Source organism: Nocardioides pantholopis, from assembly GCF_003710085.1.
In the GTDB taxonomy this organism is placed as follows: Bacteria; Actinomycetota; Actinomycetes; order Propionibacteriales; family Nocardioidaceae; genus Nocardioides; species Nocardioides pantholopis.
In genome coordinates this window covers 283673-398338 of sequence record NZ_CP033324.1, presented here as the reverse complement: position 1 = coordinate 398338, position 114666 = coordinate 283673, and the positions used below count along the sequence as shown (strand labels likewise).

Sequence of the window (114666 nt, the reverse complement as noted above, 5' to 3'; positions counted from 1 at the left end):
CGAGGTCGTGGATCGCCAGGTACGCCGCGCGCTGGCCCTCGACCGAGACCATCAGGTGCGCCAGCGGGTCGTCGGCGTGGGTGTCGCAGCCGTGCTGGGTGACCAGCACGTCGGGGGCGAACTCGCGCACCAGCGGGGGCACCACTGCGTGGAAGGCGCGCAGCCAGCCGGCGTCGCCGGTGCCGGGCGGCAGCGCCACGTTCACCGCGCTGCCGCGAGCCCCGGGCCCGCCCAGGTCCGTGGCGTGCCCGGTGCCGGGGAAGAGCATCTGGCCGGTCTCGTGCAGGGAGATCGTGAGCACCCGGGGGTCGTCCCAGAACACCGCCTCGACCCCGTCCCCGTGGTGCACGTCGAGGTCGACGTAGGCGACGCGCGCCGTGCCGGTGTCGAGCAGGTGCCGGATCCCCACCGCGACGTCGTTGTAGATGCAGAACCCGCTGGCCCGGCCCGGCATCGCGTGGTGCAGCCCGCCGCAGATGCTCACCGCGTGCAGCGACTCCCCGCTGCCGACCTGCCGGCAGGCCTCGACGGTCGCCCCGACGACGTGGGCCGAGGCCTGGTGCATGTCGTGGAAGAGCGGGTTGTCCTCGGTCCCGAGCCCGCGGGCGTGGTCCGGGGTCGCCCGGCGCCCCGCCAGCTCCACCGCCTCGATCAGGGCGGGCTCGTGGACCGAGGCGATCAGGTCGTCGGAGGCGACCGGCGCGACGACCGTGCGCAGCCCGCGATCGAGCACCCCGAGCTCCGCGGCCAGCCGCATCGTCAGGTCGACGCGCAGCGGCGACATCGGGTGCTCGGGGCCGAAGTCGTACTCGGTGAGGACCTGGTCGAAGACGACAGTGGCCGGTCCCTCGCAAGCGGGCATGGGCGGGACGCTACCGCCGGGCCGGGCGCCGTGGCGGCATGCTCACGTGCTGGCCGCCGCCGGCGCGGCGATCGGGTTGTCGTGACCCCAACCGGTCCCGGCGCGGCTACGCTCCTGCGGTGCCCGAGCCCACGGCTGCCGAACGCCGCCCCCTGCCGCCCGTCTGGCGACGCCGCGACCGGGCGCGCGCGCAACGGCGCCGCCGGGTCACGATCCTGGCCAAGAACGCCTACGGCACCGGGGGCATCCCGCGCACGATCTTCCTGGTCGCCAACGAGCTGGCGGCCCGCGGGCACGCGGTCGAGGTGCTCAGCGTCTACCGGCTGCGCCAGCGGCCCTACGTCGAGGTGCACCCGGACGTCCGGCTGAGCTTCCTGGTCGACCGGGCGGGCGAGACCCCGGCCGCACCGCTGCCCCGGCCGCGGCGCGACCCGGCGGCCACCGAGCGCGACCGGGAGCTCGACCGCCGGCCCAGTGAGCTCGCCGAGGGCATCGACGAGGTCCTCTCCGCACTCACCGACCGGCTGCTGCGCGAGCGGCTGAAGGCGCTGCCACCAGGCATCGTGCTGGCCACCCGCCCGGCGCTCGCCGTGGCCGCGGCGCGCTGGGCGCACCCGGACGCGCTGGTGGTCACCCAGGAGCACATGACCCACGTGCGCCGCCTCAGCCAGCTCAAGCGGGCGCTGCGCGAGGTCGGCGACCGACTCGACGCGTTCACGACGCTGACCATCGCCGACCTGGACCGCTGGCGCGCGGAGCTCGGGCCGACGCCGGCGCGGCTGGCGGTGATCCCGAACGCCACGCCGTTCGCGGTCACCGAGCCGGCGCCGCTCACCGCCCCGGTCATCATCAGCGCCGGCCGGCTGGCCACCCAGAAGGCGTTCGACCGCCTGGTCGAGGCGTTCGCGCCGGTCGCCGCCGCGCACCCGGACTGGGAGCTGCACATCTACGGCAGCGGGCCGGAGCGGCCGGTCATCGAGCGGCGCATCGCCGAGCTCGGTCTGGTCGGCCGGGCCCGGCTGATGGGGTTCACCGACGACATGGAGGGCCGGCTGCGGGAGGCCTCGGCGTACGCGATGTCGTCGCGCTACGAGGGCCTGCCGATGGTGCTCCTGGAGGCGATGAGCACCGGGCTCCCGCCGGTCAGCCTGGACTGCCCGGAGGGGCCGCGCCAGCTGATCGTGGACGGCGTCAACGGGCTGCTGGTCGGGCGCGAGGACATCGCGGGCCTCTCCCGGGCCCTGCTCCGCGTGGTCGAGGACCCCGCGCTGCGCCGGAGGCTCGGAGCGGAGGCGATGGAGACCGCCCGCGGCTACGGGCTGGCCGCCGTGGTCGACCAGTGGGAGGCGCTCTTCGACAACCTCGACGCCCGCCGCGGTCGCACCCGGATGCCGCGCGACTGAGGCCCGTGGACTGAGGGGCGGGACTGAGGGCCGGGGCGGCTAGCTGCCGGCGGCGAGCTCGCGGGACCGGTCCCGCGCGGCCTCCATGGCGGCGAGGAACGCCGCGCGCACCTTGTGGTCCTCCAGCTCCCGCAGCGCCGCCGCGGTGGTGCCGGCCGGCGAGGTCACCTGCTCGCGCAGGACCACGGGATGGGTGCCGGTCTCGCGCAGCATCTTCCCGGAGCCGACCATCGTCTGGATCGCCAGCTCGCTCGCCGTCGCCCGGGGCAGCCCGAGGTGGACACCCGCCTCGATCATCGACTCCACGACGAAGAACAGGTAGGCCGGGCCGGAGCCGGAGATCGCCGTGACCGCGTCCTGCTGCCGCTCGGGGATGCGCAGCACCTTGCCGACCGACGCCATCAGCGACTCGACCTCGGCGAGCTGCTCCTCGCTGCAGTGCGAGCCCGCCGAGACCGCGGACATCCCCTCGTCGACCAGGGCCGGGGTGTTCGGCATCACCCGGACCACGGCGACGCCGGCCGGGACCCGCGACTCGATGAAGGAGGTGGTGATGCCCGCCGCCAGCGAGGCCACCAGCTGGCCGGCCCGCAGCACCGGCGCGATCTCCTCGAGCACCACCGCCATGTCCTGGGGCTTGACCACGAGCACGACGGTGTCGGCCCGCGCGGCCGCGTCGGTGTTGGCGACCACTGACACGCCGTACCGCTCCTCGAGCTCGCGGGCGCGCTCGGCCCGCTTCTCCCCCACCAGCAGCTGGTCGACGCGGCGGCCGGCCCGGACCAGGCCCGACAACAGCGTCTCGCCCATGACGCCGGCTCCCAGGATCGCGGTCTGCGACATCGAGTTACCTACTTCTCACTTCTTTGACAGCAGCGACGAGACGAACAATGACAGGTTGCCCGGACGCTCGGCGAGTCTGCGCATCAGGTAGCCGTACCACTGGCCGCCGTACGGCACGTAGACCCGCACCGACTCCCCGGCGGCGCTGAGCCGGCGCTGCTCCTCGGGCCGGACGCCGTAGAGCATCTGGAACTCATAGCTCCCCCGGGGCCGGCCGTTGCGGCTGGCGAGCACCAGCGCGATCTCGACCAGGCGCGGGTCGTGGGTGGCCACCATCGGGTGCCCCTGCCCGTTCATCAGGACCTTCAGGCAGCGCACGAACGACTTGTCGATCTCGAGGCGGTCGGTGAACGCGACCTCCTCGGACTCGGCGTAGGCGCCCTTGCACAGCCGCACCCGGGAGCCCTCGTAGGCGAGCGCGCGGCAGTCGGCCTCGGTGCGGTGCAGGTAGGCCTGGAGCACCGCCCCGGTCTCGGGGAAGTCCTTGCGCAGCTCGCGCAGGATCCCCAGGGTCGCGTCGGTGGTGGTGTGCTCCTCCATGTCGATGGTGACAGTGGTGCCGGCGTTGCGGGCGGCGCGACAGATGATGCGGGCGTTCTCCAGCGCGATCCCCGGCCCGTCGTCCGGCAGCGCCAGCCCGACCGCGGTGAGCTTCACCGAGACCTCGGCCCGGTGGTGCAGGCCGCGCTCGGAGAGCCGCCGCAGCAGCTCGACGTACGCCGCGACCGTGGCGTCGGCCTGCCCGCGGTCCCGGGTGTCCTCACCGAGGAAGTCGAGGCTGACCCCGAGCCCGTCGGTGCTGAGCGCCGCCGCCGCGGCCACGGCGTCCTCCACCCCCTCGCCCGGCACGTAGCCCGCCACCATCCGCGAGGCGACCGGGAGCGTCTCGGCCAGACGCTTGACCCGGTCGCTGCGGGCGAGGAGGAGGATCGGCTGTCTCAGCAGGGACATGTGGCCGAGATTACGTCCCCGTGGTTGCCCTCCGACCGGAACCTGCCGAGCCGGCCCGGTCCCGGCGGGACCGGTCCAGGGCCACGGTGGCGAGCACCGCGACCACGATCCCGATCAGCGGCGGGACGCCGATCTCGGCCGCCTTGGAGCCCCAGGCCGCGAGGCTGCCCAGGGCGTAGGCGGCCAGGTTGCGCAGGTCGAACGCGGTCGTGGCCTGTCCCTCCGGGATGCCCCGGCGCCAGCGCAGGAACCAGTCAGCGATGATCACGCCGCCCAGGGGCGGGATGAAGGTGCCGAGCAGGCCCAGGTAGTCGACCAGGTGGTTCTGCACCCCGGTCAGCGCCAGCAGCGTGCCCAGCACCGAGCCGCCGACCACGAACGGCGTCTTGCGCGGCCGCTCGAACAGCTCGGCGCCCGCGACCCCGAAGGCGTAGGCGGTGTCGGCGTTGGACTTCCACAGGTTGCCGAAGAGCAGGAACACGCCCCACCCGACCAGGCCGAGGTTGTAGAGCACCAGCACGAAGTCGCCCTCGCCGAAGGTGATCGCGCCGATCGCCCCGAACAGGATCATCAGCCCGTTGCCGATCAGGAACCCGATCAGGCAGGCCCAGACGGCCTGGCTCCCGGTGCGCCCGAAGCGGGTCCAGTTCGGTGCCTGGGTGCCCGCGGAGACGAAGGTCCCGACCACCGTGGTGATCGCGACCGGGATCGCCATCGTCGCGGTCGGCTCCACGTCCAGCAGCCCGGACAGGCCGTCGACCTCGTCCAGGGAGCGGATCACGACCCACACCGCGAGGACCAGGATCAGCGGGGTGGAGACCGCCGAGACCCAGTACATCCCGCGGTAGCCGTAGCAGGCGGTGGCGCACATCAGGATGCTGGTCGCCACCATGATCGCGGCCTTGGCGCCGTAGGACTCCCAGCCGGCGGCCTCGGCGGTGAGGTCGCCGATGGTGCCGACGATGACGCCGTACCAGCCGATCTGGGTGCCGCCGAGCAGCAGCGAGGCGAGCTTGGAGCCGCCGTGGCCGAAGCTGTAGCGGGCCATCACGACGGTGGTCAGGCCGGTGCGCGCCCCGACGTACCCGAGCAGCGCGACGTAGGTCCCGAGGATCAGCGAGCCGGCCAGGATCACCAGCAGCAGGTCGCCGAAGGCGAACGCCGGGCCGAGCGCGGCGCCCGCCAGCATCGTCGGCGTGAAGACCGTGAAGCCGAGCAGCACCACGGCCAGCGAGAGGAACGACTTGCGGGCGTGCAGCGGGACCGGGGTGACCGGGTAGTCCGGGTCGACCGGCGCCGCCTCCTCGACCGGGCCGGCGCCGGTGCGGGCGCTCATCCCTCCTCCCCGATGTCCTCGGCCCACAGCTGCGGCCGCTCGGCGAGCATCCGCTCCATCAGCGCGACGCACTCGGCGTCGTCGACGACGTCGACCCGCACGCCGCGGCTGCGCAGCCAGTCCTCGGACGCCCGGAAGGAGCGGTTCTCACCGACCACGATCCGCGGGATGTCGTAGAGCACGGCGGTGCCGGCGCACATGAAGCACGGCGAGAGCGTCGTGTAGAGCACGCTCTCGCGGTAGACCCGGGCCGGCTGGCGGCCGGCGTTGTCGATGCAGTCGGTCTCGCCGTGGCGGATCGGGCTGCCGAGCTGGATGCGGCGGTTGCGGCCGACCGCGAGCACGCTCCCGTCGTGGACCAGCGCGGCGCCGATCGGGACGCCGCCCTCGTCCCAGCCGATCCGGGCCTGCTCGATCGCGAGACCGAGGAAGCGCCGGTCGTCGTCGTGGTCGGTCATGGGTCCTCCTGGGGACGTGGGACGGCGGACCCCCACCCGACCAGAGGCCCGGAAGACCCGGCAAGGGACGTTTCGCCCCTTTCAGGCATCGTGATGCTTGACACTTCGTCCTACGCCGACAGGATGGGCGCGTGCTGCCCAGCCTGCGCGAGGTGCTCGCCCTGCCCTCCTTCCGCGCCTCCGCCCCCGACCTGCTGGTCGGCGACCCGGACGCGGTGACCGTGCGCTGGGTGCACTCCTCCGAGGTCTACGAGATGGGCGGGCTGCTCGCCGGCGGCGAGCTCCTGCTGACCACCGGGCTCGGCCTGCACGGGCGCACCGTCGACCAGCTCACGGCGTACGTCGACGAGCTGGTCGACGCCGGGTGCTCGGCCCTCGGCCTGGAGCTGGGCCGCTCGTTCTTCGAGATCCCCGGCGAGCTGGTCCGGGCCGCGGAGCGCCGCGGCCTGGCGCTGCTGGCGTTCCACGCGGTGGTGCCGTTCGAGCGGATGATCGAGGACTTCCACGACCTGCTGATCCGGCGGCGCCCGGACGCCCCGCGCGCCGCCGAGCGGATCTGGCAGGAGCTGCTCGCGCCGGTCGTGCACGGGCAGGGCATGACCGCGCTGCTGGACGCCGCCGCCCGGCTGGCGGGCTGCCCGGCGGAGCTCCTGGACGTGGAGGGCAACCTGGTCGAGCGCAGTCGGGTGGCGGTGGCCGCCGCCGGTCCCGAGCGGATGTCGGCGCAGGTCCGCGGGCCCGCCGGCCCCGCCGGGCAGGTCGTGCTCCGCGGCCGGCCGGGCTCGCGGCGCGCCGCCGTCCTGCAGCGCGCCGCTGTCGCCGCCGCGCTGGAGCTGGGCCGCCACCCCGGCGAGGGTCGCCGGCCGTCGCTGGCGCAGGCGGTCGTGACCGACCTGGTGGCCGGCACGGTGGCCTCCGGGCAGGACCTGCGGGACCGGCTGGCCGCGGCCGGCTGGACCCTGTCCACGGACCACCACCTGCTCGTGGCCGCGCTCGACGTCGACCCCCGGATCCCCGCCCACGAGCTGGTCGCGCCGCTGCGCGAGGCGCTGGTGGGCGCCGAGCTCGGACCGGCAGTGGTCGGGGCCGCCGGCCGCCAGGTCGTCGCACTGTGCCAGGGCTGGAACCGGCCGCTCCCCCAGCGGGTCCGCGGCGCCTTCACCGCGGCGTACGGCGCGCTGGGCGCGCATGCGGGCGGGGCCCGGGTGCTGGCCGTGGCGGCCCCGGTCGCCGACCCCGCCGACGCGGCCCCGGCGGTGGCGCAGGCCCGCGAGGTGGTCCAGCTCGCCCGCCGCCTCGGCACCCGGTCGGGGGTGGTCCTGGCCCGCGACCTCGGGGTGCCCCGGCTGCTCGCCGCGGGCGCCGACGCCACCGCGACCGCGACGTTCGTGGCCGAGCAGCTCGGCCCGCTGCTGGGCTACGACACCGCCGCGTCGGCCGACCTGGTGCGGACCCTGGACGCCTTCGTCGTCCACGGCGGCAGCAAGGCCCGGACCGCGGCGGCGCTGGGGATCCGCCGCCAGTCGCTCTACGCCCGGCTGGAGCGGATCGAGCGGCTGCTCGGGGTCTCCCTGGACGATGCCGCCCAGCAGACCTGCCTCGCCGTGGCGCTGACCGCCTGGCGGCTGCGCGCGGGCCTGGACCCGCAGACCGCGTTCCGCTGACGCCGCGCTTCAGGGAGTACGCCGCGGCAGGGTCGCCGCCCCGAGGCCGAGACAGGCGACCGCGAAGGCCGCCACGACCGCGAGGTCCCGCCAGACCTCGCCCGTCGAGGTGGAGCCGGTCAGCTGGATCATCGCGTCGGTCGCGTAGGACAGCGGCAGCGCGTCGCTGATCGCTGCCAGCGCGCCCGGCAGCCCCTCGCGCGGGACCAGCAGCCCGCACAGCAGGATCTGCGGGATCACGACGGCCGGCATGAACTGCACGGCCTGGAACTCGGTGCGCGCGAAGGCGCTCACGAACAGCCCGAGCGCGGTGCCGAGCACGGCGTCGGTGACGGCGACCACGACCAGCAGCCAGACCGGCCCGACCAGGTCCAGGCCCAGCAGGGTCGTGCTGACCAGGACCGCGAGGCCCGACTGCACGGTCGCGACCAACCCGAAGGCGAGGGCGTAGCCCAGCAGCAGGTCCAGCTTGCCCATCGGCATCGTCAGCAGCCGTTCCAGCGTCCCGCTGGTCCGCTCGCGCAGGGTGGTCACGCTGGTCACCAGGAACATCACCGTGAACGGGAAGATGGCGAGCAGGGGCGGCCCGATCCGGTCGAAGGTGGCCGGGTCCGCGGCGTCGTACATCCACCACAGCAGGGTGATCAGCAGGCACGGCACCAGCAGCAACAGCGCCAGCGTCCGGTGGTCGCGGCGCAGCTGGCGCAGCACCCGGGCCGCGACCGCCAGCGTCGTGCGGGGCGTCATGACGCCACCAGCGCCAGGAACGCGCCCTCCACGTCGGCGGCCCCGGTCCGGACCTTGATCGCCGCGGGCGTCCCGTCAGCGAGGATCCGGCCCTCGCGCATCAGCAGCAGCCGGTCGCAGCGCTCGGCCTCGTCCATGACATGGCTGGAGACGACCACCGCGGTGCCCCGGTCCGCCAGCCGGTGGAACAGGGCCCACAGGTCGCGGCGCAGCACGGGGTCCAGGCCGACGGTGGGCTCGTCGAGCACCAGCAGCGCCGGCTCGCCGAGCAGGGCGACGGCCAGGCTGGCCCGGGACCGCTGGCCCCCGGACAGGGTGCCCACCACCTGGTCGCGGTGGTCCTCGAGGTCGACGGCCGCCAGTGCCGTGTCGACCCGGTCGGCGGCGACGCCGAGCACCCGCGCGAAGAAGCGCAGGTTCTCGGCGACGGTGAGGTCGTCGTACACGCTCGCGGCCTGGGTGACGTAGCCGACCCGGCTGCGCAGCGCCGTGCTGCCGGCCGGCTCGCCGAGCACGGCGACCGTGCCGCCGGCCACCTTCTGCACCCCCACCAGGCAGCGCATCAGCGTGGACTTCCCGCAGCCCGACGGCCCGAGCAGCCCGGTCACGCCGCCGCCGATGGTCAGGTCGAGGCCGTCGAGCACGGCCCGGCCACCGCGCACGACCCGGAGGCCGGTGATCTCCACGGCAGTTTTCGTCATGTCGGATTATGCGCCCCCGCAGGCGCGCTCAGGGAGTGCCGACCGCCAGGTGCCGGCGGGCGAAGTCCAGGGACTCGCGCAGGTCGCGCTCGCGCTCCTGCGGGGTCGAGCACCGACGGGTGTTGATCTCCACGACCACCTCGCCGCCGAAGCCCTCGGCAGCCAGGTGCCTCAGGAACTCGGCGGCACCGGCGGTGCCGCGGCCCGGCACGAGGTGCTCGTCGCGGGCCGACCCGGTGCCGTCGGTGAGGTGCACGTGGCGCAGCCGCGGGCCCAGCCGGCGCGCCATCGCGACCGGGTCGTCTGCGGCGATCGCCGCGTGCGAGAGGTCGATGGTGGTGTTGGCGTACGGCTCCTCGGACGGGTCGCGGCCGGGCACGTACATCTCGACCCCGCGCCGCTGGGAGGCCCGCCAGGGATACATGTTCTCGACCGCGAACGCGATCCCGGTGGACTCCTCGAGCGCGGCGATGCCGGTCACGAAGTCCCGGGCGTAGTCCTTCTGCCAGCGGAACGGCGGGTGCACGACGACCACCTCGGCCCCGACCACCGCCGCCATCTCCGCGGAGCGCTCCAGCTTGCCCCACGGCTCGGTGCCCCAGACCCGCTGGGTGAACAGCAGGCAGGGCGCGTGCACCGCGGAGACCGGGACGCCGTGGTGGTCGGAGAGCTGCCGGACCGCCGCGGTCTGCTGGGAGAGCGCGTCCATGCCGACCATCACCTCGACCGCGTCGTAGCCGAGCGCCGCGGCGTACCCGAAGGCGTGGGCGGAGGACTCGGGATAGACCGAGGAGGTCGACAGGCCGATCCGGTTGGCGGGGCGGGTCACCGGTCGTCCAGGATGCTCAGCCGGTCGATGCGCTCCAGGATCACGCCCTCGCGCAGCGCCCAGGGGCAGATCTCGAGGGCCGGCAGGTCGAAGACGTCCATGCAGGCCTCGGCGACCAGCGCGCCCGGCACGATCTGGTGGGCCCGCCCCGGGGAGACTCCGGGCAGCCGGGCGAGGTCGTCGAGGGGCATCGCGCTCAGCTTCGGGATCCAGGCCTGCAGCTCGGCGAGCGGCAGGGTCCGCGGAACCAGCGAGCCCTGGGCCGACGGTGCCGCCCCGCAGATGCGGGCCAGGGAGCGGAACGTCTTCGAGGTCGCGGCCGCCCGGTCCGGGCGCCCGCCGCGCAGCAGGTGGCCGGCGTCGCGGGCGATCTCGGCCCGGATCCGCCGCCGGCCCTCCCGCAGCGTGTCCTCGTCCATGGGTCCCCCGACTTTGCCCCCCGCCGGGCCCCCGGCCGCGGGGCCGAACCAGGTCCGGGCCAGCCGGGCCGCGCCCAGCGGCAGCGACCAGGCGACGTCGGGCGCCTCGTCCCGGCCGGCGGCGATCTCCAGGGAGCCGCCGCCGATGTCGAAGACCGCGAGCCGGCCCGCGGACCAGCCGAACCAGCGACGCACCGCCAGGAAGGTCAGCCGCGCCTCGGCGTCCCCGGGCAGCACGAGGATCTCGACCCCGGTGCGCTCCCGGACGTGGTCCAGCACCGCGTCGGCGTTGGCGGAGTCGCGCACCGCGGACGTCGCGAAGGCCAGCAGCTCCTCGCAGCCCTTGTCCTCGGCGACGGTCCGGGCCTCGGCGGTGAACGCGGTCAGCGCGTCGATGCCCTCGCGGGAGACCGCCCCGTCGTCGGGGCCGCCCTGGACCAGCATCTCGGCCAGCCGCAGCGGCTGCTTGTGCGAGGAGGTCGGCAGCGGGGCCGCGCCACCGTGCGCGTCGACCACGAGCAGGTGCCCGGTGTTCGAGCCGATGTCCAGGACGCCCAGCCGCATGCCTCCAACCTACTCGGCCCTACCCGGCCCGGTTCTGCACCGTAGGCTGGCGGGGTGCCTGAGGTCGACCTGGTGTTCCCCCGTGCGTGGGTCGAGTTCGCGAACCCCGACGACGACGCCGAGATGATGCGCTGCGACCTCACCTGGCTGACCTCGTCCTACACCTGCATCTTCGGCCAGGGCTGTCCGGGCATCTACGCCGACGCCCCCGACGTCGGGTGCTGCACGCTCGGCGCGCACTTCGCCGGCGCCGAGGACGAGCAGCGGGTCGCGGCGTACGTCGGGATGCTCGACCACGACCTGTGGCAGCTGCGGCCCGAGGGCGAGGTCCGCACCGAGGACTGGGTCGAGACCGACGACGAGGGCGAGCGCAAGACCCGGGTCGTCGAGGTCGACGGCCAGCAGGCCTGCGTGTTCCACAACCGCACCGACTTCGCCCCCGCCTCGGGCGGCGGCGGCGCCGGCTGCGCGCTGCACGCCTTGGCCTACGTCATCGGCAAGGACCCCGTCGAGACCAAGCCCGACGTGTGCTGGCAGCTGCCGATCCGGCGCACCTTCCGCGACGTCGAGCGCACCGACGGCAGCACCTACACCGAGGTCTCGATCGGGGAGTACGACCGGCGCGGCTGGGGCCCGGGCGGCCATGACCTGGACTGGTACTGCTCGGGGAACACCGAGGCCCATGTCGCGGTGGAGCCGGTCTACCTCACCCACGCCGCCGAGCTGACCGCGCTGATGGGCGCCGCGGCGTACGCCGAGCTGGTCCGGCACTGCGAGGCGCACGTGCGCTCCCGGTCCCTGCTGGCGCTGCACCCGGCCGACCCGCCCCACCGTTCCTGAGCGGGCTCTTTACTTTTCTCTCGACGTCAAGAGACCCGACCCCACTGTCGAAAGCCCCCGACGACTCGCCCACAATTCTGGGCATGCGCCTGGACCACCTCTCGTACGCCGCCGGCCCCGACGGCCTGGCGGGCACCGCGCAGCGCATCGGCGCGCTGCTCGGCAAGGAGTTCGTCGACGGCGGGATGCACCCCCGCTTCGGCACCCGCAACATGATCCTGCCGCTGGCCGGCCGGACCTACCTCGAGATCGTCGAGGCCCTCGACCACCCGGCGTCCGACAAGGCGCCCTTCGGCCAGGCGGTCCGGGCCCGCTCCGCGCTCGGCGGGGGATGGCTCGGCTGGGTCGTCGCGGTCGCCGACATCACCGTCCTCGAGCAGCGGCTGGGCCGGCACGCGGCGGACGGCAACCGGCACCTGCCCGACGGCGGCGAGCTGCGCTGGAAGCAGATCGGCATCAACGGGCTGATCGCCGACCCGCAGGTGCCGTACTTCATCGAGTGGGACGCCAACACCGGGCCGCACCCGAGCACCGGCGCCTCGCCGCTGTGGTCGCTGCACTCCCTGGAGATCGCCGGCGACCCGCAGCGGGTCAGCGAGTGGCTCGGCGAGACCGTCGACGCGCCGCTGGAGGACGTCAAGGTCGAGTGGGTGGCCCCGCACGGCACCCCTGGCGTGGTCGCCGTGCAGGTGCAGACCCCGAACGGGCTGGTCCGGATCTGAGCATCCCGACCGGGGCCCGCCCCAGCCCGAACATCTGGCACCACACCGCCACCTACGAGATCGAGAACCGGGCCGTCGACCCGGAGGGCGTCCTCGAGGCGGCGATGCTCGCCCGGCTCGGCCGGGCCGGCTGGACCGGCCGCACGGTGCTCGACCTCGGCTGCGGCACCGGCTTCCACCTGCCGCGCTTCGCCGAGGACGCCGGGTCGGTCCTCGGCGTCGAGCCGCACCCGGACCTGGTGGTGATCGCCCGACGGCGCACCCGCCGGCTGCGCAACGTCGCCGTGCACCAGGGCACCGCGCAGGCGCTGCCGCTGCCGGACCGCTCGGTCGACGTCGTGCACGCCCGCTGGGCCTACTTCTTCGGGCCGGGGTGCGAGCCCGGCCTGGCCGAGCTCGAGCGCGTCGTACGCCGCGGCGGGACGGCGTTCGTGATCGACAACGACCCGACCCGCTCCACGTTCGGCGGCTGGTTCCGCCGCGGCTACCCGGAGGTCGACCCGGTCGCGGTCGAGCGGTTCTGGTCGGCCCGCGGCTGGCGGCGCACCCCGCTGGACGTGCGGTGGTCGTTCTCCTCGCGCGAGGACCTGGCCGCGGTGGTCCGCATCGAGCTGCCTGCACCGGTCGCCGAGGCGGTGCTGGCCGAGCACGCCGGCACCGAGGTGGACTATGCAGTCAACCTCTGGTCCCGGGAGTTCTGAGCCGGCTCAGCTCGAGCCGCGCACCGCGAGGGTCGGGGCCAGCAGCACGCTCTCGCCGGCGGCGGCCGGACGGGCGAGCAGGCCCTCGAGGGCCCGGACCACGTGCACGGCCACCTCCTCCAGCGGCTGGCGCACGGAGGTGAGCCCGGGCGGGACGACCTGGGCGACCTGGGAGTCGTCGAAGCCGACCACCGCGACGTCCCGGCCGGGGGCCAGGCCCTGCGCGGCGAGCGTGTGCAGGACGCCCATCGCGAGGGTGTCGGAGGCGCACACGAACGCCGAGGGCCGCGACTGCGCGAGCAGCGCCGCGGCCGCCTCCTGGCCGGAGCCGACGGTGTCCTCCACGCGCGAGGCGAGCCCCGCGGTCGGCAGGCCACGGGCCCGCATCGCCCGGCTCCACCCCGCCCGGCGGTCCTCGCCGATGAACGAGTCCTTGCGCCACCCGATCCACGCGACCCGCTCGTGGCCGCGGTCGAGCAGGTGGGTGGTGGCCAGCTCGCACCCGGCGGCGCCGTCGACGTCGACCCAGGGATGGCCCGCAGCCGGATCGTCCCAGGGCCGTCCGAAGGCGACGAACGGCGCGCGGCGGCTGCGCAGCCAGGCGGCCTGCGGGTTGCCCAGGTAGGTGTCGGTGACGACGAACGCGTCGACGGCGGTGGAGCGCAGCAGGTCGTCGTACCCGGAGAGCGGGTCCTCGGGCGCGCCGGCGAAGAGCAGCACGTGGTAGCCGGCATCGCGGGAGGTCTCGACCAGGGAGTGCACGAACCGGTCCATGGTGGCGTTGGCCGTGCCCTCCTGGGCCGGCGTGATCCGCAGCCCGATCAGGTGCGAGGCGCGGGTGCGCAGGTTCCGCGCCGCCCGGTTGGGCAGGTAGCCGAGCTCGGCGATGGCCTGCTGGACCCGGTGCAGGGTGTCGGCACGCAGCAGGTCGGGGTTGTTGACGGCGTTCGAGACGGTCTGCCGCGAGACCCCGGCGCGCTCAGCCACGTCGGCGAGCGTCGGCGGCGCGGCCGGCACCCGGCCCGGACGTCTGTGCACGCCGTTCCTCCCACCCCCGCGCTGCCCGGGTTGATCGTTCCAATCGGCTCCGGCCAGCATAGTGAGGACGGCCGCCGCTGGCCCGCCGTCGGCGCGCGCCGGGCCCGGAAGCACCCGCCGGGGTGGGGAGCCCGCCGGTGTCGGCGCGATCGCCTAGCGTCTGGCCCATGTCGAAGACCGCCCGGCCCGCCCGCCCCGCCTACCGCTGCACCGAGTGCGGCTGGGAGGCGGCGAAGTGGGTCGGCCGCTGCGGGGAGTGCCAGGCCTGGGGCTCGGTCGCCGAGGCCGCCGCGCCGAGCGGCCGCTCCGCCGCCGGCCCGGTGACCACGCCGGCGGTGCCCATCGGCCAGGTCTCGGTCGCGGAGTCGGCGTTCCGGAGCAGCGGCGTGCCCGAGCTCGACCGGGTGCTGGGCGGCGGCCTGGTGCCCGGCGCCGCGATCCTGCTCGCCGGCGAGCCCGGCGTCGGCAAGAGCACCCTCCTGCTCGAGGTCGCCGCGCAGACCGCCCGCTACCAGCGCCGGACCCTCTACGTCACCGGCGAGGAGTCCGCCTCGCAGGTGCGGCTGCGCGCCGACCGCACCGGCGGCGTGCACGACCAGCTCTACCTCGCCGCCGAGACCGACCTGGGCGCGGTGCTCACCCACATCGAGGAGGTCCGCCCGGAGCTGATCGTCGTCGACTCGGTGCAGACCATCGGCGCCTCCGGGATCGACGGCGTCCCCGGCGGCGTCACCCAGGTCAAGGAGGTCGCGGCCGCGCTGATCCGGGTGGCCAAGACCCGCAACATCACCACGGTCCTGGTCGGCCACGTCACCAAGGACGGCTCGATCGCCGGGCCGCGGGTCCTCGAGCACCTCGTCGACGTGGTCCTGCACTTCGAGGGCGACCGCAACTCCCGGTTCCGGATGGTGCGGGCGATGAAGAACCGCTTCGGCCCGGTGGACGAGGTCGGCTGCTTCGACCTCGGTCCCGAGGGGATCACCGCGGTCACCGACCCGACCGGCCTGTTCGTCGAGACCCACCACGCCCGGGTCCCGGGCACCTGCGTGGCGGTCACCATGGAGGGGCGCCGCCCGATGCTCGCGGAGGTCCAGGCCCTGGTCACCCACTCCGCGCTGGAACGGCCCCGGCGCACCACCTCGGGGCTGGACTCCTCACGCGTCGCGATGGTGCTCGCGGTGCTCCAGCAGCACTGCGGGGTGCGCCTGCACCAGAAGGACGTCTTCGCCTCGACCGTCGGCGGCGCCCGGCTCGGGGAGCCCGCCAGCGACCTCGGGGTCGCGGTCGCGCTCGCCTCGGCGCACTTCGGCGCCTCCCCGCCCCACCGGACCGTGGCCATGGGTGAGATCGGCCTGGCCGGCGAGCTGCGCCGGGTCCGCGACCTGCCGCAGCGGCTGGCCGAGGCGGCGCGGCTCGGCTTCGCGCTGGCCGTGGTCCCGAGCGAGCCGCGCGACCGGGTCCCGGGCGGTCGGCGGCCGGCGCCGCGCACCGTCGACGGGATGCGCGTGGTCGAGGTGGCCGACCTCGAGGGGGCGCTGCGGGTGCTGGGGCTCGCCGGGGACCAGAACGCGCCGCTGCCGCCGGGCCCGGGATACTAGAATCGCCAGGCGGCGCCTGCCGCGGGAACGAAAGGGAACCCATTCTCGTGGCCACGGACCGCTCCGAGGACGTGCTCCGCCTTCGGGCGACGCTGGCGTCCATCGCCCCCGGCACCGCCATGCGCGACGGACTGGAGCGCATCCTCCGGGGGCGCACCGGCGCGCTGATCGTGCTCGGCTACGACCGGACCGTCGAGTCGATCTCCACCGGCGGCTTCACCCTCGAGGTGCCGTTCACCGCGACCGGGCTGCGCGAGCTGGCGAAGATGGACGGCGGCATCATCGTCGACAAGGACCTCACCCGGATCATCAAGGCCGCGGTGCACCTGATGCCCGACCACACGATCCCCTCCGAGGAGACCGGCACCCGGCACCGCACCGCCGACCGGGTGGCGCGCCAGACCGGCTTCCCGGTCATCTCGGTCTCGCAGTCGATGCAGATCATCGCGGCGTACGTCGGCGAGACCCGCCACGTCCTGGAGGGCTCCGGCCAGATCCTGTCCCGGGCCAACCAGGCCCTGGCGACCCTGGAGCGCTACAAGATGCGCCTCGACGAGGTCTCCAGCACCCTCTCCGCCCTGGAGATCGAGGACCTGGTCACGGTCCGCGACGTCGCGGTGGTCGCCCAGCGCCTGGAGATGGTCACCCGGATCGCCCGCGAGATCGAGGACTACGTCCTCGAGCTCGGCACCGACGGCCGGCTGCTCTCCCTCCAGCTCGAGGAGCTGATCACCGGGGTCGACGCCGAGCGCGAGCTGGTGATCCGCGACTACCTCCCCTCCGGGCGGCGGGCCCGGAGCCCCGAGGACCTGCTGCGCCAGCTCGAGGGGCTCTCCCCGACCGAGCTGGTCGACCCGGCCTCCGCGGCGCGGGTGCTCGGCCTCGGCAACGGCGAGCACCTCGACGGCGCGGTGGCGCCCCGGGGCTACCGGCTGCTGGCCAAGGTCCCCCGGCTTCCGAGCTCGGTGGTCGACCGGCTGGTCGAGCACTTCGGCACCCTGCAGAAGCTGCTCTCGGCCGGCATCGACGACCTCCAGGCCGTCGAGGGCGTCGGCGAGCTGCGGGCCCGCAGCGTGCGCGAGGGGCTGTCCCGGCTGGCCGAGTCCACGATCCTCGAGCGCTACGTCTGAGCCGGTCCGCCGGGGGCGAGGCCGGGTCAGGGCTCGACGGCGCCGGAGGGCGACTGACCCAGCGGCTCGTCCACCGGGGCGCTGGGCTGCCGGCCCGGCTTCGTCCCGCGGCCGGCCTTCGGGTCCTGCTTCGGCTTAGCGGTCCTGGTCACCGTCGGCGCGGTCGGGGCGACCAGCTGGAACTGGACCTTCGCCGGCTCGCCGGTCAGCGCGGCCGCGGCCACGTGGTAGTAGCCGGGCATCGCGTAGTCGGTCTGGCGCGAGCAGTCCTCGTCGGAGCGGCGCGCGGTCCAGGCCAGCGTGACCCGGGTGCTCTCCGCCTTGCGGACCACGACGTCCTGGGAGGGCACGGCGCGCGGGCAGTCCTGGGTCGACCAGATGTCGTCGCGACCCGATGTCACCTTGAGCGTCAGCGTCCGCGGGGACACCCGCCAGGTGCAGGCCTCGGCCGTGATCGTGCGCAGGTCGAGGTCGATCGTGACGCCACCCCGGGGGCCGGCCACCGCGGTCGGGACCGACGGCGTCACCGCGACGTCCCGGTCCGCGCAGGGCCCGCTCGGCGGGGCCGGCGGGGTGCTCGTCGGCGGGCTGGCGGGGGTGGTCGGCGCGGCGGCGCTCGGGGTCCGGCCGTCGGTGGCGCCTGCGGTCGGCGAGGCGCTGCCCGAGCTGCTCGTCGGCGCCCCGGCGAGCACGGCGGCACCGCCCTCGTCCGAGGAGCCGTCGCTGCCGCCGGTGAGCAGCCGGGCCAGCCCCACCACGAGCGCGACAGCGAGCCCCAGCACGATCAGGCGGCGGCGCCAGTAGACCCGGGCGGGCAGCGGCCCACGGGGACTCAGCGACGTCATGAGGGTCACGCTAGCCAGCGCGGGCCGTCCGGTTCCGGTGCCACTCCGAGGCGGCGGGCACCGATCGGCGGGCACCGGTCAGAATGGTCGCGATGAGCGAGCTCCACGACCGGGTCCTGGCCTGGTACGACGTCAACGCCCGGGAGCTGCCGTGGCGCTCCGCGCAGGCCAGCCCCTGGTCGGTCATGGTCTCGGAGTTCATGCTCCAGCAGACGCCCGTCAGCCGGGTGCTGCCCGTCCACGAGCAGTGGCTCGAGCGCTGGCCCACCCCGGCCGACCTGGCGGCCGAGCCCGCCGGCGAGGCGGTCCGGGCCTGGGGACGCCTGGGCTACCCCCGCCGGGCGCTGCGCCTGCACGCCGCCGCGGCCGCGATCGTGGAGCGGTTCGGCGGTGCGGTCCCGGCCGAGTACGCCGACCTGCGCTCGCTGCCCGGGGTCGGGGACTACACCGCCGCCGCGATCGCCACCTTCGCCCACGGGCGACGCCACGTCGTGCTCGACACCAACGTGCGCCGGGTCCTCGCCCGCACCCTGGGCGGCGTGGAGCTGCCCGCCCTCAGCGTGACCCGGGCGGAGCGCGACGCCGCGGCCGCCGTCCTGCCCGACGACGAGCCGACCGCGGCGACCTGGTCGGTCGCGGTCATGGAGCTGGGCGCCCTGGTGTGCACCGCGGCCCGGCCGCGCTGCGCGGCCTGTCCGGTCGAGGACCTCTGCGCCTGGCGAGCCGCCGGCCACCCGGCGTACGACGGGCCGCCGCGCAAGGCGCAGGCCTGGGCCGGCACCGACCGGCAGTGCCGCGGCCGGCTCCTGGCGGTGCTGCGCGAGTCCGAGGGTCCGGTGCACCGGACCCGCCTGGACGCCGTCTGGGCCGAGGACGGCCAGCGCACCCGGTGCCTGGCGAGCCTCGTCGAGGACGGCCTGGTCGCCGTGGCCGGTCCCGAGAGCTACGCCCTGCCCTGACCGACCCGCCGGCGCAGCCGCGCCAGCAGGCCCGCCAGGCCGGCCAGGCGGTCCCCGGGCTCGGCGGCCGCGTCCAGCCGGGCCCGCTGCCGGGCGCGGCGCTCGTCGGTCTCGGCGACCCGGTCCACGAGCAGGGCGGCCAGCGCCTCCTCGGCCGCCTCGAGCAGCTCGCCGTCCGTGACCGGCTCCGCGTCCTGCGCCGCGAACGAGGCGGGGTCCGGGCGCAGGTCGGCCAGGTCGCCGACCACGTCGTAGCCCCGGTCACGGACCGCGGCCACGACCTCGTCGGCCCGCTCGACGCACCAGGACTGCCAGGCGGCCGGCATCCGGGCGGGCCGGCCGGTCTGGGCGGCGAGGACCTGCTGGGCGAAGTAGCGCTTCCCGACGTCGCCGTAGCGGTCGCGGCGCCGCGCGGCGTCGGGCAGCCGGCCGTTGACCCGGGCCAGCAGCTCGGCCTGGACCCGGCCGATCGAGTGGTTGAACGTGGCGCCCTCGGAGAGTCCCGCCGGGTCCACGCCGAGCAGGCCGAAGAACCGCTCCGCGAGCACCCCGGGCGGGGCGCCGCGCTGCGGCACGGTCACCAGGTGCACCCGCTCGGGCGGCAGCCCGCCAGCCCAGCGGTCCAGCACGTCGAGGACGTCCTGGGACCGGCGGAAGCGGCGGGCGCCGGGACCGGCGCCGCGGACCACGGCGTCGACGTACCGGTCGAACGGGATCGAGCCGCGGGCCTGCACCGACTGCTGCCACGCGGAGGGCACCTGCCGGGCGAGGTCGCGCACGGTGAGCACCAGGTGGACCTCGTGGCCCGCCAGCGCCGCCCGCATCCGGTCCGCCTGCTCGCGGGTCGCCACCGACAGCGACTCCTCGCTCACCAGCGCCGCCCGGGCACCGGCGGCACGGACCTGGCCGGGGAGCCGGTCCAGCGCGCCCCGCACCCGCGCGGGGTCCGCCTCGGGGTCGTAGCGGTCCCGCACGTCCAGCATCAGGTCGAACATCTCGCGCTGCGAGCCGGGCACCAGGGCGAGCCCCTGGGCGGCGAGCGCCTCGCGGGACGCCCACGCCACGCCCTGCAGGTAGGAGGTGCCGGTCTTCTTCAGGCCGACGTGCAGGTAGATCGGGGTGGCCACCGCGCCATTAAAGCCCAGCCGCACGCACGAGGGGGGACCGCCCTGCGGCGGTCCCCCCTCGTGCGGCGCTCAGCGGGTCGGCGACCCGCGTCGGCTCAGTCGTTCTCGGCGCGCGGGACGTCGATCGGCCCCTCGGAGTCGTCCGGGCCTTCGGTCGTCGCCTCGCCGATCGCCACCGTCTCGAGCGGCGGCAGGTCGGGCAGCTCGCCGACCTTCTGGCCGTGGAAGGTGAACGACGCGGTCGGGCCCTCGCCCTCGACGTCGACCAGCACGATCATGCCGGGGCCGATCTCGCCGAAGAGCATCTTCTCGGCCATCACGTCCTCGATCTCGCGCTGGATCGTGCGACGCAGCGGCCGGGCACCGAGCACCGGGTCGAAGCCGCGCTCCGCCAGGAGGTTCTTGGCCGCCTGGGTCAGCTCGAGCTTCATGTCCCGGTCGCGCAGCCGGATCTCCACCGTGGCGATCATGTTGTCGACCATCGCCACGATCTGCTCCTGCGAGAGCGGCGGGAACACGATGACCTCGTCGACGCGGTTGAGGAACTCGGGCCGGAAGTGCTGCTTGAGCTCGTCGGAGACCTTCGCCTTCATCCGGTCGTAGGAGCCGGGACCGCCCAGCCCCTGCCCGAAGCCGAGGTTGACGCCCTTGGCGATGTCGCGGGTGCCGAGGTTGGTGGTCATGATGATGACGGTGTTCTTGAAGTCCACCACCCGGCCCTGCGAGTCGGTCAGGCGACCTTCCTCGAGGATCTGCAGCAGGCTGTTGAAGATGTCCGGGTGGGCCTTCTCGACCTCGTCGAAGAGCACCACCGAGAACGGCTTGCGGCGCACCTTCTCGGTGAGCTGGCCGCCCTCCTCGTAGCCGACGTAGCCGGGGGGCGAGCCGAAGAGCCGCGAGACCGTGTGCTTCTCGCCGAACTCGCTCATGTCGAGCTGGATCAGCGCGTCCTCGTCGCCGAAGAGGAACTCGGCGAGGGTCTTCGACAGCCACGTCTTGCCGACGCCCGAGGGGCCGGCGAAGATGAACGACCCGCCGGGACGCTTCGGGTCCTTCAGCCCGGCGCGGGTACGCCGGATCGCGCGGGAGAGCGCCTTGACGGCCTCGTCCTGGCCGATCACCCGACGGTGCAGCTCGTCCTCCATCTTGAGCAGCCGCGTGGACTCCTCCTCGGAGAGCTTGACGATCGGGATGCCGGTCGCGACCGCGAGGACCTCGGCGATGAGCTCCTCGTCGACCTCGGCCACCTCGTCCATGTCGCCGGCGCGCCACTGCTTCTCGCGGTCGGACTTCTTCGCGATCAGCTGCTTCTCCTCGTCGCGGAGGCGGGCAGCGGCCTCGAAGTCCTGGCCGTCGATGGCGGCCTCCTTGCGCTGGCGCACGTCGTCGATCTTGTCGTCGAACTCGCGCAGGTCGGCGGGGGCCGTCATCCGGCGGATCCGCAGCCGGGAGCCGGCCTCGTCGATCAGGTCGATCGCCTTGTCCGGCAGGAAGCGGTCGGAGATGTAGCGGTCGGCGAGGGTCGCGGCCGAGACCAGCGCCTCGTCGGTGATCGTGACGCGGTGGTGCGCCTCGTAGCGGTCGCGCAGCCCCTTGAGCATCTCGATGGTGTGCGCGATGGACGGCTCGGCGACCTGGATCGGCTGGAAGCGGCGCTCCAGCGCGGCGTCCTTCTCGAGGTACTTGCGGTACTCGTCGAGCGTGGTCGCACCGATGGTCTGCAGCTCGCCGCGGGCCAGCATCGGCTTGAGGATGCTGGCGGCGTCGATCGCGCCCTCGGCCGCGCCCGCACCGACGAGGGTGTGGATCTCGTCGATGAACAGCACGATGTCGCCGCGGGTGCGGATCTCCTTGAGGACCTTCTTCAGCCGCTCCTCGAAGTCACCGCGGTAGCGGGAGCCGGCGACCAGCGCGCCGAGGTCGAGGGTGTAGATCTGCTTGTCCTTCAGCGTCTCGGGCACGTTGCCCTTGACGATGTCCTGGGCCAGGCCCTCGACGATCGTGGTCTTGCCGACGCCGGGCTCGCCGATCAGCACCGGGTTGTTCTTCGTGCGCCGCGAGAGGATCTGCATGACCCGCTCGATCTCCTGGTCACGGCCGATGACCGGGTCCAGCTTGCCCTCGCGGGCGTCCTGGGTCAGGTTGCGGCCGAACTGGTCGAGGACCAGCGAGGAGGACGGCGCGTCGCCGGAGGCGCCGGTGGCGGCAGCCGACTGCGAGGACTCCTTGCCCTGGAAGCCGGAGAGCAGCTGGATCACCTGCTGGCGGACCCGGTTCAGGTCGGCGCCGAGCTTCTGCAGCACCTGGGCGGCGACGCCCTCGCCCTCGCGGATCAGGCCGAGCAGGATGTGCTCGGTCCCGATGTAGCTGTGGCCGAGCTGCAGCGCCTCGCGCAGGGACAGCTCGAGAACCTTCTTCGCACGCGGCGTGAAGGGGATGTGGCCGCTCGGGGCCTGCTGGCCCTGGCCGATGATCTCCTCGACCTGGGCACGCACGGCCTCGAGCGAGATGTCGAGGCTCTCGAGCGCCTTGGCCGCGACGCCCTCGCCCTCGTGGATCAGACCGAGCAGGATGTGCTCGGTGCCGATGTAGTTGTGGGAGAGCATGCGGGCCTCTTCCTGGGCCAGCACGACAACTCGTCGGGCTCGGTCGGTGAACCGCTCGAACATGCGTATCGCTCCTGAACTTCGGGTCCTCCCGGCCTGGGCAGCGCGGGTGGTGTTGGTAGAACTAACCCCGCTGACAGCCTACGCGTTCCCACCCGGGCGGCCACGGGCATCCGCTGTGAGCGAACACGGACCCCGCCCGGTCGCGGCGCCTCGGCCGCGGGACCCGCCCCACCCCGGGGTGGGGCGGGCCCGTCGCCGGTGCCTCTAGTGCGCGGCCTCGTACGCCTCGCGGACCTCCGCGGAGACCCGGCCGCGGTCGGGGACGTCGTGGCCGTTGGCCCGGGCCCAGTCGCGGATCTCGCGGGCGCTCGGCCCACCGGCGGGCGCGCTCGCCGCGGAGCGTCGGCCGGAGCCGCTGCCACGACGGGGAGTCGAGCCGACCTTGCGGGCGTGGCCGACGTACGGCGCGAGGAGGTCGCGCAGGGCGGCGGCATTCTTGTCGTTGAGGTCGATCTCGTACGAGGTCCCGTCGAGACCGAAGGTGACGGTCTCGTTCGCCTCGCCGCCGTCGATGTCGTCTTCGAGAACGATGTGGATCTTCTGCACCATGGTTCCTCACTCAGAGTCTGAATGCATTTCCCGTTGCGGGCCGGGAATGCGCCAATTCTCTGATCATGGCACGGCGGCTTCCCCACCGCCATTTCTTACCGGACAAACCTCGAAAATAGGTGAGGAATGTCGCTGCGCCTTTCCTGCCCCACGCGGCCGCACCCCGCCGGGCGGCACCGGGTGTGGTGCGGTTTTCTCGACATTTGCCAGGGCAACCAATTCGACCGCCGGAGTGCTCTCGGTCAGCAGTTGCGCCCGAAGACCATTTCCAGTCCGAGGAGGGTGAGCCACGGGGAATGGTCGGTGAATACCGAGCACTCGCCGGTGACCAGCGGCGCGAGGTAGCCGGTGGCGACGACGTGCACCGACTCCGCGGGCACGCCGAGCTCGGCGACCATCCGGGTCACGATTCCCTCGACCTGGCTGGCGACGCCGAAGAGCAGCCCGGACTGGAGCGCCTCCACGGTGTTCTTCGCTATCACCGCCCGCGGCCGCTGGATCTCGACCTTGCGCAGCTGCGCGCCCCGGTCGCCCAGGGCCTCGAGCGAGAGCTCGATGCCGGGGGCGATCGCCCCGCCGACGTACTGGCCGGCGGCGCTCACCACGTCGAAGGTCGTGGCGGTCCCGCCGAAGTCCACGACGATGGCCGGGCCGCCGTACAGCGTGGCGGCCGCGAGCGCGTTGACGATCCGGTCCGAGCCGACCTCGCGCGGGTTGTCCATGAGGACCGGGACGCCGGTGCGGACCCCGGGCTCCACGACCACGCAGGTCACGTCCGGGAAGTGCTCGGCGAGCATCGCCCGCCACTCGTGCAGCACCGCGGGCACGGTCGCGCACACGGCGATCCCGTCGACCTCCTCCAGCCGCGGGCCGAGGAGGCCGCGCAGCAGCACCGACCACTCGTCGGCGGTGCGCCGCTCGTCGGTCGCGACCCGCCAGTCGGCGGCGACCTCGCCGCCGGCGAGCAGGCCGAGGATCGTGTGGCTGTTGCCGATGTCGGTGGCGAGCAACATCACGGCTCCCGCAGGTCGAGGCCGAGGTCGAAGACCACGACCGAGTGAGTCAGCGCCCCGACCGAGATGAGGTCGACGCCGGTGGCGGCCACCGCGCGCGCCCGCTCCAGGGTCAGCCCGCCCGAGGCCTCCAGGGTCGCACGCCCGGCGGTGATCCGGACCGCCTCGGCCATCGGGGCCGGGTCCAGGTCGTCGAGGAGGTTCTACCGGTTCGCGGCGCGGTCGCCGCGGACCAGCCCGGAGCCGGCGATGGCCTCGGCGGGGTCGAAGCCGGTGGCCAGGATCTTGTTGTCGGCGTCGACGAAGACCACGTGCGGGCGGTGCTCGCGGGCCTCAGCGGTCTCCATCTGGCCGTAGCCGATGAGGATCACCAGGTCGCCGGGGTGCACCAGCCGGGCGGCCGCGCCGTTGATGCCGATGATTCCGGAGCCGCGCTCGCCGGCGATCGTGTAGGTCTCCAGCCGGGCACCGTTGGTGATGTCGACGATGTGGACGAGCTCGCCGGCCAGCAGGTCGGCGGCGTCGAGCAGGTCCTCGTCGACGGTGACCGAGCCGACGTAGTGCAGGTCCGCCTGGGTGACGGTGGCCCGGTGGATCTTGCTCTTCATCATGGTGCGCAGCATCAGCTGACTCCCTGGGTGTGGTTCGTGCCCGCCACGGACGTGGTCGAGCCGGGTCGTGCCCCGAGGTGGAGGGGCAGGTTGTCGATCAGCCGGGTGCTGCCCACGCGGGCGGCCACCAGGATCCGGGCCTCGATGCCCGGCGGGACCTCGGCCGGCAGCGGCTCGAGGTCGGGGGTGGTGATGATCAGGTAGTCGAGCTCGACCGCCTTGGCGCGGCGCAGCTCCGCGCGCGCCTCGTCGAGGGCCACGCCCGCGCCGAACCCGGCGTTCTGCTGCGCCGCGTGCAGTGCCCGGCTCAGCCACACGGCCTCGCCGCGCTCGGTCTCGCCGAGGTAGCGGTTGCGGCTGGAGCGGGCCAGCCCGTCGCTCTCGCGGACGGTCTCGGCGCCGACCACGTCGACGCCCAGGCACAGGTCCGCGACCATCCGCCGGACCAGCACCAGCTGCTGGTAGTCCTTCTGCCCGAACACCGCGACGTCGGGGCGCACCAGCCCGAAGAGCTTGGCGACGACTGTCAGCACGCCGCGGAAGTGCCCGGGGCGGGTCCGGCCCTCGAGGATGTCGGCCAACGGCCCGGGGTCGACCGTCACCGCTTCGCCCGCCGACCCGGCCGAGATCCCACCGGGGTAGACCTCCTCGGCCGCGGGCGCGAAGACCACGTCGACGCCCTCACGGGCGCACAGGTCGAGATCGGCCTCGAGGCTGCGCGGGTAGCGGTCCAGGTCCTCGCCCGGCCCGAACTGCAGGGGGTTGACGAAGATCGACACCACCACGGGGCCGGGGCCGACCTGCTCGCGGGCGGTCCGCATCAGGCTGGCGTGCCCGTCGTGCAGGGCGCCCATCGTCGGCACCAGCCCGACCCGGTGCCCCGCGGAGCGGGGGCCGGACAGCAGGCCGGCGAGCTCCTCGCGGGTCCGGGCGAGGAGCGGTCGGGTCGTCGTCACCGGTGCGCCTCCGCCCCGGGGGCGGCCGCGACGGCACGGTCGAGGACCGCTGTCAGCTTCCGGGCCCGGATCGGGAGCAGCCGTCCGTCGGTGACCGCCCGCGCCGCGGTGGCGCGGGCCAGCGCGACGTAGGAGGCGAGGGTCTGCGGCGCGTTCGCGGCGAGGTCGGCCAGGTGCGCCTCGACCGTCCCGACGTCGCCGCGCACGATCGGCCCGGTCAGCGCCGCGTCGCCCTGGGCGAGCGCGTTGTCGAGGGCGGCGCCGAGCAGCGGGCGTAGGGTCGCGGCGGGGTCGGTGGACCCGGCGGCGGCCAGCATCTCCATCGCCTCGCTCACCAGCGTGACCAGGTGGTTCGCGCCGTGGGCGAGCCCCGCGTGGTAGAGCGTGCGCATCTGCTCCGGCACCCAGGTGATGGTGCCGCCCAGGTCGGCGACCAGCGCCTCGGCGGCGGGGCGCTCCGCCTCGCCGGCGGTGAGGCCGAACGCGCAGCCGGAGAGCCGCTCCAGGTCAAGGGCGGTGCCGGTGAAGGTCATCGCCGGGTGCAGCGCCACGACCCGGGCGCCGGCCGCGGCGGCCGGGGCGAGCACGGCCAGACCGTGCCGGCCGGAGGTGTGCACGACGTACTGGCCGGGGCGCAGGGCGCCGCTGGCCGCGAGCGTCGCGGCGACGTTCGCCAGCATGTCGTCGGGGACCGTCAGCAGCAGCACGTCGCAGGCGCGGGCCACCGCCGTCGGCTTGGCGCGCTCCACCCCGGGCAGCAGGGCGGCGATCCGGGCGCGGGAGGCGTCGGACTCGCCGGCGGCCGCGACGACCGGGTGGCCCGCGGCGCGCAGGGCGGCCGCGAGCACCGCGCCCACGCGGCCGGCGCCGACGACGCCGATGGAGGCGCGGGGCTGGCCAGGCGAAACGGGCACGGCGGGGCCGTGCGAGGGGTGCGTCATGTCGAACCTTTCGTTCCAGTCCCTCCGACCACCCCGCGGTGCGGGGCCGGCTCGGGTACCGGACGTTGTGCTGACAGTGGTCCGACCGGCTGGCTTCCCAGGTCGGCGGTGGACCGTTCACCGGCAGCGTACGCCGCCCGCAATGCGGGGGAAACACGCCGGCAGGTGCCGAGGGTCACACCTGCGCGGCGGCCTCGACCGGCGGCTCCCCCGCCCGGGCCCGGAGCCGGGCGGCGTGCTCGCGCCACAGCGCGCCGTACGGCGCCAGCGGCGAGGCCCACGGCGCGAGCCCGCCGGCGTACTGCACGATCCCGGCCGGGTCCGGGCCCAGCCGGTCCAGGGCGGGGCGCAGGCTCCACCGCGGCGCCAGCTCCGCCCACGCGGGCCCGACGTACGCGGTGAGCGCCTCCTGGTCGTCGAGGCGGTAGCCGCGGGCCAGCGCCACCAGCTCCGCGGCGGCGCCGTCGGCGCGCATCCGGGCCAGGTCCCACACCGCGACGCCGGCGTCGGGCGCTGTGAAGTCGAACCGGTGCCGGACCCCCATCGTGCGGCGCAGGTCCGCGGCGAGCTCGGCCGACAGCGCGTTGCCGGCCCGGCGCCACAGCTCCGCGCCGGTGGTGGCGCTGCCGCGGGCCGCCAGCGGCCGGCCGCCGAGGTCGGTGGCCGCCAGCTCCGCCACGTCCGCGAGGACCAGGGCGCCCGCGTCCAGGCAGACCAGCCGGTCGACGTCCCCGAGCAGCTCGGGCAGCAGCAGCCGGTCGGCGGTCGCGACCCCGTGCCGCCGGGCCGGCCGCGCCCGGCGGGTGCCGCGGTCCACGCTGCCGCAGCCCAGGAACGTGACAGGCAGCCCGGGGAACGCGGCGGCGAACCACTCCTCGTACGCCGGGGTGGTGCCGCGGGCGGTGACCCACAGCCGCAGCGGACCGAACGCGTGCGCCAGCATCGTCTCGACGGTCACCGGCAGCACCGCCAGGGTCGCGGCGTCCACGCTGGTCGCGACGTCGGTCCCCGCGTCGTGTCCCGTGTCGACAGCCGGCCCGTGGCTGCGGCTCTCCGCGCGGACCCGGGCCAGGACGCCGGGCAGGTCGACGGCGGGCAGCGGGACCCGCGGGTCCGGGTCGGCGTGGCGGCGGCGGGCCTGGTCCACCAGCGGCGCGGTGCGCTCGCGCCAGCACGCGTAGACGGCGTCGCGGTCGGCGCCGGCCAGGACCTGCGCCCAGACCTCGGCGAGCAGCGAGCGGATCCCGTCGCGCATCTCCTCGAACGCCGGGGCGCCGGGCCGCATCCCCAGCAGCCCGTCGAACCGGACGTCGCCGACCCGGGTGGGCCGGAAGTCGACCTCCAGGCCGAGCGAGGTCGCCGGGAGGTAGGAGTGCAGCCGGCTGGTCACGACCCGGGCGAAGCGGTCCCGGTAGCCCTCCAGCAGCTCGACGGCCGCCCGGACCCCCTCGGCCAGGCCGGCGGCCCGGAACCGCTGCCCGCCGTGGTGCAGGACCTCGACGGGCCCGTCGATCTCGCCCAGCACCGAGTCGGGCAGGTCGACCACGCCGGTGACCCGGTCCCCGCGCGCGTCCGGGGGCCCCGGGAACACCGCGTCGACGGTCGTGGTCAGGCAGCCGGTGAAGAACGCGTCCACGCCGGCCGAGAGCAGCAGGTCGACGGTCGTCCAGTCGCGGCAGCCCACCGGGCCGTGGGCCCGCAGGTAGGCCAGCGTCGGCTCGTCGAGGACCTCGAGCTTGTTGACGTGGAAGGAGACGAAGATCGGGTTGATGCCGGGGTGGTAGGGCAGGCCGCGGTACTGCTCGAAGGCCGCGTGCAGGTGCCACCCGAACGCGATCGTCCAGGTGTCGGGCGGGATCGGGTCACCGACGCTGAAGTCGCGACTGACCGGCACCAGGTGGACGTCGCGGTCGCCGCCCGGCAGATGCAGGTCGGGCCGGACCCGTCGCTGCACCTCGGTCGCGACCTCGCCCAGCCCGGCGTCGCCGGTGAACCGGCTGCCGCGGAAGCGGGCCAGGTTGCCGAGCATGGCCAGGGTCTGGACGTAGTCGCCGACGTTGCGCGAGGAGCGGTCCAGGTCGGGCTGGTGGTAGTCGATGACGCCGACGCTGACCGCGCCCGCCGGCGCCGGCCGGGCCGGGGCCGGGTGGGTCCACCGGCGCAGGTTCTCCAGCAGGTCCCGGCCGGGGGCGGAGAGCTCGGCGCCGCGGTCCGCGGCCCGCCCGGCGAGGTCCCGCGCCTGCGCGGCGTACCCGGCGACGAGGAGGCGGCCGGCGAGCTGGACCAGGACGTCGGCCTCGGCGCCGGGGTCGTCGGCGGCGAGCAGAGCCACGGCGACGGCGCGCCCGGCGGCGGCCTCGCTGCCGTCCGCCACAGCGGCCGCGACGGCCTCGACGGGGGCGGACTCCGCCAGGATCCGGTCCGGCACCGCGGCGAGCTCGGCCCAGCACAGGTCGAGGCGGCCGGCGGCCAGGGCCAGCACCAGGCCGCTGGCCAGGTGCCCGACCTGGGCGTCCAGCTCCGGGTCGGCGTCGCGCACCCGCTCGGCGCCGAGGGCGAACGCGCGGGCGTCGTCCGGGAGGCCGTGGCGGCACAGCTCACGGATCGTCGCGGCCCGGGCCCGGTGCTCGGGGGCACCGAGGGCCAGGAGCTCGGCGTGGGTGGCGAGTGCCTGGCTGCGCCGGGCACTGGCCACCATCGCGTCGACCCGCTGCCGGTCGAAGCGCAGCCCGGTCCAGGTCTCCGGCAGCGCGTCCTCCCCGAGCAGGGTCCGCCCGAGCCGCCAGTGCGCGCGGGCGAACGCCGGATCCGCGACGGGGTCGGAGGTGGGCCGGGGCGCGGCCGGCGCGGAGCCACGGATCCGGGCGCGGACCAGGCGCGCGGCCCGCAGCAGGGCCGGCGCGGGGCTGGGACGGGGGGACTCGGGCATGACGACCTCACCGGACGCGGGAACAGCCTCGCAAGTTACCGGACCCGGTCCGCCCGCGGTGCAGGGCGGCCCCGCCGGGCGCGGCCCCGGCCCCGTGGCTGACTGCAGGACGCCGGTCGCGCGACGGTAGGGTCTGCCGCGTCCGCCCGTGAGACGAGAGCGAGCCCACCACCCGTGCCAGTCATGCTCCACGACGAGACCGAGCGCGCCGTCCTCTTCGTGCACGTCCCCAAGACGGGCGGGTCCACCATGGAGAGGCTGTTTACGGCCTCCGGGTGGCGGATGGTGGGACGCGAGACCAACCGGACCCATCCGCGGATCTTCCCGCTGCGCCGGGTCTCCCCGCAGCACCAGCACGCCGCGCTGCTGCGCGAGCTGTTCCGGCTGGACCGGTTCGAGCTGGCGTTCCTGATCAGCCGGGACCCGATCGCCCGGTTCCGCTCGGAGTGGGCGATGCGGCACACCAGCGTGACCGACCCGACGCCCGAGCAGGTCGAGGAGTGGGCCGACCGGTTCTTCGCCCGGTACGCCGAGGACCCCTACGTGCTCGACAACCACCTGCGCCCCCAGCACGAGTTCCTGACCCCGGGCGCGGCGGTGTTCCGGCTCGAGGACGGCATGGACGCGATCGTCGCCGACCTCAACGAGCGGCACCGGCTCGGGCTGCGCACCGAGGTGCCGCACGCGCTGGACAGCAGCAAGCGGGGCATCTCCAGCTCCGCGGTCCCGGTCTCGGCGGCCCTCGAGGACCGGCTGCGCGAGTTCTACGCCGAGGACTTCAGGACCTTCGGGTACGCCTGAGCCGCGGCGCGCGGCGTACCGCCCGGGCAGCGATCCGGCGGGCCACCTCGGCCAGCAGCGCCGGGCGGGAGACCTCGTCGACGCGCCGGGCGCGCTCGACCTGCGCGGTCAGCTCCGCGACCCGCCGGCGCAGTGCCTCGGGGTCGGACCCCCAGGCCCGCATGCCGCGCTCCTCGCGGACCCGGACCTCCAGCGGCCCGGGGGTGCGGGTGGGCGGCGGCGGCACGCCGGGGGTGCGCACCACCGCGACCAGCAGCCCGGCCAGGAACCGGGTCCAGACCTCCTGCGGCACCGGCACGTCGGCGGTGTTGTCGCCGACGCCGCGGGCCAGGGTCGGGTCGCCGAGCCGGTCCAGGTCGCCCACGACGCGGACCCCGCTGGCGCGGATCCCGCCGGCCATCTCGGCTCCGAGCTCGGCGGCCCGGTCCACTGCCCACTGCGGCGTCAGCAGCCGCTCCTCGGCCGGGTCCGGCACCCGCTCCAGCAGGAACCGGATCGCGCCGAAGCGCAGGTAGCGGGTGTAGTCGGCGGCGCTCCACCCGTGCTCGAGGAAGCGCCGGTTGAAGGCACGCAGCATCGAGACCTCGGCCAGGGTCAGCGACCGGTTCTCGGCGGCCGCCTCGGCGACGAGGGTGCCGTCGGCGAGGCCGGTCAGGTCCTCGAACGCGCGCAGCAGCATCCGGCGGTCGGACTCGTCGACGACGATCGCGGTCACCCGGTCGGCGCCGATCGCCTCCGCCCAGGTCTGCACCAGGCGGTCGTGGCGGTGCCGCTTCCAGAACGACGGCGTCACGCCCGGGTTCTCCGGGGAGTTCAGCACCCGGTCCAGCCACCCGGCGTAGTCCAAGGCGTCGTCGTAGCCCAGCAGCGGCCGGTTCTGCATGTACTGCTGCCACTGGCTGGCGAGGATCCGGAAGACCGGACGCAGCGTGACGACCACGTGGGTGCGCTCGGGGCCGAGGTCGTCGAGGATCCGACGGACCCGCTCCGGGGAGGCCTCCGAGAAGAACTCGCTGCTCAGCACCACCACCCGCGCCGGGCTGGCGTGCACCTCGTCGACCAGCTCGCGCCAGCGACGCATCCCGGAGTCGGCGTGCTCGACGGCGAAGGACTGGCCAGAGGCGACAGCCATCGCCTCGACCATCGGCTGCGTCGACGCCCCGGCGTACTCGACGCCCTGGGCGGCGAGCGCGGGCCGGTTCTCGTGGAAGGCCATCTGCACAGCTGTGGTGCCGGTCTTGTGCGGGCCGATGTGCAGCAGCACGGTCCCGTCCGGGAGCGCGCTCACCTCCGGCGCCCCTGTGCTCGACCGCTCAGTGCACGACGCAGCAGGGCGCGGACCGACTGGTTCGCGACCGCCTGCGGGTCCGCCCGGCGCTGCGCCAGCTCGCCCTCGAGGACCGCGAGCCGGGCCAGCAGCTCCCGGGTCCGGGTGCGGGCGGGGTCGGCGGCCTCCTCGGGCGGCGCCTCGAGCCCGCCGACGGCCGTGACTGCCGACTCCAGCAGCGCGATGCCCAGCTCGCCGGCCCGCTCGGCGTCCAGAGTGCCGGCGACCGCGCCGCTGCGCGCCCCGGGGCTCTCGACCAGGCCGGTGACGATCCGCTCCGCGAGCTCGGGGTCCTGCACGCCGCGGGGCCGCAGCACCGCTACCTCGGCGGTCACCAGTCGGCGCAGGTCCTCCGCCGATCCGTCGGTCGCCGGCTCGGAGCTCGCGGTCGGTGGCACGGCGGCATGCTAGCCGAGGCGCCGGATCCGGCTCGGGCTGCCGTGTGCCAAACTGCCTGCTCACTCGCAGGCGAGAGAACGAGGGGTCATCGAAGGTGTCGGGTCCGAGAAAGAACGTGGCCGTGCTGCTCGCAGGAGGGGTCGGCGTACGGGTCGGGCTCGACGTGCCGAAGCAGCTGGTCAAGATCGCCGGGCGCCCGATCATGGAGCACACCCTGGCCATCCTCGACGCCCACCCGGACGTCGACGAGGTGCTGGTGCTGATGGCGCCGGGGCACCTCGACCCGGTCCGGGCGATGGTCCGCAACGGCGGCTACGAGAAGGTCACCGCGATCCTCGAGGGTGCCGAGACCCGCAACGAGACGACCCGCCGGGCGCTGGACGCGCTGGGCGAGGACGACTGCAACGTGCTGCTGCACGACGCGGTCCGCCCGCTGCTGAGCCCCCGGATCATCAGCGACTGCTTCGCGGCGCTGCAGACCTACGCGGCCGTCGACGTCGCGATCCCGTCCGCCGACACGATCATCGAGGTCGGCCCCGAGAACACGATCCGCGACATCCCGCCCCGGGCGTCGCTGCGCCGCGGCCAGACCCCGCAGGGCTTCCGCGCCTCGGTGCTCAAGGACGCCTACGCCACTGCGGCGCAGGACCCGAACTTCGAGGCCACCGACGACTGCACGGTCGTGCTGCGCTACCGCCCCGACGTCCCGATCTGGGTCGTGCCGGGCGACGAGCGGAACATGAAGGTCACCGAGCCGATCGACCTCTACCTCGCCGACAAGCTCTTCCAGCTGACCCAGACCGACCTGCCGCCCACCCGCGAGCCCGAGGCGTACCGCGAGGCGCTGGCCGGCAAGGTCATGGTCGTCTTCGGCGGCAGCTACGGCATCGGCGCCGACATCGCGAAGCTCGGCGAGGAGTACGGCGCCACCGTCGTCACCTTCAGCCGGTCCACCACCGGCACCCACGTGCAGCGCCGCGAGGACCTCGCGAAGGCCGCCCGCGAGGTGATGGACGCCCACGGCCGGGTCGACTTCGTCGTCAACACCGCCGGGGTGCTGCCCCGGGGCAGCCTGCTGGAGACCAGCGACGAGACCATCTGGGCAGCGACCGAGATCAACTACATCGCCCCGATCCTGATCGCCCAGGAGTTCTTCCCGCTGCTCAAGGCGACCCGCGGCAGCCTGCTGCTGTTCACGTCGAGCTCCTACACCCGCGGGCGCAGCGGCTACAGCCTCTACTCCTCGGCGAAGGCCGCCACCGTCAACCTCACCCAGGCGCTCGCCGACGAGTGGGCCGGTGACCGGGTCCGGGTCAACTGCATCAACCCCGAGCGCACCGGCACCCCGATGCGGACCAAGGCGTTCGGCGAGGAGCCCGCGGGCTCGCTGCTGGAGTCCTCCGTGGTCGCCCGCGCCTCGCTGGACACGCTGCTCGCCGGCGGCACCGGTCACGTCATCGACCTGCGCCGCGAGGACCCCCTCGCCGCCGCCATGCACGAGACGGCGTACGACGACGAGGGCCCGCGGGGCTGACCGCCCGCACGGCCCGGGGCCTCAGCCCCAGAACGCCTCGACCACCCGCTGGGCGCTGTGGCCGTCCTGGAGGTAGTTGTAGGTGCTGTGGAACTCCTCCTGCGCCGCGGCGTACTCGCGCTCCAGCTGGGGCAGCCGGCGCAGCCGGTCGATGACCTCGTCGGCGGTGTCGACCAGCGGCCCGGGGGCGGAGTCCTCGAAGGGGTAGAGGAAGCCGCGCACCCCGCCGGTGTACGTCGCGAGGTCGGGCACCAGGAAGATCATCGGCCGCCGGGTCAGCGCGAAGTCGAAGCGCAGCGAGGAGTAGTCGAGGATCGCGGCGTCCGAGGCCAGGATCAGGTCGTTGATCTCGGGGTAGTCCGAGACGTCGACCATCCGGGCGGTGCCGGCGGCGCGCTGCTCGGGCCGCTGGTGGAAGCGGTGGCCGCGCATCAGCATCACGTAGTCGGGGCCGAGCTGGTTGCTGGCGGTCTCGACGTCGAGGTGGGCCACCAGCTCCGCGTTGCGCCAGGTGGTGGCGAGGTCGTCGCGCCACGTGGGCGCGTAGAGGACCGCCTTCTGCCCCGGGGCGATGCCGAGCCGGGCCCGCGCCTGCTCGCGCAGGGACGCGGCGTCCGGGCCGACCAGCGCGTCGTCGCGGGGGTAGCCGGAGCTGAGGATGGCGCCGTCGTAGCGGTACTCGCGGCGGTAGTACTCGTCCATCTCCGGTGCCGGGGTGAGGATCAGGTCCCAGTCGCGGGAGGTGCGGTCGAGCTCCAGCGCGACCCGCCGCGGCGTGTAGCCCTTGGCCTCCCACATCCGGATCCCCATCGACTTCGCCGGATACCCGTGGAAGGTCTGCAGGACCCGCTGCTCGGGCCGCTTCGCGAACCAGCGGTCGAAGTCGATGTTCAGGCACAGGTGGCCGGCGGTCGTCAGCACGTCGTACCACTCCGCCGAGTGCATCAGCACCGGCTCGGCACCCTCGGGCACCCACGAGGAGCTGTCGACGACCCCCCACCGCACCCGCAGCTCCGGGTGCCGGCGGCGCAGCTCGGCGTGGATCGCCAGCTGGCTGTCGGTGGCCGAGGCGCCCGAGTAGGACTGCAGGTAGACCAGCCCCGGGTCGACCGGCCGCTGGGTGGCCCGGGCCCGGCGCTGCAGCGTGCTCTGGGCGTAGAGGCCACGCTCGGCGTCGGTGAGGGCCGGCAGCAGCTGGACCCCGGCCTCGGTGCCGTTGCGCAGCGGCCGGAACCGGTGCCCGTGGGCCACCGTGAAGTCCAGGAGCCGGTCCACGAGGCCGGCGCCCACCAGCACCCGCGCGGACGGCGGCAGGGTCCCGTCGAGCTCGAAGAGGTAGCGGCCCCGGGGCAGTGGCCGCTCGCCGAGGCCCCACTGGTCCCAGGTGAGGGGTACGTCGGTCCGCACCGCACCGCCGGTGGCCGCCGTCCCGAGCTCGGCCACCTGGCGGGCGCCCATCCCGGCGAGCACCAGCCGGGCGTCCCGGGGCGGCGTGCCGAGCCAGCGGCCGGCGACCTCGAGCCGGCCGGGCTGGAGCGTGACGTCGTCGAGGAGCAGCGCGCCCTCGGCCTCCAGGACGTCGACGTCCCCGGTGCCGGAGCGGCTGAGCACGACCGAGCCCGCGCCGACGCCGAGCCAGGGCTCGTCGTCGGTCCACGCGACCGGCACCGGCCGGTTGCCCTCGGTGGTCGCCACGAGCTCCCACCGCACGTGGGTGCGGCCGGCCCAGGGCCGCGGCACCTCGAGGTCGAAGCGCAGCAGGTCGCCGTCGCGGGTCAGCGGCGCCCGACCGGTGATGCTGCCCATCTGCACCCGCAGCGTGCGCAGGTCGTCGCCGGCGTGGCGCAGCGCGCCGCGCACCCGGCGGCCGCTGACGCTGGCCTCGACCAGGCGCGGGCCGGGCACCGGGCGGACCTCGACGGCGAAGCCGGCGGCGTCGCTGCCGGCCGGGCCGACGCGCAGGTCGCCCTGCAGGCGGGGGGCCAGCAGCCCCGACCACACCATGCCGGCGGAGCCGCGGTCGTCGAGCCGGGTCACGCCGCCGCGGCGGGTCAGCCCGAGCGTGCGGACCTCGACGTCCAGGCGCCACCTGGCGACCGGGACCGTGGCGTCAGCAGGGCCGCGCAGCGCCGCCGCGGACTCCCGGGCCAGCTGGGCGGCGTCGACCTCGGCGACCAGCGCGCTGCGCGAGAAGTCCTGGTAGGCGCGCGCGTCGGCGGTCTGGTTCGCGGTGGGGTCGACGTACTGGCGCACCGGCAGCGGAATCCGGGCGCCGTGCGGCCCGACCAGCGCCACCGCGACCTCCGGGTGCTCGGTGAGGTCGACGTGGTCGACGTAGGCGAGCAGGTCCAGCTCGAGCCGGTCCCGGGCGGTCCAGCGCACCCCGCGCAGGTCCACGACCAGTGGCGTCTCGGTCTCGGTCATCAGGTAGCACTCGTCGGGCACCCCGACGGCGGCGTCGCCGCGGAAGGGCAGGTCGGCCACGACCGTCCCGTCCAGGACCAGGGTCGGCTGGCTGCCGCGCTCGAAGAGCCGGGCCACCACGAAGTCCTCCAGCTCGGCGCGCCGGTCGTGGCGCAGCAGCCAGAGCTTCACCCGGGACTGCGCCTGCAGCGAGGTCCAGGCGGACTCCCCCGCGGTCTTCAGCAGCAGCTCGACGTGCTCGCGCAGGCGCCGCCACTGGTCGTCGTCGGCGCGCTCGACGTCGTCGATGAACGGCTGGATCGCCGTGTCCAGGACGCCCCACAGCCACCAGTCCCGCACCGCGGGCAGGTCCAGCTCGGTCAGGTCGCGCCAGGTCTGCTCGTGGTCGGCCAGCCAGTCGTCGAGCTCGGCGAGCACGTCGGGCATCGACCCGACGCTGACCCCGTCGCGGCGGTTGGTCGGGACGTAGGTGTCCTCGGCGAGGAGGTCGAAGCGGCGGGACCGGGCGTAGGAGGCCAGCGCCACGTCGACGCCGCTGGCCCGGTCCGCGGTGAAGCGCAGGCCCGACTCGCGCCAGTGCGTCCGGCGGAACATCCGGTTGCCCAGGCCGAGGTCGGTGACGGCGACCGGCGTCGTGGCCAGGTCGGTGCCGAGCAGCTGGACCTGGTGGGCGGCGGCGAACGGCGAGTCCACGCGGGGCAGCACCCCCATCGGCATCCGCATCCGACCCACGGCGAAGTCCGAGCCGGAGGTCTCCAGCGCGTCCACGAGCCGGCCGATGCCGCGGATCGGGAGGTTGTCGCCACCGGCGACGAAGAGCAGGTAGCCGCCCCGCGCGGCGCGCGCCCCGGCGTTGCGGGCAGCGGCGGCGTCGGTGGCGTCCTCGCGGGCCACGATGACGCGCCAGTCGGCGTCGGCGTGCTCGCGCGCCAGTCGGCGTACCTCGGCGCACGGACCCCAGGGGTGCACCCGGATCTCGAGGTTGCGGTACAGCTGCTCGCGCAGGCTGTCCAGGCAGGGCCCGATCCGGGTCGTGTCGGCGTCGCTGACCGCGAGCACGACCGTGACCCGGGGCCCGGTCCACTCCGACCGGAACCGCCGACTGGCCCGCCCCAGCGGGCCGCGGATTCCTCGGGGCGTCGCGCTGCCGACCTTCCTGAGGGTGTCGGTCACTCGTTGCCGGGCGCGCACCAGGGATCTCCTTCCGGGGGGACGGCAGGCGATCGTAGCCCGCCTCGGACCCGACTCACGTGTCGAGGACGCGGCGCAGGAACTCGCCCTCGCGTGCGTCGTCGAACGTGAACCGGGCCTGCAGCTTGCGGCCGATCTCGGTCCCGTCGGGGCGGCGGAACTCCGGCCGGCACCAGGCGACGTTGACCTGGTGGCCCTGCACGGCGGCGATCATCGCCTCGTTCTGAGCGACGTAGGTCTCGGCGGAGACCAGGATGACCCGCTTCGGCTCGGGCACGAACGCCATCGTGAACATCGCGCTCCCGGCGAAGCCGGCCAGGTCGGTGGCGGAGCGGAACATCTGCACCTGCTCGGCCATCGGGAAGTCCTCGGGATAGACGATCTCGAAGCCGCGGGCGGCGAAGAACTCCTCGACCTGCGTGGTGTTGGTGGCCGAGCGCTTCTCGTGCCGCCGGCTGCAGAAGATCCGCTCGGGGTAGTCCCGCCGGGGGGCGTCGGCGGCCAGGTCGTCGCCGATGCGCCGGTAGACCTCGCGGATGCCGTCGTGGACGTAGGCGGGCTGGGAGAACATCGGGGTCGCGGCGACCAGGCGCTCGGGACGCACCGGGTGGTCGAAGAGCACCAGGTCCTCGCGCGCGACGCCGGCGGCCTCGTAGAGGCGGTACTCCCACTCGCCGATCGTGGTCCGGGCCTTGTTGACCAGCATCAGGGCCTTGAGGTCCGGATAGCGCGCCTTGGCCTCCTGCCACGCCCACAGCCGGGAGATCTGCTCGGTCATCGCGTGCCCGAAGTGGCCGCGGAACTCCGAGTCGAGGTGGAACCAGCTGCCCGGCAGGTCCTCGGGCGGGGTCGGCTTCTTCACGCGGGCGAACCGCGGGGCCACCTCGACGGTGAACCGGTTGCCGAGCCGGGGGCGGTAGTTGTGCCGGTAGGTCTCGGGCAGCAGCACCCGGTCCAGCGTGGCGACCTGACCGGTGGAGCAGGTCGCGCCGGCGTACTCGCGCAGCTGGAGCGGCGGCGCCTCGAAGTGGGTGCGGTACGCCGGAGCCGCCTCGGACTCCGAGAAGCGGACCGGGGCCGGGCTGTCCACGACCGATCCGGGCCGCTCCAGCAGCACCCGCCCGGCGCGCTCCCCCGTCCGCGCGAGGTAGTCGGCGACCTCCTCCTCGCGCAGCTTCGCCAGCCGCTGCGGTCCGCGGGTGCGCGCGGTCAGCACCAGGTGCCGGCCGCGCACGGCGACGGAGTCGACGAGCTCGGCCAGCCGGACGTCGTCGGCGCGGACGCCGGCGCCGGGGGCGAGCCCGGCGCGCAGCAGCGTCGCGCCGAGGTCGACCAGGGCCTGGGCGCCGGCCACCGCCGGCGAGCCGGCGTCCGCGTCGGTCCCGGCGTCGAGGACGACCAGCACCCCGCCGTCGGCGAGGTGGGGGAAGACCTCACGGACCCGCTCGGGGCGCCGCTCGTCGGCCTCGACGTCCCAGATCGCCTCGAGGGTGCCGGCGGCTGCCAGCGCGACGTGCGTCTCGGCCTCGCCGCGGGTGGGGTCCACGACCGTCAGCCGCGCCTGCGGCCACACCTCGCGCACCGCGGCGACGAGCGGGTGGTCCGCAGCGGCGCTGAGCACCGCCACGCCCGGGTCGGTGCGGCGGCCGGTGCGGCGCGCGAGCGGGCCCAGGGCGATCGCGGTGCTGCGGTCCTCGAGGTCCTGCACGCGGTCGGCGGCGGAGCGCGGGACGAGCCCGGTCACGGGCCGGGCGCCGGGCCCGACCAGCCGCCGCAACCGCCGCCCGAGGGCGACCGCCGGGTTTCCCTGGATCATCCTTGCCCTTCGCCGTCGTGCACAGTCGTCGCCGGAACCCGGCCGGACCTCGGGATTGTAGTCAGCGCCGGTCGTGGCGGCGTGCGCGCGGTCGGGAGCGGCCCGCATAGGATTCAGGCCGTCCCGGGACGACCCGGGCCAGGCGGACCAGTGGAGGAACCCCCGTGACCCGTGCCTCGAGGCTGCGCACGGCGCTGGGGCGGATCACCGGCCCGGACCCGGACCCGCCGCAGGACGCGGCACCCGCCCCGGCCCTCAGCGTCGTGGTGCCGGTCTACAACGTCGCGGCGTACCTGCCCGAGTGCCTGGACAGCCTGCTCGGCCAGACCCTGCGCGACCTCGAGGTGGTCGCGGTCGACGACGGGTCCACCGACGGCTCCCTGGCGATCCTGGAGGAGTACGCCGCGCGCGACCCGCGGCTGCGGGTGATCGCCCAGAACAACACCGGCCAGGGCATCGCCCGCAACGAGGCCGTCGCGCTCGCCCGGGGCGAGTTCCTCACCTTCTGCGACGCCGACGACGTCGTCCCCCGCGGCGCCTACGCCCACATGCTGCGGACCCTGCGGGCCACCGGCTCGGACTTCTGCGTCGGCGGCGCGATGCGCTTCAGCCACCAGCGCGAGGTCGGCACGTCGTGGGGCCGGGTCGTCCACGACCGCGACCGGCTCGGGGTCACCATCGACGAGTTCCCGGCCGCGATGCAGGACATCATCGCCTGCAACCGGATGTTCCGGACCGCCTTCTGGCGCGACCGGGTGCCGCCGTTCCGCGGCCACATCGCCTACGAGGACCACGTCCCGATGCTCGCGGCCTACGTCCGGGCCGAGCGCTTCGACGTGCTGGCCCGGGTGACCTACCGCTGGCGGATCCGGGAGGACAACACCTCGACCGGCCAGCAGAAGGCGAACCTGGAGAACTTCCTGGACCGGGTGGCGGTCAAGGAGGAGGCCCGGGTGCTGCTGCTCGCGGAGGCCTCCCCGGCGACGTACGACGCCTGGGTGGCCCGCACCATCGACGTGGACTTCCAGCCGTTCCTCGACCACGCCCTCGCCGGCGGCGACATGTACCGCAACCTGCTGGCGGCGGTCTGCGCGACGATGTTCGGCCGGGCCAGCGACGCGGCGCTGGCGGCGGTCCGGTTCAACGCGAAGGTCCGGGCCTGGCTGTGCGCGCAGCACGCCTGGGAGGCCCTGGTCGAGACCGACGAGCACTTCTCCGTCCACGGCCGGCTGCCGCCGGTCCGGGTCGTCGACGGCCGGGTGCTGGCCGACCCGCCGCCCGACGCGCCGTACCGCGCGCTGGTGCCGGAGCGGCTCTGGCAGCTGGCCGACCACGAGACCGAGCTGGTCGCCGGCCTGCGCGACGCCGACTGGAGCGGCCCCGGCGCCGACCGGCTGCGCCTGGTCGGCCACGCCGTGGTGCGCGGGGTCGGCAGCGCCGGCCGCGAGGTCGCCCTGGAGGCCTGGCTGCGCGAGGACGCCACCGGGGCCACGCTGCCCCTGGACGCACGTGCCGTGCACGACCCGGCGGTCAACGCGGTCGTGCGGCAGCGCAACGCCGAGTACGACGAGTCCGGGTTCACAGCGGTGGTCGACCTCGACGCGCTGGTCGCCGCCTCGACGGCGCCGGGCGGCACCGCAGCGGCCTCCTGGTCGCTGCGGCTGCGGGTCGCCCAGGACGGGATCGTCCGCGAGGGTGGCCTGCACGAGACCGTCGACGGCTCCGCGGCCACCGACCTGCGGGCCCGGATCGTGGCCGGCCCCGACGGAACGCCGCTGCGGGTCTCGCCGGTGCTGGCCGAGGAGGGCCTGGTCCTGGTCGTCTCCCCCGTGCCGGCGGCCGCCCGCGAGCTCGACCCCCCGGGCACTGACCTGACCGGGCGGCTGGTGCTGGCCGGCGAGCTCGCCGGCACCACCCCGGAGGTGGCGCTGCAGGCCGGCCCGGACCGGCGGACGACCGGCCGGACCGAGCCCGACGGGCGGTTCGCCGTCCCGCTCCCGGACACCGCCCTGCCCGCCCGCTCCCGGCTGGTGGTCCGGGGCCCCGACGGCGACGAGGTCGCGGTCGCCGCGCCGCCCGGCGAGCTCGCCGGCCCGGACGCCTCCGGGCCGATCTGGGCGTCCACGCCGGACGCGAGCCTGGAGCTGCTCGCCGACGGGCGCCGGCTGCGGGTCCGCGACGTGACGCTCGCGGACGGGGAGATCCTGCTCGACCTGGACCCGACCGCGCTCGAGCCCGCCGAGCTCCGCACGGCCCGCCTGGTCTCCGCCGACCTCGAGGTCCCGGTCACCCGGGTCGAGCCCGGCGCGGACGGGACCCGGCTGGCCTTCCCCGAGCGGGTCAGGCGCTTCGGCAACCCGCCCACGGCACTGCCCCGGGCCGGCTTCGCGCTGGTCGCCACCACCGCCGACGGGGTGGACCTGGAGGGGGAGCCGGCACCCGACCTGCGCTCCTCGCTGCCGGCCGACCGCTTCGACGGCACCCTGCGCGTGCACCTGCGGCTGCGCCGATCGGGGGCGCTGGGCCTGCTGGTCGCGCTGCCCCTGGACGCCCGAGCCGCCACCCCCGCCGGCCAGACCCGGCTGCGCCGCGCCTACCAGGCGGCGACCGGCCGCTCCCCCGACGTGCCCGCCGGCTCGGTCCTCCTGGTCAGCGGCCGCGGCTCCCGGGTCGACGGCGACCCGCTCGCCATCGACCGCGAGCTGGCCCGCTCGCGGCCGGACCTGGTCCGCTACTGGGCCGTGCGCGACCACGGCAGCCCGGTCCCCGAGGGCTCGCTGCCGGTCGTGGTCGGCTCCCCCGCCTGGTACGACGTGCTGCGCTCCGCGGCGTACCTGTGCACCGACGGGGACCTGGACGGCTACGTCGTCAAGCGGGACCGCCAGCGGGTGCTGCAGACCTTCTCCGGGCACCCCGGCAAGGCGGTCGGGCGGACCTGGTGGGACGCGCTGCGGTGGTCGCAGGAGCGGATCGCCGTCGAGGTGGCCCGCCGCGCCGAGCTCTGGGACACCGTGCTGGCGCCCGACGACGCGGCGGCCGACCTGGTCCGGGCCGAGTTCTCCTACCCCGGCCGGGTCCTGGCGCTCGGCAGCCCCCGCTGCGACCAGCTGCTGAGCGCGGACCGCTCAGCGGTCCGGTCCGAGGTGCTGGCCAGCCTCGGCGTGGACCCGGCGACGACAGTGGTGCTGCACGCCCCGACGTACCGCGACGCGGTGTCGCCGCGGGTGCCGTCCGCGGGCCTGCTCCCCGGCGCCGACCCGGTCCGGCTCGCCGCGGACCTCGGGCCCGGCTACACAGTCCTCTTCCGGGCCCACCCGCTGGACCGCAAGGCCGCGGCGGCCCGGACCCGGGGCACCCCGGTCGTCGACGTGACCGACCACCCGCGGGTGGACCGGCTGCTGCTCGCGGCGGACGCCGCCGTCCTGGACTACTCCGCCCTGCGCTTCGACTGGGCCCTCACCGGTCGGCCGGCCGTGTTCCTGAGCCCGGACCGGGAGGCGTACCTGCGGCTGCGCCCGCAGCTGCTCCCCTACGAGGAGACGCTGGCCGGCCCGCTCGTCGAGTCCACCGCGCAGGCCGCGGAGCGGCTGCGGGACCCGAGCGCGCTCGAGCGGGAGTGCGCCCCGCTGCGGGCAGCGGTCCGGGAGCGGTTCCTCGGCCACGAGGACGGCCACGCCGCGCAGCGGGTGGTCGCGGAGTTCTTCAGCGGCTGAACGGCCAGCGCCGCCGGCCGCCGGCGGCCTGCTCCAGCTCGGCCACCCGGTCCTGAAGCCGTTGCGTGCGCTCGCGCAGCCGCCCGATCGTCGCCGCGTCCTCGCCCGCCAGGCGGCCGGCGTCCGCGGTCCGCGCGGTCTCGACCAGGGCGAGCCGCTCGCGGGCGTCGGCGTCCAGGCGCCGGTCCAGGTCGATGCGGACCAGCTCGGCCAGGAAGCGGTGGTAGTACGCCGGCTCGTAGTGCACGTAGAACGGGCCCCACGGGTGGTCGTCGTACGTCGCCGTGGGCAGGTCGGTCAGGTCGATCACCGCGTCGCAGGCCGGGGCGGCCCGGTCGTCGAGCTCGCGCCACAGCTCGTTGGCCCGGGCCACGCCGAGGCGGGCCAGGTTGCGGTGCTTGCGCAGCGAGACCGTCTCGGCGCGGTCCGGGAGCCGCAGCCGGTTGGTGTTGTGGCCGCGGTGCAGCACCACAGTGGTCTCGGGCAGCTGGGCGCGGACCAGGGCCAGGAACCGGTCCAGGGACTCCTGCCACAGCGCGAGGTAGTCGTCGGTGTGGTGCGCGATGTCGAACCTGGCGAGCCGGTCCTCGTCCCGCAGCCGCTGGTAGAGGTCGGTGTGGTGGATGTTCCAGCGGTTGTTGGTCAGCCAGCGGCCGGCGTCGAACGCGACGCAGCCGAAGTGGATGTCGGCGAAGAAGTCCAGCACCAGGTAGTCCGGGCGCACCGCCACGACCTCCCGCAGGAACGAGCGGCTCAGCTCGGCGTCGATGTTGGCCCGGTCGTAGTCGCTCAGCTCCCGCATCGGCTCCCAGCCGACGTCGACCGGCGGCGACATCAGCGCGATCAGCGAGGACTGGTTCTGGTGCAGCGCACAGCTGAAGTAGCGCTTGTAGTCGGGGTTGAACCGGGTGTTGAAGTTGTCGCGGGTGATGCAGCTGCCCATGCTCGCGACGACCGGCGGCTCGGCGGTCCTCACCGCGGCGGGCCGACGACGGCGCCGACGGGCGTCTCGCGCCCCGCGACCTCGATCGCCTCGGTCACCCGCCGGCAGCAGCCGCCGTCGCGCAGCGTGAACGTGCGCCGGTTCCGCTCCAGGTACGTCGCAGCCGGGACCGGCCCGCCGGCGATCGCGGCGCAGGCCTCGCGCACGGCGTCCGCGTGGGTGTGCGCGACCGGGCCGAAGCCGTCGCGCTCGTAGTCGAAGTAGCCGTCGGCGCCGACGTGGTCACCGCTCAGCGCCCGCTCGGCGTCGAACTGGTAGTAGAGGACCTGCCGGTCGATGTAGCCGGCGTTGAAGGCCATCGAGGAGTAATCGGTGACCAGCAGCGCCGAGCGGGCCACGAGCCGGCGTACGTCCGCACCCTCGTAGCTCAGCGGCCGCACGTGCGCGGGCAGGTCCAGCAGCGGCAGCGCCGGCTGGAGGTTCGGGTGCGGCAGGAACGCCAGGGTCAGGCCCCGGTCCGCGCAGGCCTGCGCGAGCTCGGGGTCGGCCAGCAGGTCGAGCCAGCTGCGCAGGAACTCGGACTCGAAGAACTCCGGGCCGAGGTCGTCGCGGCGCTGGCTGGCCGGGTCGAGGTGCGGCACCAGCCAACGGCGCCAGGTCGGCGCCAGCACGACCAGGTCGCGCCCGGTCTCCGGCACGTCGCGGCCGGCCTCCAGGAGCCGGTCGAAGCGGGGCAGCCCGGTCAGCACCGTCTCCTTGGTGGTGACGCTGTAGCGGGTGTGGTCCCCGACGATCGACTCGTGCTCGGCGTGCGTGCTGGTGACGAAGACGTCGATGTTCTTGGTGTTCAGCCACGGCGACAGGTCGTCCTTGATCACGCCGTGCTGGAGGAACGTGAACCGCCAGGTCCGGGGCACCCGCGGCACCCCGGGGGTGTCCACGATGGCCCGGTCGGCGTGGGAGGAGATCAGGTGGGCGGCGTTGAGCATGAGCAGCTTCCAGCGCTCCGAGCCGAACGCCACCAGCCGCTTGCCGAGCTCCGGGCGGAGCCGCCGCCAGTCGGCGGTCCCCTCCTCGAGCACGAAGAACGCGTTGACGTCCGGTCGCTCGGCCCGCAGGTGGTGGAACAGGTGCTCGGCGCTGTCGTCGGCGTCGTGCACGCGGTCGACGAGGACCCAGGCGTCGGCGAACTCCTTGCGCACCCGGCGCGAGGCCGCCTTGGTGACCAGCCGCTGGTCCTCCGTGCTGAGGGCGGGCCCGGGCTCGGGCTGCCCGGTGCGCTCCCGGATCAGCCGCTGCGGGGTGCGCGGATAGAGCGTGGAGCCCGGCACCGGCGGCTCGGACTCCAGCACCGGGATGGCCCGCCCGTCGACGTGCAGGCGCAGCGACTTCGAGGCCGGCAGCCACAGCAGCCGCTCGTGCAGCAGGACCCGGTCGTGGGAGGCCAGGTCGCGGGTCTTGGCGTGGGTCAGCGCGACCTCCGCGCCGCCGACGTACGCCTGCTCGCGCGGGGCGGGGCCGGTGAACAGGTAGGAGACCCGGTAGAGCCGGCGCGCCGGGTCGACGGCGGTGATCACCGCGTGGTCGTCGTGCCAGGGCTGGTCGGCGTACGCGTGCAGCAGCGCCGCGCGCCACTCCCGGCGGATCCCGCGGCGCCAGAACCCGGCGACGAGCTCGGGGTCGAGCAGCGCGACGATCTGGGCGAGCAGCTCGTGGAACCGGTCGGCGACCTCGCCGCGGGCGGCCGTGCGCCCCTGCTTGGCGTCGTGGGAGCTGAAGTACCAGGACAGCTCGTAGAGCACGAAGCTCTGCAGCCAGCCCGGCGCCCGGCCGTGCCGCTGGGCGCCTCGGCGGAGCAGGTCGAGGTAGCCGTGCTCGAGCACCTGCGTGTAGCGGTCCGGGTTCTCGAGGCTGCCCTGCAGCGTCGAGCTGGCGTCGGCGCGCTTGCGGTAGACGTAGTGGGCGGTGCGCACGAACCCGACCCGGGGGTGGTCGAGGTCGAGCAGGTAGCTGCTGCAGAAGTGCCCGTCCTCGAAGTTCGGCCGGACCTCGGGGTCGAAGCGCAGCCCGAGCTGCTCGAGCCGGTCGCGACGGACGAACGCCGACGGCGCGCTGCCGTGGAAGTAGTCCGGCATCTCGGTGAGGTCGCGGACCACGTTGCCGTCGCGGAACATCGAGCGCAGCGGGTGGCTGTTGGTGAGCTCGCCCGTGGCGTCGTCGAGCATCCAGCGGTTGGTCGCGACCATGTCGACCTCGGGGTGCTCGTCCAGGAAGTCCGCGACCGAGCGCAGGTACTTCGGCTGCATCCGGTCGTCGGGGTCGAGGAAGGTCACCCACTCGCCGGTCGCGTGCTCGATGCCGTGGTTGCGGGCGCTGGACTGGCCACCGTTGGGCTGGTGCAGCACCCGGATGGCGATGTCGCTCTCGCGCTCCCAGCGGCGCAGCCGCTCCAGGCTGTCGTCGGTGGACCCGTCGTCGACGGCGATCACCTCCAGCTGCGAGTGCAACCCACGCTGGGCCTCCACGGAGGCGATGAAGTCCTCGAGGTAGCGGGAGACGTTGTAGACCGCGGCCACGATCGAGAACCGGACGGGCTGCTTCACTGCGTTGGTACTTCCTCGCTGCTTCGTCGGACCTTCGGCCCGGACTCTATCGTCCGGGTCCTCGCGCCCCGGGGGTGCGCACATGGTCGCGTGGGCCGGGTCACGAGCCCCGCAGGGCCCGGAGCAACGGCCGCTCCAGGTGCGGCGCCAGGGTGCGGGCGTAGGTGGCGGTCAGGTGGGAGCCGTCGGAGTAGACCAGCGCGCCCCCGACCACGGCCGCGCAGGTCTCCGAGCGGCAGATCAGGTCGTTGAGGTCGGCCAGCCTGACCGAGGCCGCACCCCCCGTCTGCATCGCCTCCACCGCCTCGCGCACCGGGTCCGCCGGCTCCCAGTCCGGGCGGGGTCCCGCGCAGGCGTCGAGGTCGTCGGCGTTGGTGGCGACGCACTCTGGAGCGGACTCCACCGCCCCGTCGCCGGGGGCGGGGGTGTCGTGCAGGGCGACGACCGGGACCCCGGCCTCGCTCCAGCGGCGCAGCACCTGCTCGTACCCCGCGGCGTACGGCTCCCGGCTGGCCTCGAGGGAGTGCCCCTCGGCGGGGGCGGAGATCCGGTTGGAGACCACCACCAGGTCCGGGCGCTCGCGGGCGATCCGGCGCGAGGTCCGCTCGACCCACTGCTCGCAGGCGTCGGTCTCCTCAACCGTGTCCAGGGCCTGGCGCACCTGCGACATCGCGCACCGCGAGGCCAGCCGGGTGCTGATCCGCCAGTCCCGGTCGGCGGCGATCTCCTGCAGGGCGGGGAGCCACTGGCCGGCGTGGGAGTTGCCGACCAGGACGACCTCGACGTCGCCGTCCGGCTCGCCGAAGACGCAGCGCACCTGCCGGAAGCGGGGCCGCGCGGACCAGCAGTTGCGCCCGCCGGAGACGTCGGCGTAGGCGTCGGCCTTGTCGTCGGGGGCCAGTGCCGGCGCCGGCACCGGCTCGCCCCGCGCGGGCGGGCACTCGCGGCCCGGCACCAGGGCCCCGGCGCCGAAGCACGGGTCCGCGCCCGCCAGCGCCGCCTCGACCCGGTCACGGGCCTCCTCCTGCCGGTCCTGGACGTGCCCGACCAGCAGCGAGGAGAGGAGCAGCACGACTGCCATGCCCGCCGCCGCGGTGAGGTACGTCGGCGCGAGCCGGCCGCCGGCGGGGGCGCGCCGGAACCGGTCCTCGACCCAGGTCTTCGTCGCCGCGGCCAGCAGCAGGGTGGCCACCAGGATGCCGATCTCGACGACCGGCCCCGCGTCGGCCAGGGCCACCGGGACCGCGACCGGGACGATCACGATCAGCGGCCAGTGCCACAGGTAGACCGAGTAGGAGACGTCGCCGAGCCACTGCACCGGCCGGGTGCCGAGCCACCGCACCGGCGACCACCGGTCCGGCCCGGCGTCGGCCGCGATCACGGCCACGGTCGCCAGCACCGGCAGCGCGGCGTGCCAGCCGGGGAACGGGGTGGCGGCGTCGTAGCCGACGGCGGTGGCCACCACGACCGCGAGGCCGAGCCAGGCCACGACGGCCCGGGCGAGCGGGGCCGACGTCCCGGGGTCCGGCGCGGGCCGCGCCCGGCTCGCCAGCACGGCCGCGAGCAGCCCGCCGGCGCCGAGCTCCCAGATCCGGGTGGGGGTCACGAAGTAGGCACGCGCGGGGTCGGCGTCGGTCAGGTGCACCGACCAGGCGAAGGAGGCGGCCACCACCACGGCGATGCCGGCCAGCTGCACCCGCGCCGCCGCGGTGCCGCGCGCCCGCAGGGCCCGCGCCGCGACCGCGAGGAGCAGCACCAGCAGCGGCCAGCCCAGGTAGAACTGCTCCTCGACCGAGAGCGACCAGAAGTGCTGGACGGGCGAGGCGGCCTGCGCGGCGGCCAGGTAGTCGACGGCATTGTCAGCGAGGCGCCAGTTGACGACGTACGTCGCCGCGGCCGAGACCTCGCGCGCCGTGGCCTCCCACCGGGTCTCGGGGAGGAACAGCCACGCCGCGACCAGGCTGACGCCGAGCACCAGCAGCGACGCGGGCAGCAGCCGGCGGATCCGCCGCGCCCAGAAGGCCAGCAGCTCGCGCCCCGTCGTGGGCGGCGCCGTCAGCAGGTGGGAGGTGATCAGGAAGCCGGAGACGACCAGGAAGACGTCGACCCCCACGAAGCCGCCGGTGAGCGATCCGGGCAGGAGGTGGTAGACGACGACCAGCGTGACCGCGACGGCGCGCAGTCCCTGGATGTCGCTGCGCACCCGGCTGCGGGGGCGCACCGCGGTGGCCCGGGGAGCCCGCGGGCTCGTGGTCGTGGCCAACTGTCGTTCTCCGAGCTGGACGGGCCTGGGCTGGCGGGTCTGGGCTGGTCTGGTCCGGGTCCGTGCGGACCCCCGCAGTCTGGCACGCCCGGCCCGCCGGCCGGGCCGCGGCTCAGGTCAGCCCGGCCTCCGCGACGAACTCGGACGCGACGTCCTCGGGCTTCTCGCGGTCCACGCTGACCCGGAGGATCAGCTCGCCGAGCGTCTCGTTGTCGAGCTCTGCCATCAGGTCCTCGAGGGGCCCGGCGACGTCCTCGTGCTCGGCCAGGAAGTCCGAGGAGACCAGCGGGACGAGGTTCTGCGCGGGCTGGATGCCCCGGTCGTCCTCGAGCATCACCAGGCCCTGGTCGGCCAGGGTCACGTCGAGGGTGCTGGTCTGGCCGACCTGCGCCTCGCCGTCGAGCACCGCCTGGTAGGTCTGCGGGGACTGGAAGCCCAGCGGCAGCACCTCGGTCACGTCGATGCCGTAGGTCTGCCTCAGGCCGGCCTCGCAGTCGGCGCGGCCCGGGCAGTCCTCGGCCGCGGCCAGCACCACCGAGCTGCCCTCGAGGTCGGAGATCCTGGTGGCGCCCTCGGTCTCGGAGAACTCCTCGGTGACGAAGTAGGCGTTCGCCGACGTCGCCGGCGACGGCTCGAGGAGGGTGAGCCCCTTCGCCTCCAGCAGCGGGGTGGCCGCCTCGATCGTGGCGTCGGCCTCGGCGGTGGTGATCGGCTCGGCGTCCGGGCCGTTCGCCTCGGTGTTGACGAAGTCCGCGAGGCCACCGACGTACTCCGGGGCGATGTCGACGCTGTCGGGCATCTGGGCGACGTAGATGTCGCGCCGGCCGACCTCCTTGACCGTGACGTCGTAGCCGGCGTCCTCGAGCACCGCCTGGTACATCGCGGTGACCAGCAGCGCCTCGTCGAAGGCCTGGGTGGCGACCGTGACCGGCCCCGCGGAGGGCCCGGAGTCGCCCTCGTCGTCGGACAGGTCGTCCCCGGCGCAGCCGGTGGCGATCGTGAGCACGCCGACGGCGGCGAGCGAGAGCAGCGAGCGTCGTACCTGCATGGTTCTCACCTTCTGTGTCCCGCGGGCCGGGCCCGCGCGTGTCCGGTGCGGCGGGGAGGACCCCCGCTGCTGCAGTGCCTCAACCGGCGTGCGCGTCCACCCTAGGCGCCGGGTCCGACAACCGCCGGGCCGCCAGTCGCTGGGCGCCGGCGGCGAGGAGCTCCAGCGTCAGCGCGACCGCCGCGACCACCACCGCGCCCGCGATGCCCTGGCCGTAGTCGTTCGCGGCGAACCCGTCGGTGATGACCCGGCCCAGCCCGGGCCCGGCGACCAGGGCCGCGATGGTGGCGGTCGCCCAGACCTGGACCAGGGCCAGCCGGACTCCGGAGAGCACCAGCGGCAGCGCCAGCGGGAGCTCGGCGCGGACGAAGACCTGCAGGCCGGTCATGCCCATGCCGCGGGCCGCCTCCCGGACCTCCTCGGGCACCTCGCGAACCGCTACATACGCACCGGTGACCAGGGGCGGCAGCGCGAAGAGCATCAGTGCCAGCAGCGTCGCCAGCCCGGCGCGGCCGTACGGCCCGAAGGAGGCGGTCCCGGGCCAGTCCGCGGTGACCAGCAGGGCCAGCAGCGCGAAGGTCGGCACGGCGCGGCCGATGTTGGAGATGTTCACGGCCAGGAAGCCGCCCCGGCCCAGGTGCCCCAGCGCGAGCGCCACCGGCAGGCCCACCGCCGCGGCCAGGGCCAGGGCGGTGACCGTCAGCAGCAGCTGCTCCAGCAGCAGCGCGAGCATGCCGCCGCCACCCGACCAGCTGGCCGGATCGACCAGGTACTCCCAGGCGTTCGCGAGGACGTTCATGCTCCCGCTCCCCGGGTCCAGGGGGTCAGCAGCCGCTGGGCGAGGACGACCACGGCGTCGAGGAGCAGCGCGAGCAGGACGCAGAGCACCGAGGCGGTGACCAGCTCGGCCCGGAAGTCGCGGGCCACACCGTGGGCGATCAGGTTGCCGAGGCCGCCGTAGGAGACCAGCGCGCCGACGGTCGTGAGCGCGACCGTCGAGACCGTCGCGACCCGCAGTCCGCCCATCAGCACCGGCACCGCGAGCGGCAGCTCGACGCGCAGCAGCAGCCGGCCGGGTCCGTACCCGAGCCCGACCGCCGACTCCCGCACGTCCGCGGGCACCGAGGACAGCCCGTCGAGGATGGACCGCACCAGCACCGTCAGGGCGTAGAGCGCCAGCCCCAGGACGACGGTGGCCGCGCTGAGGCCGGTGAACGGCAGGAACAGTGGGAAGAGCGCCAGCGACGGGATCGTGTAGATGCCGGTGCTCACCGCCAGCACCGTGCTCTGCAGGCGCCGGTAGCGGCGGGCGAGCAGGGCGAGCGGGAAGGCCAGCGCCAGCCCGAGCAGGACCGCGGCGACAGTGATCGCGAGGTGCTCGAGGGTCGCGTCGAGGATCTCCTCGCGCCGGTCCTCGACGTACTGCCAGCAGAACCACTCGTTGGTGAACCGGCTGTAGCACTTCGGCCCGTCGTCCGCCGTCACCGGTACGCCGCCGCCAGTAGGGTCACGGCATGGACGCTACCGGCTCCCGCAGCGGCGCCCCGATGATCCGGCTCGCCGGCGTGCACAAGACCTACGCCGACGGCACGGTGGCGGTCCAGGAACTCGACCTCGAGGTCGGCGAGGGCGAGCTGGTCTGCCTGGTGGGCCCGTCGGGCTGCGGGAAGTCGACGACGCTGCGGATGGTGAACCGGCTGGTGGAGCCGACCAGCGGCCGGATCGAGGTCGACGGGCGCGACGTCTCCGCGGTGGACCCGGTGCGGCTGCGCCGCGGGATCGGCTACGTGATCCAGCAGGTCGGGCTGTTCCCGCACCAGCGGGTGGCCGCGAACGTGATGACGGTGCCGCTGCTGTCGGGCAGCTCGCGGGCCGACGCCCGGCGGCGCGCGCTGGAGCTGCTCGACCTGGTCGGCCTGGACCCCGCGACGTACGCCGACCGCTATCCCCACCAGCTCTCCGGCGGCCAGCGGCAGCGGGTCGGCGTGGCGCGCGCGCTGGCCGCCGATCCCCCGGTGCTGCTGATGGACGAGCCGTTCGGCGCCGTGGACCCGGTGGTGCGGGTGCGCCTGCAGGACGAGTTCCGCCGGCTCCAGCGCGACCTCGGCAAGACCGTCCTGTTCGTCACCCACGACATCGACGAGGCGGTGCGGATGGGCGACCGGGTCGCGGTCTTCGCCGTCGGCGGCCGGCTGGCCCAGGTGGGCACGCCGGCGGAGGTCCTGGCCCGCCCGGCCGACGAGTTCGTCAGCGGCTTCGTCGGGGCCACCCGCGGGCTGCGCCGGCTCAGCGTGACCACGATCCACCCGGGCCTGGTCGAGCCGCTGGACGGCGTCGCCGCCGGGGACCTGGCCGCCGCCGTCGAGATCGGTGCCACCCTGGAGGAGGCGCTGGCCCTGATGCTGCGCGACGACCGGCCGATGGTCGGAGTCCGCGACGGCGCTCGCTTCGTCGGCGTGCTCACCCCCGCCGGCGTGCACCGCGCCCTGCGGGCGTCGCTGCGCGAGGACTGAGGGGCTGAGGGTCGAGCGGCGAGCGCAGCGAGCGTGTCGCTGTGCGGTGGTCGAGCGGCGAGCGCAGCGAGCGTGTCGAGACCCAGGGTCAGCCGACGATGGTGGTGCCGGTGTGGTCGCGGCGCAGGTGGATGCCGTTCGGGGTTCGCCACAGGAACGTGGTCTCGTCGAGCTTGGCGTAGGACCAGCTGGTGTGGGTCTTGGCCCGGTGGTGGGTCCGGCACAGCGGTGCGAGGTTGGGGTCGGTGGTCTCGCCGAAGTCCTCGCCGTCGCCCTGTGGTCCCTCGCGTTCGTGGCGGTGCCGGACGACGTGGTCGTTGTCCGCTCGGCGGGCCGAGCGGGTGCACCAGGGGAAGACGCACGTCGGGTTGTTGAGCTGGACTCGCTCGGCCATCCGGTCGGGGACCTCGTAGGCGGTGGTGTGGTCGACGTCTGCCAGGTCGAGAACCGGCTTGACGATGACCTGGGCGTCGGGGTTGGCGCACCAGGTCTTGACCTGGTCGGCGGAGACGAACGAGCGGGTGTTCTCGACCCGGGCCAGGTGCAGATCCCCGTCGCTGGGGCTGCCGAGGGCGGCGGCGCTGAGGTGGACGTGGACGACGACCTGGCGGGGCCGGCAGCGCTTGGACAGGCCCGCGACCTCGGTCGGGGTGGTGTCCAGGTCGAGGGCGAGCTGGCGGCGGGCGATCTCGCCGACGGCCAGGGAGCGGCGTACGTCGAGGGACTCCGCGCAGCCGAGCTCGCCGAGGACCCGGGCACCGCGGGCGACCGCGGAGTCGAGGTCGAGGGCGTCGGCGAGGTCGAGCTCGCCGTCCACGGTCACGGTGCCTGCGAAGGAGACGCGTCCGGTGTCGAGGTCGAAGTGGCGCCGGTCGGCCGCGGCGCGGCGCTTCTCTTCCGCGCCGTCGGGGTCGAACCGGACCCGGGCCTCCTCGATGACCCGGTCCAGGGCGGCGTACCCGATCTTCCCCGCCACCGCGTGGACGTGAGTGTCGACGTAGGCAGCACCCTCGGCGGGCAGCGACAGGGTGTTCGCCGCGACCTTGCGGCCCCGCCAGGCAGGCACCGTCCCGGCCCGCACCGCAGCCCAGGTGCGCGGGAGCCGGTGGGCGAGTTCGACGGCTTCGCCGAGCATCGCCCGGGCCGCGTCCGAGGACATGCCGAGCGCGGCGCCGAGCTCGAGCGGTGCGAACTCGGTGACCAGCGGAGCCCCCGGCCCTGCGATCGCTACCTCACCCTCCGCACCCGGCAGGCACGCCGCGTCGTCCAGAGAGTCGACCGAGTGCATCGAGGCCCAGGCGACCGCCCCTTCGAGCAACTCGACCTCAGCCTGGTCCGCAACAGCCCGGCGAGACCGCACGAACGCCAGCACCGCGGCGGGGCTGTCGCACTCCCCCAGCGGGGCGGGGTTCGGGTCGATGGCCATAGCACATAATACTCGAACATATGTTCGAACGACTAGAGGAACGTCAAGGAATGTGGAAAGAAGTTCTGCGACGGAGGGCGGGACCGTCAGCCCAAGACAACGGCAACGCGACCGCGGGCGGAACCAAGACCCTCAACCCCAGCGGCGCGCAACCGCGTTGTCCGGTGAAGGTGGTCTCGACGCGCTCAGGCGCCAGGGCGCCTTCACGGCTCGACCACCGGGACGGCTCGACCAGCGGGACCGGATCGACCACCGAGGCAAGTGTCAGCCGGGCACGGGCACGTCGCGGTGCCAGGACTCGGTGACGTACTTCGTCCGCCAGCCGAGCGAGGTGTAGAGCTGGTCGGCGCCGGTGGAGGAGTCGGCGTCGACCTCGAGCCCGACCCGGTCCCGGCCGCGCCGGGCGGCGTCCGCCACGATCGTGCGCAGCAGCCCCTTGGCGACGCCACGGCCTCGGGCCGCGGCGCGCACGCCGATGTAGGAGACGTAGGAGCCGTCCGGCGCACCGCCGGAGCCCTCCGAGACGGTGCCGACCAGGGCGCCGACCGGCTCGCCGGGGCCGTCGGGGTCAGACTCGTCGAGCAGCTCGGCGAGCCACCAGTGGTCCCAACGGTGCCCGGGGTCCTCCTGGAGCCGGTGCACGAACTCGTCGAAGGTCTCCTCGCGGGAGTTGAAGTGGTCGCGGAAGGCCTCCTCGAGCACGTCGTGCACCGCGCGCACGTCGCCCACCTCGGGCATCCCGTCGGCGCCCTGGCGGACCTGCCGGAAGCGCACGCCACGCCCGGTCCAGGAGGCGGGGTCCTCGACCAGGTCGGCCTCCTCGGGAGCGACCGGCCGGGTCATCTGCCACCAGGTGCGGACCCGGTCGAAGCCGGCCGCGGCGAGCCAGCGGTGCTGGCGCTCGTCGTCGGCGAAGGCGCCGGTGTCGATCTGCTGCACCGCGATGCCGCGGGCCGTGCCCACGGCCAGCGCCTGACCGGCGGCCCACTCCAGCAGTACGTCGGAGCACGCGTCGGCGACCCGCTCGGGCAGGTCGCGCTCGACCACGTGCATGTAGAGCATCCGGCCGCCGGCGCGGTCGTGGACGCTGCCCCAGGCCCGGATCTCGCCGGCCTCGTCGCGCACGACGACGTTCTCGCGGGTCCGCAGGCCGGCCTCGGAGACCTCGACGAGCACGTCGTCGACGCCCGCGCCGGCCCAGCCGCGGCCGTGCCGCTCGTGGGCGCGGAGCAGGTGCGTGAGCCGGGCGACGTCGAAGCGGTCACTGGGGTCCGGGCTCGCGACCTGCCACCCCGCCGGCAGCCCCGGGTCCTCCGGGACCAGCTCGTCGGGGTCACTCTCGAACCGGGACTCCTCGGGGATCACGCTGTCCAATTGTGCCGCATCGGCTCAGCCGGGCACGCGGCGGTGCCCGACGGGGGGAGGCTCAGGCGCGGCGGCGGGCGGACTCGGCGCGGTGCCACGCCGACGTCATCGCGGTCAGCTCGGACTTGAGGACGTCGACCTCCTGCTCGAGCTCCACGATCCGCACGATCGCCTGCGCGGCGCGCTCCTCGGCGTCCTCGACCCGGCCGCTGACCAGGTCCCGCTCGCGCTCGGCGAGGTCGGCACGACGGGCCTCGGCGTTCATCTTGCGGGCCACCTCGGCCGCACGGCGCTGGGCGGTGCCGAGCTCGGCCTGGAGCTCCGCCAGCGCGGTCTCGCGCTCGGCGATGCGCGCGGTCATGTCGGCGACGTACGCGCCGTGCTCGGCGGTGCGCTCCTCGGTGAGCCGTCGGTAGGCCTGCGCCTGCTCGGCCCGGTCCCGGGCCGCGTCGCGGCGGCTCTGGAGCAGCTCGCTGTGGGTGATCTTCGCGGCTGCGGCCCCGAGGGCGACCGCGAGGACCGCCGCGACCGAGACCAGCAGCCAGGAGCCGCTCGGGACCGCGCCCAGGACGGCGACGGCCGCGACCAGCAGCAGCGAGGCCGCGACCGTCACCCGGGTGCTGCGCTGACGACGACGGGTGGCGCGGGGTGCCGAGGGGGAAGCCATGGAAGCAGGTTAGGGGGCCGGGTCGTCGGATCTGATCCGACACGCACGCTCGAGCAGGAGTGCGATGCCGACCACCACCAGCGCGACCAGCGACGCGACGGCCGAGCGGAGCGCCCGCTGGCGCGCCAGATCGACGTCGATGCCGAGCCAGCTGACCGCGAACCCGGCGTACCCACCGGCGACCAGCGCGCCGACGTACGCGCACGCGCGCGCCAGCGCGAGCCGGTTGAGGGCCCCACGCGGCTCCAGCCGCTCCTGGCGCACATGGACCGTGCGCCAGGTGTTCCAGGCGACGGCGCCGAGGATCGCGGCCACCAGCAGCAGCGCGGCTGGCTGGATCCAGGTGACGACCGGGGCGGTGTCGCGCACGGCCTCCGAGACCGGGTGCAGCAGCCAGCCGAGCACCAGGCCGACGACGCCGAGGGCCGTCAGCAGCCCGGGCGAGGTCGGGCGCAGATGCCCGGGCCCCTCGGGCTCCGGGGGGCTCGACTCGTCGTCGGGCAGCGGCTGCTGGTCGCGCACGGCGCGGGGCGCCCTAGGAGACTTCGAGGGTGAGGTCCTCGCGCAGGACCAGGCCGTCGGTGCCGAGGCGCTCGAGCAGGTCCGCGATCGGCCCCACCCCCGGCAGCACGGCGTCCGGCTCGAGGTCGTGCCACGGCTTGAGGACGAACGCGCGGTCCTTGGCCCGCGGGTGCGGGAGCCGCAGGGACTCCTCGTCGCTGCGGCGGTCGCCGACCACGATCAGGTCGACGTCCAGGGTGCGCGGGGCGTTCGGGACGTCGCCGCGCTCACGCTCGTAGGCGTCCTCGACGGCCAGCGCGCGGTCCATCAGCCGGTTCGCGGCGAGCGTGGTGTCGATGAGCACCACGGCGTTGAGGTAGGGCTTGGCCTCCGGCGGGGAGTCGACCGGCTCGGTCTCGTAGACCGGGGAGACCGCCGTGACCCACACGTCCGGGGTGTCGGCGATCGAGCTCACCGCGCCCTGGAGGCTCCCCATCCGCTCGCCGAGGTTCGATCCCAACGCCAGCACCGCTCGCCGGATCGGCCGCATCTCACCGGTGAGGGTGTCAGCGTCGACGATGTTCGGGTTGGGGGTCTCAGTCACAGGTTGGCCTCACGTCTACGGGTGATCGTCAGCGCGACGTCCGCGAACGTCGCCTCAATGGGTGCATCCGGCTTGTGGACCGTGACCCGCGCCCATTCAACACGAACATCCAACAGGCAGATGTCGGTGACCCGTCGGGCGAGCGTCTCGATCAGGTCGACCGGGTCGCGCTCCACGGCGGCCTTGACCGCCGCGACGAGGCTTCCGTAGTCGACGGTGTCGTGCAAGTCGTCCGAGGCGGCCGCCGGGGCCGTGTCGAGCCCGAGGACGAGGTCGATCACGAAGGTCTGGCCCTCGCGCCGCTCGAACTCGAAGACGCCGTGGTGGCCCCGGCACTCGATGCCCAGCACCGCGAGCTCGTCCTGAGCCGGCCGCGAGGAACGAGCGGGCGTGTCGAAGGGCTCGTCCTGGGCCCCGCGCGACCCCTGAGCGGGCGTGTCGGTCATCGGAGTGCTCCCGTCGGATGGAGGGCGGCGTACGCCGCGAGCGCGTCGCGGGTCGCCCGGACGTCGTGCACGCGCATCCCCCACACGCCCTGGCCGGCGCAGTGCAGGACCACCGCGGCGTGAGCGTTCTCACGTTCCCCGACCGGGCGCGGGGTGCCGTCCGGGCCGGCCAGCAGGCGCCCGAGGAAGGTCTTGCGGCTGGCGCCGACCAGGATCGGGAAGCCCAGCTCGCGCAGCCAGCCCAGGTCCCGCAGCAGCGTCCAGTTGTGCTCGCCCACCTTCGCGAAGCCCAGGCCCGGGTCCAGGATCACCTGGTGCTCGGCGATGCCCGCCGCAGCGATCGCCTCCAGGCGCTCCCCCAGCTCGGCGCGGACGGCCGCGACGACCCCGCCGGGCCCGTCGTAGCGGGCGAAGTCGTCCATGTGGCTGCCGTGTGCGCGCCAGTGCATCGCGACGTAGGTGACCCCGGTCCCGGCGACGACGTCGAGGATCGCGGGGTCGGCGAGCCCACCGGAGACGTCGTTGACGATCGTGGCCCCGGCGGCGACGGCCGCGGCGGCGACCTCGGCGCGCATCGTGTCCACCGAGACCACGGCCCCGGTCGCCGCGAGCTCGCGGATCACCGGCACCACCCGGGCCAGCTCCTCCTCGACCAGCGGCCGGGTGGCCCCGGGGCGGGTGGACTCCCCACCGATGTCGAGCAGGTCCGCACCCTCGGCGACCAGCCGCAGGCCGTGGGCCACTGCCGCGTCGGCGTGCAGGAAGCGACCGCCGTCGGAGAACGAGTCGGGCGTGACGTTGACGATCCCCATCACGCGCATCGGCTCGGGCACCTCGGGCATGGCGCCGACGCTACCGGTCGCGCTCAGCGGCGCGGACTGTGGATCAGCGACATCGCCTCGCTGCGGGTGGCGGCGTCGGTGAGCATGCTGCCGCGGACCGCGGAGGTGATCGTGCGGGCGCCGGCCTTGCGGACCCCGCGCATGGTCATGCACAGGTGCTCGGCCTCGATCACCACGATCACGCCGCGGGCGTCGAGCAGGCGGGTCAGGGCGTCGGCGATCTGGGTGGTCAGCCGCTCCTGGACCTGGGGCCGCTTGGCGTAGACGTCGACGAGCCGGGCCAGCTTGGACAGCCCGGTGATCTTCCCGGTCTCCGCGGGGATGTAGCCGACGTGCGCCACCCCGGTGAACGGCACCAGGTGGTGCTCGCACATCGACCACAGCTCGATGTCGCGGACCAGGACCATCTCGTCGTGGCCGATGTCGAACGTCGTGGTCAGCACGTCCTCGGGCGTCAACCGCAGCCCGGCCGTCAGCTCGGCGTAGGCGCGCGCGACCCGGGCGGGCGTCTCGCGCAGCCCCTCCCGGTCGGGGTCCTCACCGATCGCGAACAGCAGCTCCCGCACGGCCGCCGCAGCCCGGTCGTGGTCGTAGTCCGGAACGTCGCCGGGTCGGCGCTCCGCGGTGCTGATCGGGTCCGTCACACCGCACCCGAGGGCGGGCCGGACGCCGCGCCGGGCGGCAGCGGGGTGCCACCGGGGGCCTGGAGCCCGGGGTCCCCGTGCAGGTCCCCGCCGGGGCCCGGCGGCGTCACGACGGCGCCGGTGTCCTCGTGACCGTTCGAGGTGGCGCGGGCCCGGACCTCGGCCGGGATCTCGACCGCCGGACGGTCGGAGGGACGACGCGTCGGCGAGCCGGTCCACGCCGGCCGGGTCGGGCGCAGGCGCAGCGGCGTGAAGATCCGGGCCACCTCGGCCTTGTCGAGCGTCTCCTTGTCGAGCAGCTCGAGGACCAGGGCGTCGAGGACGTCGCGGTTCTCCTCGAGGATGTCGAAGGCCTCCTGGTGGGCGGTCGCCAGCAGTCGCTTGGTCTCCTCGTCGACGATCGCGGCGACGTCCTCGGAGTAGTTGCGGGCGTGGCCCATGTCGCGGCCCAGGAACGGCTCGCCCTGGGTCTCGCCGAGCTTGATCGCGCCGAGGCGCTCGGTCATGCCGTACTGCGTGACCATCGCGCGGGCCAGGCTGGTGGCCTTCTCGATGTCGTTGCCGGCGCCGGTGGTCGGGTCGTGGAAGACCATCTCCTCGGCGGCGCGGCCGCCGAGCATGTAGGCCAGCTTGTCCAGCATCTCCGAGCGGGTCTGGGAGTACTTGTCCTCGTCGGGCAGCACCATCGTGTAGCCGAGCGCCCGGCCGCGGGGAAGGATCGTGATCTTGTGGACCGGGTCGGTGCCCGGCAGCGCCGCCGCGACCAGGGCGTGGCCGCCCTCGTGGTAGGCAGTGATCAGCTTCTCGTTCTCGCTCATCAGGCGGCTGCGTCGCTGCGGGCCGGCGATGACCCGGTCGATCGCCTCGTCGAGCATCCGGTTCGTGATCAACTTCTCGTTGCTGCGGGCGGTCAGCAGCGCCGCCTCGTTGAGCACGTTGGCCAGGTCGGCGCCGGTGAAGCCCGGCGTACGACGTGCCACCGTGAGCAGGTCGATCTCCGGGGACATCGGCTTGCCGCGGGCGTGGACCTGGAGGATCTGGTGGCGCCCGGCCAGGTCCGGGGCGTCGACCTGGATCTGGCGGTCGAAGCGGCCCGGACGCAGCAGCGCGGGGTCCAGGACGTCGGGGCGGTTGGTCGCGGCGATCAGGATGACCCCGCCGCGGACGTCGAAGCCGTCCATCTCGACCAGCAGCTGGTTGAGGGTCTGCTCGCGCTCGTCGTGGCCGCCGCCCATGCCGGCGCCGCGGTGCCGGCCGACGGCGTCGATCTCGTCGATGAAGACGATCGCCGGGGCGTTCTCCTTCGCCTGCTCGAACAGGTCGCGCACCCGGGAGGCGCCGACGCCGACGAACATCTCGACGAAGTCCGAGCCGGAGATCGAGTAGAAGGGGACGCCGGCCTCGCCGGCGACCGCGCGGGCCAGCAGCGTCTTGCCGGTGCCGGGCGGGCCGTAGAGCAGCACGCCCTTGGGGATCTTCGCGCCGACGGCCTGGAACTTCGCGGGCTCCTGGAGGAACTCCTTGATCTCCCCGAGCTCCTCGATGGCCTCCTCAGCGCCGGCGACGTCGTTGAACGTCGTCTTCGGCATGTCCTTGGAGATCAGCTTCGCCTTGGACTTGGCGAACTGCATCACGCCGCGGCCGCCGCCCTGCATGCTGTTGATCAGCCAGAAGAAGACCAGCACGATCAGGATGATCGGCAGGAAGGTCAGCAGCAGCGAGCCGAGGACGCTGGGCTGGGCCACCTCGACCTTGACGTCCTCGATGTTGCCGTCGGCGACCTGCTTCTCGGCGGCCTTGAAGAACGAGTCCTGGGTGCCGGAGAGCCACAGCGTCATCACCTGGTCACCGGTGTCGCGGACCCCGTCGTCGAGGACCGCCCGGATCTCCTGGTCACCGTCGACGAAGGTGAGCTCCTTGACCTGCCCCTCGTCGATGTACTCCGCCATCTCGGAGGTGCTGATCTCGTCACCGCCGCTGTTGGGCGCGAGGAACTGCAGGGCCAGCAGCACCCCGACGACGGCAACGACGATCCACAACCAGGGACCCTTGAAAATGCGCTTCACAGGCTTCTCTCGAAATCAGGTACGACTGACTGCCGACGGTACAGCCCGACGACAATCACGATTCTCTCAGGAATTCGCGCAGGGCCCAGGCGATGGGGTTCAGGAGTAGACGTGCGGGGCCAGGGTCCCGATGTCCCGCAGGTTGCGGTACCGCTCCTTGTAGTCGAGTCCGTAGCCGACCACGAACTCGTTGGGGATGTCCCAGCCGACGTACTTGACCTCGACCGGCATCTGCAGCGCCTCGGGCTTGCGCAGCAGGGTGCAGATCTCGACGCTGGCGGGGTCGCGGGACGTGAGGTTGCTGGTCAGCCAGGACAGGGTCAGGCCGGTGTCGATGATCTCGTCGACGACGATCACGTGCCGCCCCGAGATGTCGGTGTCGAGGTCCTTGAGGATCCGGACCACGCCGCTCGACTTGGTCCCGGAGCCGTAGGAGGAGACCGCCATCCAGTCCATCTCGATGTGGCGGGAGAAGGCGCGGGCCATGTCGGCCATCACCATCACCGCGCCGCGCAGGATGCCGACGATGAGGACGTCCTTGCCCTCGTAGTCCTTCTCGATCTCGCGCGCCAGCTCGCCGATGCGCTCCTGGATCTGCGCCTCGGTGAACAGGACGTTGACGAGGTCGTTCTCCACGTGGGCTGCGTCCATGCCCCGCAGCCTAGTTGCCGGGCGTGTCCGGGCCCGCCCCGGGCCCCGTCGACCGGGTGACCCGGATCCGGCCCTGCACACGGGTGCCCCGGCAGTGCCCGGGCAGGTCCACCCAGCGCTGTCCGTGCCAGTCCGTGACCAGCGCGTCGAGGCCGAGCACGTGCTCGTGGAAGAGCTCCGAGGCCGGCGCGCCGGCGGTCAGCGCGGCCAGCCGCAGCACCCGGCGGCGTACGGCGTCGGGCTCGGCGGCCAGGTCCGGGACCGGCAGCGACCCGTCGGCGGGGTCGGCCAGCCGCTGGTGGGCGGCCTCGGCGAGGTCGTCGAGGAGGTCCATGTCGACACGGAGCTGGTCGGCGGTCCGGGCCAGGGTCGCGGCGACCCCCGGTCCGAGCTGGTCCTCCAGCACCGGCAGCACCACGCGGCGCACCCGCACCCGCGTGTAGCCGTGGTCCTCGTTGTGCGGGTCGCTCCAGACCTCGCGGCCCTGCACCTGGCAGGCGGTCTCCGTGTCCAGCCGGGGTACGTCGAGCAGCGGACGCCGGTAGCCGTCGAAGGCTCGGCGCATCCCCGCCAGGGACCGGCCGCCGGAGCCGCGGGTGAGCCCGAGGAGCACGGTCTCGGCCTGGTCGTCGCGGGTGTGCCCGAGCAGGACGGCGGCGGCGCCGAGGTGGGTGGCCATCTCCCCGAGCACGGCGTACCGCGCCCGGCGGGCGGCGGCCTCCGGGCCCAGCCCGCCGGCCTCGACCCGGACCCGGGCGGAGAGCGTCTCGTCGGCGCCCATCTCAGCCATCTGCGCCACGACCCGCGCGGCCAGCTCCGCGGACCCGTCCTGCAGACCGTGGTCGACTGTCGCTCCGGCGACCCGCAGGCCGGCGCGGTGTCCCTCGACGACCGTCGCGTCGAGCAGGGCCACCGAGTCCGGCCCGCCGGAGCAGGCGACCAGGACGGTCGCCGGCGCCTCCAGGTCGGCGAGGGCACGGCGCACGGCTCGGCGTACCGCGGCCACCGAGGGGTGCAGGGCCACCGGCGCCGCTACCCGACCCGGGCGACCCAGACGGCGGGGTCGGCGATCTCGGCGGGCGTGGGCAGGTTCTCGGGGCGCTCCCAGACCGCGTTGAAGCCGGCCATCCCCACGCTGTCGACGACGGTGCGCACGAAGCGGGCGCCGTCGCGGTACTGCGCCATCTTGGCGTCCAGCCCGAGCAGCCGGCGCAGCAGCCGGTCCAGGGCCCCGATGCCCTTGCGCCGCTCGTTGAACGCGGCCCGGATCTGGTCCACGCTCGGGATGACGCCCGGGCCGACGCCGTCCATGACCACGTCGGCGTGCCCCTCGAGCAGCGACATCACCGCGGTCACCCGCTCGATGATCTCCTTCTGCTCCGGCGTCCCGACCAGGTCCATCAGGCTGCCGCCGCGCGCCCCGCGCAGCACCTCGGGCAGCCGCTGGAGGCCGTCCTCGAGCAGCGAGGCGGAGTCGACGGTGTCCGCGAGCGCCCCGATCTCGCCGAAGAGGTGGTCGCGCAGCCAGGGCACCGCCGTGAACTGGACCCGGTGGGTCTCCTCGTGCAGGCAGACCCAGAGCCGGAAGTCGTGCGGGTCGGCCCCGATCTCCCGCTCGACGTGCACGATGTTGGGCGCGACCAGCAGCAGCCGCCCGTGCGGGTCGTGGAAGGGGTCGAACTGGCCGAGCACCTTGCCGGCCAGGAACCCCAGCAGCGAGCCGACCTCGGCGCCGGTCACCTTGGCGCCCACGGCGAGGGCCAGGCCGGTGGGGGGCTTGGCCCGGGCGACCTTGTCGACCAGCGGGCCGAGGACGGCGCGGAAGCCGTCGGCGTTGGCCTGGACCCAGCCGGGCCGGTCGACCACCAGCACCGGGGCGGTGCCCTCGGGGGCGTCGAGGCCCGTGTAGTCACGGACCAGCCCGGTGGACCGGGCGGCGGCGGCGCGCAGCTCGGCGACGGCCTCCTCGGCCTCCGAGCGGCTGACCTCCGGACCGGGTCCGGCGAGCCGGGAGCCGAGGCGGACGGCGAACGGCCAGTCGACCATCTCCTGAGTCATGGCTCGAAACTACCCGGCAGTGCCGCAGCGGCAGGCGCCGAGCGCTGCGGCGGCGCCGTCCAGCGCGTCCCGCGCGCCGAGGGTGTCGTCGGTCGCCACCCGGTCGGCCATCAGCACGAACAGCATCGGCGTCCCGTCGACGCCGGTGGCGATCCCGGCGAGGCTGCTGACGCCGGTCAACGTGCCGGTCTTGGCCCGCACCCGGCCGCGGCCCGCGGGGGCTGCCTCGTCGAAGCGCTCCGAGAGCGAGCCGGTGTACGCCGCCACCGGCAGCGAGGCGAGCACGCCGCGCAGCTGGGGGCGGGGGTCCGTGGCCGCCAGCCGCAGGGCCGCCAGCAGGGTGCCGGGCGCGATCCGGTTCGCCCGGGACAGCCCGGACCCGTCGTGCAGGACCAGGTCGCCGGTCGGCACCCCGGCCTGGGCGAGCGCGTCGCGGACCACCCGGAGCCCGGCGGTGGTGCTGCCCTCGCCGGCCCCGGCGAGGCCCAGCTGGCGCACCAGCACCTCGGAGGCCTCGTTGTCGCTGACCAGCAGCACCCGCTCGACCACGTCCTGGACCGTCGGCCCCACGACCTCCGCCACCGGGATCGCGGCGCCGCCGGCGACCGCGTGGCGGGGCCGGCCGGCCACGGCGACGCCGGCGTCGGTGAGCGCGGTCGCGAACGCGTCGGCGGCGGCCCGGGCCGGGTCGGCCACGCGGCCGGTGCCCTGCGCCGGCCGGCCCTGGTCCACCCAGAGCGCGCCGATCGGCGCGACGACGCCGTCGGGGACGTAGCTCGCGGGCCAGCGCGGGTTGACCGCCGGGCCCGAGAAGAGCGAGTCGTCGTAGTCCAGCCGAACCCGGGTCACGCCCTGGGCCAGCAGCGCCTGCGCAGCCTGCCGGGCCAGCGTCACCACGTCGGCGGGCCGCGGAGTCGTCGGCTCCTCGGGCGGGGCGGCCGCGAGCAGCGGGTCCCCGCCGCCGACCAGCGTCACCCGGTTGCCCTCGCGGACCACGCGGGTGGTGAAGGCCTGGGCCGGGTCGAGCACGGAGAGGGCCGCGACAGCTGTCAGCACCTTGGTCGTGGACGCCGGGATCGCGGTGCCGCCGCCCTGGGTGAAGACCGGGGCAGCGGCGTCCAGCCCGCCCACCGCGGCGAGCACGTGGCGGCCGAGGTCGTCGTCGCGCAGGTACGGCGCGAGCGCGCGGCGTACCGCCCGGGCGTCGAGGGGCGCCGCGAGGGCCGCGTCCGCCACCGGCCCCGGGGTCACCACGTCCGGCAGGTCCAGGCCCGCGGGGGCGGCGACGGCCTCCGGCCCGGGCGGCTCCTGCTCGCCGAAGACGTCGTCGAGACGCTCCCCCACCCAGCCGTCCTCGAGCCACGGGTCGGCGAGGTCGGTGCGGTACCCGACGAAGGCGGCACTGCCGACCACGAGCACCAGCAGCAGCGCCAGCCAGGTCACGACCCGCCCGTGCTCGCTGCTGCGCTGACCGTGGCGTGCATCACGTCGCCGCACCTATTCGTCCTCCCGTTGGTTCTCGGGGGCCATTGTGCGGGAGACTTGCGTCTGCCCGTGCGCGGGCACCCTGACCTGACGACACATCTCGCCCCGAGCGAGGGCCCTGCCGGGCCGGCGGCATCACGGAGGAAACGTGCTGGAGTTCGACGTACTGGTGGAGATCCCGAAGGGGCAGCGCAACAAGTACGAGGTCGACCACGTGTCCGGCCGACTGCGCCTGGACCGCACTCTCTTCACCTCGACGCAGTATCCCGCCGACTACGGCTTCATCGAGGACACCCTCGGCATGGACGGCGACCCGCTGGACGCGCTCGTGCTCCTCCAGGAGCCGACCTTCCCGGGCTGCCTGATCAAGTGCCGCGCGATCGGCATGTTCCGGATGACCGACGAGGCCGGCGGCGACGACAAGGTGCTGTGCGTCCCGTCGACCGACCCGCGCCTGGAGCACCTGCGCGACATCAGCCACGTCTCCAAGTTCGACCGCCTGGAGATCCAGCACTTCTTCGAGGTCTACAAGGACCTCGAGCCCGGCAAGTCCGTCGAGGGCGCGGAGTGGGTCGGCCGCGCCGAGGCCGAGGCCGAGGTGCGCGCCTCGTTCCAGCGCGCCAAGGACGAGCCCGGGCACTGAGCCCCAGCACCATCGCGCGTACGGCGCGGCGCGACCCCGCGTGGGTCGCGCCGCGCCGTACTTGCGTGTCGGGGTGTGCGGGCGCCCGTGGGGGACCGGCCCTCAGCCCAGCAGGTCCGGCGAGCGCAGCATCTGCGGCGGTACGCCGAAGGCGTCCACGAGGTCGCCGGCGAGCGGCCGGATCTTGCGGCACAGGCTGCCGATCTCGCGGCTGATCGCCTTCGACCGGGCCACCGAGAGCCGACCGTGCTCGAGGAACCAGGCCCGGTCCGCCTCGATCGTGCTCAGCGCGTAGAGGTCGCACAGCAGGTTCAGCGCGACCTTGTTGTCGCCGTCGGGCATCTCGCGGGTCTTCTCCACGAACGCCTCGAGCACCAGCCGGTCCACGTGGGCGCGGGCGGCCGCGATCACGTGGTCCTGCACCCGGGAGAACACCTCCCCGGGGTTGAGCTTGTCGTCGATGCCGCGCTTGAGCCGGCGGGCGGCGCCGGCGAGCATGTGCTCCTCGCGGAAGCGGAGCATCGCGAGCTGGTAGTTGGGGTCCAGCAGGCCGGCGTCCTGGTCCCACTGGTCCCCGCCGGGGAGCACGTCCTTGATCCGCTCCAGCAGCTTGTGCACGGCGGTCTTCTCGATGACGGTCTCGACGGCCAGGCCGGTGACGAAGCGGACCATGCCGAGCTGGTCCATGTCCTCGAACTCGCTGGCGTAGTCGGTCAGCAGGCCCTTGGCGACCAGCTGGAGCAGCACGTGGTTGTCGCCCTCGAAGGTCGTGAACACGTCGGTGTCGGCCTTGAGCGCGGCGAACCGGTTCACCGCGAGGTAGCCGGCGCCGCCGCACGCCTCGCGGCACTCCTGGATGGTCTCGGTGGCGTGCCAGGTGCCGAGCGCCTTGGTCCCGGCCGCGCGCGACTCCAGCTCCCGCTTGGTGTGCTCGTCGGTGACGATGCCCATCGTGACGTCGTGCAGCTGGCCGGCGACGACCTCCTGGGCGAAGTGCAGGGCGTAGGTCCGGGCCAGCAGCGGCAGCAGCCGGCGCTGGTGCAGCCCGTAGTCGAGCAGCAGCTCCTCCTGGCCGGTGCCGGTCGCCTCGAACTGGCGGCGGCGCAGCGCGTAGTGGACGGCGATCGCGAGCGCGACCTTCGCTGCATTGATGCCGGCGCCGCCGACGCACACCCGGCCCTGGATGAGGGTGCCGAGCATCGTGAAGAAGCGCCGCCCGGGGCTCTGGATCGCGCTGGAGTAGGTGCCGTCGGCGGCGACGTCGGCGAACCGGTTCAGCAGCGCGTCGCGCGGCACCCGGACCCGGTCGAACCAGATCCGGCCGTTGTCGACGCCGTTGAGGCCCATCTTCAGCCCGTCGTCCTCGATCCGGACGCCGGGGAGCGGGTTCCCGTCCTCGTCGCGGATCGGCACCACGAACGCGTGCACCCCCTCGGAGGAGCCGTCCAGCTCGAGCTGGGCGAAGACGACCGCGACCCGGGCGTGCCGGGCCGCGTTGCCGATGTAGTCCTTGCGGGCGTCCTCGCGGGGAGTCGTGATCACGAACTCCTCGCTCGCCGCGTCGTAGGTCGCGACGGTGCCGAGGGCCTGGACGTTGGACCCGTGGCCGGACTCGGTCATCGCGAAGCAGCCCATCAGCTTCCCGGTGATCAGGTCCGCGAGGTAGGCGTCGTGGTGGTGCTTGCCGCCCAGCTGGAGGATCGCGCCGCCGAACAGGCCGAACTGCACGCCGACCTTGACCAGGACCGAGAGGTCGCCGTACGCGAGGGTCTCGAAGGCGGCCACCGAGGCGCCGATGTCGCCGCCCCCGCCGTACTCCTCCGGGAAGCCCATGCCGGTCTGGCCGGTGGCCGCCATCCCGACCACGATCTCCTTGACCCGCTCCCGGAAGTCGTCGACGTCCATCGTCTCGGCGTCCTCGAGCACGGCGGCGTGCTCGGCGAGGTTGGCCCGGACCAGGTCCCGCACCTCGGCGTACCGGCCGTCGAGGAACTCGGTGAGCGCCGCGACGTCGACGACCGGCTGGATGTAGCCGGTCTTCGACTCGACGTCGGCGTCGGTGTCGCTCGCGGGCGTCGCCGGCGGGGCGGTGGACGGGACGTTCTCGGCGGAGGACGGCGGGACGGTCTGGTTCGACATGGGTTGGCACGTACCCACGGCGGCGGACGGTCAGACGTGGCGTACGTCGCGGACCGGACCGGTCCCGCCATGCTCACTCCCGGCTGACCGGCACCGCCGACGTCGTGGTCGTCGGGTGGGCGGAGAGCAGGTGCCTGTCGAACTTCTGGCCGGTGGCCAGCCCGCCGACGTAGAAGGCGACCAGCGCGATCAGGATCCCCGCGACGTCGTCGGCGACGTAGTGCCAGCCGAAGTAGAGCGTCGCGATCACGGTGAGGCCGAAGTTCACCCAGGCGAGGATGCGGATCACCCGGTTGCGGACCGTGTACTGGATCATCAGCGCCCACAGCAGCGTGATCGCGGTGTGCAGGCTGGCGAACCCGGCGACGGTCTGGGCCTCCCCCTCGCCCCAGATCACCTTCTGGCGCGCGTTGACCAGGGAGTTCATCAGGTCCGTGGTGCCGGTATGGGCCAGGTCGTTGTACAGCCAGCCGTACTCCAGGCCGGGGCCGAGCGTCGGCAGCAGGTAGTAGGAGACCGTGCCGAGGGACCACGCGATGCCCTGGGCGGTGACGAACCACCAGCCGAAGGAGAGGTTGCGCGACCACACCAGCCAGACCGTGACCAGGATCGCCACCATCGGGATGAAGGTGAGGTAGATCCAGGACAGGGTGTGGGCGGTGATCGTGGTGCCGAAGATCTGGTGCAGCACCTTCGCCGGCTCGTAGCCGAAGAACAGCGCCCGGTCGATCATGTGCAGCTCGCGGTCGTACATGGTCTCGTTGACCATCGGCAGGAACGACTTGAGGTTGCGGTAGCAGACGTAGATCACGTAGAAGCACACGATCCCGAGCGAGACCAGCAGCAGCCGCTCCCGGTTCCAGTGGCTGTGCCACCGGTCCTTGAAGATCGCCGGCATCGCCGCGGGCTTGCCTCGCGACAGCCACAGCGTCCGCGGCCCCAGGTCGAGCAGCAGCGCGCCGCCGAGCAGCAGCGGCAGCCGCAGCCAGGACGGGCCCAGGAAGCTGCCCTCGGGGTCGATCAGCGGGCGGTCCAGCACGGCGGCGGTGATCGCGGCCCAGACCCCCATGACGACGGCGAGCACGACGAGCAGGGAGTAGGAGCGTCGATACACGCCCGCAGTCTAGGCAATGCCGCAGCAGGACCCAGCAGGGCCGGCAGGCGCCGGGCTAGCTCCCGGCCGCCAGCACTGCCACCCGGCCGGGGTCGACCGCCAGCCGCACCGTCTCCCCCGGGCCCGGGGGCCGGTCCAGGCCGGCCACGGCGTCGAGCTCGCCGACGCCCTCGACGTCGACGACGAGGCGCGCCTGCCCGGGCGTGGCGCGGGCGGAGACCACCACCGCACGCAGCCGGCCCCCGTCGGCGACTGTCAGCGCCGAGCGCCGTACGGCGACCGCGGGTGCCGGCGCCAGCCCCGCGGCGGCTAGCACCGCCGACGCCTGCGGACCCCGCAGCACCCGGGCGTAGCCGAGGAACAGCGCGGTCTCCGGGTCCGCCGGCTCGCGCCAGACGTCGCCGATCTCGCCCTCCTGCACCAGCCGGCCCGCGCGCATCACGGCCAGCCGGTCCGCGACCGTGAAGGCCTCCTCGTGGTCGTGGGTCACCATCAGCGCGGTGGTGCCGGACTCGCGCAGGATCCCGCGCAGGTCCAGGGCCAGCCGCTCGCGCAGCCCCGCGTCGAGCGCCGAGAGCGGCTCGTCGAGCAGCAGCAGCCGGGGACGTACGGCGAGCGCGCGAGCCAGCGCCACCCGCTGCCGCTCGCCACCGGAGAGCGTGCCGGGCAGCCGGTCGGCGTACCCGGTGAGGCCGACCAGAGCCAGCAGCTCCGCCACCCGGTCGGCCTCGTGCCGGTCGCGGCGCAGCCGCAGCGCGTAGCCGACGTTGCGGCCCACCGTGAGGTGGTCGAAGAGCTGGCCGTCCTGGAACATCAGCGCGAAGCCGCGTTTGTGGGTCGGCACCCGGGCCAGGTCGCGACCGTCCCAGGCGACCGAGCCGGCGGCGAGCGGCTCCAGGCCGGCGACCGCCCGCAGCAGCGTGGACTTCCCGCTGCCGGAGGGCCCGAGCACCGCCAGCACGGCGCCGTCGGCGAGCCCGAGGCTGACGTCGCGGACCACCGGGACCCCGTCGTAGGCCACGCTCGCGTCGGTGATCGTCAGCATCAGAACGTCCCCACCGAGCCGACGCGCAGCCGCTCGACGGCCAGCATCACCACGGCGGTCGTGGCCGCGAGCACCACGGAGCCGGCCAGGGCCATGCCGTAGTTCATCGCCCCCGGGTGTCCGATCAGCCGGAAGATCACGACCGGCAGCGTGGGGGCGTCCTCGCGGGCCAGGAACGAGGTGGCGCCGAACTCCCCCAGCGAGACCGCGAACGCGAAACCGGCGGCGGCCAGCAGCGGCTTCCACACGATCGGCAGGTCGACGGTCAGCGCGCTGCGCAGCGGGCCCGCACCGAGCGAGGCCGCGGCCTGCCGCTGCCGGTCGTCGATCCCCTGGAGGACCGGCACCAGCGTGCGCACCACCAGCGGCAGCGCGACCAGCGCCTGGGCGACCGGCACCAGCAGCCCGGAGTCGCGCAGGTCCAGCGGCGGCCGGTCCAGCGTGATCAGGAAGCCGAACCCCACGGTCACGGCCGAGACGCCCAGCGGCAGCATGAAGAACCCGTCCAGGAGGCCGCGCACCCGGCGCTCCGCCCGGGAGCGCGAGCGGCCGGTCACGACCACCGCGACCAGCAGGCCGAGCAGCACGGCCATCCAGGTCGCGTCGACGGCGGTGCGCACCGAGTTGCCCAGCGCCGCGGTGACCGGGACCAGCAGCGCCTGCTCGGACCCCTCGGTGCCGAGCGCGCGGTAGTTGGCCAGGCTCCAGGCCCCGTCGACGCGCAGCGAGCCGGCCACCAGCGTCAGCACCGGGGCGGCCACGTAGACCACCAGCAGCGCCGTGGCCAGGAGCACCGGGACGTCGCCGCGTCGGGCCGCACGCGGACGGGCCACCGTGCGGGCCACCCGGGCGTCGGGGACCGCCCGCAGCCGGCCCGCGACCAGTAGCAACGAGCCGACCACCAGCAGCTGGAGCACCGAGAGCGCGGCGGCTGCCTGGAGGTCGAGCAGGTTCGTGGTGAGCAGGTAGATCTCGGTCTCGACCGAGGCGTAGCGCAGGCCGCCGAGGGTCAGCACCACGCCGAACCCGGCGGCGCAGAAGAGGAACACCACGCTGCCCGCCGAGACCACGGCCGGGCGCAGCGCCGGCCAGGTGACGGTGCGGAAGACCTGGGCCGGCCCGGCGCCCAGCGCGGCGGCCGCCTCCGCGGGACGCGGGTCGAGCGACTCCCAGGCACCGCCGACCACCCGCACCACCACCGAGACGTTGAAGAACGCCAGGCCCAGCACGATCGCGACCGGGCTGCCGTCCAGCCCGAGGAAGCCCAGCGGGCCGTCCTCGCCGAGCAGCTGCTGGAACGCCACGCCCACGACCACCGTCGGCAGCACGAACGGCACCATCAGCGCCGCGCGCAGCGCCCCCCGGCCGGGCAGCGCCAGCCGGGAGACGGCGTACGCCGCGGGCAGGCCGAGCAGCACCGCGACCGCCGTCGCGGCCGTGGCCGACCAGAGCGTGAACCACAGCACCCGGTGCACCCGCGGCCGGCCGAGGACCGCGAGCACCTCGCCCGGCGCGAACCGGCCGTCCACCCAGAAGCCCTCGGCCAGCATCCCGGTGACCGGGAGCACGAAGAAGACCCCCAGGGCCAGGACCGGCGCCGCGGCCAGCGCCACCAGGGTCAGCGGACGCCTCATCGGCTGGTGACGTCGCTCCACTCGCGCAGCCAGGCGTCGCGGTTGGCGTCGACCTCGGCGGGGTCCAGCTCGTAGGGCGCCTCGGGCTGGCGCGCGAACCGCGCCCAGTCCTCGGGCAGCTCGACCGCCGAGGAGACCGGGAAGACGTACATGCTCTCCGGCAGCGCGGCCTGGACGTCGTCGCTGAGGAGGAAGTCGACCAGCTGCTCGGCCCCGTCCGGGTTGTCCGCGCCGGCCAGCACCCCGGCGTACTCCACCTGGCGCAAGCAGGTGTCGAGCAGCGCGCTGGTGGTGGTGCCGCCCTCCTCGTCCAGCGTGAACGCCGGCGAGGAGTCGTAGGAGACCACGATCGGCCGGGTGCCGGGGCCGCCGCCCTGGGTGAACTCGGCCTGGTAGGCGTCCGACCAGCCGTCGGTGAGCTTGGCGCCGTTGGCCATCAGGTCCGCCCAGTAGTCCGGCCACCGGTCGCCGTACTCGGCGATCGTGGCCAGCAGGAAGGCCATCCCGGGCGAGCTGGTGGCCGCCCCCGGCACGACGAGCAGGTCCCGGTAGGCCGGCTTGCGCAGGTCCTCCAGCGTCGCCGGCGGCTGCTGCCCGCGCTCGGCGAACCAGGTGTCGTCGACGTTGACGCACACGTTGCCGGTGTCGACAGGCGTGAGCAGACCCGCACCCTCACCCGGGTCGCCGGGCAGCGCGAAGGCCTCCGCGCCCTCCGGCAGCTCCGCGGCGTACGGCGCGAAGACGCCCTCGGCGACGGCGCGGGAGGCGAAGGCGTTGTCGACGCCGAAGGCGACGTCGCCGGTGGGGTTGTCGCGGGTCAGCACGAGCTTGTTGGTCAGGGTCCCGGCGTCCCCGGCCGGGCGGACCGTGAGCTCCAGCCCGGTCTCGTCCTCGAACCGGGCGACCAGCTCGTCGGGGAGGTTGAAGGACTCGTGGGTGACGAGGACTACCCGGTCGGCGGGCTCGGCCCCGTCGTCGCCGGACCCGACGACCGAGCAGGCGCTCACGCCGGTGATCAGGCCAACGATCAGGCCGCTGGTGACGATCCCGCGGACCGTCGTGGTTGCGCGCGCACGAATGGACGGCATCTGGACTCCCTTCGCCGGTGCTAACCGGAGCAGGTTCGGAGGGTCTGCGGCTGGTCCGCACTCTCAGCACGCTTCCGGTGGCCCGGGACGTGCTCCCCTGTCTGTGGCCTCGACCCTAGCGCGCCGGCGGGGCTGCCGCAGGCGGGCCCCGATCTGTGACACTGCCGCCGTGGAGATCAGCGTGCACGCCGTGGCCGACCTCGACCCGCGCACGGCGTACGAGCTGTGGCGGCTGCGCCAGGACGTGTTCGTGGTCGAGCAGGCGTGCCCCTACCCGGACCTGGACGGCCGCGACCTCGAGCCCGGGACCCGGCACGTCCTGGGTCGCCTCGACGGCGAGCTGGTGGGCTGCGCCCGGGTCCTCGACGACGGCGGCCAGGCCCGGATCGGCCGGGTCGCGCTGGCCCGCCCGGCGCGCGGGCGGGGCCTGGCCGACCTGCTGATCCGGGCCGCGCTGGCCGAGACCGGGGACCGGCCCTGCGTGCTGGACGCGCAGTCGCCGCTGGCCGGCTGGTACGCCAGGTTCGGCTTCGAGGTCAGCGGCCCGGAGTTCGTCGAGGACGGGATCGCGCACCTGCCGATGCGGCGACCCCGGTGACCCCCGAGCAGGTCGAGTCCGGGATCGCCGCGCGGCTGCGCGCGGCCGGCTGCGTGTACGCCGAGGAGGAGGCGGCGCTGCTGCGGCAGGCCGCCGCCGAGGCGGACGACCCGACCGCGCTGGAGCGGCTGGTCGCCGACCGGGTCGCCGGGCTGCCGCTGGAGACTCTCCTCGGCTGGGCGGAGCTGGACGGGCTGCGGGTGCGCGTCGAGCCCGGGGTGTTCGTGCCGCGGCGGCGCACGGCGTACCTGGTCCGGCTCGCGGCCGCCGACCTGCGCCCGGGTGCCGTCGCCGTCGACCTGTGCTGCGGCTCCGGGGCGGTCGGGGCGGCGCTCGCGGCGCGGGTGCCGGGCGCCGAGGTGCACGCCGCGGACCTGGACCCGGCGGCGGTGGCCTGCGCGCGCCGCAACCTGCCGGCGGACCGGGTCCACCAAGGCGACCTGTACGCCGCGCTGCCGGCCGACCTGCGCGGCCGGGTGGACGTGCTGGCCGTGAACGCGCCGTACGTGCCGACCGACGCGATCGCGCTGATGCCACCCGAGGCGCGACTGCACGAGCCCGCCGTGGCGCTCGACGGCGGCGCCGACGGGCTCGAGGTGCAGCGGCGGGTGGCGGCCCGGGCCCCGTCGTGGCTGGCTCCGGGCGGTCTGCTGCTGATCGAGACCAGCCACGAGCAGGGCCCGGGCACGGCGGCGCTGATGACCGCGGCCGGGCTGGACGCGCGGGTGCAGGCGGACCCGGAGCTCGGCGCGACGGTCGCGACCGGGCGGGCGCCCGGGAGACGGACTGAGCGCGGGAACGGCTCGGACGGATGAGAGGCTGCGCAGCGATGGAACTCCCCACCGCCGCCGACGTCGACCGTGCCGCCACCCGCCTGGCCGGGGTCATCGCGCCCACGCCGCTGCAGCACAACGCGCGGCTCTCGGCCCTGCTCGGCCTGGACGTCTGGCTCAAGCGCGAGGACCTGCAGCCGGTGCGCTCCTACAAGGTGCGCGGCGCCTACAACCTGATCGACCAGCTCTCCGAGGAGGCCCGCGCCCGCGGCGTGACCTGCGCCAGCGCCGGCAACCACGCCCAGGGCGTCGCGCTGGCCTGCGCCCGGGCGGGGGTCCGGGCGCGGGTGCACCTGCCGCGCACGACGCCCCGGCAGAAGCGGGAGCGGATCCAGGTCCTCGGGGCGGGCCTGGTCGAGACCGTGATCATCGGCGACACCTACGACGAGGCCGCCGCCACCAGCGCGGCGTACGCCGCCAGCTCGGGCGCGACGCCGGTCGCGGCCTTCGACGACCCGCGCACGATCGCCGGCCAGGGGACCGTGGCCGCGGAGCTGATCGGCCAGCTGGGCGCACCGCCCGACGCCGTGGTGGTGCCGGTCGGGGGTGGCGGCCTGATCGCCGGGATGCTCACCCACCTCGCCGAGCGGGCCCCGGGGGTGCGCGTGATCGGCGCCGAGCCCGCCGGGGCTGCCTGCATGGCGGCCGCGGTGGCCGCCGGCGCGCCGGTCGAGCTCGGCCTGGACGGGCTGGACGGCTTCGTCGACGGCGCCGCGGTGCGCAAGGCGGGCGCCTGGACCTTCGACGTCGTACGCCGCCACTCCCCCGACCTGGTGGCGGTGCCCGAGGGCCTGGTGGCCGTGGAGATGCTCGACCTCTACCAGTCCGACGGCATCATCGCCGAGCCCGCGGGCGCCCTCGCCTCGGCGGCGCTGCGGCTCGAGGGCCTGGACCTGGCGCCCGGCTCGACGGTCGTGGTGATCGTCTCGGGCGGCAACAACGACGTCAGCCGCTACGCCGAGGTCGTCGAGCGGGCGCTGGTCTACGAGGGCCTCAAGCACTACTTCCTGGTGGAGTTCCCCCAGGAGCCCGGCGCCCTGCGCCGCTTCCTCGACGAGGTGCTCGGCCCCGACGACGACATCACGCTGTTCGAGTACGTCAAGCGCAGCAACCGCGAGACCGGCCCCGCGCTGGTCGGCATCGAGCTCCAGCACGCCGCCGACCTCGCCGGCCTGCTGGCCCGGATGGAGAGCTCCCCGCTGCGGGTCGAGGTCGTCGGGCCGGAGAGCCCGCTGTTCCGGTTCGTGCGATAGGGGACACTGGCCGGGGCCGAGGATCCCCGGCCGGACTCAGCCGGCCTGCTTGCTGGCGGCCACCGCCAGCCGGTCCACGAGGTCGTTCATCCGGTTGCCCGAGTGGCCCTTCACCCAGCGGAACGCCACGTCGCCGCGGGCGTCGACGGCGTCGACCAGCGGCTCCCACAGATCCCGGTTGGCGACCGGCTGCTTGGCGGCGTTGGTCCAGCCGCGCGTGCGCCAGCCGCGCCACCAGCCGTCCCGGAAGCAGTTCACGACGTACGTCGAGTCGCTGACCACCACCAGCGGGCCCTCGAGGGCGAGCACCGCCTCGAGCGCGGCGCGGACCTCCATCCGCTGGTTGGTCGAGGGCGCCTCGGCGCCCGAGGCCCAGACCGCCTCGTCGATCGCCCAGGCCCAGCCGCCGGGGCCGGGGTTGCCGGCGCAGGCGCCGTCGGTGAAGACCTCCCGGGCGCCCACCGGCACCGGCATGTCGGGGCGGGGCGGGCGGCGGGTCCGGGTGCTGGCTCGGGGCGAGGTGCGGGGCGGCATCCGCCCACCTTCACACAGCGGCCGGCCAGGACCGGCCCCGGGTCAGGGGTCCAGGCGGACGGTCCGGTTGTCACCGGGGAACTTGTCCGGGTCGCCCGTCACTGCTGCCCGGGCGGCGCCGAGGAGCCGCTTGACCCGCGAGCTCGGGGACTCCCAGTACTCCGCCGTCTCCGCCTGAACCCGCAGCAGCGCCAGGCCGGGGGTGTCGATCCCGTCGGGGAACCACACCTTCAGCGGTGCCGACCACAGCCGCTCGGCCTGGGCCCGGTCGTGGACCATCTCCGCCTGCCCGGAGACCGAGGTCCACGAGGTGTTGCGGTGGTCGGCGAACGAGACGTTGACGGCCGGGTGCCGGCGTACCTGCTCGGCCTTCGCGGAGTCGTCGTAGGTGAAGAACCACAGGTCGCCGTCGAACTCCACGTCCTGCAGCGCCATCGGCCGGCTCACGTGGGCGCCGGCGGCGGTCATCGTCGTGACCATGCAGATCCGGGCGGCGTCGACGAGCTCGGCGAGCTTCGCCATCTCGGGCGTCGGGTCGGTCATCAGCACCTCCTGGGCAGACCGGCCCAGTACCCGCAACCCGGGCCGTCAGGCGTGCCCGGCGACGGCGTGCGGCAGGTAGCCGGCCCCGAGCTCGGCGAGCTCGTCGTCGCTCAGCCGGAGGTCGACGGCGGCGACCGCGTCGGTGAGGTGCCGGAGCTTGGTCACGCCGACGATCGGCGAGGTCACGGCGGGCTGGTGCAGCAGCCAGGCCAGCGCCACCTGCGCCCGCGGTACGCCGCGCCGGTCGGCGACGGCGCCGACCGCGTCGACGATGGCCCGGTCCTCCTCGCGGTAGAGGTTGCGGCCCCACTCGTCGGTCTCGAGCCGCGCGGTGGTCTCGTCCCAGTCGCGGGCGAGCCGGCCCCGGGCCAACGGGCTCCACGGCAGCACTCCGACCCCCTGGTCGGCGCAGAACGGGAGCATCTCGCGCTCCTCCTCGCGGTAGAGGAGGTTGTAGTGGTCCTGCATCGACACGAACCGGGTCCAGCCCCCGAGGTCGGCGGTGTACTGGGCCTTCGCGAACTGCCAGGCGTACATCGAGGAGGCGCCGAGGTAGCGGGCCTTGCCGGCCTTCACGACGTCGTGGAGGGCCTCCATGGTCTCCTCGATCGGCGTGTGCGGGTCCCACCGGTGGATCTGGTAGAGGTCGACGTGGTCGACCCCGAGCCGGCGCAGGCTCGCGTCGATCTCGCTCAGGATCGCCCGCCGCGACAGCCCGCCGCCGTTCGGGCCGGGACGCATCACCCCGTGCACCTTGGTGGCGATCACCCACTCCTCGCGGGGCGCGAGCTCGCGGATCAGGCGGCCGGTGACCTCCTCGCTGGTGCCCTGGGCGTAGACGTTCGCGGTGTCGACGACGTTGATGCCGGCCTCGTACGCCGCGCGCACGATCGGGCGGGCGGCCTCCTCGTCGAGGATCCAGGGGTGCCAGCCCTTGCCGGGATCGCCCCAGCTCATGCAGCCCAGGCTCAGGACGGACACTTCGAGGCCGGTGCTGCCCAGGCGTGCGTAGCGCATGGCCGGGAGGCTACCGCCGGGCCGCGGGCGGGACGGGGTCTTCCGCGCCATGTAACGCGACGTTCGCTGCACTAGGCGCCCGTTGCAGCGGGCGCCTAGTGGTGCGAACAGCGCGTTACAAGCCGGCTCAGAGGTGGTCCGGCACGATCAGCGCGTCCGGGTCCTGTCGGGGCGGGACGTGGGAGAGCGCGATCTTGACCAGCTCGGCGCGGGTCTTGACGACGACCTTGCGCCGCACCCGGCCGCCGGCGTCGCCGACCAACCCCTCGACGGCCTCGGTGACCTGCGCGTCGGTGAACGTCGGCCGGGTGCCGGCCTCGACCTCGACGTCGGGCAGCGCGACCAGCACCGGGAGCACCTGGGTGCCGAGCCCGTCGAGCAGCGTGAAGCGCTGGTAGCGGTCCATGGTGTCCCAGACCGTGTCGATGTCCGCCTTGCCCTTGCGGACGTCCTTGCGCTGGGCCGCCAGCACCGCCTTGGCGGTCCCGGTCAGCGCGGCGGTCAGCTCGTGCTCGGTGAAACGCATGGCCCCAGCATGCCGGGTCCCGCGGCGCCCCCGGCACGGGAGCCCGGGGTGCGCGGACGCGGCAGCTTCAGTCGGCCGTCTCGGAGCGTCCGCGGTGCTCGGGATCGGCGTACGACGTGGCCTCGTCGGGGAAGTCCTCGCCGACCGGATGGGCCGGTCCGGGCGAGCCCTGGGCGGGGTCGTAGTCGCCGGCCGCCGCGGCCCCCTCGGTCGTAGAGGCCTCCTCGCGCTCCTCGGCGTCGTCGTCGAGCCGGCCGAGATCTCCGGAGCTCTCGCTCATCGCTGCACCTTCCTCTGGGAGGCCGCGCGGGTACCCGCCCGCGCCGTCCGCATGCGGGCCGGCGCGGATCTCCCCGAGGCTCAACGGACTTGGACCGACGTCGCCCGCTCGGGTCCCGAACGCCAACAGCCCCCGCCTGCGTGTGCGCAGGTCAGGGGCCGTTCTGGTGGAGCCGCCTGTCAGAATCGAACTGACGACCTAGTCATTACGAGTGACTCGCTCTACCGACTGAGCTAAGGCGGCGTGCTGCCCGGCAGGGTCCGCAGACCAGCCGGGCAACGGGGGAAGTATACGGACGCCGCCTGCCCCGGTCGAAACGGGCAGGCGGCGCGGGCGGAACGGGTCAGGCGACGAGCTCGACGTCGCGGCGTTCGGCGGGGTCCTCGGACTCCCGCGGAACCAGGTTCAGCGGCGCGGACTGCTCGGCGCCGCACCAGCAGGTGAAGGTCGCGACCGGACCGTGGTCGCCGGCGGCCACCGCGGTGATCTGGCTGGGGAAGATGAGCTGGCGCTTGGCGCAGGCGCTGCAGGTGTGAAGGAACACCGCGGTTTCCTTTCGTCTCGACACGGGTTGTCAACCTCAGCATGCCAACTCCGAAGCCATAGGGGTAGCCTCTCTTTCCAGCAGAAGCCACAGGGTTTGCCTATAGTCCTCGGATGCTCTCGATCCACCAGCTGACCTGCTTCCTCGCCACCTACGAGCACGGCTCGCTCACCGCCGCGGCCGAGCAGCTGGGCTACGCCCAGCCGTCGGTCTCCGAGCAGATCCGCGGGCTGGAGCGGACCCTGGGGGTGCAGCTGTTCCGCCGGGTCGGCCGCGGGATGGTGCCGACCACGGTCGCCGACACCCTGCGCCCGCACGCCGAGCGGGTGCTCGCCGCCGTCGACGACACCCGGCGGGCCGTGCAGAGCGCGCGGTCGCTGGAGACCGGGACGATCCGGTTCGGGATGTTCGGCACCGCCCGCCTGTACGCCGGGGCCGGGCTCGTCGCCGACGTGCTGGCGCGTCACCCCGGTGTCCGGGTGGAGCTGGTGGGGCAGAACTCCCTCGACGTCCAGGACGACCTGCGCCGCGGCCGCCTGGAGGCGGCGATGATCGCGGTCCCCAGCGCCTCCAGCGAGGGCCTCACGGTCACCCCGGTCGCCCGCGACGAGCTGGTCTACGTCTCCGCCGACCCCGCCCGGCTGACCGGCCCGGTGACCGCGCACCGGCTCTCCCAGGCCTCGCTGGTGATGCCGGAGACGACCTGGCGCTCACGCGACTCGACCCGGATGGTGCTGCGCCAGATGCTGCACGAGACGGGCCGCAACCCCCAGACCCGGATCGAGGTCGAGGACGTCGAGACCGCCGTCGAGCTGGTCGGGCTGGGCCTGGCCGACTCGGTGGTCAACCGCGGCGCGGCCGAGCAGCTGGTGCCGCGGCTCGCCCCCGGTGCCGGGTGGGTCTCGCTGCGCCCGCGGCAGTACGACACGCTCGCGATCGTGCACCGCGCCGGCGCCGTCCTCTCCCCCGCGGCGCAGCTGATGATCGAGCTGGCGACCGCCCGGATCCAGGCGATCGCGGAGCCGGTGCGCCCGCGGTAGGCCGGCAGTAGGCACGGCAGGCCCGCGATCGGCCAGCCGGTCTCAGCAGCGCAGGCCGTCCTCGGGCACCGTGCCCTCGAGCAGGTAGGCGTCCACGGCGGCGTCGACGCAGTCGTTGCCGGCGCCGTAGCCGGTGTGGCCGTCGCCGTCGCGGGTGACCAGCACCCCCGACTCCAGCTGGTCGGCCAGCGCCTCGGCCCAGGCGTACGGCGTGGCCGGGTCGCGGGTGGTGCCGACGACCAGGATCGGCGCCGCGCCCGCGCCGCGCACCTGCGGCGCCGGCTCGCTGGCCCGCAGCGGGTAGTCGGCGCACCCGACCAGGCCCCAGGCGAAGACCCGCCCGAGCGTCGGGGAGGCCTTCTCGAAGGCGGCGTACTCCTGCGGGATCCGGTCCGCGGGCACGGAGCCGGGGTCGTCGAGGCAGTTGATCGCCACGATCGCCTCGGAGCTGTTGTTGAGGTAGCCCTCCGGGCCGCGGGAGGCGTAGGCGTCGGCCATCAGCATCAGCACGGTCCCGTCGCCGTCGAGCGCCATCTCCAGGCCGCGGTCCAGCAGGTCCCAGTACTCGCGCACGTACAGCGGCGTCACCAGGCCGAGGAACGCGTCGCCGACGGCGAGCTCCCGGCCGTCGGAGGACGACAGCGGCTCGCGGTCGATGTCGTCGAGCAGGCCGGCGATGGTCGCGAGGCCCTCCTCCACCGTGTAGCCCAGGAAGCAGCCCTCGGGTCCGCGGCCGACGCAGTCGCGGACGTAGGAGCGCAGCGCTGTCTCGAAGCCGCGCGCCTGGCCCAGTGCCTGGCCGCGGGCGTCGAGCGAGACGTCGACCGCGCCGTCGAGGACCAGCCGGCCCACGCGCTGGGGGAACAGCTCGGCGTAGGTCGCCCCGATCTGGGTGCCGTACGACGCGCCGAGGTAGGCCAGCTCGGCCTCGCCCAGCGCGGCCCGGAGCACGTCGAGGTCGCGGACCGTCTCGACCGTGGACACGTGCGCCGCGACCTCCCCGGAGCGCTCCGCGCAGCCGCGGCCGAAGGCCGACGCCAGCTCGATGGTGCGCCGGACCTCCGCGTCGGTGTCCGGTGCGGGGTCGGCGGCGAGGTACTCGTCGAGCTCGTCGTCGGTGAGGCAGTCCACCGGGGCGCTCGCGCCGGTGCCGCGCGGGTCGAACCCGACCACGTCGTAGTGCTCGGTCACGGCGGGGCTGAACTGGCCGCTCGCCGCCTCGGCGTAGTCGGTGCCGGCGGCGCCGGGGCCGCCGGGGTTCACCACCAGCGAGCCCAGGCGCCGGTCGGGCGCGGCCGCGGGGTCCTTGAGCAGCGCCAGCTCGATGGTGCGACCGCCCGGGTCGGCGTAGTCCAGCGGCACCGTGAGCGTGGCGCACTCGAAGTCCTCGCGACAGCGCTCCCAGTCGAGCTGCTGGTCGTAGTACGTCGCCAGCGCCGGCGTCGGCGCGTCGGTCGCGCCGGGCTCGGCCGTGCCGGTGGGCGCGGGGCTCCAGGGGCCCTCGCCGCTCTCCTCGCCGGGCCCGGAGACCAGCGCGGTGATCGCGACGCCGACCGCCGCGAGGACCAGGGCCAGGACGATCACGACCACGACGACCCGGACGACAGCGGGCTTCACCGGCCCACCGCTTCCGGGGCGAGCAGCGCGACCATCATCGACTCCAGCGCGAGCGCGACGGGCACGTTGAAGTCGAGCATCTGCTCGCGCGCCTCGAAGATCCACCCGATCCGGCGCAGGTTCAGCTCGGGGCTGGAGCTGGCCACAACCGCCTGCACGTCGGCACGGATCTCCTCGTTGACCAGCGGCCCGGGGGCGCCGGTGGCGAGCGCGATCGCGTCGCGGTAGACCGACACGAGGTCCATCAGCGCGCGGTCGACGACGTCGAGCACCCGCCGCTTGGCCCGCGACTTCTGCTCCTTGGTCAGCTCGGCGAGCGCGGGGGCGTACTCGCGGGGGCGGCGGCCCCGCTCGACGACGCCGTACGCCGTGTCCAGCTCGGCCTTCTCCCGGGCGTCGAGGTCGCCGGTGAGCTGCTCGGCCTCGTCCTTGCTGACCTCGGCGAGCCGGCTGGCGAAGCGCATCGCCGCCCCCAGCGAGGTGAGCCGGGCGGGCATCGCCACGACCTCGCTGCGCCGCTGGCGGGTGGCGGGGTCGCGGGCCAGCGCCCGGGCCCGGCCGATGTGGCCCTGGCTGGCGCGGGCTGCATGCGCGGCCAGCGCGGGGTCGACGCCGTCGATGCGGACCAGGAAGTCCGCGACGTCGTCGGGTCCGGGGGTCGTCAGCGTGACCAGCCGGCACCGCGAGCGGACCGTGGGCAGCACGTCCTCGACCGTGGGCGCGCAGAGCATCCACACGGTGCGCGGGGCGGGCTCCTCGATGGCCTTGAGCAGGGCGTTGACGGCCTTCTCGGTGAGCCGGTCGGCGTCCTCGACCACGATGATCTGCCAGCCGCGCCCGACCGGGGTCAGTGCCGAGGAGCGCACCAGGTCGCGCACCAGATCCACCTTGAGGGAGAGGCCGGAGGTGCTGACCCGCTTCACGTCGGCGTGCGAGCCGCTCAGCACGGTCCGGCACGAGTGGCAGTGCCCGCAGCCGGGCTCCTCGGGGGTGCGCTCGCACTGCAGCGCCGCGGCGAACGCGACGGCGGCGTTGGACCGCCCGGAGCCGGGCGGCCCGGTGAACAGCCAGGCATGGCTCATGCCGCGGCCGGCCGCGGCGTCGCGCAGCGCCTGCGCGGCCCGGCGCTGGCCGACGAGCTGGTCCCAGACGCTCGGCACGGGGGCCGCGACCGCGGCGCTCACCGCTGACCTCCGCGGGTGGCCCCGGCCAGCAGGGTGCCGACACGGGCGCGGACGGCGGCAGCGATCTGCTCGATCGGGGACCGGGCGTCCAGCACGAGGTAGTGCTCGGGGTCGGCGGCGGCCAGCTCGAGGAAGGCGGCGCGCACCCGCTGGTGGAACTCCAGGGACTCGCCCTCCATCCGGTCGCGGTCCTCGAAGCGGCCCAGGCCCTCGGTCGGCTCCAGGTCGAGCAGCACCGTCAGGTGCGGGCGCAGGTCGCCGGTCGCCCACCGGGCGACCCGCTCGACCTCGGCCACGTCGGCGGGGTCGAGCGCCCGCCCGGCGCCCTGGTAGGCCAGCATCGAGTCGACGTAGCGGTCGGTGACCACGACCGCACCGCGCGCCAGCGCCGGCCGCACGACCGTGTCGACGTGCTCGGCCTTGTCGGCGGCGTAGAGCAGCACCTCGGTGCGGTCGCTGAGCACCCCGGTGGCCGGGCTGAGCACGATCCGGCGCAGCTCCTTGCCGACCGGGGTGTCGCCGGGCTCGAAGGTCAGGTGCGCCGCGTAGCCCTCCCCCCGCAGCCAGTCGCCCAGCAGCCGGGACTGGGTCGACTTGCCCGAGCCCTCGCCGCCCTCGAAGGAGACGAAGACACCGGAGGAGGCGTACACACCGGGACTGATCACGGGGCAACCCTAAGCGTCGGCTCCGACGGCCCGGCCGGCCGAGGGCGGCCGGCCGCCGACGGCGTCAGGACTTCTTGGCCGCGGCCTTCGCCGGGGCCTTCTTGGTGGTCTTCTTCGCGGTGGTCTTCTTCGCCGCCGTCGTCTTCTTGGCGGTGGTCTTCTTCGCGGTGGTCTTCTTGGCCGCCTTCTTCGCGGTCTTCTTCGCCGGGCCCCGCTCGCGGCGGTCGGCGAGCAGCTCGGCGGCCCGCTCCAGCGTGATCGACTCGACCGAGTCGTCCTTGCGCAGCGTGGCGTTGTACTCACCGTCGGTGACGTACTCGCCGAAGCGGCCGGACTTGACCACGACCGGCTGCCCGGAGACCGGGTCGTTGCCGAGCTCCTTGAGCGGCGGCGCCGCGGCGGCGCGGCCGCGCTGCTTGGGCTGGGCGTAGATCTTCAGCGCCTCGTCGAGCGTGACCGTGAAGAGCTGCTCCTCGCTGGCCAGCGAGCGGGAGTCGGTGCCCTTCTTCAGGTACGGCCCGTAGCGGCCGTTCTGCGCGGTGATCTCCTCGCCGTCCTCGGTGGTGCCGACCACCCGAGGCAGCGAGAGCAGCTTGACGGCGTCCTCGAGAGAGACGGTGTCCAGCGACATCGACGCGAACAGCGACCCGGTGCGGGGCTTGGCGCTCTTCGGCGCGTCCTCCGGCAGCAGCTCGGTGACGTAGGGGCCGAAGCGGCCGTTCTTCGCCACGACCCGCAGACCGGTCTCCGGGTGCACGCCGAGCTCGATCTCCTCGCCGGCCGGGTTCTCGAACAGCTCCTTGGCCTTCTCCAGGGTCAGCTCGTCGGGAGGCAGGTCGTCGGGCACGTTGGCGCGCTTGCCGATCGGGTTGCCGTCCTCGTCGGGGCCCTCGAGGTAGGGCCCGTAGCGACCCACCCGCAGGTTGATGCCGGAGTCGGGCCCGCCGACCGGGAACGTCGCCAGCTCCCGGGCGTCGATCTCGCCCAGCTCGTCGACGAGCTTCTTGAGCCCGTCCACGTCGCCGGAGCCGAAGTAGAACTCGGCGAGCTCGGTGTTGCGGTCCTTGCGACCCGCCGCGATCGCGTCGAGGACACCCTCCATCTCGGCGGTGAACTCATAGGAGATCTGCCGCGGGAAGTGCTCCTCGAGCAGCCGGGTGACCGAGAAGGCCAGCCACGCCGGCACCAGCGCGTTGCCCTTCTTGTAGACGTAGCCGCGGTCGGTGATGGTCTTGATGATCGCGGCGTACGTCGAGGGGCGCCCGATCTCGCGCTCCTCCAGCTCCTTGACCAGCGTGGCCTCGGTGTAGCGCGCCGGCGGCTTGGTCTCGTGGCCGTTCGCGCTGATCGAGGCGGCCGAGACGGCCTCGCCCTGGACCAGCGCGGGCACCCGGGTCTCGGCGTCGTCCTTGGCGGCCGACGCGTCGTCGGTGCCCTCGACGTAGGCCTTGAGGAAGCCGTGGAAGGTGATCGTGCGGCCGCTGGTCGTGAACACGACGTCCTCGCCGGTGGCGGCGGTCCCGCCGAGGCGGATCGTGACGGTGTTGCCGACCGCGTCCTTCATCTGGGAGGCGACCGTGCGCATCCAGATCAGCTCGTAGAGGCGGAACTGCTCGCCGCGCAGCCCGGTCTGGGCCGGGGTCCGGAAGGTGTCGCCGGCCGGGCGGATCGCCTCGTGCGCCTCCTGGGCGTTCTTGACCTTGGAGGCGTAGGTGCGCGGCTTGTCCGGCAGGTACTCCGAGCCGTAGAGCTCGCGGACCTGGCTGCGCGCCGCCTCGATCGCCGCGCCCGAGAGCGTGGAGGAGTCGGTACGCATGTAGGTGATGAAGCCGTTCTCGTAGAGCCGCTGGGCGACCGACATCGCGGTCGCGGCGCTCATGCCGAGCTTGCGGCTGGCCTCCTGCTGCATGGTCGTCGTCCGGAACGGCGCGTACGGGCTGCGGCGGTACGGCTTGGACTCGACCGAGCGCACCTCGTAGGTCGAGGTCTCCAGCGCCGCCACCAGGCCCTCGGCCCGGGTGCGGTCGAGGTGCACGACCTTGCCGTCGGAGGAGGCCTTCAGCAGCCCGTCGGGGCCGAAGTCGCCGCCGCGGGCCACCCGGGCGCCGTCGACGGTGTGCAGCCGGGCCGGGAACATCCGCTGGTCGTGCTTGCTGCCGGCGTCGAAGGTGCCCTCGAGGTCCCAGTAGGAGGCGACCTTGAACTTCATCCGCTCGCGCTCGCGGTCGACGACCAGCCGGGTCGCCACCGACTGCACGCGGCCGGCGGAGAGGCCGGACATGACCTTCTTCCACAGCACCGGGGAGACCTCGTAGCCGTAGAGCCGGTCCAGGATCCGGCGCGCCTCCTGGGCCTCGACGAGGTCCATGTCGAGGTCGCGGGGGTTCTCCGCGGCCGCGAGGATCGCGGGCTCGGTGATCTCGTGGAAGACCATCCGCTTGACCGGGATGCCCTTCGGCTTCAGCTCGTCGAGCAGGTGCCAGGCGATGGCCTCGCCCTCGCGGTCCTCATCGGTGGCCAGGAAGAGCTCGTCGGCGTCCTTGAGCAGCGACTTGAGCTTCTTGACCTGGTCCTTCTGGCGCCGCGGCACGACGTAGTAGGGCTCGAAGCCGTGGTCGACGTCGACCGCCAGCCGGCCCCACGGCTTGTCCTTGATCTTCGCGGGGGTGTCGGCAGCGCTCTGCGGGAGGTCGCGGATGTGACCGACGGAGGACTCGACGACGTACCCCTTGCCGAGGAAGCCCCCGATCTTCTGAGCCTTCGCCGGAGACTCGACGATCACCAACTTGTGTGCCACTGCTGCTCTTTCTCCCTGCGGTTGCCGCTGTGTCGCCGCGGTGGGCGGGACCCCGTGCGGGCCCACGGCGGCTCACGGTAGCGCGTGCCCACGAGCACCTCCGGCCCGCACGCCGCCGGTGGGCCGTCCGGGGCCGGCTCAGGCGGGCTCGAGGAACCCCTCGGCGACCAGCTCGCGCACCAGCGGCAGGTACGTCGTCCGGGTCTCCGCGGCGTCGCGCTCCAGCAGCTGCGCGAGCGCGTCGAGGATCTGGCCGACCGACAGCTCCCCGTCGCAGGCGCCGACCAGCCCGGCGGTCAGGGTGTCGGCGGTGCGGGCGCGGCGCAGCCCGCGCTGCTGGCGCAGCACGAGCGTCGTGGGGTCCTCCGCGCCGGGGGCGGACAGGGACTCCTGCTGGACGTCGGCGCGGACCACGAGGCGGCTCTCCGGACCGACCCCGTCGGCCAGGGCGTCGGCGGCGTCGGCCCACGCGCCGATGGCGGGCGCGATGGGCTGCTCGACGTCGTAGGGCCACTCCAGCAGCTCCCGGGCCGGCTCCTCGGCGCCGCTGCGCCGCAGGTTGATCCAGCCGAACCCGATCGCCTCGATGCGCTGCTCGTCGAACCAGGAGAGCCAGGTGTCGTAGCGGGCGGCGTAGTCGGGTCCGCCGTGGTGGCCGGAGTCCTTGAGCCACAGCTCGACGTACGCCGCGGGGTCCAGGACCTCGCGCTGCACCACGAACGCGTCGCAGTCCGCCGCGACCCACGGCAGCAGCCGCTCCTCCCACGGCCGGCCCTGGGTGATCACCCAGTTGGCCAGCACCTGGCACCAGCCGCCGGGGGCCAGGTGGCCCGGTGCCGCGCGGACGATGTCCTCCACGACCCGGTCCCCGGGCAGGCCGGAGTCGCGGTAGACCAGCCGCTCGCCGGTCGCGGGCGAGATCACGAACGGCGGGTTGGTGACGATCAGGTCGAACTGCTCGCCGCGGACCGGCTCGAAGAACGAGCCGTCGCGCACGTCCACCCGGTCGGCCACGCCGTTGAGGGCGGCGTTGAAGCCGGTCATCTGCAGCGCCCGGGGGTTGACGTCGGTCGCGACCACCCGGTCGGTGTGCCCGGCCAGGTGCAGCGCCTGGACCCCGCAGCCGGTCCCGAGGTCGAGCGCGCTCCCGACCCGGTCGCGCAGGGTCAGCTGGGCCAGTGAGGTGGAGGCGGGGCTGATGCCGAGCACGTGCTGGGCGCCGACCCGTGCCGGCCCGCCGTCCAGGCCGGGCGTCAGGTCGCTGACCACCCACAGCGGCCGGGCGGGGTCGTCGGTGGCGTAGGGGCGCACGTCCAGGCGCGCCGCCACCTCGCTGACCGACTGCTCGACCAGGCCCTCGACCGCCAGCCGGTCGACCAGCCCCGGCAGCGCCGACTCCGCGGCCGCGAGCGGCACCGGCGTCTGGAGCAGGAAGAGCCGCACCAGCGTCTCCAGCGGCGACCCGCCCGCGGTACGCCGCAGGCCGGGCGTCGTCTCGTTGCGCCCGAGCGCGGCGTGCGCCCGGGGACCGAGCACCTCGGCCACCGCGTCGTAGGTGAAGTCGGCGGCCAGGAGGGCGGAGCGCAGACGGGAAGGCAGGTCGGTGTCGGGCACGGGGTCAGCCTAGAGAGGGCGGGCCGCGGTCCGGACGGCGCCGGAGGTCAGGCCGGCAGCACCAGCTCGTGGTCCAGGCCCAGGAACTCGCCGTACCGCGCCGCGGCCGCCTCGAGGGCGTCGAGCTCGACCGGCCGCAGCGGCCGGTGCGGCGTGACCTCGAAGGCGACCCGGGCGCCGATCCGGCGCCGCATCCGGCCCACCAGCTGCGCGTCGACGATCGCCATCCCGATCGCCGTCTCCCGGCCCCGCGGGACGATCCCCTCGGCGTCGAGCACCCACCGGCTGTCCTGGTAGCCGCGGTAGGTCTCGTCGAGGATCTGCAGCAGGTGGCCCGCCGGGCGCTGGTCGCCGCGCGGCGCCGCGGTGTCCGGGGCGTGCCAGAACGTGCGGCCGTCGTGCTCGAAGGACGCCAGCAGGTGCCGGGCCGCGTCGAGGCCCCGGCGCACGTCGCCCAGCGACAGCGTCGCCCAGTAGGCCAGGTCGCGCGCGGTGGCCGGGCCGTGCCCGGTGAAGTAGCGCGCCGCGAGGTCGGCGAGGGCCTGGTCCCGGTCGAACCGGGTGTCCGTCCCCACCCGGTCCGCGAACAGCGCGTAGGTGTGGGTGCCGTCGAGTGGCCGGCCGCTGCAGACCAAGCGGTCGGTCTCGGCGAGGCCGAGCAGCAGCATCAGGGGCTGCCCGGTGACGACGATCCCCCGGTCGCGGAGGTCCTGGCGCAGCTGCTCCCGGGTCTGGTCCGGCCGCGCGGTGAGACTCTCGACCACGCCGGCGAGCGCCCGCTCGAGGTCCTGCGCGGTCCAGCCGTGCTGGTCGACCAGCTGGCGCCAGTAGACCGGGCGGACCCGCGGCGCGGTCAGCTCCTGGAGCCAGCCCAGGTCGGCCCTGGCCACGAAGTGCCAGGTGGGCCGGAGCACGTGGGTGCGGATCACCGCCCCGGTGTCGAGCAGCCCGTCGAGGTCGCCCGGGTCGGGCCGGGTGGTGCGCGTCGCGACCGCCCACGCCGCCTGGCCGGGGTTCTCGGCCTGGACCGCGAGCAGGCTCGCGACGACGTCCGACGCGGACGCCGCGTGCGGTGCCGCCAGGTGCTGGTCGCGGATCCGCCACCGCGCCAGGTCACGGTCGCTGGTCACGCCAGCGACCCTAGCGACGGGGACGGACAGGCGCGGCCGGGTACCGCAGCCACCATGGGAGACGCGAGCCAGGCAGGCCGGGCGAGGACGGTCCGGGCGCTGCTGGACCGGCACGGCACGACGTACGCCGAGGACGCGGGGATCCGGCTCGCCGACCAGCCGGCGCCCCTGTGGCAGCTGCTGGTGCTCACGCTGCTGCTCTCCGCGCGGATCCGCTCCGAGGTCGCGGTCGCCACCGCGCGCGAGCTGTTCCGTGCGGGCTGCACCACCCCCGAGCGCACCCGGCGGACCACCCGGCAGCAGCGCGTCGGCGCACTGGGTCGCGGGGGCTACCGGCGCTACGACGAGCGCACCTCCACCCAGCTCGGCGCACTGGCCGACCGGGTGCTCGACGAGTACGGCGGGGACCTGCGCGCGCTGCACGCCCGCAGCGACGACCTCGCGCGCGACCTGCAGCAGTTCACGGGCATCGGGCCGGCCGGCGCGGCGATCTTCTGCCGCGAGGTCCAGGGCGTCTGGACCGACCTCGCGCCGTACGTCGACCCCCTGGCGGCCACCGGGGCGGCCCGGCTCGGGCTGCCCACGTCCCCGACCGGGCTGGCGGCGCTGGTGGGCCCGGACGACCTCCCCCGCCTGGTCGCCGCCTGTGTGCGGGTCGCGCGGTCCAAAGATGAGTGAGGAGGGGTGACACTGGATGGATGGATGAGCGAGCGAAGCGCCGGCCACAGTGGGTCTATGGCCAGGGCGAGGAGCCGGACTACAGCTCCAGCCTCGCCAACGAGAGGACGTTCCTGGCCTGGGTCCGGACCGCGCTGGCGCTGCTCGCCGCCGGGGTCGCCCTCGACGTGGTGAAGCTGTCGATCCCTGCCGGCGTCCAGGACGCGATCGCGCTGGTCCTGGTCGGGCTCGCCCTCCTCACCGCCCTCGTGTCGTGGCTGCAGTGGGGCCTGGTGGAGCGGTCGATGCGGCGCGGGGAGCCGCTGCCGGCGATCGGGTTCGGGGTCCTGCTGGTGCTGCTGGTAGCCGGGATCGGCGCCATCCTGATCGTCTCGTGGCTGTGAGGACCCGTCCGTGACCGGCGCCCCGCGGCCGGACGGCGGGCCGCGCCGTCGCACCGTGCCCAGCGACGAGCGGACGACGCTGGCCTGGGAGCGGACGGCGCTGACCCTGCTCGCGGTGGGCGTCGGGACCGCTCGCCACACCTGGTCGGAGCTGGGCGCTGCGGCGCTGGTGCTGCTGGTCCCGATCGTCCTGCTCACGCTCTGGGTGCTGGGCGAGGGATGGCGGCGCTACGACGACGACCGTGCCTCCCGGGTCTACCGGCCGATCGGCGGCCCCACGTTCGTGCTGGCCGGGACCACCGCCCTGCTCGCGGGGCTCGAGGCGGCCCACCTGCTGACCCGCTGACGAGGCCGGCCCCGCCCCGGACGCCGGGACGGGGCCGGCGCGTCGCGCCGGCCCCGTCAGGGGCGTGCCGGTGCTAGAGGTGCTCGGCCGGGGAGGGGTCCACCGTGGTCGGCGGCGGCGGGGGCGGCGGGCCGGGGGGCGCGTCGTCGCCGATCATGACCGAGCGCCGCTTGGACATGATGACCGCGGCGGCGATGATCGCGGCGGCCGCGATCGCGATCAGGATCCGGGCGACGTCGTTCTCGTCCTCGCCGACGCTCAGCGACACCACGGCGCTGACGATGAGCAGCGAGACCAGGTTCATCACCTTGATCAGCGGGTTGATGGCCGGGCCCGCGGTGTCCTTGAACGGGTCGCCGACCGTGTCGCCGATGATCGTGGCGGCGTGGGCCTCGGAGCCCTTGCCGCCGTGGTGGCCGTCCTCGACGAGCTTCTTGGCGTTGTCCCAGGCACCACCGGAGTTGGCCAGGAAGACAGCCATCAGGGTGCCGGTGCCGATCGCGCCGGCGAGGAAGCCGGCCAGCGCCGTCACCCCGAGCCCGAACCCGACAGCGATCGGCGCCAGGACCGCCAGGATGCCCGGCGTGATCAGCTCGCGCAGGGAGTCCTTGGTGACGATGTCGACGACCTTGCCGTACTCCGGGCGGCCGGTGCCCTCCATGATCCCGGGGATCTCGCGGAACTGCCGGCGCACCTCGAAGACCACCGCGCTCGCCGCCCGGGCGACCGCGTTGATCGCCAGCCCCGAGAACATGAACACGACGGCGGCGCCGAGCAGCACCCCGACCAGGACCGCCGGGTTGAATACGAAGAAGTCGGCCAGCGCGAACTCGTCCTCGTCCGGCTTGGCGTCCTCGAGCGCCTCGAAGGCCGAGGTCGCGTAGGAGCCGAACAGCGCGGTCGCCGCCAGCACGGCCGTGGCGATCGCGATGCCCTTGGTGATCGCCTTGGTCGTGTTGCCGACCGCGTCGAGCTCGGTCAGGATCTGGGCGCCCTCGGGGCTGACGTCGCCCGACATCTCCGCCACGCCCTGGGCGTTGTCGGAGACCGGGCCGAAGGTGTCCATCGCGACGATGACGCCGACGGTCGTGAGCAGTCCGCAGCCGGCCAGCGCGACCGCGAAGAGCGAGACCGTCAGCGAGACCCCGCCGAGCAGGAACGCCCCGAACACGGCGGCGCCGATGACCAGCGTCGTGTAGACCGCCGACTCGAAGCCGACCGAGAGGCCCGAGAGGATCACGGTGGCCGGCCCGGTCAGCGAGGTCCGGCCGACGTCCTTGACCGGGCGGTACTCGGTGCCGGTGTAGTAGCCGGTCAGGGCCAGGATGCCGGCCGCCATCACGATGCCGATCACCACCGCGACCGCGGCGATCAGCGCCGGGTTGCCGTCGGCGGTGCCGCCGATCACCCGGTCGAGCGTGTTGTCCTCCAGGCCCTCGAGGTCGCCGAAGCTGGTCGGCAGGTAGACGAACGCGAGCACGACCGAGGCGATCGCCGCGATGCCCGAGGAGAGGTAGAAGGACCGGTTGATCGTGACCAGCCCGTTCTCGCCGGCCTTGGGCCGGGTCAGGTAGACCCCGGCGACCGCGGTCAGCGCGCCGATCGCGGGGATCAGCAGCGGGAAGACCAGCCCGGCGTCGCCGAACGCCTGGGAGCCCAGGATCAGCGCCGCGACCAGCGTGACGGCGTACGACTCGAAGAGGTCGGCCGCCATGCCGGCGCAGTCGCCCACGTTGTCGCCGACGTTGTCAGCGATCGTCGCCGCGTTGCGCGGGTCGTCCTCGGGGATGTTGTTCTCGACCTTGCCGACCAGGTCCGCGCCGACGTCGGCGGCCTTGGTGAAGATGCCGCCGCCGACCCGCATGAACATCGCGAGCAGCGCGGCGCCGAAGCCGAAGCCCTCCAGCACGTGCGGCGCCTCGTCCTGGAAGCAGAGCACCACGACGCTCGCGCCGAGCAGCCCGAGCCCGACGGTCAGCATCCCGACGGTGGCGCCGGTGCGCAGGCCGATGTTCATCGCGGCCTCGCGGCCGGTGGTGTTGGCGGCCGCGGCGACCCGCAGGTTCGCGCGCACCGCCAGCGACATGCCCAGGTAGCCGACGGCGCCGGAGAACCCGGCACCGACCAGGAAGAACACCGACCGGAAGATCCGGACCACTGCGTCGTCCGCCGGCAGCGCCAGCAGCAGGAAGAACGCGAGTGCCGCGAAGATCGCGAGGGTCCGGAACTGCCGCCGCAGGTAGGCGTCCGCGCCCTCCTGGACGGCCTGGGCGATGGCCTTCATGCTCGCGGTGCCCTCGGCGGCGGACAGGACCTCCTGGCGGAACATCGCCGCCATCGCCAGCGCGCCGAGCGCGATCAGGGCGACGACGACGACCAGGACGAAGTTGCCACCGGAGACTTCCACGACAGCGGGAGAGATCCCCGTCATCTGCTTCCTCCAGAGATGGATGCTGCGGCTCGGGGCCGCGGATGGGTGGAGCGATCCAGGTCGGAACGAGCGGGAGTCTACGCAGATGAGACGTGCGTCACGGTGAAGGATGTGACGCACACCACATCAGGGGTGCGAGTCAGGGCGCGCGAACGGCCCGGATGCGCGGGGCGCGGCCGGGCCGGCGGGAGCCGGGAGGAGGGGTGCGCTCAGCTGTTGGCGAGCGCGGCGTCGGCGGAGTCGTGGATCACGAACACCTTGGCGAGGCCGGTGATGCGGAAGATCTTCAGCAGGCGGTCCTGGGTGCAGACCAGGTGCAGCGAGCCGTCGTGGGCGCGCACCTTCTTCAGGCCGCCGACCAGCACGCCCAGACCGGTGGAGTCGAGGAACTCGACGGCCTCCATGTCGATGACGAGGTCGTAGACACCGGCGGCGACCAGCTCGGTGATCTTGTCGCGCAGCTTGGGGGCCGTGTAGACGTCGATCTCGCCGCCGACGGCAACGATGGTCTTCCCATCGACGTCGCGCGTTGCAAGAGTGAGGTCCACGTGTACTCCCTCGAAGGACTGACTGAGCCGCCTTGCTGGAGACACCGCGTCCCCACACTTGGCCTGCATATGAAACCACGCCGACGAGTCGGCCGCACACCGTAGTTAACCCCGGCTGCCCCCACGGCGACCGGTCGCCCCCCGGCGGACCGGCTGCGTGTCGGTGCGCCCTGCCAGAATCGGGACCGTGACGACGACCCTCTCCCCGCGCGGCGGCTCGGTTGCCGCACTGGTGGACCGCCTGGCCTCGGTGCCGGGCCGGGAGGACCGCCTCACCCACCTCGAGGTGCTCCCGCCGCGGGCGGGCGACCCGGTGCCCTGGCCGGACTGGACCAGTCCCGACGTGGTCGCCGCCTTCGGGGCCCGCGGGGTGCGCTCGCCCTGGCGTCACCAGGCGGTGGCCGCCGAGGCCGCGCACGCCGGGCAGCACGTCGTGGTCGCGACCGGCACGGCCTCCGGCAAGTCGCTGGCCTACCAGCTGCCCGCCCTCACCCGGATCCGCGAGTCCCGAGGCGCGCGTGGCCAGCGCGGTGCCACCGCGCTCTACCTCGCGCCGACCAAGGCCCTCGCCCAGGACCAGCTGACCTCGATCACCTCGCTCGGCCTCGACGTGCGGGCGACCACCCACGACGGCGACAGCGGGCGCGAGCAGCGCGACTGGGCGCGCGACCACGCCGAGTACGTCCTCACCAACCCCGACATGCTGCACCGCTCGCTGCTGCCGGGGCACGCCCGCTGGGCCCAGTTCCTGCGGTCGCTGCGCTTCGTGGTCGTCGACGAGTGCCACCACTACCGCGGCGTCTTCGGCGCCCACGTCAGCCACGTCCTGCGCCGGCTGCGACGGGTCTGCGCCTCCTACGGGGCCTATCCCACCTTCGTGCTGGCCTCGGCGACGGTCGCCGAGCCGGAGACGGCCGCGCGCCGGCTGACCGGCCTGGACGTCCTGGCCGTCACCGCCGACGCCTCGCCGCGGGGCCGGGTCGCGCTGGCCCTGTGGGAGCCGCCGTTCACCTCGTTCACCGGGGAGAACGGCGCGCCGGTGCGCCGGGCCGCGTCCTCCGAGACCGCCGACCTGCTCGCCGACCTGGTCGTCGAGGGGGTGCGCACGCTGGCGTTCGTGCGCTCCCGGCGCGGGGCCGAGCAGGTCGCGATGACCGCTGCGGAGCTGCTGGCCGAGGTGGACCCAGCACTGCCGGGGCGCGTCGCGTCCTACCGCGGCGGCTACCTCCCCGAGGAGCGGCGGGCCCTCGAGGACGCGCTGCGCCGCGGCGACCTCACCGGTCTCGCGGCGACCAACGCCCTCGAGCTCGGCATCGACATCAGCGGGCTGGACGCCGTGCTGATGGCGGGCTTCCCCGGCACCCGCGCCGCCCTGTGGCAGCAGCTCGGGCGCGCCGGACGGGGGGCCGGCGACGCGCTGGGAATCCTCGTCGCCCGCGACGACCCGCTGGACACCTACCTCGTCAACCATCCCGAGGCCCTGCTCGGCCAGCCGGTCGAGGCCACGGTCTTCGACCCCGGCAATCCCTACGTGCTGGGGCCGCACCTGTGCGCCGCCGCGCAGGAGGCCCCGCTGACCGAGGAGGACCTGCCGCTGTTCGGTCCCACGGCCCGCGACGTGGTCGATGCGCTCACCGCCGCCGGGCTGCTGCGTCGGCGGCCGCGCGGCTGGTTCTGGACCGACCGGCGCCGGGCCGCAGACCTCGCCGACATCCGCTCCTCGGGCGGCTCCCCGGTGCAGCTGGTCGAGGCCGGGACCGGTCGGGTCATCGGCACCGTCGATGCCGCCGGCGCGCACGCCGCGGCGCACCCGGGCGCTGTCTACGTCCACCGCGGGGAGACCTGGCTGGTGGACTCCCTGGACCTCGACGAGCACGTCGCGGTCATCGGCCGGGCCGACCCCGGCTACTCCACCTCGGCGCGGGAGATCACCGACATCGCGATCGTCGCCGAGCGCGAGCACCAGGACTGGGGCGGCTGCCGGCTCTCGTTCGGCGACGTCGACGTCAGCCACCAGGTCGTGTCGTTCCTCAAGCGCCGCCAGCCCAGCGGTGAGGTGCTCGCCGAGGAGCCGCTCGACCTGCCCGAGCGCACGCTGCGCACGGCCGCGGTCTGGTGGACAGTCCCGGATCACGTGCTCGCCGAGAGCGGGCTGGCGACCGCGGACCTCCCCGGCGCCGCGCACGCCGCCGAGCACTGCTCGATCGGCCTGCTGCCGCTGTTCGCCACCTGCGACCGGTGGGACATCGGCGGCGTCTCCACGGCCGTCCACCCCGACACCGGGATGCTCACGGTCTTCGTCCACGACGGTCACCCCGGCGGGGCCGGCTTCGCCGAGCGCGGGTACGCCGCGGCCCGCGCGTGGCTCTCGGCGACGCTCGAGACGATCCACTCGTGCGCCTGCCTGGACGGCTGCCCCTCGTGCATCCAGTCGCCGAAGTGCGGCAACCAGAACAACCCCCTCGACAAGGCCGGCGCCGCCGCCCTGCTCACGGTGCTGCTGGCCGGCGCCCCGACCACCTAGGCCACCTAGGCCAGCTCAGGCCGGGCCGGCCCGGGCCTCGGCGACCAGGTCGCCGTCCTGACCCAGCCAGCGCGGCCCCCGCACCGACACCCGCAGCCGCACGTCGCGACCGTCGACGCGGCACTCCAGGACGCTCGCGTCGTTCGCCTGGGCGATCGCCATCCCCGCCCCGCAGCCGCTGCCGCCTCGGGCGACGTCCTGGGCGGCGGCGAGCGCCGCCAGGTCGGCGGCCGCCTGCGCCTGGCGATGGGCCACGACCATCGCGGCCACCACCCCGAGCCCCGCGCCGACCAGCAGCAGGACCCCCAGGCAGGCCGTGGCCATCAGCGACGCGGAGCCGCGCTCGTCGCGGGCCGGCGAGCCGGTCACGGCAGGTCCTCGGCCGCCGCCACCGCCTCGGACCGCACGGTCACGCCGGGCAGGAAGGCGAACAGCCCGCCCGGGCCGCGGACCCGCCCGCTGGCGGTGGCCCGGACCTCCTCCGGTCCCCGCGCCAGGGTGATCCGGGATCCGGGCGGCGCCACCCCCTGCCCGCGGGCGATCGCCGCGGCGTCGGCGTCGCCGCGGGCCGCCGCCCGCGCGGTCTCGCGGGCGGCGTCGACGACCCGGACCTGCGCTGCGCCGACCGCGAGCAGCCAGACCAGGCCGATCGTGACCGCGACCAGCAGCGGCAGCACCAGCGCCAGCTCGGCGGTCGCCGCCCCCCGCTCCCCGCGCGGACGGCCGCCACTCACCCGATGCCCAGCAGGCCGAGGACGTGGTCGAACAGCGACTTGAGCAGCTTGTCACCGAAGCCGCCGGTGAGCAGCTTGTAGAGCAGGCCGGCCAGGCCGGCGCCGGCGGCCGTGCCCACGGCGTACTCGGCTGTCGTGATGCCGCGCTCGTCGCGGCCCGAGCGGGGCAGCGGGATCGGCGGGGTGGGGATGTGGGTCATCGGATCTTCTCCTTCTCCGGCCACGGGCGTGGCCACCGGGACCACACTCGGCCGCGGCGGCGACGCCGGGCCCGGTGCTGGGGCGCCGCTGTGGAGGGCCGGCGCGGAGGGCCGGGCGGTGGACGGTTGGCGGCCCGAGCCGCCCGGTCACAGGCCGAGGGTGCCGAGCATCCCGGCGACCAGCGGCACGATCCCCACGAGCACGAAGGCGGGCAGCAGGCACAGCCCCAGCGGCAGCGCGGCCCGGACGCCGACGGCGCGGGCCCGGTCCTCGACGTCGGCCCGGGCCGTCTGCGCCAGCTCCTCGGCCAGCCGTTCCACGGAGCGGACCACCGGAGCTCCGGTCGCCTGGGCCCGGGCCATGGTCCGGCCGAGCGGTGCCAGGACCGGGTCCTCGGCCAGCTCGGCCCAGACCTGGCCCGGATCGACCCCCACCGCGAGCCGGGCCGCCACGGGCGCGAGCCGGTCCGCGGCGGCGCCGGGCAGGGCCGCGCCGACGGCGGCGACCGCAGCCCCCGGCGCGGTGCCGGCGCGCAGCGCGGCAGCGAGCAGACCGACCACGTGCGGCAGGTCCGCGCGGACCGCCTCCCGACGGCGACGCTGCGCCGGTGGCTCGGCGCGGCCGACCGCCACCCAGACCACCGCCCCGGTCACCGGAGCCGCCACCACCCCCGCCGGGCCGCCGAGGAAGGTGAGCGCGCCGAGGCCGGCGAGCGCCGACCACAGCGGGCGGTAGCGCAGCATCCAGCCCTGGTCGTCGCCACGGCGGGCCCCGTGCCCCGCAGAGCCCGTGGCTCCGGCGGGACCCGGCGGGAAGGCGCGGGGCGGCAGGTCGCCCGATCGGCCGGGCAGGGCCAGGGCCAGCGCTCCCCCGGCCGCGAGGGCGGCCAGGACGAGCGCGGCGCCCGGGCTCACCGGGCGCGGTCCACGTCGCGGGCGATCGCCTCGATCCAGGCCAGCCCGGTGAGTGCGAACCCGGCGCCGCCGGCGAGGCAGGCCAGCCCGGCCGGCGAGCCGAGCAGGAACCCCCAGGGGTCGCCTCCGGCCCCCGAGCCCATGGCCAGCGCCAGTACCGGCAGGCCGGCCACCAGGCGGGCGGTGGCCCGGGCCGAGGCCAGCTCACCGGCGACGACGCGCCGGGTGGCGCGGGCGGCGCGGAGCTCGACCGCCACCCGGTCGACCGCCTCCGCGAGCCCCTGCCCGGTGCGGTGCGAGACCTGCCAGGCGGCCGCCACCAGTCGCAGGTCCCCCGCCCCCGGCGCTCGCGCCGTCTGCCGCAGTGCGTCGGGCACGTCCGCGCCCACCCGGAACGCCTCGGCCGCGGGCCGCACGGGCGGCCACAGCGCGGCGGCGCGCCGCAGCGCGAGCCCGGGCGGCTGGCCCACCGAGAGCTCGGCCGCGAGCTGCTCGCAGGTCTCCAGCACCCGGCCGCCGACGTGCTCGGCCTCCATCCGGGCGGCACGCTGACGCCACAGCGCCAGGGCGCCGGCCAGCGCTCCCGCGGCCACCAGGACGAGGGCGGCCCGCTGACCGGTCGCATCGCCCAGTACCAGCACCGCCCCGACGGCACCGACCAGCACGGGCGGGCCTGCCCCGGGCAGGCGACGGCGAGGTCCCGACCGGCTCGACGGGAACATCAGGAGCACGGCTCCCGCCGCGCAAACGGCCGCGACCAGCGCGGCGGGCTCGGCCATTCTCCCGGCCATGCTCTGGGTCATGCTCTCGGTCATGCCGACCGGGCTCATCCGGCTCGCCGGTCCAGCAGCGCGTCCAGCCGGTCGGCCGCGGGACCGGTGCGGCTGCGGCCGGCGGAGTCGAACTCGACGGCCGTGACCATCCGGACCAGGCCGGTCGGCTCCCGCTCCGGGGCCGCGACCTCCCGGAGCCGGCGGGCGCCGTCGCGGCCCCGCACCACGTGCAGCACCAGGTCCACCCCGGACGCGAGCTGGCTGTGAGCGGCGGCCCGGTCGAGCCCGGCGGCCAGCGCCAGCGCCTCGACCCGCGCCGGCACGTCGGCCGCGGAGTTGGCGTGCAAGGTCCCGCAGCCGCCCTCGTGGCCGGTGTTGAGCGCCGCGAGCAGGTCCACCACCTCCGCACCGCGCACCTCACCCACCACGAGCCGGTCCGGACGCATCCGCAGCGCCTGCCGGACCAGCGTGCGCACGTCGATGGCGCCGGCGCCCTCGATGTTGGGCGGCCGCCCCTCCAGGCCGACGACGTGCGGGTGCTCCGGCCGCAGCTCGGAGGCGTCCTCGACCACGACCAGCCGCTCCGTCGCGGGCACCGCGGACAGCAGTGCCGAGAGCAGGGTGGTCTTGCCGCTGCCGGTGCCGCCGCTCACCAGGAAGGCCAGGCGCGCGGCCAGCACCGCCTCGAGCAGGCGGGCGCCCTCGCGGCTCAGCCCGCCGGCGGCGACCAGGTCGGCCAGCGAGAAGTGCTGGCGCCGGGGCACCCGCAGGGACAGGGCCGTTCCGGGCCGGGAGACCGGGGCCAGCACCGCGTGGAAGCGGGTGCCGTCGGCGAGTCGCAGGTCGGCGTGCGGGGCGGCGTCGTCGAGGCGTCGGCCGGCAGCGGCCGCCAGGCGCTGGGCGAGGCGGCGGACCGCGGCCTCGTCGGGAAACGTCGTCCCGGTGCGCTCCAGGCCGCGGCCGCGGTCGAGATAGACCTCCTCGGGCCCGTTGACCAGGACGTCGGTCACGTCCGGCAGCCGCAGCAGCGGCTCCAGCGGACCCGCGCCGACGATGTCGCGGCGCAGCGACTCGTAGACGGCCAGCACCGTGGCGTCGCCCACCGGGCGGCCCGCCTCCCGCAGCGCCTCGGCCACCCGGTGCGGGGTCACCGGGCCCGGATGGGCGGCGAGGCGGTCGCGGACGGCGTCGAGCGTGCCGGCCGGCAGCCCCGGGGCCGGGTCCGTGGTGGCGCTCACGCGGCGGCCCGGCTCACCGCGACCCGCGCGAGCACCTCGCCGACGGCCCGGGCCAACGGGCCGCGCCGCGACCGCACCGGCCCCAGGCCGAGCCCGATCGACTCCGCCAGACCGCGCTGGTCCGCCATCGTCACCAGGACCCCCACCCCGGTCAGCCGGGCGACCTCACGGGGGTCCGGCGCCGGGCCCCGGACCACCAGCCGGACCCCGCTGCGGTCCGGAAGGCGGGCGCACAGCCGGGCGGCGGACGCGAGACCGGCCAGGCCGGGCGTGACCACCACGAGCACCAGGTCGCACCGGGCCGTCACCTCCTCGACCACGGGGTCCGCCGCCCGGGGCAGGTCCACGACGACGACGTCGTGGCCACGCTGGGCCGCCGAGAGCACCTCCCGGACGGCGTCCGCCGGCAGCGGCTCGCTGGCTCCGGCGTACCAGGTGAGGGCTCCGAGGTCGCCGCGCCGGGGCAGCGCGTCGCGCAGCGACCGGGCGCCCAGCCGCCCGGTGGTCTGGCACAGCGCGTCCCAGCGGACCCCCTCCTCGCCCTCGAGGCCGAGCACCCGGTCCACGCCGGGACCGAGCGGGTCGGCGTCGATCACCACCGCCGGCCCGGACCGGGCCGCGACCTGACCGAGCGCGCACGCGAACGTCGTCGCCCCGGCGCCGCCGGAGCCACCCAGGACCCCCACCGTGAAGCCTCGCGCCCGGCCGCTGTCTCCCAGGTCGGTGAGCAGGTCGGTGAGCCAGCCGTCGGAGCGGGGCAGCTCGGCGACGTTCTCCGCACCGACCGCGAGGGCCAGCCGGAACAGCTCGTCGGGGGACTCGCCCCAGGCGACCACGTGCACCCCCGGGCGCCGGCCCGGCGCGAGCCGGGCCACCGGGGCCGCGAGGTCGGCGCCGAGCAGGACCAGGGGCGCCGCCGCCCAGCCCCGCAGGGCGGCCGCGGCGTCGTGGGCGACGTCCGGGGTGACCCCGGCGGCCGCAGCCAGGCGGAGCAGCTCGTCGAGGAGCGACTCGTCGGCGGTGATGAGGAGGGGCGTGCGCATGGCAGCAGGCTCCCGGCCCCGGAGACGCCGGCCGGACGCCGGGCCCCGGGCTGTGGACGAGGGCCGCCCCGCGCGGCCCTGTGGACGGAACCTGGTCGGGGTCACCGGCTCGCCACCTACGATGTCCCCATGGCGTCCCGCCCCACTGCGGCCTTCTTCGACCTCGACAAGACGATCATCGCGAAATCGAGCACGCTGGCGTTCAGCCGGCCCTTCCAGGCCGGCGGCCTGATCTCTCGCCGCGCGGTGCTGCGCTCGACGTACGCCCAGTTCGTCTACCTGGTCGGCGGCGCGGACCACGACCAGATGGAGAAGATGCGCCAGTTCATGTCACAGCTGTGCGCCGGCTGGGACGTGGCCACCGTCAAGGAGATCGTCGCCGAGACCCTGCACCACATCGTCGACCCGCTGGTCTACGACGAGGCGGTCTCGCTGATCGAGGAGCACCGGCTCGCCGGCCGCGACGTCGTCATCGTCTCGGCGTCCGGAAGCGAGGTGGTCGAGCCGATCGGCGCGATGCTCGGCGCGGACCGGGTCATCGCGACCCGCATGGAGGTCGAGGACGGCCGCTACACCGGCGGCATCGCGTTCTACGCCTACGCCGAGGAGAAGGCCCGCGCGATCCGCGAGCTGGCCGACGAGGCCGGCTACGACCTCGCCGAGTGCTACGCCTACAGCGACTCGGTCACGGACGCCCCGATGCTCGGGGCAGTCGGGCACCCCTACGCCGTGAACCCGGACCGCGACCTGCGTCGCCTCGCCGCTGCGAAGGGCTGGCCGGTCCTGGTCTTCAACCGCCCCATCGCCCTGCGCAGCCGGGTCCTCCCGGCGGGCCGGCCCACGCTCGCGGCGCTCGCCGTCGGCGGGGCCGTGGCGGTCGGCGGCATGCTCTGGGCCAGCGCCCGCAAGCGCCGGCTCGAGGCCTGAGCACCGCCCCCTGGCGGGCCCGAAAGTCAAGGCTTGTCCCCGCCCCCGAACGGGCGTAGAAAAGAAGTCACAACTCCACAGACGTACACGCGAACCGCGGTACCCACGCGGCGATCTACCCTCCTTGGGGGCGCTGTCCGAGCCGGTGAAGCCGGCCGCAGTAGTTGACCTTGCACGCCTGGTAGCCATGGTTTCGCGTGTCAGCGGTGGCATCCGGGTGAAGAACGCGGGTGCCACTCGCATGTTCGGGCAGCCTCCTACTCCGCGGGGCTACTCCGCGGGGCGGCGCAGCGGGCTCGCCTCGGCCCCGGCGGCGTACGCCTCGGCGGCGTAGAGCAGCCACGCGTGGACGCCGGCCCGCCCGCCCTCGGCGTAGCCGCGCAGGTTCGACTCGTACGCCGCGCGCAGCGCCAGGTGACCGGCCTCGGGCACCACCAGCGACTTCTCGTCCACCGCCCGGGAGACCAGCACCAGCCGCTCCGCGGCTCGGGCCACCATGCCGTTGTGCGAGGCGAACGGCGCGGCCGTGGCGAGCTCGGCGTGCAGGACCGCGGCGACGATCAGGGCCGGCGCCTGCGTGGGCGCGGTCAGGATCGTGGCCAGCTCCTGGAGCCGCTCGGCCGAGGCCGCGTCGCGGGGCCGGCCGAGGCGGTCCTCGGGCAGCGACGTGGCGCCCGCCAGTGCGTGCACCCGCGCGAGCGCCTGGAGCGGGGAGCGCCGCAGCGTCGGCACCTCGGCCAGCAGCGCCGCCGAGACCCGCACCGCATCCGCGGCCACCGCGTCGCCGGTGCCGGCCCGGACCTCGGCGAGGGTGGCGGTGGAGCCCTCCAGCACGGCGCTGGCGTGGGCGCCGCGGAGCAGCGACTCGGCTGTCGTCTCCGGGGAGGTACGCCGCAGGCCGCGGTCGCGCAGCATCACGTCGATGCCGTCCCGCGCTGCGGCGAAGGCACTGGGGACGCCCTCGAGCGACACCAGCCGGGCAAGTGGATCGACGGTCACGCCGGGTCACGCTACTGCGCGTTAGGGTCGGACCGATGAGCGACCACTCCCGGCCCGACCGCGCCCGTTCCTTCGGCGCCGTGGCCTCGGCCTATGACCGGGGCCGGCCGGCGTACCCCCGCGAGGCAGCAGCGTGGCTGGCCGGCGAGCGCCCGGTCTCGGTGCTCGAGCTCGGGGCCGGCACCGGCAAGCTCACCGGGCACCTGGTCGCGCTGGGTCACGACGTGCACGCGACCGACCCCGACCCCGCCATGCTCGACCAGCTCGCGCGGTCGGTGCCCGGGGTCCGGGCCGCGGCGGCCGCCGCGGAGGAGCTGCCCCTCCCGGACCGCTCGGTGGACGTCGTCGTGTCCGCGCAGGCGTACCACTGGTTCGACCACGAGCGGGCGCTGCCGGAGATCACCCGGGTGCTGCGCCCCGGCGGGCATCTGGCGCTGGTCTGGAACTTCGCCGACCTGCGCATCCCGTGGGTGCGGCGGCTCGCCCGGATCCTCGGCGACGAGGACCAGCGCGAGGACCTGATCGAGCCCCTGACCGCCTCCGCCGCCTTCGCGCCCGTCGACGAGGAGACGTTCAAGCACTGGCAGCGGGTGGACCGGGACACCGTCCAGGACCTCGCCCTCTCCCGCTCGGCGATCGCCACCCTGGCGGAGGAGGAGCGCGCGGCGAAGCTCGCCGAGGTGCTCGCCTTCTACGACGACTACGGGCGTGGCATGGACGGCATGCAGCTGCCCTACACCGCCCGCTGCTACCGGGCCCGGGTCCGCGACGAGGCGCTCGCCCCGCCGCGGCCACCGGAGGCGGCAGCCGCCACGCAGACCGTGCGCGGCCTGGACGAGCCGACGCCGATGGAGACGACCTCCGACGGCACCGACACCGACATGCTGCTCATCGACTTCCGCTGAGCCGGCCTGCCGGAACCGCGGGCTCTCCGCTCAGTCCTCCCGGGTGCGCGCGTAGACGTGCTGGAGGAAGTCCGAGCCGGCGACCATCCCGAAGACGGCTGCCCACGCGCGGGCCGGTCCCGGCGCGAGCGCCAGCCCGGCGGTGTACGTCGCGGCGATCCACGGGGCCATGCAGAACGGGCAGGTCAGCAGCTCCCCCGGGACGTGCGCCGCACCGTGCTTCGGCTTCTCGGTGACCTCGGCCGAGCCGCCCTCCCCGACGAACTCCGTGAACGGGGCCCGTAGCGGCGTGGTCACGCCCTCCTTGGTGAGCACCCGCGCGAACTTGTGGGTCGCGACCGCACCGAGCACCAGGTCGGTGACGGCGTACCGCTCCGGCCAGGTCTTGCCACGGCGGCGGGCGACCAGCACCGTGGCCGCGATGCCCGTGGTGAAGGTGCCGAGGCTGCCGAGGTAGCCGGCGATGCGGTGCGGGTCGCGTGGGGAGTCACTCATGCGGCCGGGGTACCCCGCCTCCCCCTCGACAAGCCGGACCGAACTGTGAGCACCATGACGCCATGAGGCGCGGATGGCGCAGGAGACACCTGGGCACCGAGGCTGACCGGGCCACGTTCCGCACCCTCCACACCGCCTCCCAGGCGAGCCCGGCACTGCGGGCCGGGCTGACCCGGGAGAGCGCGGAGCGCTCGATCCGGCACCTGCGCGCCCTGCTCGGCACGCCCGCGCTGGCCCTCACCGACACCGCCGGCCTGCTCGCCTGGGACGGGCTCGGCCAGCACCACGCCCCGCAGATCCCAGCACTCGCCGCGGCGACGGTGGAGGCCGGCGCCGCGCGCAGCTTCGACCGGGGCGACCTGCCGTGCCTGGAGCCGGGCTGCGACGTGCGCACGGTGATCGCGACCCCGCTGGTCGTCGACGAGCGCGTGGTCGGCACCCTGCAGGCGTTCGCGGCGTACCCGACTGCCGGGCTGGCCCGCGCCACCGACGAGGTCGCCCAGTGGGTCTCGGGCCAGCTCGAGCTCGCCGAGCTCGACGCCTCGCGGACCCGGGTGATGGAGGCCGAGGTGCGGGCCCTGCGGGCCCAGATCAGCCCGCACTTCATCTACAACTCGCTCGGCGCGATCGCCAGCTTCGTGCGTACCGACCCCGACCGGGCCCGCGAGCTGCTGCTGGAGTTCGCGGACTTCACCCGCTACTCCTTCCGCCGGCACGGCGAGTACACGACGCTGGCCGAGGAGCTGCGCTCGGTCGAGCGCTACCTGCTCCTGGAGCAGGCCCGCTTCGGCGACCGGCTCCAGGTGACGCTGAGCGTGGCGCCCGAGGTGCTGCCGGTCGCGGTGCCGTTCCTGTGCATCCAGCCGCTGGTCGAGAACGCCGTGCGCCACGGGCTGGAGCGCAGCGACCGCGGCGGCCACATCCGCATCGTCGCCCGCGACCGCGGCCAGGAGTGCGAGATCGAGGTCGAGGACGACGGGATCGGCGAGGACCCCGAGAAGGTACGCCGGGCGCTGGCCGGCGACGCGGCGCTGGACTCGGTGGGGCTCGGCAACGTCGACGCCCGGCTGCGCAACGCCTACGGCGACGAGCACGGCCTGGTGGTCGAGACCGCTCCCCGTGCGGGCACCCGTGTAGTCGTCAGGGTGCCGAAGTTCGCCCCGGGCGTCCAGGTCTGAGGTTGGATGGAGCCGTGCGCCTCCCAGACCTCCGCCGCTCCGTGACCGGCAAGCTCGCCGGTCACGCAACGGAGGCCGGCCAGCCCAGCCAGCCCAGCCAGCCGGGCCAACCAGGCCAACCAGGCCAACCAGGGGAGCCCGAGCCGGGACCGGCGGCGTCGGCCCTGCCGGACCTGCTCCGCCGGGCCGAGGAGCTCTGGGACGACCGGGCACCGGGCGAGCCGGTGCTGAGCGAGGTCGCCGCGGCCGTGGAGTCGGCGCTCCAGGCCCGGCCCCGGGGCAGGGCGCCCTGGCTGATCGTGGCCGGCGGCGACGAGACGCAGCAGTGGGTCGACCTCCTGGAGGGCCAGTGGCCAGACGCGCAGGTCGTCGCGGTCCGTCCCGACGACGACGTCTCGGCCGTGCACGTCGACCTGACCATCCATGCCCCGTTCGACCTCGTCGTGGACGCCTCCGACACGACGGGCGAGGAGCAGCGGGTGCTGTTCCAGCGCACCTTCCTGCACCTGCGCACCGGTGGCGTGTACGTCGCCCGGCGGCTGGTCCCGGGCGAGCCGGACGCCGAGCCGGGCCCGGCCCCGGGCCCGGCCCCCGACGCAGCCCCCGACGCAGCCCCCGCCGCTAGGACGCTGCCGGCCGGCGACGCGCTGCCCAACGAGGGGCTGCCCTTCGAGCCGGAGTTCGACGGCGACCTGTGGGACCTGCTCAGCGCCGCCCAGGCCGCGCGGATGCGCCAGCACGAGGACCACCGCGGGCTCGGGGTGCCCTTCCGCGACGTGGCCGGCCTGACGACGATCCTCGGCGAGGTGAGCGTGCACCGGCAGGTGCTGCGGGTCGTCTCCGCCCGCAGGGCCCTGGCCAAGCTGCGCGAGGAGGAGGTCGACGCGGTTCTCGCCGCACGACCCCGCCTCGGCGAGCGCCTCGAGGGTCGGCCTGCGGCGTCGTGGGAGTCCAGCGCCGACTACCGGCACAACCGCCCCGACGACCCCTACCTCCAGCGGCGCTTCGACGTCCCGCCGCTGAGCCTGCGCCGCTACAACGCCCCCACCTGCTCGCGCGGGCAGATCGTCGCCAGCAAGAACGTGCTGCTGCCCGAGACCTTCCGCCAGTCCTGGATGGAGCGGATGGGCAACGTGTACGTCGTGGAGCGGGCGCCGCTGTTCGGCTCGGTGCGCCGTGACATCAGCGCCCCCGACGACCTGCCCGGGGCGTACTTCCACTTCGACTCCGAGTGGCCCGGCCACTACGGGCACCTCCTCACCGAGCAGACCGGGCGGATGTGGGCCTGGGACCGGGTCCGGGAGCTGGAGCCGGACGTCAAGCTGCTCACCACCCTCCAGCACGACCGCGACCCGGTGGTGCTGCACCCGTTCGAGCTCGACGTCCTGGGCGCCTTCGGCATCGCCGAGGACGACGTGCACGTCTTCGAGCGCCCCTGCCGCCCCGAGCGGCTCTACACCGCCACCAGCATGTGGTCGCTGCCGCGCCACGTCCATCCGGACATGGTGCGGAGCTGGGACCGGATCGGGGACCATCTCGCGGCCGGGGCCGCGGCCCGGGAGCGGCCGCGCCGGCTCTTCGTCTCCCGACGCCAGAGCCTCAAGCGCGCCTGCCACAACACCCCCGACGTCGAGGCGCTGTTCGCCGAGCACGGCTTCGAGATCCTCTATCCCGAGGACCACCCGCTGGCGGAGCAGGTGGCGGCGTTCCGGGCGGCCGACGTGGTCGCCGGGTTCGGCGGGAGCGGGCTGTTCACGCTCGCGCTGACCGACACCCCCAAGGAGGTGCTCACGATCGGGCCGTGGACCTACACCGCCCGCAACGAGCACCTGATCGCCGCGGTCCGCGGGCACCGGCTCACCTCGGTCTGGAGCACCCCGGACCTGCCCCACCCGCCCGACTCGTGGACCCAGAAGGCCTTCGCGTCCGGGTTCACGGTCGACCTCGACGACGAGGGCCGCTACCTGCGGGACTGGCTCGACACGCTGGCGCCGTAGCGGCCGAACCGGCAGGATCGCCGCCATGCAGGGGGCGGGACAGCCATGAGCGGGCCACGGGCGGGGCTGCGGGTGCTCGTCACCGACGACGAGCGTCCCGCGCTGGACGAGCTCGCCTTCCTCCTCGCCGAGGACCCCCGGGTGGCCGAGGTGCTCACCTGCGACTCCGCGACCGAGACGCTGCGGATCCTCCAGGAGCTCGAGGTCGATGCGGTGTTCCTGGACATCCAGATGCCCGGGCTCACCGGCCTCGAGCTGGGCCAGGTGCTGGGCCGGTTCCGGACCCCGCCGCCGATCGTGTTCGTCACGGCCCACGAGGGCCACGCGGTCGAGGCGTTCGAGCTGCGCGCGGTCGACTACGTGCTGAAGCCGGTGCGCTCGGACCGGCTCGCCGAGGCGGTACGCCGCGTCGCGGGCGTGGTGGAGGGGGTGGCCGAGCGCGCCGTGGACGGCGACCTCCAGGTGCCGGTCGAGCTGGGCGGCGTCACCCGCTTCGTCCGGCGCTCGGAGATCAGCCACGTCGAGGCCCACGGCGACTACGCCCGGCTGCACACCGGCGACGCCTCGCACCTGGTCCGGATCCCGCTCTCCCAGCTCGAGGAGGAGTGGGGGCCGGCGGGCTTCGTGCGCATCCACCGCTCGCTGCTGGTGTCGCTGGCGCACGTCGCGGAGGTGCGCATGGAGGGCGGGCGGTGCTCGGTCGTCGTCGGTGGACCCGGCGGCGCCGGCGCCCCGGGCGGGACCGAGCTGGGAGTGAGCCGACGCCACACCCGCCAGCTGCGCGAGCTGCTCCTGCACCGGGCCGCCCCGTGAGCGACCCGCGCCCCGAGCGGGTCCGGGTCACCGGCCCCGCGCGGCGGCGTACCCCTCCCCCGCGGACCCGCGACATCGACGCCGACACCCGGCTCGGCGGGATCTACCTGGGCTCGCTGCTGCGCGACCAGCTCGCGCTCGCCGCCCGGGTGCTGCTGGTCCTGGCCGGCTGCGTGGGCATGCTGCCGCTGCTCTTCCACCTGGCTCCCGGGCTCGCCGAGGTGCACGTCGCCGGCCTGCCGCTGGCGTGGCTGCTGCTCGGCCTGCTGGTCTACCCGCTGCTGGTCGGGCTGGGCTGGTGGTACGTGCGCCGTGCCGAGCGCAACGAGCAGGCGTTCGCCGAGCTGCTGCGCGAGGCGGACGAGTGAGGCTTCCGGAGAGCCGGCCGTGAACATGGACGCGGTGCCCGGCATCGTCGCGGTCGCGCTGGTGGCGGTCGCGACGCTGGCCATCGGCACCTGGGGACTGCGGTTCTCGCGGACCACCAGCGACTTCATGGTCGCCTCGCGCAGCGTCAACCCGCGGCTGAACGCCTCGGCGATCGGTGGGGAGTACCTCTCCGCCGCGTCGTTCCTGGGCGTCGCCGGCCTGGTGCTGACCTTCGGCGCGGACATGCTCTGGTACCCGATCGGCTGGACCGCGGGCTACCTGGTGCTGCTGGTGCTGGTCGCCGCCCCGCTGCGCCGCAGCGGCGCCTACACGCTGCCGGACTTCGCCGAGGCCCGGCTCGGCTCACGCACCGCGCGGGCGGCCTGCTCGGTGCTGGTCGTGGCGATCGGCTGGCTCTACCTGCTGCCGCAGTTCCAGGGCGCCGGCCTGACCCTGCGCTCCGCGGTCGGCGCACCGGTGTGGCTCGGGCCGGTGACCGTCGCGCTGGTGGTGCTCGCGAACGTCACCTCCGGCGGGATGCGCTCGATCACGTTCGTGCAGGCCTTCCAGTACTGGCTCAAGCTCACCGCGCTGCTGGTGCCGCTGGCGGTGCTGCTGATCGTGTGGGTCGGCGACGGCAGCCCCGGCAGCCGGGCGACCGGGGACGGGAGCTGGTCGGTGCCGCTGGCCGCGGGCGGCGGCCCGGGGCTCTACACGACGTACTCACTGATCGTCGCGACGTTCCTCGGCACGATGGGGCTCCCGCACGTGGTCGTGCGGTTCTACACCAACCCCGACGGGCGGGCGGCCCGCCGGACCACGCTGGTGGTGCTCGCGCTGCTGGGGGTCTTCTACCTGCTGCCGCCGGCGTACGCCGCGCTGGGGCGCGCGTACGCCCCCGACCTGGTGGGCTCGGCGCGCTCGGACGTGCTGGTGCTGGAGCTGCCGCGGCTGATGGTGGACGGGCTGGCCGGCGACCTGCTGACGGGCCTGGTGACCGCCGGCGCGTTCGCGGCCTTCCTCTCCACCTCCTCCGGCCTGGCGATCGCGGTGGCCGGGGTGCTCAGCCAGGACGTGACCGGCCGCGCCTACGGCGAGCGTCGCCTCGGCGGCGTGGCGGCCTTCCGGCTCGGGACGGTGGTCGCGGTGCTGGTGCCGGCGCTGACCGCGCTGGCCGCCCCGAACCTCGGGGTGGCCCGGGCGGTCGGCCTGGCGTTCGCGGTCGCGGCCTCGACGTTCTGCCCGCTGCTGCTGCTCGGCATCTGGTGGCGCCGGCTGACCGACGCCGGCGCGGTCGCGGGACTGGTGGCCGGCGGTCTCGGCTCGGGCAGCGCGGTCGTGCACGCCCTCGCCGGCGGGCCGGCGTCCGGCTGGGGCGGGGTCCTGCTCGCCCAGCCCGCCGCCTGGTCGGTGCCGCTCGCCCTCGCCACCATGGTCGTGGTCAGCCTGCTCACCCCGGATCGGGTGCCGGCCCACACCCGGCGGCTGATGGTGCGGCTGCACACGCCGGAGACCGTCCAGCTCGACCGGGGCTGACCCCGCGCGGCGACCGCTCGTCGCGCCGTACCGACCGCTCGGCGACGGGCGGCGGCCGCTGGGCGACGTGGCGCCGAGCGGGGGTGCCGACGCGCCACGACGCTCCTAACGTGACGCCGACCACATCCGTGGCCACGTCAGCGGAAGGGGACCCCGTGAGCACCCAAGAGAGCGATCCGGCCGCACGTCACGATCCGGTCTACGACGAGCTCCACGAGCGGGCCGAGTTCACCGAGCTGCGCCGCCGCTACCGCGGCTTCGTGTTCCCGGCGACCGTCGCGTTCCTGGTCTGGTACCTGCTCTACGTCGTCATGTCGAACTGGGCCGGCGACTTCATGAGCACCAAGGTCATCGGCAACATCAACGTCGCCCTGGTCTTCGGGCTCCTTCAGTTCCTGACCACGTTCCTGCTCGCGTGGGCCTACAGCCGGTTCTCCACGGCTCGCCTCGACCCGCTGGCCCGCGAGCTCGACGCGGCCTACGAGGAGGGGAAGCGCTGATGGACGACCAGCTGCTCACCTCCCTGCTCTTCCTCGCCGTCGTCGCGCTGACCGTCGGGATCACGTTCTGGGCCAGTCGGCAGACCTCCGGCACTGCCGACTTCTATGCCGGCGGACGCGGGTTCTCCGGCGTCCAGAACGGCCTCGCGATCGGCGGCGACTACATGTCCGCCGCATCCTTCCTCGGCATCTCCGGCGCCATCGCCCTGAGCGGGTACGACGGCTTCCTGTACTCGATCGGCTTCCTCGTCGCCTGGCTGGTGGCGCTGCTGCTGGTCGCGGAGATGCTGCGCAACTCCGGGCGCTACACGATGGCCGACCAGCTGGCGTTCCGGATGCGCCAGCGCCCGGTCCGGATGGCGGCGGCGACCTCGACCGTGGTGGTCTCGATCTTCTACCTGCTGGCCCAGATGGTCGGTGCCGGCGCGCTGGTCAGCCTGCTGCTCGGGGTCGACGACCAGGCGATCAAGAACCTCACGATCGTCGCCGTCGGCGCGCTGATGATCTTCTACGTCACCGTCGGCGGGATGAAGGGCACCACCTGGGTGCAGATCGTCAAGGCAGTGCTGCTGATGGCCGGCTCCGCGCTGATCGTGGTGCTGGTGCTGCTGAAGTTCGACTTCAACCTCTCCGACCTGCTGGGCACCGCCGCCTCCAACTCCGGGGCCGGCTCGGCGTTCCTCGAGCCCGGGCTGCGGTACGGCGCGACGACGACCAGCAAGATCGACTTCCTCAGCCTCGGCATCGCGCTGGTCCTCGGCACCGCCGGGCTGCCGCACATCCTGATCCGCTTCTACACGGTCCCGACCTCGCGGGACGCGCGGAAGTCGGTGCTGTGGGCGATCGGCCTGATCGGCGTCTTCTACCTGTTCACGCTGGTGCTGGGCTTCGGGGCCGCGGCGCTGCTGGACACCAGCACCCTGGACGCGGCCGGCAACCTGGCCTCGCCGCGGCTCGCCGAGGAGGTCGGCGGCGGCGCCGGCTCGACCGGAGGCGCGATCCTGCTCGCGCTGATCGCGGCGGTGGCGTTCGCGACGATCCTCGCGGTGGTCGCGGGCCTGACCCTGACGTCGTCGGCGTCGGTGGCCCACGACATCTACAACAACGTGATCAAGAAGGGCACCGCGACCGAGCAGCAGGAGATCCGGATGACCCGGATCGCGGCCGGCGCGATCGGCGCCGTCTCGATCCTGCTGGCGATTCCGGCGCAGAACCTCAACATCGCGTTCCTCGTGGCCCTGGCCTTCGCGGTCGCGGCCTCGGCGAACCTGCCGGCGATCGTCTACAACATGTTCTGGCGCCGCTTCAACACCCGCGGCGCGGTGTGGAGCATCTACGGCGGCCTGATCTCCTCGGTGGGCCTGGTGCTCTTCTCGCCGGTCGTCTCGGGCAAGGGCGAGGACGCGACCGGGAAGAACCTGTCCCTGCTGCCCACGAGCATCGACATCTCGTGGTTCCCGCTGGAGAACCCCGGCATCGTCTCGATCCCGCTCGGGTTCTTCTTCGGCTGGCTGGGGTCGATCACCTCCAAGGAGCCGACCGCCGAGGACCGCTACACCGAGCTCGAGGTCCGCGCCCTGACCGGCGCGGGCGCCGAGCAGGCGGTCAAGCACTGAGCGCCCCGCCCGCGGACGCCGTCCGGAGCGGCTGCCCCCGGCAGCCGCTTCGGAGGGCATCGCGGGCCCCCTAGTGTGGCGGGTGCCACCCGCCCCCTCGACCCAGGAGCACGACGTGAGCGACGAGACCCTGTCCAACCTGCTGACGGAGGACCGCCGGTTCGAACCGCCGGCCGACCTGGCGGCAGCCGCCAACCTCACGGCCGAGGCGTACGACCGGGCCGCCGCGGACCCGGAGGGGTTCTGGGCCGAGCAGGCCGACCGGCTGACCTGGGACACCCGCTGGGACCAGGTCCTGGACTGGTCGAACCCGCCGTTCTCGAAGTGGTTCGTCGGCGGCCGGCTCAACGCGGCGTACAACTGCGTGGACCGGCACGTGGAGGCCGGGCGCGGCGACAAGGTGGCGATCCACTGGATCGGTGAGCCCGCCGGCGACACCCGGGACATCACCTACGCCGAGCTCAAGGACGAGGTCTCCCGGGCTGCCAACGCGCTCATCGACCTCGGCGTCGCCACCGGCGACCGGGTGGCGATCTACCTGCCGATGATCCCGGAGGCGATCGTCGCGATGCTGGCGTGCGCGCGGATCGGCGCTCCGCACACAGTGGTCTTCGGCGGCTTCTCCTCCGACGCGCTCGCCTCCCGGCTCACCGACTGCCAGGCGAAGGTCGTGATCACCGCCGACGGCGGCTACCGGCGCGGCGCGGCGTCCGCGCTGAAGCCCGCCGTCGACGAGGCCCGCGCCAAGACGGCCGCCACCGGCTTCGAGGTCGAGAAGGTCCTGGTCGTGCGCCGCACCGGGCAGGACCTCGGCGAGCAGGGGTGGGACGACGCCGTGGACGTGTGGTGGCACGACGTCGTCGACGGCGCCTCGCCCGAGCACACCCCGGAGGCCTTCGACGCCGAGCACCCGCTCTACGTCATGTACACCTCCGGCACCACCGGCAAGCCCAAGGGCATCCTGCACACCACCGGCGGCTACCTGGTCGGCTGCGCCTACACCCACTGGGCGGTCTTCGACCTGAAGCCGGAGACCGACGTCTACTGGTGCACCGCCGACGTCGGCTGGGTCACCGGGCACTCCTACATCGTCTACGGCCCGCTGGCCAACGGAGTCACCCAGGTCCTCTACGAGGGCACCCCCGAGACCCCGGAGAAGGGCCGGTGGTGGCAGATCATCGAGGACCTGAAGGTCTCGATCTTCTACACCGCCCCGACCGCCATCCGCTCGTTCATGAAGCAGGGCCGCGAGATCCCCGACCGGCGCGACATGAGCTCGCTGCGGATCCTCGGCTCGGTCGGCGAGCCGATCAACCCCGAGGCCTACGTCTGGTACCGCCACGTGATCGGCGGGGACCGCACCCCGGTGGTCGACACCTGGTGGCAGACCGAGACCGGCTCGATCATGATCAGCCCGCTGCCCGGGGTGACCCACGGCAAGCCGGGCTCCGCGATGATCCCGATCCCCGGCGTCAGCGCCGAGGTCGTCGATGAGGAGGGCACCCCGGTGCCGAACGGGTCGGGCGGCTACCTGGTGCTGACCCAGCCGTGGCCCTCGATGCTGCGCACGATCTGGGGCGACGACCAGCGCTACGTCGACACCTACTGGTCGCGCTTCCGCAAGCAGGGCTACTACTTCGCGGGGGACGGCTCCAAGAAGGACAGCGACGGCGACCTGTGGGTGCTGGGCCGGGTCGACGACGTCATGAACGTCTCCGGCCACCGGCTCTCCACCACCGAGATCGAGTCGGCACTGGTCTCCCACCCCAAGGTCGCCGAGGCGGCGGTCGTCGGCGCCAAGGACGAGGACACCGGCCAGGCGGTCTGCGCGTTCGTCATCCTGCGCGACGAGTTCCGGGACGAGGCCGACGACGCGGGAGAGGGCTCCGACATCGTCGCGGAGCTGCGCGGCCACGTCCGCAAGGAGATCGGCCCGATCGCCACCCCGCGCCAGATCATGATCGTCCCCGAGCTGCCCAAGACCCGCTCGGGCAAGATCATGCGCCGGCTGCTGCGCGACGTCGCCGAGCACCGCGAGATCGGCGACGTCACCACGCTGGCCGACTCCTCGGTGATGGAGCTGATCTCCCAGGGGCTCTCCGGGGGGAGCTCGGACGACTGACGCCGGGCGCCTACCTGCCGGATCCGGCAGGTAGGCTGGGCTCCCGGTGCGCCGGGAAGTCTGGTCGGCAGTCTGCCGCCGACCCCGAAGGAGCCTCACATGGCATCCCAGAACTCTGCACGTCAGCGCCTGTTCGCCCGCGGCTCGTGGAGCGAGTCCTCCCGGATCGCGGAGATCCTGCGCGCCGAGACGACCGGCGGGATGCTCCTCATCGCGGCGGCCGCGATCGCGATCGTCTGGGCCAACACCCCGTGGGGCGGCTCGTACGCCGACCTGCGCGACCTGCGGATCGGCCCGGAGGCGCTGCACCTCGACCTCACCCTCGGGACCTGGGCCGCGGACGGGCTGCTGGCGGTCTTCTTCTTCGTGGCCGGCCTGGAGCTCAAGCGGGAGTTCGTCGCCGGCGACCTGCGCGACCCGGGCCGCGCCGCGGTCCCGGTCGCCGCCGCTGTGGGCGGCATGGCCGTCCCGGCCCTGGTCTTCGTGCTGTGGAACCTCGGCGACGGCGACGCGCTGGCCGGCTGGGCGATCCCGACCGCTACCGACATCGCGTTCGCCGTCGCGGTGCTCGCGGTGATCAGCACCCACCTGCCCTCCGGGCTGCGCACGTTCCTGCTCACGCTCGCCGTGGTCGACGACCTGCTCGCGATCACGATCATCGCAATCTTCTACACCGACGAGCTGCACCTGCCGTTCCTGCTGCTGGCACTGGTGCCGCTGGCGGCGTTCGCGCTGCTGGTCCAGAAGCGGATCCGCTCGCCGTGGCTGCTGGTCCCGCTGGCGCTGATCACCTGGGTGCTGGTCCACGAGTCCGGCGTGCACG

The 114666-nt window shown here is 74.5% G+C and carries 103 protein-coding genes, 1 tRNA gene and 1 riboswitch (2 of these 105 only partly in view); of the genes, 32 read left to right on the top strand and 72 right to left on the bottom strand.

Features of this window, described 5'->3' with window-relative positions; genetic code table 11:
• On the bottom strand, positions 1-862 hold the 5' portion of the coding sequence (locus tag EBO35_RS01820) for an acetoin utilization protein AcuC (RefSeq protein ID WP_122816213.1). It extends 323 nt beyond the left edge of the window; 862 of the gene's 1185 nt are visible here — the first part of the coding sequence; its start codon is at positions 860-862; its stop codon lies beyond the left edge, outside the window.
• 119 nt (positions 863-981) lie between these two features.
• Between EBO35_RS01820 and EBO35_RS01815 the strand changes: the two genes are divergently transcribed.
• A complete protein-coding gene (locus EBO35_RS01815) occupies positions 982-2265 on the top strand; it encodes a glycosyltransferase family 4 protein (protein WP_164477759.1) in 1284 nt (427 codons plus the stop codon).
• Between the two features lie 39 nt (positions 2266-2304).
• Here EBO35_RS01815 and proC read toward each other — a convergent pair whose 3' ends face one another.
• Genes proC through EBO35_RS01795 form a run of 4 tightly spaced genes read right to left on the bottom strand, consistent with a single transcriptional unit; the run spans position 2305 to position 5853 of the window.
• The gene (gene proC / locus EBO35_RS01810; protein WP_122816211.1) at positions 2305-3108 is read right to left on the bottom strand and encodes a pyrroline-5-carboxylate reductase; all 804 of its coding nucleotides are present in this window, start codon (positions 3106-3108) and stop codon (positions 2305-2307) included.
• Between the two features lie 15 nt (positions 3109-3123).
• The gene (locus EBO35_RS01805; protein ID WP_241153811.1) at positions 3124-4059 is read right to left on the bottom strand and encodes a proline dehydrogenase family protein; all 936 of its coding nucleotides are present in this window, start codon (positions 4057-4059) and stop codon (positions 3124-3126) included.
• Between the two features lie 10 nt (positions 4060-4069).
• The gene (codB, locus tag EBO35_RS01800) at positions 4070-5395 is read right to left on the bottom strand and encodes a cytosine permease (RefSeq protein WP_122816210.1); all 1326 of its coding nucleotides are present in this window, start codon (positions 5393-5395) and stop codon (positions 4070-4072) included.
• Positions 5392-5853, bottom strand: coding sequence for a nucleoside deaminase (locus EBO35_RS01795; RefSeq protein ID WP_122816209.1), 462 nt, complete (start codon positions 5851-5853; stop codon positions 5392-5394). The genes codB and EBO35_RS01795 overlap by 4 nt, the downstream gene beginning before the upstream one ends.
• A 131-nt stretch (positions 5854-5984) precedes the next feature.
• Here EBO35_RS01795 and EBO35_RS01790 point away from each other — a divergent pair, with 131 nt between their 5' ends.
• A complete protein-coding gene (locus EBO35_RS01790; RefSeq protein ID WP_122816208.1) occupies positions 5985-7517 on the top strand; it encodes a helix-turn-helix domain-containing protein in 1533 nt (510 codons plus the stop codon).
• 9 nt (positions 7518-7526) lie between these two features.
• Here EBO35_RS01790 and EBO35_RS01785 read toward each other — a convergent pair whose 3' ends face one another.
• The 4 genes from EBO35_RS01785 to EBO35_RS01770 are packed head-to-tail and all read right to left on the bottom strand — an operon-like array spanning position 7527 to position 10777.
• Positions 7527-8264 carry an ABC transporter permease gene (locus EBO35_RS01785; protein WP_122816207.1) on the bottom strand — a complete coding sequence of 246 codons (738 nt, stop codon included), beginning with the start codon at positions 8262-8264 and terminating at the stop codon, positions 7527-7529.
• The gene (locus tag EBO35_RS01780; protein WP_122816206.1) at positions 8261-8965 is read right to left on the bottom strand and encodes an ABC transporter ATP-binding protein; all 705 of its coding nucleotides are present in this window, start codon (positions 8963-8965) and stop codon (positions 8261-8263) included. The genes EBO35_RS01785 and EBO35_RS01780 overlap by 4 nt, the downstream gene beginning before the upstream one ends.
• Before the next feature lie 28 nt (positions 8966-8993).
• Positions 8994-9794: a sugar phosphate isomerase/epimerase family protein gene (locus EBO35_RS01775; RefSeq protein WP_206422638.1), complete on the bottom strand. Its 801-nt coding sequence runs from the start codon at positions 9792-9794 to the stop codon at positions 8994-8996.
• Positions 9791-10777: a Ppx/GppA phosphatase family protein gene (locus EBO35_RS01770; protein ID WP_122816204.1), complete on the bottom strand. Its 987-nt coding sequence runs from the start codon at positions 10775-10777 to the stop codon at positions 9791-9793. Before EBO35_RS01770 ends, EBO35_RS01775 begins: the two co-directional genes overlap by 4 nt.
• 54 nt (positions 10778-10831) lie before the next feature.
• Between EBO35_RS01770 and EBO35_RS01765 the strand changes: the two genes are divergently transcribed.
• The 3 genes from EBO35_RS01765 to EBO35_RS01755 all read left to right on the top strand — a co-directional run bounded on the left by EBO35_RS01765 (position 10832) and on the right by EBO35_RS01755 (position 13040).
• Positions 10832-11617, top strand: coding sequence for a hypothetical protein (locus tag EBO35_RS01765; protein WP_122816203.1), 786 nt, complete (start codon positions 10832-10834; stop codon positions 11615-11617).
• An 83-nt stretch (positions 11618-11700) separates the two neighbouring features.
• Positions 11701-12339, top strand: a complete 639-nt coding sequence (locus tag EBO35_RS01760) for a VOC family protein (protein ID WP_122816202.1) — start codon at positions 11701-11703, stop codon at positions 12337-12339.
• A gap of 104 nt (positions 12340-12443) precedes the next feature.
• On the top strand, positions 12444-13040 hold the full coding sequence (locus EBO35_RS01755) for a class I SAM-dependent methyltransferase (RefSeq protein WP_241153810.1): 597 nt from the start codon (positions 12444-12446) through the stop codon (positions 13038-13040).
• 6 nt (positions 13041-13046) lie between these two features.
• Here EBO35_RS01755 and EBO35_RS01750 read toward each other — a convergent pair whose 3' ends face one another.
• Positions 13047-14078: a LacI family DNA-binding transcriptional regulator gene (locus tag EBO35_RS01750; RefSeq protein ID WP_241153809.1), complete on the bottom strand. Its 1032-nt coding sequence runs from the start codon at positions 14076-14078 to the stop codon at positions 13047-13049.
• A gap of 167 nt (positions 14079-14245) precedes the next feature.
• On the opposite strand from EBO35_RS01750, the gene radA reads away from it, so the two are divergent.
• Together radA and disA are read left to right on the top strand one after the other, a co-directional pair.
• Entirely contained in the window at positions 14246-15676 is a 1431-nt protein-coding gene (gene radA, locus EBO35_RS01745; protein WP_122816200.1) for a DNA repair protein RadA, read from the top strand.
• A gap of 41 nt (positions 15677-15717) precedes the next feature.
• Entirely contained in the window at positions 15718-16806 is a 1089-nt protein-coding gene (gene disA, locus EBO35_RS01740) for a DNA integrity scanning diadenylate cyclase DisA (protein WP_396954393.1), read from the top strand.
• 26 nt (positions 16807-16832) lie between these two features.
• On the opposite strand, the gene EBO35_RS01735 is transcribed toward disA, so the two are convergent.
• Positions 16833-17651 carry a hypothetical protein gene (locus EBO35_RS01735; protein WP_122816198.1) on the bottom strand — a complete coding sequence of 273 codons (819 nt, stop codon included), beginning with the start codon at positions 17649-17651 and terminating at the stop codon, positions 16833-16835.
• A 92-nt stretch (positions 17652-17743) separates the two neighbouring features.
• Here EBO35_RS01735 and EBO35_RS01730 point away from each other — a divergent pair, with 92 nt between their 5' ends.
• Entirely contained in the window at positions 17744-18610 is an 867-nt protein-coding gene (locus EBO35_RS01730) for an HhH-GPD family protein (protein ID WP_122816197.1), read from the top strand.
• On the opposite strand, the gene EBO35_RS01725 is transcribed toward EBO35_RS01730, so the two are convergent.
• The 9 genes from EBO35_RS01725 to EBO35_RS01685 all read right to left on the bottom strand — a co-directional run bounded on the left by EBO35_RS01725 (position 18595) and on the right by EBO35_RS01685 (position 29405).
• Entirely contained in the window at positions 18595-19737 is a 1143-nt protein-coding gene (locus tag EBO35_RS01725; protein WP_122816196.1) for a hypothetical protein, read from the bottom strand. The two genes, EBO35_RS01730 and EBO35_RS01725, sit on opposite strands and share 16 nt — an antisense overlap.
• 95 nt (positions 19738-19832) lie before the next feature.
• A complete protein-coding gene (locus EBO35_RS01720; RefSeq protein WP_122816195.1) occupies positions 19833-22406 on the bottom strand; it encodes an ATP-dependent Clp protease ATP-binding subunit in 2574 nt (857 codons plus the stop codon).
• 204 nt (positions 22407-22610) lie between these two features.
• Positions 22611-22955 (bottom strand): histone-like nucleoid-structuring protein Lsr2, encoded by a 345-nt coding sequence (locus EBO35_RS01715; protein ID WP_122816194.1) that lies wholly within the window; start codon positions 22953-22955, stop codon positions 22611-22613.
• Between the two features lie 242 nt (positions 22956-23197).
• A complete protein-coding gene (locus tag EBO35_RS01710; RefSeq protein ID WP_122816193.1) occupies positions 23198-23968 on the bottom strand; it encodes a type III pantothenate kinase in 771 nt (256 codons plus the stop codon).
• Complete coding sequence (locus tag EBO35_RS01705; RefSeq protein WP_396954392.1) at positions 23968-24156, bottom strand: hypothetical protein; 189 nt, start codon at positions 24154-24156, stop codon at positions 23968-23970. The genes EBO35_RS01710 and EBO35_RS01705 overlap by 1 nt, the downstream gene beginning before the upstream one ends.
• Before the next feature lie 15 nt (positions 24157-24171).
• Complete coding sequence (panD, locus tag EBO35_RS01700; protein WP_122816192.1) at positions 24172-24591, bottom strand: aspartate 1-decarboxylase; 420 nt, start codon at positions 24589-24591, stop codon at positions 24172-24174.
• Entirely contained in the window at positions 24591-25535 is a 945-nt protein-coding gene (gene panC / locus EBO35_RS01695) for a pantoate--beta-alanine ligase (protein ID WP_122816191.1), read from the bottom strand. The genes panD and panC overlap by 1 nt, the downstream gene beginning before the upstream one ends.
• Positions 25532-26449 (bottom strand): Rossmann-like and DUF2520 domain-containing protein, encoded by a 918-nt coding sequence (locus tag EBO35_RS01690; RefSeq protein ID WP_241153808.1) that lies wholly within the window; start codon positions 26447-26449, stop codon positions 25532-25534. The genes panC and EBO35_RS01690 overlap by 4 nt, the downstream gene beginning before the upstream one ends.
• Positions 26450-26651: 202 nt before the next feature.
• The gene (locus EBO35_RS01685; protein WP_122816189.1) at positions 26652-29405 is read right to left on the bottom strand and encodes a hypothetical protein; all 2754 of its coding nucleotides are present in this window, start codon (positions 29403-29405) and stop codon (positions 26652-26654) included.
• 183 nt (positions 29406-29588) lie between these two features.
• On the opposite strand from EBO35_RS01685, the gene EBO35_RS01680 reads away from it, so the two are divergent.
• Positions 29589-30206: a sulfotransferase family 2 domain-containing protein gene (locus tag EBO35_RS01680; RefSeq protein ID WP_122816188.1), complete on the top strand. Its 618-nt coding sequence runs from the start codon at positions 29589-29591 to the stop codon at positions 30204-30206.
• On the opposite strand, the gene EBO35_RS01675 is transcribed toward EBO35_RS01680, so the two are convergent.
• Positions 30184-31494, bottom strand: coding sequence for a hypothetical protein (locus tag EBO35_RS01675; RefSeq protein ID WP_122816187.1), 1311 nt, complete (start codon positions 31492-31494; stop codon positions 30184-30186). The genes EBO35_RS01680 and EBO35_RS01675 overlap by 23 nt on opposite strands.
• A complete protein-coding gene (locus EBO35_RS01670; protein WP_122816186.1) occupies positions 31491-31931 on the bottom strand; it encodes a hypothetical protein in 441 nt (146 codons plus the stop codon). Before EBO35_RS01670 ends, EBO35_RS01675 begins: the two co-directional genes overlap by 4 nt.
• A 122-nt stretch (positions 31932-32053) precedes the next feature.
• On the opposite strand from EBO35_RS01670, the gene EBO35_RS01665 reads away from it, so the two are divergent.
• A complete protein-coding gene (locus EBO35_RS01665) occupies positions 32054-33466 on the top strand; it encodes a bifunctional cytidylyltransferase/SDR family oxidoreductase (RefSeq protein WP_122819207.1) in 1413 nt (470 codons plus the stop codon).
• 21 nt (positions 33467-33487) lie between these two features.
• Here EBO35_RS01665 and EBO35_RS01660 read toward each other — a convergent pair whose 3' ends face one another.
• Complete coding sequence (locus tag EBO35_RS01660; protein WP_122816185.1) at positions 33488-37081, bottom strand: bifunctional glycosyltransferase/CDP-glycerol:glycerophosphate glycerophosphotransferase; 3594 nt, start codon at positions 37079-37081, stop codon at positions 33488-33490.
• A 55-nt stretch (positions 37082-37136) separates the two neighbouring features.
• Positions 37137-38897 (bottom strand): glycosyltransferase 61 family protein, encoded by a 1761-nt coding sequence (locus EBO35_RS01655; RefSeq protein WP_164477758.1) that lies wholly within the window; start codon positions 38895-38897, stop codon positions 37137-37139.
• 164 nt (positions 38898-39061) lie between these two features.
• Between EBO35_RS01655 and EBO35_RS01650 the strand changes: the two genes are divergently transcribed.
• Positions 39062-42610 (top strand): CDP-glycerol glycerophosphotransferase family protein, encoded by a 3549-nt coding sequence (locus EBO35_RS01650; RefSeq protein ID WP_122816183.1) that lies wholly within the window; start codon positions 39062-39064, stop codon positions 42608-42610.
• Here EBO35_RS01650 and EBO35_RS01645 read toward each other — a convergent pair.
• The 6 genes from EBO35_RS01645 to EBO35_RS01620 form a co-directional block, all read right to left on the bottom strand.
• Positions 42600-43586 carry a DUF6270 domain-containing protein gene (locus EBO35_RS01645; protein ID WP_122816182.1) on the bottom strand — a complete coding sequence of 329 codons (987 nt, stop codon included), beginning with the start codon at positions 43584-43586 and terminating at the stop codon, positions 42600-42602. The genes EBO35_RS01650 and EBO35_RS01645 overlap by 11 nt on opposite strands.
• Positions 43583-46156: a bifunctional glycosyltransferase/CDP-glycerol:glycerophosphate glycerophosphotransferase gene (locus tag EBO35_RS01640; protein WP_206422636.1), complete on the bottom strand. Its 2574-nt coding sequence runs from the start codon at positions 46154-46156 to the stop codon at positions 43583-43585. The genes EBO35_RS01645 and EBO35_RS01640 overlap by 4 nt, the downstream gene beginning before the upstream one ends.
• Before the next feature lie 100 nt (positions 46157-46256).
• Positions 46257-48419, bottom strand: a complete 2163-nt coding sequence (locus EBO35_RS01635) for an acyltransferase family protein (RefSeq protein ID WP_122816180.1) — start codon at positions 48417-48419, stop codon at positions 46257-46259.
• Between the two features lie 112 nt (positions 48420-48531).
• Positions 48532-49467, bottom strand: a complete 936-nt coding sequence (locus tag EBO35_RS01630; protein WP_122816179.1) for an ABC transporter substrate-binding protein — start codon at positions 49465-49467, stop codon at positions 48532-48534.
• A 79-nt stretch (positions 49468-49546) separates the two neighbouring features.
• On the bottom strand, positions 49547-50266 hold the full coding sequence (locus EBO35_RS01625; RefSeq protein ID WP_122816178.1) for an ABC transporter permease: 720 nt from the start codon (positions 50264-50266) through the stop codon (positions 49547-49549).
• On the bottom strand, positions 50263-50952 hold the full coding sequence (locus EBO35_RS01620) for an ABC transporter permease (RefSeq protein WP_122816177.1): 690 nt from the start codon (positions 50950-50952) through the stop codon (positions 50263-50265). Before EBO35_RS01620 ends, EBO35_RS01625 begins: the two co-directional genes overlap by 4 nt.
• 29 nt (positions 50953-50981) lie before the next feature.
• On the opposite strand from EBO35_RS01620, the gene EBO35_RS01615 reads away from it, so the two are divergent.
• Positions 50982-51980, top strand: coding sequence for an ABC transporter ATP-binding protein (locus EBO35_RS01615; RefSeq protein WP_241153807.1), 999 nt, complete (start codon positions 50982-50984; stop codon positions 51978-51980).
• 88 nt (positions 51981-52068) lie between these two features.
• On the opposite strand, the gene EBO35_RS01610 is transcribed toward EBO35_RS01615, so the two are convergent.
• The 13 genes from EBO35_RS01610 to dacB form a co-directional block, all read right to left on the bottom strand.
• Positions 52069-53406, bottom strand: coding sequence for an HNH endonuclease (locus EBO35_RS01610; protein WP_122816176.1), 1338 nt, complete (start codon positions 53404-53406; stop codon positions 52069-52071).
• A gap of 264 nt (positions 53407-53670) precedes the next feature.
• Positions 53671-54771, bottom strand: a complete 1101-nt coding sequence (locus EBO35_RS01605) for a GNAT family N-acetyltransferase (RefSeq protein ID WP_206422635.1) — start codon at positions 54769-54771, stop codon at positions 53671-53673.
• 61 nt (positions 54772-54832) lie between these two features.
• The gene (locus tag EBO35_RS01600; RefSeq protein WP_164477757.1) at positions 54833-55438 is read right to left on the bottom strand and encodes a hypothetical protein; all 606 of its coding nucleotides are present in this window, start codon (positions 55436-55438) and stop codon (positions 54833-54835) included.
• Positions 55439-55447: 9 nt separating this feature from the next.
• The gene (locus EBO35_RS01595) at positions 55448-55960 is read right to left on the bottom strand and encodes a DUF3180 domain-containing protein (protein WP_241153806.1); all 513 of its coding nucleotides are present in this window, start codon (positions 55958-55960) and stop codon (positions 55448-55450) included.
• 13 nt (positions 55961-55973) lie between these two features.
• Complete coding sequence (gene folK / locus EBO35_RS01590) at positions 55974-56543, bottom strand: 2-amino-4-hydroxy-6-hydroxymethyldihydropteridine diphosphokinase (protein ID WP_122816174.1); 570 nt, start codon at positions 56541-56543, stop codon at positions 55974-55976.
• Positions 56540-56989: a dihydroneopterin aldolase gene (folB, locus tag EBO35_RS01585; protein ID WP_122816173.1), complete on the bottom strand. Its 450-nt coding sequence runs from the start codon at positions 56987-56989 to the stop codon at positions 56540-56542. The genes folK and folB overlap by 4 nt, the downstream gene beginning before the upstream one ends.
• A complete protein-coding gene (gene folP, locus EBO35_RS01580) occupies positions 56986-57831 on the bottom strand; it encodes a dihydropteroate synthase (protein ID WP_122816172.1) in 846 nt (281 codons plus the stop codon). Before folP ends, folB begins: the two co-directional genes overlap by 4 nt.
• Positions 57832-57854: 23 nt before the next feature.
• On the bottom strand, positions 57855-58475 hold the full coding sequence (gene folE, locus EBO35_RS01575; protein ID WP_396954371.1) for a GTP cyclohydrolase I FolE: 621 nt from the start codon (positions 58473-58475) through the stop codon (positions 57855-57857).
• On the bottom strand, positions 58472-60514 hold the full coding sequence (gene ftsH, locus EBO35_RS01570) for an ATP-dependent zinc metalloprotease FtsH (RefSeq protein WP_396954370.1): 2043 nt from the start codon (positions 60512-60514) through the stop codon (positions 58472-58474). The genes folE and ftsH overlap by 4 nt, the downstream gene beginning before the upstream one ends.
• A gap of 126 nt (positions 60515-60640) precedes the next feature.
• On the bottom strand, positions 60641-61192 hold the full coding sequence (hpt, locus tag EBO35_RS01565) for a hypoxanthine phosphoribosyltransferase (protein ID WP_122816170.1): 552 nt from the start codon (positions 61190-61192) through the stop codon (positions 60641-60643).
• Between the two features lie 10 nt (positions 61193-61202).
• Complete coding sequence (tilS, locus tag EBO35_RS01560) at positions 61203-62216, bottom strand: tRNA lysidine(34) synthetase TilS (protein ID WP_122816169.1); 1014 nt, start codon at positions 62214-62216, stop codon at positions 61203-61205.
• A gap of 8 nt (positions 62217-62224) precedes the next feature.
• Positions 62225-63250 carry a zinc-dependent metalloprotease gene (locus tag EBO35_RS01555; protein ID WP_122816168.1) on the bottom strand — a complete coding sequence of 342 codons (1026 nt, stop codon included), beginning with the start codon at positions 63248-63250 and terminating at the stop codon, positions 62225-62227.
• 9 nt (positions 63251-63259) lie between these two features.
• Positions 63260-64747, bottom strand: a complete 1488-nt coding sequence (gene dacB, locus EBO35_RS01550; protein WP_122816167.1) for a D-alanyl-D-alanine carboxypeptidase/D-alanyl-D-alanine endopeptidase — start codon at positions 64745-64747, stop codon at positions 63260-63262.
• 139 nt (positions 64748-64886) lie between these two features.
• Here dacB and EBO35_RS01545 point away from each other — a divergent pair, with 139 nt between their 5' ends.
• A complete protein-coding gene (locus EBO35_RS01545) occupies positions 64887-65378 on the top strand; it encodes an inorganic diphosphatase (protein WP_122819202.1) in 492 nt (163 codons plus the stop codon).
• Positions 65379-65480: 102 nt separating this feature from the next.
• On the opposite strand, the gene EBO35_RS01540 is transcribed toward EBO35_RS01545, so the two are convergent.
• From EBO35_RS01540 to EBO35_RS01520, 5 genes are all read right to left on the bottom strand, one after another.
• The gene (locus tag EBO35_RS01540) at positions 65481-67517 is read right to left on the bottom strand and encodes an acyl-CoA dehydrogenase family protein (RefSeq protein WP_122816166.1); all 2037 of its coding nucleotides are present in this window, start codon (positions 67515-67517) and stop codon (positions 65481-65483) included.
• Positions 67518-67590: 73 nt separating this feature from the next.
• Positions 67591-68631 (bottom strand): phosphatase PAP2 family protein, encoded by a 1041-nt coding sequence (locus tag EBO35_RS01535; protein ID WP_241153805.1) that lies wholly within the window; start codon positions 68629-68631, stop codon positions 67591-67593.
• A 55-nt stretch (positions 68632-68686) separates the two neighbouring features.
• Positions 68687-69676 carry an ABC transporter ATP-binding protein gene (locus EBO35_RS01530; protein ID WP_122816165.1) on the bottom strand — a complete coding sequence of 330 codons (990 nt, stop codon included), beginning with the start codon at positions 69674-69676 and terminating at the stop codon, positions 68687-68689.
• On the bottom strand, positions 69676-71310 hold the full coding sequence (locus EBO35_RS01525; RefSeq protein ID WP_122816164.1) for an ABC transporter permease: 1635 nt from the start codon (positions 71308-71310) through the stop codon (positions 69676-69678). Before EBO35_RS01525 ends, EBO35_RS01530 begins: the two co-directional genes overlap by 1 nt.
• Entirely contained in the window at positions 71307-72398 is a 1092-nt protein-coding gene (locus EBO35_RS01520; RefSeq protein ID WP_122816163.1) for a thiamine ABC transporter substrate-binding protein, read from the bottom strand. Before EBO35_RS01520 ends, EBO35_RS01525 begins: the two co-directional genes overlap by 4 nt.
• A riboswitch (TPP riboswitch) is annotated at positions 72388-72507 on the bottom strand. It overlaps the preceding gene by 11 nt.
• 60 nt (positions 72508-72567) lie before the next feature.
• On the opposite strand from EBO35_RS01520, the gene EBO35_RS01515 reads away from it, so the two are divergent.
• From EBO35_RS01515 to ilvA, 3 genes are read left to right on the top strand one after another with little or no spacing between them, the layout of a single operon-like run.
• A complete protein-coding gene (locus EBO35_RS01515; RefSeq protein ID WP_122816162.1) occupies positions 72568-72996 on the top strand; it encodes a GNAT family N-acetyltransferase in 429 nt (142 codons plus the stop codon).
• A complete protein-coding gene (locus EBO35_RS01510; RefSeq protein ID WP_206422634.1) occupies positions 72993-73811 on the top strand; it encodes a putative protein N(5)-glutamine methyltransferase in 819 nt (272 codons plus the stop codon). The genes EBO35_RS01515 and EBO35_RS01510 overlap by 4 nt, the downstream gene beginning before the upstream one ends.
• 14 nt (positions 73812-73825) lie before the next feature.
• Entirely contained in the window at positions 73826-75082 is a 1257-nt protein-coding gene (ilvA, locus tag EBO35_RS01505) for a threonine ammonia-lyase IlvA (RefSeq protein ID WP_241153804.1), read from the top strand.
• Positions 75083-75118: 36 nt separating this feature from the next.
• On the opposite strand, the gene EBO35_RS01500 is transcribed toward ilvA, so the two are convergent.
• From EBO35_RS01500 to EBO35_RS01470, 7 genes are all read right to left on the bottom strand, one after another.
• Positions 75119-75616, bottom strand: coding sequence for a ribonuclease H family protein (locus EBO35_RS01500; protein WP_241153803.1), 498 nt, complete (start codon positions 75614-75616; stop codon positions 75119-75121).
• A 42-nt stretch (positions 75617-75658) separates the two neighbouring features.
• The gene (locus EBO35_RS01495) at positions 75659-76159 is read right to left on the bottom strand and encodes a pyridoxamine 5'-phosphate oxidase family protein (RefSeq protein WP_122816160.1); all 501 of its coding nucleotides are present in this window, start codon (positions 76157-76159) and stop codon (positions 75659-75661) included.
• Positions 76160-76204: 45 nt separating this feature from the next.
• The gene (locus EBO35_RS01490; protein ID WP_122816159.1) at positions 76205-77176 is read right to left on the bottom strand and encodes an aldo/keto reductase; all 972 of its coding nucleotides are present in this window, start codon (positions 77174-77176) and stop codon (positions 76205-76207) included.
• 127 nt (positions 77177-77303) lie between these two features.
• Positions 77304-77702, bottom strand: a complete 399-nt coding sequence (locus EBO35_RS01485) for a hypothetical protein (protein ID WP_122816158.1) — start codon at positions 77700-77702, stop codon at positions 77304-77306.
• A gap of 67 nt (positions 77703-77769) precedes the next feature.
• Positions 77770-77982, bottom strand: a complete 213-nt coding sequence (locus EBO35_RS01480) for a hypothetical protein (RefSeq protein WP_122816157.1) — start codon at positions 77980-77982, stop codon at positions 77770-77772.
• A gap of 167 nt (positions 77983-78149) precedes the next feature.
• Positions 78150-78225, bottom strand: a tRNA-Thr gene (locus EBO35_RS01475).
• A gap of 100 nt (positions 78226-78325) precedes the next feature.
• A complete protein-coding gene (locus EBO35_RS01470; protein ID WP_122816156.1) occupies positions 78326-78526 on the bottom strand; it encodes a hypothetical protein in 201 nt (66 codons plus the stop codon).
• A gap of 113 nt (positions 78527-78639) precedes the next feature.
• Here EBO35_RS01470 and EBO35_RS01465 point away from each other — a divergent pair, with 113 nt between their 5' ends.
• The gene (locus tag EBO35_RS01465; RefSeq protein ID WP_122816155.1) at positions 78640-79566 is read left to right on the top strand and encodes a LysR family transcriptional regulator; all 927 of its coding nucleotides are present in this window, start codon (positions 78640-78642) and stop codon (positions 79564-79566) included.
• Positions 79567-79608: 42 nt separating this feature from the next.
• Here EBO35_RS01465 and EBO35_RS01460 read toward each other — a convergent pair whose 3' ends face one another.
• The 6 genes from EBO35_RS01460 to EBO35_RS01435 all read right to left on the bottom strand — a co-directional run bounded on the left by EBO35_RS01460 (position 79609) and on the right by EBO35_RS01435 (position 88573).
• Positions 79609-81183 carry an alpha/beta hydrolase gene (locus tag EBO35_RS01460; protein WP_122816154.1) on the bottom strand — a complete coding sequence of 525 codons (1575 nt, stop codon included), beginning with the start codon at positions 81181-81183 and terminating at the stop codon, positions 79609-79611.
• On the bottom strand, positions 81180-82367 hold the full coding sequence (locus EBO35_RS01455) for a DNA polymerase III subunit delta' (protein WP_241153802.1): 1188 nt from the start codon (positions 82365-82367) through the stop codon (positions 81180-81182). The genes EBO35_RS01460 and EBO35_RS01455 overlap by 4 nt, the downstream gene beginning before the upstream one ends.
• Entirely contained in the window at positions 82364-83032 is a 669-nt protein-coding gene (gene tmk / locus EBO35_RS01450) for a dTMP kinase (protein WP_122816153.1), read from the bottom strand. Before tmk ends, EBO35_RS01455 begins: the two co-directional genes overlap by 4 nt.
• Before the next feature lie 64 nt (positions 83033-83096).
• Complete coding sequence (topA, locus tag EBO35_RS01445; RefSeq protein WP_122816152.1) at positions 83097-85829, bottom strand: type I DNA topoisomerase; 2733 nt, start codon at positions 85827-85829, stop codon at positions 83097-83099.
• Between the two features lie 138 nt (positions 85830-85967).
• Entirely contained in the window at positions 85968-87443 is a 1476-nt protein-coding gene (locus EBO35_RS01440; protein ID WP_122816151.1) for a DUF7059 domain-containing protein, read from the bottom strand.
• A 47-nt stretch (positions 87444-87490) separates the two neighbouring features.
• Entirely contained in the window at positions 87491-88573 is a 1083-nt protein-coding gene (locus EBO35_RS01435; RefSeq protein ID WP_164477756.1) for a winged helix DNA-binding domain-containing protein, read from the bottom strand.
• A gap of 54 nt (positions 88574-88627) precedes the next feature.
• Here EBO35_RS01435 and EBO35_RS01430 point away from each other — a divergent pair, with 54 nt between their 5' ends.
• From EBO35_RS01430 to EBO35_RS01420, 3 genes are read left to right on the top strand one after another with little or no spacing between them, the layout of a single operon-like run.
• On the top strand, positions 88628-89251 hold the full coding sequence (locus EBO35_RS01430) for an endonuclease (protein ID WP_122819197.1): 624 nt from the start codon (positions 88628-88630) through the stop codon (positions 89249-89251).
• 20 nt (positions 89252-89271) lie between these two features.
• Complete coding sequence (locus EBO35_RS01425) at positions 89272-89634, top strand: YidH family protein (RefSeq protein WP_122816149.1); 363 nt, start codon at positions 89272-89274, stop codon at positions 89632-89634.
• A 10-nt stretch (positions 89635-89644) separates the two neighbouring features.
• Complete coding sequence (locus tag EBO35_RS01420) at positions 89645-89980, top strand: DUF202 domain-containing protein (protein WP_122816148.1); 336 nt, start codon at positions 89645-89647, stop codon at positions 89978-89980.
• A gap of 73 nt (positions 89981-90053) precedes the next feature.
• On the opposite strand, the gene EBO35_RS01415 is transcribed toward EBO35_RS01420, so the two are convergent.
• Together EBO35_RS01415 and EBO35_RS01410 are read right to left on the bottom strand one after the other, a co-directional pair.
• Positions 90054-92411 (bottom strand): sodium-translocating pyrophosphatase, encoded by a 2358-nt coding sequence (locus EBO35_RS01415; RefSeq protein ID WP_122816147.1) that lies wholly within the window; start codon positions 92409-92411, stop codon positions 90054-90056.
• A 209-nt stretch (positions 92412-92620) separates the two neighbouring features.
• Positions 92621-92959, bottom strand: coding sequence for an anti-sigma factor antagonist (locus EBO35_RS01410; protein ID WP_122816146.1), 339 nt, complete (start codon positions 92957-92959; stop codon positions 92621-92623).
• A gap of 187 nt (positions 92960-93146) precedes the next feature.
• On the opposite strand from EBO35_RS01410, the gene EBO35_RS01405 reads away from it, so the two are divergent.
• Positions 93147-95483, top strand: a complete 2337-nt coding sequence (locus EBO35_RS01405) for a DEAD/DEAH box helicase (protein WP_122816145.1) — start codon at positions 93147-93149, stop codon at positions 95481-95483.
• A 15-nt stretch (positions 95484-95498) separates the two neighbouring features.
• On the opposite strand, the gene EBO35_RS01400 is transcribed toward EBO35_RS01405, so the two are convergent.
• The 7 genes from EBO35_RS01400 to ssd all read right to left on the bottom strand — a co-directional run bounded on the left by EBO35_RS01400 (position 95499) and on the right by ssd (position 100386).
• Complete coding sequence (locus EBO35_RS01400; protein WP_241153801.1) at positions 95499-95852, bottom strand: Rv3654c family TadE-like protein; 354 nt, start codon at positions 95850-95852, stop codon at positions 95499-95501.
• Complete coding sequence (locus tag EBO35_RS01395) at positions 95849-96217, bottom strand: TadE family type IV pilus minor pilin (RefSeq protein WP_122816144.1); 369 nt, start codon at positions 96215-96217, stop codon at positions 95849-95851. Before EBO35_RS01395 ends, EBO35_RS01400 begins: the two co-directional genes overlap by 4 nt.
• Positions 96214-96417 (bottom strand): DUF4244 domain-containing protein, encoded by a 204-nt coding sequence (locus EBO35_RS01390; protein WP_122816143.1) that lies wholly within the window; start codon positions 96415-96417, stop codon positions 96214-96216. Before EBO35_RS01390 ends, EBO35_RS01395 begins: the two co-directional genes overlap by 4 nt.
• Before the next feature lie 147 nt (positions 96418-96564).
• On the bottom strand, positions 96565-97332 hold the full coding sequence (locus tag EBO35_RS01385; RefSeq protein WP_122816142.1) for a type II secretion system F family protein: 768 nt from the start codon (positions 97330-97332) through the stop codon (positions 96565-96567).
• Positions 97329-98147, bottom strand: coding sequence for a type II secretion system F family protein (locus tag EBO35_RS01380; RefSeq protein ID WP_164477755.1), 819 nt, complete (start codon positions 98145-98147; stop codon positions 97329-97331). Before EBO35_RS01380 ends, EBO35_RS01385 begins: the two co-directional genes overlap by 4 nt.
• A gap of 11 nt (positions 98148-98158) precedes the next feature.
• Positions 98159-99343 carry a TadA family conjugal transfer-associated ATPase gene (locus tag EBO35_RS01375; protein ID WP_164477754.1) on the bottom strand — a complete coding sequence of 395 codons (1185 nt, stop codon included), beginning with the start codon at positions 99341-99343 and terminating at the stop codon, positions 98159-98161.
• On the bottom strand, positions 99340-100386 hold the full coding sequence (gene ssd, locus EBO35_RS01370) for a septum site-determining protein Ssd (RefSeq protein WP_122816140.1): 1047 nt from the start codon (positions 100384-100386) through the stop codon (positions 99340-99342). The genes EBO35_RS01375 and ssd overlap by 4 nt, the downstream gene beginning before the upstream one ends.
• A 129-nt stretch (positions 100387-100515) precedes the next feature.
• Between ssd and EBO35_RS01365 the strand changes: the two genes are divergently transcribed.
• Positions 100516-101313 (top strand): HAD family hydrolase, encoded by a 798-nt coding sequence (locus EBO35_RS01365; protein WP_122816139.1) that lies wholly within the window; start codon positions 100516-100518, stop codon positions 101311-101313.
• A 270-nt stretch (positions 101314-101583) separates the two neighbouring features.
• Here EBO35_RS01365 and EBO35_RS01360 read toward each other — a convergent pair whose 3' ends face one another.
• Positions 101584-102312, bottom strand: a complete 729-nt coding sequence (locus EBO35_RS01360) for a Fic family protein (protein ID WP_122816138.1) — start codon at positions 102310-102312, stop codon at positions 101584-101586.
• 35 nt (positions 102313-102347) lie between these two features.
• On the opposite strand from EBO35_RS01360, the gene EBO35_RS01355 reads away from it, so the two are divergent.
• Positions 102348-103217, top strand: a complete 870-nt coding sequence (locus EBO35_RS01355; RefSeq protein WP_122816137.1) for a class I SAM-dependent methyltransferase — start codon at positions 102348-102350, stop codon at positions 103215-103217.
• Positions 103218-103247: 30 nt separating this feature from the next.
• On the opposite strand, the gene EBO35_RS01350 is transcribed toward EBO35_RS01355, so the two are convergent.
• On the bottom strand, positions 103248-103712 hold the full coding sequence (locus tag EBO35_RS01350; RefSeq protein WP_122816136.1) for a DUF1360 domain-containing protein: 465 nt from the start codon (positions 103710-103712) through the stop codon (positions 103248-103250).
• A gap of 62 nt (positions 103713-103774) precedes the next feature.
• Between EBO35_RS01350 and EBO35_RS01345 the strand changes: the two genes are divergently transcribed.
• From EBO35_RS01345 to nhaA, 9 genes are all read left to right on the top strand, one after another.
• Positions 103775-104890: a sensor histidine kinase gene (locus EBO35_RS01345; protein ID WP_122816135.1), complete on the top strand. Its 1116-nt coding sequence runs from the start codon at positions 103775-103777 to the stop codon at positions 104888-104890.
• Positions 104891-104904: 14 nt separating this feature from the next.
• Positions 104905-106887, top strand: a complete 1983-nt coding sequence (locus EBO35_RS01340) for a glycosyltransferase family 61 protein (protein WP_164477753.1) — start codon at positions 104905-104907, stop codon at positions 106885-106887.
• A gap of 45 nt (positions 106888-106932) precedes the next feature.
• Entirely contained in the window at positions 106933-107700 is a 768-nt protein-coding gene (locus EBO35_RS01335) for a LytR/AlgR family response regulator transcription factor (RefSeq protein ID WP_122816133.1), read from the top strand.
• Positions 107697-108068, top strand: a complete 372-nt coding sequence (locus EBO35_RS01330; RefSeq protein ID WP_122816132.1) for a hypothetical protein — start codon at positions 107697-107699, stop codon at positions 108066-108068. Before EBO35_RS01335 ends, EBO35_RS01330 begins: the two co-directional genes overlap by 4 nt.
• A 25-nt stretch (positions 108069-108093) precedes the next feature.
• Positions 108094-109605: a sodium/solute symporter gene (locus EBO35_RS01325; RefSeq protein ID WP_122816131.1), complete on the top strand. Its 1512-nt coding sequence runs from the start codon at positions 108094-108096 to the stop codon at positions 109603-109605.
• A gap of 155 nt (positions 109606-109760) precedes the next feature.
• On the top strand, positions 109761-110105 hold the full coding sequence (locus tag EBO35_RS01320) for a DUF485 domain-containing protein (RefSeq protein WP_122816130.1): 345 nt from the start codon (positions 109761-109763) through the stop codon (positions 110103-110105).
• Positions 110105-111721 carry a solute symporter family protein gene (locus EBO35_RS01315; RefSeq protein WP_122816129.1) on the top strand — a complete coding sequence of 539 codons (1617 nt, stop codon included), beginning with the start codon at positions 110105-110107 and terminating at the stop codon, positions 111719-111721. Before EBO35_RS01320 ends, EBO35_RS01315 begins: the two co-directional genes overlap by 1 nt.
• A gap of 115 nt (positions 111722-111836) precedes the next feature.
• Complete coding sequence (gene acs, locus EBO35_RS01310) at positions 111837-113843, top strand: acetate--CoA ligase (protein WP_122816128.1); 2007 nt, start codon at positions 111837-111839, stop codon at positions 113841-113843.
• 99 nt (positions 113844-113942) lie between these two features.
• Positions 113943-114666, top strand: partial view of a Na+/H+ antiporter NhaA gene (gene nhaA, locus EBO35_RS01305; protein ID WP_122816127.1) — the 5' portion only. It continues 605 nt past the right edge of the window; only the first 724 of its 1329 coding nucleotides appear in the window; its start codon is at positions 113943-113945; its stop codon lies beyond the right edge, outside the window.

Bases quoted from the DNA above. Each gene is read 5' to 3' on its own strand.
- proC (WP_122816211.1), bottom strand. From the start codon at position 3,108: ATGTCGCAGACCGCGATCCTGGGAGCCGGCGTCATGGGCGAGACGCTG.
- EBO35_RS01805 (WP_241153811.1), bottom strand. From the start codon at position 4,059: ATGTCCCTGCTGAGACAGCCGATCCTCCTCCTCGCCCGCAGCGACCGG.
- codB (WP_122816210.1), bottom strand. From the start codon at position 5,395: ATGAGCGCCCGCACCGGCGCCGGCCCGGTCGAGGAGGCGGCGCCGGTC.
- EBO35_RS01795 (WP_122816209.1), bottom strand. From the start codon at position 5,853: ATGACCGACCACGACGACGACCGGCGCTTCCTCGGTCTCGCGATCGAG.
- EBO35_RS01785 (WP_122816207.1), bottom strand. From the start codon at position 8,264: ATGACGCCCCGCACGACGCTGGCGGTCGCGGCCCGGGTGCTGCGCCAG.
- EBO35_RS01780 (WP_122816206.1), bottom strand. From the start codon at position 8,965: ATGACGAAAACTGCCGTGGAGATCACCGGCCTCCGGGTCGTGCGCGGT.
- EBO35_RS01770 (WP_122816204.1), bottom strand. From the start codon at position 10,777: ATGCGGCTGGGCGTCCTGGACATCGGCTCGAACACCGGGCACCTGCTC.
- EBO35_RS01760 (WP_122816202.1), top strand. From the start codon at position 11,701: ATGCGCCTGGACCACCTCTCGTACGCCGCCGGCCCCGACGGCCTGGCG.
- EBO35_RS01755 (WP_241153810.1), top strand. From the start codon at position 12,444: ATGCTCGCCCGGCTCGGCCGGGCCGGCTGGACCGGCCGCACGGTGCTC.
- radA (WP_122816200.1), top strand. From the start codon at position 14,246: ATGTCGAAGACCGCCCGGCCCGCCCGCCCCGCCTACCGCTGCACCGAG.
- EBO35_RS01735 (WP_122816198.1), bottom strand. From the start codon at position 17,651: ATGACGTCGCTGAGTCCCCGTGGGCCGCTGCCCGCCCGGGTCTACTGG.
- EBO35_RS01730 (WP_122816197.1), top strand. From the start codon at position 17,744: ATGAGCGAGCTCCACGACCGGGTCCTGGCCTGGTACGACGTCAACGCC.
- EBO35_RS01720 (WP_122816195.1), bottom strand. From the start codon at position 22,406: ATGTTCGAGCGGTTCACCGACCGAGCCCGACGAGTTGTCGTGCTGGCC.
- EBO35_RS01715 (WP_122816194.1), bottom strand. From the start codon at position 22,955: ATGGTGCAGAAGATCCACATCGTTCTCGAAGACGACATCGACGGCGGC.
- EBO35_RS01710 (WP_122816193.1), bottom strand. From the start codon at position 23,968: ATGTTGCTCGCCACCGACATCGGCAACAGCCACACGATCCTCGGCCTG.
- panD (WP_122816192.1), bottom strand. From the start codon at position 24,591: ATGCTGCGCACCATGATGAAGAGCAAGATCCACCGGGCCACCGTCACC.
- EBO35_RS01685 (WP_122816189.1), bottom strand. From the start codon at position 29,405: ATGCCCGAGTCCCCCCGTCCCAGCCCCGCGCCGGCCCTGCTGCGGGCC.
- EBO35_RS01680 (WP_122816188.1), top strand. From the start codon at position 29,589: ATGCTCCACGACGAGACCGAGCGCGCCGTCCTCTTCGTGCACGTCCCC.
- EBO35_RS01655 (WP_164477758.1), bottom strand. From the start codon at position 38,897: ATGATCCAGGGAAACCCGGCGGTCGCCCTCGGGCGGCGGTTGCGGCGG.
- EBO35_RS01630 (WP_122816179.1), bottom strand. From the start codon at position 49,467: ATGCAGGTACGACGCTCGCTGCTCTCGCTCGCCGCCGTCGGCGTGCTC.
- EBO35_RS01625 (WP_122816178.1), bottom strand. From the start codon at position 50,266: ATGAACGTCCTCGCGAACGCCTGGGAGTACCTGGTCGATCCGGCCAGC.
- EBO35_RS01615 (WP_241153807.1), top strand. From the start codon at position 50,982: ATGGACGCTACCGGCTCCCGCAGCGGCGCCCCGATGATCCGGCTCGCC.
- EBO35_RS01610 (WP_122816176.1), bottom strand. From the start codon at position 53,406: ATGGCCATCGACCCGAACCCCGCCCCGCTGGGGGAGTGCGACAGCCCC.
- EBO35_RS01600 (WP_164477757.1), bottom strand. From the start codon at position 55,438: ATGGCTTCCCCCTCGGCACCCCGCGCCACCCGTCGTCGTCAGCGCAGC.
- folB (WP_122816173.1), bottom strand. From the start codon at position 56,989: ATGACCGACACGCCCGCTCAGGGGTCGCGCGGGGCCCAGGACGAGCCC.
- folP (WP_122816172.1), bottom strand. From the start codon at position 57,831: ATGCCCGAGGTGCCCGAGCCGATGCGCGTGATGGGGATCGTCAACGTC.
- hpt (WP_122816170.1), bottom strand. From the start codon at position 61,192: ATGGACGCAGCCCACGTGGAGAACGACCTCGTCAACGTCCTGTTCACC.
- EBO35_RS01555 (WP_122816168.1), bottom strand. From the start codon at position 63,250: ATGACTCAGGAGATGGTCGACTGGCCGTTCGCCGTCCGCCTCGGCTCC.
- EBO35_RS01540 (WP_122816166.1), bottom strand. From the start codon at position 67,517: ATGTCGAACCAGACCGTCCCGCCGTCCTCCGCCGAGAACGTCCCGTCC.
- EBO35_RS01530 (WP_122816165.1), bottom strand. From the start codon at position 69,676: ATGCTGACGATCACCGACGCGAGCGTGGCCTACGACGGGGTCCCGGTG.
- EBO35_RS01525 (WP_122816164.1), bottom strand. From the start codon at position 71,310: ATGAGGCGTCCGCTGACCCTGGTGGCGCTGGCCGCGGCGCCGGTCCTG.
- EBO35_RS01520 (WP_122816163.1), bottom strand. From the start codon at position 72,398: ATGCCGTCCATTCGTGCGCGCGCAACCACGACGGTCCGCGGGATCGTC.
- ilvA (WP_241153804.1), top strand. From the start codon at position 73,826: ATGGAACTCCCCACCGCCGCCGACGTCGACCGTGCCGCCACCCGCCTG.
- EBO35_RS01500 (WP_241153803.1), bottom strand. From the start codon at position 75,616: ATGCCGCCCCGCACCTCGCCCCGAGCCAGCACCCGGACCCGCCGCCCG.
- EBO35_RS01495 (WP_122816160.1), bottom strand. From the start codon at position 76,159: ATGACCGACCCGACGCCCGAGATGGCGAAGCTCGCCGAGCTCGTCGAC.
- EBO35_RS01490 (WP_122816159.1), bottom strand. From the start codon at position 77,176: ATGCGCTACGCACGCCTGGGCAGCACCGGCCTCGAAGTGTCCGTCCTG.
- EBO35_RS01485 (WP_122816158.1), bottom strand. From the start codon at position 77,702: ATGCGTTTCACCGAGCACGAGCTGACCGCCGCGCTGACCGGGACCGCC.
- EBO35_RS01480 (WP_122816157.1), bottom strand. From the start codon at position 77,982: ATGAGCGAGAGCTCCGGAGATCTCGGCCGGCTCGACGACGACGCCGAG.
- EBO35_RS01465 (WP_122816155.1), top strand. From the start codon at position 78,640: ATGCTCTCGATCCACCAGCTGACCTGCTTCCTCGCCACCTACGAGCAC.
- EBO35_RS01430 (WP_122819197.1), top strand. From the start codon at position 88,628: ATGGGAGACGCGAGCCAGGCAGGCCGGGCGAGGACGGTCCGGGCGCTG.
- EBO35_RS01425 (WP_122816149.1), top strand. From the start codon at position 89,272: ATGGATGAGCGAGCGAAGCGCCGGCCACAGTGGGTCTATGGCCAGGGC.
- EBO35_RS01415 (WP_122816147.1), bottom strand. From the start codon at position 92,411: ATGACGGGGATCTCTCCCGCTGTCGTGGAAGTCTCCGGTGGCAACTTC.
- EBO35_RS01390 (WP_122816143.1), bottom strand. From the start codon at position 96,417: ATGACCCACATCCCCACCCCGCCGATCCCGCTGCCCCGCTCGGGCCGC.
- EBO35_RS01380 (WP_164477755.1), bottom strand. From the start codon at position 98,147: ATGACCGAGAGCATGACCCAGAGCATGGCCGGGAGAATGGCCGAGCCC.
- ssd (WP_122816140.1), bottom strand. From the start codon at position 100,386: ATGCGCACGCCCCTCCTCATCACCGCCGACGAGTCGCTCCTCGACGAG.
- EBO35_RS01365 (WP_122816139.1), top strand. From the start codon at position 100,516: ATGGCGTCCCGCCCCACTGCGGCCTTCTTCGACCTCGACAAGACGATC.
- EBO35_RS01355 (WP_122816137.1), top strand. From the start codon at position 102,348: ATGAGCGACCACTCCCGGCCCGACCGCGCCCGTTCCTTCGGCGCCGTG.
- EBO35_RS01350 (WP_122816136.1), bottom strand. From the start codon at position 103,712: ATGAGTGACTCCCCACGCGACCCGCACCGCATCGCCGGCTACCTCGGC.
- EBO35_RS01345 (WP_122816135.1), top strand. From the start codon at position 103,775: ATGAGGCGCGGATGGCGCAGGAGACACCTGGGCACCGAGGCTGACCGG.
- EBO35_RS01335 (WP_122816133.1), top strand. From the start codon at position 106,933: ATGAGCGGGCCACGGGCGGGGCTGCGGGTGCTCGTCACCGACGACGAG.
- EBO35_RS01325 (WP_122816131.1), top strand. From the start codon at position 108,094: ATGGACGCGGTGCCCGGCATCGTCGCGGTCGCGCTGGTGGCGGTCGCG.
- EBO35_RS01315 (WP_122816129.1), top strand. From the start codon at position 110,105: ATGGACGACCAGCTGCTCACCTCCCTGCTCTTCCTCGCCGTCGTCGCG.